Consider the following 111,107-nt stretch of genomic DNA (forward strand, 5'->3'; position numbering starts at 1 on the left):
GCGATGATGTCCGCCATGTCCTGTGGTATCAGGCCGAGTTCACCCTGCGCCTGGGCCAGGGCCGCTTCGATGTCCAGCCAGCGCTGATTGCGGCAGACATCGCAGAAGATCCGGCGGCTGTCGGGGGAGGCGTAGCGGTTCCCATAGAACCGGGAGTCGGTGATGTGGCCGCGTTCGTGGCGACAGGATTCGTGTGCGGTGTGCGGTTGCGGATGAGGGCTCATGTCTTCCCCTTGTGAACTGGTACCCGGCGAATGGGCGCGGATCAGGCCCGGGCGCCGCTGGTCGTGAGGTACGGGCAGTGGCCATACGCAGGCGCGTCCGTGTCGATCTTGGTCCGCGCCGCCAGGCGCAGCGCGGCCTGGCGAGGGGTGTCGGCGTGCCGGCGGGCCGTGGTGAACAGGTCGTCGACGAGTCGGCGGGCAAGACGCGCGGAACCGGCCAGTACCTGCTCGGCGGTGGGTGGCCGGTCGGGGCCGAAGAGCAGCTCCATCGAGGCGGAGCCGCCGATGCCGCCGATGAAGTCCGGCACCACCAGCACTCCGCGCAGATGCAGGGCTTGCTCCGTTGTCTCGCTCAGGCCGTAGTTGGCGCCGACGGCCACCGCCGGACAGGGCAGGCCGGCAGCTGATTCCGCGTCGACAGCGTCGGCGCCGGCCGCCAGGACCAATACGTCGGCGGGAACGGCGAGTAGCGACTCGCGTGTCGGCTGCACGTGCTCGGGAGCGAGCTGCGGGACGGGTGTTCCCGGCCTGCTGTGCAGCATCCGGGCCAGGTCCAGCCCCCGTGCATCCGCGACACAGCCGTGCTCGTCGGCGATCGCCACCACCTGCACTGCGTCGTCGAGGAAGGCGTGCGCCGCGGCACGGCCGAGCGTCCCGAACCCCTGCAACGCGACGCGGACGGGTCCGGCCGCGCCTGCGGCACGGGCGCCGCCGATCGCCGCGTGCGCGAGGACGTGCCCCGCCCGCCGCTGGCTGAGCGTCAGCATGCCCACCCGGTCGTCCAGGCGGGCCATGCGCGTGAAGAACTCCTCATCGGTCAGGTGCTGGGCCTTCTTCACGGCGTACTTGATGGAGGGGATGCCGCGGGCGGCGGCGAGCTGCTGGAGGTTGTCCCACCGGGTGCCCATGTCGGAGCCCATGCTGAAGCGATGGTGCAGCTCGTCATGGAGGAACGACAGGAAGCCATCCAACGCCTGCTGCGCACCCGGTGCGCGGGGGTCGTAGTCGATCCCGCACTTGGCACCGGTGACATTGAGCCCGAGGACTTGTTGTTTGAGAGTCATGGCGGAGGCGAGCGCACTCAGTTCGTCCGGGTTCAGGCCTGGCTGCATCCGACAGCCTCCGGCTGCCAGCGAGCCGGAGGTGCTGTCGTACGCCAGCCAGCCACGCACCCCATGGGCGGAATCCTCGTAGCTGAGGATCTGTGTCATGGTGTTCCTCTCACCGTTGGTGGGTGTCGCTCATGCAAGGAGGGCCAGGACGTCGCTGGTGGTGATCAGCGCTTCGGGCAGGCCGCCGGCGACGGCGACGACAGCGCCATCGCGGTCGAGGGTGTCCATCACGTCTGCCAGCAACTGGCCGACGCCGACGACCGGCAGGGGCGGGGACATATGGGCGGCGACCTTGTCACCGGGGCTCAGGCTGCCCTGGGCCAGACCGCGGGCGAGGCCGGAATCGGTGAGGACACCGCGGATCTCGGGCAGCCGTACCGGAGGGCTCGCGTCGGCCACGAGGAGATGGGCCACTGCCCGCTCTCGCATCAGCTTCACGGCGCCCGCCACGCTCTCGGCGGGGTCCACGAACATCAAAGGGCGGCCGTGCCCGCGGCGCTCCAGCAGAGCACCGACCCGGATCCCTGACCCGGGCTGGTCGGTGAAGCCGAAGCGCTGAGTCCATTCGGCACTGAAGATCTTCGACAGGTATCCGCGGCCGGAATCGGGGATGAGCACCACGACGACGTCCTTGGGTCCCAGGCCGCGGGCCACGGCCAGCGCCGCAGCCACGGCCATGCCCCCCGACCCGCCGGTGAGGATGCCCTCTTCGCGGGCGAGCCGCTGGGTCATGCCGATGGAATCCTGATCGGACACCGCGATGATGTCGTCCGCCACTTGCGGGTCGTAGGACCGGGGCAGCGAGGGCTGGCCGACTCCCTCGACGACATAGGGACGCCCGGTGCCGCCGGAGTAGACCGAACCCTCCGGATCGGCGCCGACGATCCGCACGCGTCCCCGGGAGACCTCCTTCAGATAGCGGCCGGTGCCGGAGATGGTGCCCCCGGTTCCGACGCCCGCGACGAAATGGGTGACCCGTCCTTCGGTCTGCGTCCAGATCTCCGGACCTGTGGTGTGGTAGTGCGAGTCGGGGTTGGCCGGGTTGGCGTACTGGTTCGGCGAGTACGCCCCGTCGATCTCGGCGGCCAGCCGCGCGGCGGTGCTCCGGTAGGAATCGGGATGGTCGACGGGGACCGCGGCCGGACAGACCCGCACATCGGCGCCGTACGCCCGCAACACCGCGATCTTGTCGGCGGAGACCTTGTCGGGGCAGGTGAACACGCATCGGTAGCCGCGCTGCTGGGCAACGAGGGCCAGGCCGACCCCGGTGTTCCCCGACGTCGGCTCCACGATGGTGCCGCCCGGGCGCAGCAGGCCCGCCTCCTCGGCGGCCAGGACCATGCGCAGCGCAATACGGTCCTTGGCCGAACCGCCGGGGTTGAAGGACTCCAGCTTGGCCACGATCGTCGGTGCCAGGCCCTTGCTGACGTGCCGCAGCCGCACCAGGGGAGTGTCGCCGATCAGGTCGATGATGGATTCGTGGGCGTGCACAGCGCTACCTTCCGTTCCTGCCGCCATGGCCTTGCCCGGCCGGCGAACCCTTGCCCGTGCGCCGGTAGGCACTGGCGAACTCCAGGCTGGTGCGCACCTCGATCACGGCCGGACCTGCGCAGGCGAGCGCCTTGGCCAGTGCCGGCTGGACGTCCGCCGGAGTGCGCACCGTCAGTCCCAGGGCGCCAAAAGATTCGGCCAGCGCCGCGAAGTCGGGGTTGGCCAGATCGGTGGCGATGGTCCGGCCGGGGAAGTCCTTGTCCTGGTGCAGCCGGATCGTGCCGTAGCTGCTGTTGTTGGAGATGAGGTACACCACCGGCAGGCGGCGGGCGCAGGCGGTGATCAGTTCGCCTCCGTTCATGAGGAACCCACCGTCGCCGACCACGGCCACGGTCGGTGTCGTGGGGTTGCGCAGCGCAGCGCTCACCGAGGCGCCGACAGCGAACCCCATGGAGCTGGAGGAGATGCCCAGCAGTCGGCCTCTCTCGCCGAACCGCAGATGGCGGTAGGTCCAGCTGGTGAAGGTGCCCGAGTCGACGACCACGGTGACCTCCCCGCCGGTCAGCTCGTCCAGAGCCGCGATCACGCCTCCGAAGACCACACCGTCGTCAGCCTGTACGGGATGCCAGACGGCCTTTTCCACCTCGAGCTCGTGCAGCTCGGCCATCCACTGCGACCGGCCCCCGCCCGGGTCGTCGGCTGGCCAGTGGGCCAGTTGGTGCATGAACGCCAACGGATCGGCCGCGACGCCGACCGCCGGCTGGTGGAAAAGACCGATGCGCCCAGCGTCGGGATGGACGTGCACCAACGGCTGAGCCGCGGTCGGGAACCGGCGGCGCTTAGTGGTGCTGTTGTCCAGCCGTGTGCCCACCGCCAGCACCAGGTCGGCCCGGTCGAAAGCGGCGAACTGGCTCGCCTGGGTGTTGTTGTGCAGATGTCCGGCGTAGGCGCCATGCCGGTTAGGCAGCAGATGCTGGTTCTTGTTGCTCGTCACCACCGGCAGTTGGTGACGTTCGGCCGCCTTGCGGATCACCGCACGGCTCTGGGCGCCCTCCAGCCGAGAGCCGACCAGCAGAAGCGGGCGGCGGGCCGCGGCGAGCAGGTTCCGTATCCGGTCGGTGGTGTGCGGATCGGGGATGGACGGCCCGCAGACCGTGCGTCGGCAAGGGACCTCCGTCCCGCCGGGCAGGCGCCAGACGTCCTCAGCCACGGCCAGCACCACGGGACCCGGCGTTCCGGACTCGGCCACACGGAATGCCCGGGCCACGAACTCCGCAGCGGCCGTGGGCTCCTGAAGCCGCCAGACCGCCTTGGCCATGCCGCCGAAGTGCCGCCCCAGATCGATCCCCTGGAACGGCTCACGATCCGCTTCCGGCACCGGCACATCACCGACCAGCAGGACCAGGGGCGAGGCGTCCTCGGCTGCGGCGTGCACCGCCACCGCCGCATTGGCGGCCCCCGGCCCGCGGCTGACCAAACAGACGCCGGCCCGCCCGGTCAGCTTCGCGTCGGCCAGGGCCATGAACGCCGCCGACCCCTCGTGCCGGCAGGTCACCACATCGATCTGCGACACGTCGTACAGCGCATCGAGAAGAGGCAGATAGCTCTCTCCCGCCACGCAGAACACACGGTCGACGCCGTGTCCGCTCAGGCCGGCCGCCACGGTATGCGCCACAGTGGACAGCTGTTCGCCCCGGCCGGTGGTCACTGCTGTCGACACGCTCGGTCTCCTCGACACATGGGGGATGGTGACCCGGCCGGCTCAGGCAGCCGACGGAGGCAGGTATGCGGCAGTCGCGGTCTGCGGCGGATAGATGATGGCCGAGTCGTCGAAGCTCTGCTGGTACTTCTGGTACTGCAGCAGCGCCAACTCCGGGGCGTTGTGGTGCCAGTGCGCGGGGCCGCGCTCGAAACGCAGCGGCCCGCGCCAGGTGGGGAACTCCATCGTCTCCAGCGCGTCGAGGAGATCCTCACGGCTGTCGGAGCGGGCCGCGTCCAGTGCGGCGGCGATGATGGTGACGTCCGTGAAGTGCGTCAGCGCGGTGTCCGGCGGGAAGGCGCCGTAGCGCTCGACGTAGCGGTCGATGAACCACCGCCCGATGTCGGTGAGCCCCTCCCAGGACGGCCGGTAGCGCATGGCCGGCCACATCGTGCCGACCCCGTTCTCGCCGCTCAGCCGCCAGAAGTCGTCCGAGCGCAGCGGGAACCCGAAGGTGACCATCATCGGGATGCCGGGCCGCAGTCCCACTTCGGCCGCCTGCTCGACGATCATGTAGTTGGTCTTGATGACGGCGCCGTTGATGAACAGGTCCGGCTTGAAGTCCTTGATGGCCCGCAGCTCGTGACGGAAGTCAATGGTGTCGTCCTGGGGGAAGTCGAACCGCAGGAACTCCATGCCGTGGCGCTGGGTGCCGTACTCGACCAAGGTGTCGGCCATCTGCGCCCCGAAGACGGTGTCTGCCGCGAGCAGCCCGATCCGTCGCATCCCCTGGGAGGCCGCGAAGTCGAGCATCACCGGCACACGGTCGGCTATCGAGAAGTACGAGCGGAAGACGTTGCGCCGCTTCTGGGCTGTGATCAGGCTGTGCCCGTTCTCGACGAAGATCGGCAGATCGTAGCGGCTCGCCACGTCGACGACCCACGGAGTGGTGCGCAGATGCCACTGCCCCATGGCGGCCACGACACCGTCCACCAGGGCGAGCTTGGTCATCTGGGCCGCCGACGACCTCGCCATGCCCTCCTGCGCGGCCGTGGCCTGGTCGTCGTAGAGGACGAACTCGATCTGCCGCCCGCCGCGAGTACCGCCGTGCTCACGCACGTACTCCGCGCCCAGGAAGGCGCCACGGGTGACCAGCTCGCCCGCCGTGGGATCGCCCGGCTCGTTCAGCGGGGTGACGATGCCGATGCGGACCGGATTCGCGCCCGCCTGCTTGTTGACCTGCTCGATATTGCTCCGAGCACGTTCCTCGTGTGTGGTTTGGGCACTGCCCACGGGATTCCTCCTGCTGTCGGTGCGAATGTTCAGATGCCGAACTCGGACCGGTACGGGGCGAACCGCTCCTCGAAGTCCCTCTCGGTGAGACCGAAGTCCTCCAGGGCATAGGTGTGACGGCCGGTTGTCGCATCGTTCTCCGCCGCAATGAAAGCGGTCATGCGGCGACCGGCCTCAGCAGTCAGCGGTACTCCGATGTAGTCGCACACACGCTCGGCGGCACCGAGTGGATCGCCCACGACATCGCGGAAGTTCAAGTCGAGCGGGGCCGTGGCAGTCGGCCCGGTGCCCCGCCGCAGGCGGTTGAGGGCCTCGGCGGCATAGTCGAGCCAGTAACGGCCGATCTCCTCGCGGTCCACGGCGTCGGAGCGTGCGGCACGCACAGTCGAGGTCAGGCTGCACACACTGGGCACTGCCACGGCGGGCGAGCGGTGCAGACGGATCACCTTGGCATTCGGGTAGACCCGGGCCAGATCCTCGGCGTGCCACAGATGAGAGGGGCACTTCAGCAGCACCGGCGCGCCGGGCCTGCGCCACAGCACGCAGCGCAACTGGTCCTTGTGGAAGCGGTACGCCGGCAGCATGGATTGCCCGCGCAGCCAACGGGAGTAGCCCGGTACGCGGTAGCGCAGCGCATAGATCGAGTGGCGGAAAGAGCTGGCGGTCAGCCGATGACACTCCTCGGGCAGCTGCGCCTGCAGCAGATGGATGGACCTGAAACCCGGAGCCGCCCGGTAGTACTCCTCGATGTACGCCTCGCACGCGGCGATGAGGTCATCGGGCTCCTCGGCGGCGGCAGGCGCCATCGTTTCCCACAGCGCCGGGGAGCGCAGGTCCGGGTGCTGGGCGAGCAGGTGCTGCAGGAACGTGGTCCCCGTGCGCAGCAGACCTGTGATGAACACCGGACGGATGGGAACGCTGCTGATCTCGGGCACGGCCGCCGTCATGTGCCGGACACGGATCTGCGTCACCAGAGCGGACACCAGAGCGGCCCGCGTGCGCGCACGACCCTGGTCGTGCAGCCGCGCCTCGCTGTCGATAGCCCTGGTCAGTTCCGTGAGATCCGGCACGAAACGCAGCGGCGTTCCCCCGTCGTCGTCCGCGATGCAACGCGCTTCGGCCACCAGCGAGGCCGGATCGAGATCCATACGATTCACCGACGAACGATCAGACGTGTCCAAAACCATGCGCTCCTGCCTTCCGGCGGATATTTCGCTCAGCGAATGGGAGCCCGGGTAACGCCGACCTGGCAGACACTGCCGAGCCGGAGCCGGCCCGGCCGCCGATGACTTTTAGGGGAAATTCCATGCAGAGGATCCCCTGCCATTTGCGCAATCTCATTGCCCCGACGCTTCAGCATCGACAGGCTCATGCTAGATGGCTGCGCCTGACATGCCGCTGACGCACAACTGACCTTGTTGGAGCCCAGAAAGCCTTGTGGAGCGCTCGGCAGTTGTGCGATAACTGACGTAATGCTGAGGCGCCATGGTCCGACAAGAACGGAGGTGGGCATGGCTACCGTCACAACAGAATCCGACAGGGCACTCGAAGCCATTCAGCGATATACAGTCGCAGATAATCCGAGTGCCTTCCTCGCGGTCAACAGCGGGAACAGCTATTTCGAATCGGATGACTCGCCGGGAGTCATCGTGTACCGCACCGCAGGAAGGTACCTGGTCCAGTTGGGTGGACCGTTCGCACCGGCCGACACCCGCGCACGCCTGCTCCAGGAATTCGTCACCTTCGCGAACGAACAGAGCCGCCAGATCGTGACCGTACAGCTCCAGGGCGCCGACGCGGATCCTTATCTCGCCCAAGGTTTCACGGTCAATCAGATCGGCGCCTCGTACGCCATCGACCTTGAGGGTTTCTCCCTGCGCGGTACCGCGTTCATGCAACTGCGCAACAAGATCTCCCGCTCGCTGCGCAGCGGTCTGAAGATCAGCGAAGTCCCGCTCGAACCGTGGTACGACCAGATGCGGGAGCTGGACAAGAGCTGGCTGGGGACCAAGGGCGAGGGCACGAAGCCCCTCGAGTTCCTGATAGGCCAGTACGGCGGCGAGCACCAGCCGTTGCGTCGGCTGTTCGTCGGCGTGCTGGACGACAAACTCGTCGGCTACATCACCTACTCACCCGTCTACGGTGCGCAGGCCGGCTGGCTCCACGACCTGACACGGCGCCATCCCGACTCGCCCCCCGGGGTGATGGAGGCGATCAACAAGACGGCCATCGACACCTTCAAGGCCGAGGGCACGCGCTACCTCCACTTCGGATTCACGCCCTTCACGTCGCTGCAGGTGCGACCGCAGCTGCCCGGGCACAGCGAGGCCTTCCACTGGTTCATGGGACACCTGTGGCAGTTCGGCGAAGGCGTGTACCCGGCGCAGACCCAGCTCGCCTACAAGGAGAAGTGGGCCCCCGACATCATCCTCCCGGAGTACGTCGCCTTCCAGAACGGGGCGAGCATTCCGGCACTCGTGCACATCTTCCGTGCTTGCAACGCGGTGTGACCACGCGCGCTCTTCGCCAAGTCCCGAGACGACGAACGGGGTATTCAGAGATGTCCGACCGGATCGACTCCGCTGGGCAGCACGTCTTCGAACTGTTCGGAGCGGTGGCCGCGGCTCCCGACGACGAAGCGGCGGGAGCAGCCGCCGACGCAGCACTCGCCGAACTCGACGCGCTGCTGCGCGCGGCGGCGATCGAGTCCGTGCCCGAGTGAGCACACCCGTGAGCGCACCAGGCGGGGGCCTCGCCGGGATCCCCCGGGGCTGTCGGACTCAGGCCGAGGACCCCCGCTTGGTGCGCTCCACCGCTTCCCACAGGTACCAGCACGCCACCGTGCGAAACGGACGCCACCGCGCACCGCGGGTCTCGATCTCCTCGCGCCCGGCAAGAGCCGCCTTCCCGAAGGCGATCGAGAAGCCGTTGCGAATGCCGTAGTCGTCCACCGGCAGCACGTCCGGCCGGCCCAGACGAAACATGAGGAACATCTGCGCGGTCCACCGGCCGATGCCGCGCACCGACGACAGGCACTGGATTACTGCCTCGTCGTCCATCCCCCGGATCGCCGCCAGCTCCGGCAGCACACCGGCATCCACCTTGTGCGCGAGGTCGCGCAGCGATGCCAGCTTCGGTCGTGACAGACCCGCGGAGCGCAGCTGTTCGTCGGAGGCGCCGAGGATCTGCTCGGGCAGCAGGCCCTCGCTCGAATCGGGAAACAGCGCACGGACACGGCGGTGGATCGTCGCCGCCGCCTTGTTCGACAGCTGCTGGTGGACGACGGCCTCGGCGAGCGCGCCGAAAACGCTGGCCGCCTCGTTGAGCGGCATGGCGAACGGACCGGTACTGTCGATGAGGTCGGCGAGCGCGGGGTCCGAGGCACGCAGATACGCGACCGCGGTGACCGGGTCGAAGGGGTAGGCGCCGGCCGGACCGCCGGCCTCGGCGGGGCGTTGCGCACCGGCACGTTCGATCGCCAGCAGGCCCAGTTTCGTGGTGACGCCGCCGCTCGCGGAGAAGCCGCCGGGTTTGCCGCCCGCGGCCACCACGCGATGGCAGGGAACGATCAGTGCGAAGGGATTACGGGCGAGCGCCTGGCCCACGGCGCGTGCCGCACCCGACTTCCCCATCCGCTCGGCCACCGCCGCGTAGGTGAGGGTCTCACCGGCCGGAATGGCCCGGGCGGTGTCGTAGACACGGCGGCGGAAGGGCGGCACCCCCGACATGTCCAGATCGACAGAGGCCAGGTCCCCCGGCTCGCCGCGCAGATGCCGCACCACAGCGGTGATGGCACCGCGCACGTGAGGCGGCGGCGTACTCTCCAGCCCCCCGGGAACCATGCTCAGCAGCCGCTCGTGGGTACGGGCCCGGTCGGCTTCCGGCAGCTGCAGGCAGGTGACGCCGTGCTCGCTCCAGGCGATCCCGCAGGTGCCGACGGCGGTGTCGAAAAGGGTGAATCCACAGTTCATCCAACGCGTTCCTTTCGCATTTCTGCCCGTGCGGGGGCAGGCCCGAGCAGGCCGGCCAAGAATGCAGCAGTGCGACGGCGGTCCAGCACAAACACATGCTGGACCGCCGCCGCACTGTTCACTGCAGGCCGTCAGGCCGCACAGATGCAGAACTCGTTGTCGTCCAGGTCCTTCAGAACTACCCAGCCGTCATGGGAGGCGACTTCGGTGGCACCGAGGCCCTTGACGCGCTTCACCTCACCGTCCAGGTCGCCGGTGAAGAAGTCCAGGTGCAGTCGGTTCTTGCCCTGCCGCTTCTCGGGGACCAACTGGAGCGACAGGCCGGACGCTTTCTGCTCCGGGTCCTCGAAGTACACCGTGGAATCGTCGGACGACGAAACCTTGTACCCGGTCACCGCCTGCCAGAACTCAGAGGCGCGCTTCAGGTCGTTGGTGTCAACACAGACGTTACCGATCTGGATGGCCATCTCTTGTTTCTCCTATTGCGGATTAACTCCGTGCGGACAGCAGTCGGTTGTCTGGCATGCCAGACAACCGACTGCTGCAGGTATGTGTGACACGGCAAACTACAGGATGCGGGGAGCCTGTGCACGCAGAAGATCGATTGCCTCCGGGATCCCCATGTATTTCAGCCGAGATTCGGCCAGTTCGTCATTCCAGCGGGCCGCGAGGTCCCATCGCGACTGCGGAGTGGTATCGAGCATCCGGCACCCCGGGAACAGCTCGAAGTCCGTCAGCAGTTCCCGGTGCTGGAGCATGCCTTCCTGGAAGAGTTCCTCGCGGTGCATGACGAACTCCCGGTCGTTGATCTCGCCCCACAGCGCGCGGCCGCGGTGCAGGACCCCCATGATGTGCTCGCGGTCCTCCGGGTGCTCGAGCAGGTGTTCGCGCACGATGGAGCTGCCGACCGCGAGATGGCGGATCTCGTCGATCGCGGCGCCGCGGGCGATCTCCCCGGCGACCGGATCGAGCACCCCCCACTTGCGTTCGCTCAGTTCGGTGGAGGCGGCCAGCACCCCTTCGATGATGACCGCGAACGCCACGACCCCGCCGATGAAGTCCTGCTCCTCCCGCGTCACCTGCTGCGCGAACTCTCTGATCGGCCGCAGGACCTGCTGCTCGTAGTCCGCGCCGACCTCGCGGATCCACGGCATCAGCTCGCCCCGGGGCACGCCGAGGTCGACCAGATGGTTGCGGAAGATCATGTGGTGCCGCGCCTCGTCCAGCAGCTGGGTGGAGAAGAACTCCAGCTCGGCAGTGCCCGGCGCGGTGGCCACGTAGTCCGCCAGCACCTTGGTGGCGGACTCCTCGTCCAGCGCCCGGTAGGCCAGCTCCAGCCGGAGCGCCTCGCGCAGGGGACCGGGCTCGCGCATGTGGTCGGGCGTGCGGGCCGACGGCGAGTACCCCAGCGGGCGGTTGCGCAGGGTGCCCTGGGCCACGGCGGAGAACCAGTACGCCAGGTCGCACTGCTCGACCGTCAGCGCAAGCGAGCCGGCGCCCTCCAGCAGGCCGGGTGCCTCGTCCCAGTCCGCCTCGACAGGTATGTCAGCGGTCATCGCAGTTCACTCCTTGTCCTTGGGTGTGCGGGTGTCCAGGGCCGCAAGCCCCTCGTGCCACAGCTGCCCGGCGAAAGCCAGCAGCGGAGCCCCCTGGCCCGCGTCCCCGGCCAGCACCTCCGCCGTCAGCAGATGGTGATCCCCGATCTCCTGGTCCCCGGTCAGGGCGCACGCCATGTGGGCCAGGCAGCCGTCGATCAGCGGCGCGCCTGTCATGTTGTCCGTGGTCCACTTCACGTCGGCGAACTGCGCGTCGCCCCGGTGCCGGCCAGGAACGGCGAACTGCCGTGCCAGGGACGCCTGTTCACTGGACAGAACATTGACTGAAAACACACCCGCCTCGCGGGCCAGTGCAGTAAACGCGGAAGAGGACCGCAGGCAGGCGCCCAGCAGCAACGGTTCGCGGGAGATGGCCACCACGGCGCTGACAGTGGTGCCGTGCCGCACACCGTCGTGGTTGACGGTCAGCACGGTGATGCCCGAGGCGAAGCGGCGCAGCGCCCGGCGGCCGGCCTCGGAGCCGGCGCCCTGGATGCCGCGGGCCGTGGCCACCGCCGCGGCGGCGGGTGTGGAATTCACAGTCCGGCTTCCTGTGCGACGCCGGGTGTGTGCTCGGCGACGGCCGGCCCGGGCACCCGGCTTCCGGCGCCGGCGGTGCGTGCGCGCATCTGCGCAGTGATCCTGTCGTACAGGGGATCGGCGACCGGCTCGAAGGGCAGCCCGAAGGGCTTGAGGAAGTTGCCGAACAGTCCGCGGTCCCCAAGGACGTGGAACGGGATCGCCAGCAGCGCCCACTCGGGCCCCGCCAGCCACAGCCACAGCCCCACTACAGCACCCTGGGTGACCAGACTGTGCATGCTGTTGTACAGCACGTAGTAGACCTTGGAGATGCGCCCGTCGGTACTCCGGCGGAAGGCGATGGCGCCAGGGATGTAGCCGATGAGGTCGATGTAGGCGAACAGCGCGATGAAGGGGATCCAGCGGATCTCTCCGAAATGAACGATGATCAGTACGATCGACAGCGCGAAACCCACGAGATACTCCGCCCGGTGCAACCGGAACGTATTGGGTGTCTCGAACGGGTTCTTTTGATCCACGGTTCCCTCCATAAATCAGCACGTGGCCAGCGGACACAAGGATCAGGAAAGGTGCAGCGGGTTTCCCTCGAAGTAATCGACCAATTGCGTCGCAAGGCTTCCGCGAGAGGGCGGGTGGAAGGCCAGCGCCCGCACCGCGGAGGCGAGGTAGGCGACGTCGGGGGAACCGACGAAGGCCATGCCGCCGAGCATCTCCGTCGCGGCGTCGACGGCGGCGGCGAGCAGATCCTGCGTCGCGTAGCGGGCCACCAGGACCAAGGCGACCGCCTCGTCGCCCTCGACCCCGCCCGCGATGGCGCGAGCGGCGCCTTCCTGCAGGTCCACGGCCGCCTGCAGACGCACCGCGAGAGCGGACCGATCGCTCTCGCTTCCCCGGCGGGCCTGGAGCACCCGGCTCACCAGCGTCGCCGCCACACCCGTGTACGCGGAGGTGACCAGCAACTCGAACCACGTGAAACCGGCCGTCTGGAGATCATCGAGCCGGCGCTGGTCCTCCGGAGTGCTGCCGATGACCAGCTCCTGCGGCACCATCACATCCGTCAGCCGCACCAAGTCGCTCTGTGCGGCGGCGAGTACCGGCGTCGCCCAGAACGGTTCGACGGTGATACCGGGGGAGTCCGCCGGGATGAGCAGCAGGGCCAGACTCTGCCGGCCCTCCTCGTCGGTGATCGCGACACTGGCGGTCAGCAGGTCCATCGACCGCGAAAGGCTGCACGGCTTCTTCTCGCCGTTGACCCGGTAGCCGTCGCCGACCGGCTCGGCCACCACCGAGGGCAGCAGGATGTTCTGGTCCGTACGCCCCTCCGCCCACGCGGAGGACAGCAGCAGCCCGTCCGTGGCGATGGAGGCCAGCAGCTTGGTCTGGGCGGGGGTCAGACGGTCGGCCGTCTCCGCCAGACTGAAGAGCATGGCCACGGTGAAGTGGTGCATGACCGTCGCCACCCCGAGTGAGGGTGACAGCGCCCCGAGGGCTCGCTGCGCGCGGGCCGCGCCCACCGGATCGGCCTCCTGCCCGCCGTACGCCCTGGGCACCAGCAGCCCCGCACCGCCGTGGGCACGAAATATCTCCAGCACCCGGCTGTCCGCAGCTTCACGTTCCGCCAGCGGAATGGCCTCGAGGGCCGCTGTCAAACCCGGATGGAATTTCTCACACGACTCGTGCGCGGAGTCAAGAAATCGCATCGCCGCGCCCTCCTTGAGCGATGTATGCATGGACGGGACGGCCGTCACAAAGGACTATGCCAGCAGGCGACTGATATCGGGCTGACGTTCAACTGACCCTGAAATCGGCCGCACGGGCATTGCGGCTGTCAGCGCCAGGTCAGCGGGCACGTCATATTCTCGGTGAAATGAATCTTGGTGAAAGGGAAATCCTGGCGCACGCAGCCGGGCAGGCCATGGACTACCTGGCCGGGCTGCCTGAGCGGCATGTGGGCGCCACCGCCGGGGCCGACGAGCTCATGAAGCTGCTGGGCGGACCGCTGCCGGAGCGGCCGGCGTCGCCCACCGAGACCATCGACCTGCTAGGACGGGCCGCGGCCGAGGGCGGTGTGGTCGCCAGTTCCGGCCCCCGCTATTTCGGCTACGTCGTCGGCGGCACCCTGCCCGTCGCGATTGCCGCCGACTGGATCACCACTGCCTGGGACCAGAACAGCGGGATCTTCGACCTCGGGCCCGCCGTGGCGACCGCCGAGCACATCGCCGCCGGCTGGCTCATCGACCTGCTCGGTCTGCCCGCCGACACCTCCGTCGGTTTCCCCACCGGCTGCGCGATGGCACACGTGACCGCACTGGCCGCAGCACGCCACCACGTCCTGGCCGCGGCCGACTGGGACGTGGAACGCCGCGGCCTGCAAAGCGCCCCGCCCATCCACATAGTCGTCGGCGAGCAGCGCCATCTGACGATCGACCTCGCGCTACGCTACCTCGGCTTCGGCACCGACCAGGTGCACGTCGTGCCCTCCGACGGCGAAGGCCGGCTGCGCGTCGAGGAGCTGGAACACGTCCTGGCCGACTGCCACGGGCCCACCATTGTCTGCGCACAGATGGGCGACGTGAACTCGGGAGCCATCGACCCCGTGGGCGACATCAGCGACATCGCCCACCGCCACTCCGCCTGGGTACACGTGGACGGTGCGTTCGGCCTGTGGGCCGCGGCCAGCCCCGCCCTGCGCCATCTGGTGGCCGGGGTCGAGCGCGCCGACTCATGGGCGACCGACGCGCACAAATGGCTGAACGTGCCGTACGACTGCGGACTCGTCTTCGTGGCCCACCCGCAGGCACATCAGGCCGCGATGCTGCACACACGTGCCGACTACCTTCCCGCCGGAGTCCCGGGAGAGCGCGACCCGATCGAATGGGTCCCCGAGCTCTCCCGCAGGGCCCGCAGCCTGCCGGTCTGGGCGGCCCTGCGCACCCTGGGCCGCACCGGGGTGGCCGACATCATCGACCACTGCTGCGCCAACACCCGCCGCTTCGTCACGAAGCTGGAGTCCCTGCCGCAGGTCCAGATCCTCAACGACGCCGTGCTCAACCAGGTTCTGGTGCGCTTCGGCGACGACGACACCCTCACCCGCAAGGTCATCAAGCAGTTGCAGACCGGCGGCGTCTGCTGGTTCGGGGAGACGACCTGGCACGGCGTGCTGGCGATGCGTATCTCCGTCACTTCCTGGCGCACGACGGAATCGGACGTCGACCGGACCGTCGAGGAGATCGGCAAGACGCTGGCCCGGGTGAGGGGCACCGCCTCCGCACCGCCGCCCCCCGCCACCGGTTCCGCGTGAGCCGACCGCCCCGCCCGACCCGACTCAACGATCTCCACCGAGAACCGATGGAACTGAAGGGGCTCGTCGTGTCCAGGATCTTCGCTTCGTTCGCCGCCAGGGCCACAGACTCGGAACTGGCCGCCGCCTCCAGCCGCCAGGCCCACGGAGGACGCGACGGCAGAGGCATCGCGAAGGGCCGGGGGTGGGCACTGGGCTGCAACCGGCTCGCATCCACCGACCCCGAAACGGGCCGTCAGCCCTACAGGCTGCCCCATCTGCCAGGGATCGTCGCGGTACTCGACGGGGAGATCTACAACCACCCCAGCCTGCGGCGCCGCCTGAGGGCCTGCGGTCACCGCCTCGTCGACCGCTGCGACGGCACCCTGCTGCCGGCGCTCTACGCCGAGTACGGCACAGGCTTCGCGCAGCACCTCGAGGGGATGTTCGCGATCGCCCTCATCGATCTGCGCGCCGAGCCCAAACTGGTCCTGGCCACCGACGAACAGGGCATGAAGACCCTGTACTACCACACCAGTGCCGAGGGCAAGGTGCACCTCTCCTCCGAGCTGCCCGGACTGCTGGCCTTCTCCCAGGTTCCCGCGCAGGAGCGGGAAGCAGGCCTGGACGAATACCTGACGACCGGAACCTGTCTGGGCAACCAGACCATCCTCAAAGGCATCAGGACCCTGCCGCCCGCAGCGCTCGCCGTGGCCGGCGGCGGCAGTGGCCTGCGCGTGTGGCGGCGGTCTTCTCTCGCACGGCCCGCCGCGGTGACACCGCGCGAGAGCGCACTCCAGGAAGAGGTCGGCCGACTCGCCCGCACCCATGTGCCGGTCTGCTCCGTGCTCACCAACGAACCCGGCTCCCGCCTGCTCACCGCGGTGGCGGCCCGGCACCAGACAGAGGCCGAGGCCGCGCCCCTGAACAGTTTCCACGTCTCCTACGGCGGCCGGCGGTCCGTCGCCGAACAGACCGCCGCAGGCCTCGTGGCCCAGCGAGGCGGTGCCCTCCACCACAAGGTCATCATCAGCCCCGCTGAACTGCCCGAACTGCTGCCCCGCACGATCTGGCACCTGGGCCAGCCCCACGCCGATCCCGCCGCGATCACCACCTACGCCGCCTTCCGCGCCGTCAGGCAGGCGGGCTTCACCGTCGCCCTGACCGCAGAGGGGGCCGACCCGCTGTTCGCCGCCACACCGACAGTGCCCTCCCAGGAAGACGCCGCCCGCCGTGACGGCGGCAACTGGATCTCGCCGTACGTCGAGTCACTGGCAGCCGTACCCCGCCCGCTGCGCGAGTCCCTCTACACGGCGGAATACCAGGAGTACCTGCAACTCCTCGGAGCGACCGCCGACCGCCTGGCCGCCTCCCTGGCCTCGGACCCGGCCGACCGGTCCACGGCCGTCACCGACTTCGAGACCGGCCAGCTGTTCCCCGCCCACCTGCGCCGGCTCGACCACCTGAGCGCCGCATGGGCCGTTCAGGCGCGGCTGCCGTTCCTGCAGCCCGCCATGGCGGCCGCCCCGCGCCACGGCTCAGCCGACGCCCCGCGCCGGCCGGCGACACCGTACGGGGCAGGCCGGCAGCTGCTGCCCGAGACACTGCTGCGCCGGCCCCCGGCCGCCCGCACCTGCCCTTTTGAGGCGATGCTCGCGCCGGGCACCCCTCTGATGGAGCTCGCCCACGACACGCTGGCCTCGGGCCGCCTGCGCGGCGACGGCCGACTGGACCCGGCCGCCGTGAAATCTCTGCTCGCCGACCAGTTCCAGGAGCCTTCCGCGAGCCGGGCCAAGGCCCTGTGGGCCCTGCTCGTCTACGAGCTGTGGAACCAGGAGCTGCATGTGCTGCGCCCGGCCCAGCCGCGCGACGACGCGCTGCTGGAATCGGCGCTCGCGGCCGCCTGAACGAACCCGCCCGCCGTGCCGGCACCGCCCACGCCGGGCCAAAACGCACACCTGGGGGGCGCCCCGCACCAAGTGCGGAGCGCCCCCCAGGTGTCTTGGACCCGGTCGCGAGGCCCGGGTCCTGCGGATCAGTTGCTCACCAAAGTGGGCTTGGCCGGCCGGGTCACCACACCCGTCTCCTCGTAGCCGTCGTTGTAGACGAACGCGGTCGGGATCTTCTCGTGGAACTGGTAGTCGGCCTGGATCCGGCCGTCCTCGGCCAACACGACCGTGTTCTGGCCCGCCATCTCCACCTCGGCCGTCTCGTCCGACACCATCACCCAGTTGAACCGGACGAGGTTGTGATGCCCGACGGCGTTGTAGCACGACTGGAAGTGGTAGCCGAGCGGGAAGTAGATGTCGTAGGTGTACTTGATCTGCTCGGTGATCACCTCGTGACCGTGGAACGGGTCACGCCGGTACATGATGTACGTGGCGTCCGGGGTGTACAGCTTCTTGACACCCTCCCGCCTCAGGCCCGGGTCGGGCTCGTTCCACAGCTTGACGTACGCCTCCGCCAGCCGGTTCGGGGTGGGCAGCGTCATGGTGTCCTCCAGGTTGATGGGTGGAGCGGGATATCAGCACGCGATGTGCCGGTGCAGCAGCTGCGCCAGGTCCATCGCGATCCCGGGGCCGTGGTCATGAATGAAGAAGTGGCCGCCGGGAAACTCACGGACGCCGAGGAAGGCGGGGTGGGCGCGTGTCGCCCAGGACCGCAGGGCACCGGGCGCCAGGTACGGATCGTCCCGCCCGCCGTAGGCCACCAGCGGGCAGCCGACCGGGGCCAGGTCGTCCTGGTAGTCGGCGCACACCGCGAGGTCGGCCCGCATGGGCGCGACCACCATCGCCGACAGCTCACGGCTGTCCAGGGCTTCGTCGGGCACGGTGCCCAACTCGCGCAACAGGCCGACGATCCCTTCGTCGGGCCCCTCGGTCAGGTGCCGGCTGTGCATCGAAAAGCCTTCCGGTGCCCAGCCCGACACACCCACGAGCGCGGGTCGTGCCTGTGCGGCGCGATCCATCTCGACGGCGACACGATAGGCGAGCAGCGCTCCCATCGAGTGACCGAACAACGCGTAGGGCCGGTCGTCGAGTTCCTGGGAGATCACCTCGCACAGCGACGTGACGAGCGGCGCGAGCTCGGTGAACGCGGGGTCGTCGACGCGGTCCTGGCGGCCCGGCAACTGGACCCGGCGGCATTCGACGCTCGGCGGCAGAAAGTCGGGCCACCGGCTGTACATCGAGACACCGCCGCCGCTGTAGTGGAAGAGGAACAGCGCCGCCTGCGCGTTGGGGTCGGAGACGGCCGGGCGCAGCCACCCGGCCGAGGCGCCGCCCTTCCGCAGACCCGTGGTCACTGCTGCCCGGCCGGCGCACCGGCATACCGCTCGCGCAGGACTCGGCGCAGCACCTTGCCGGTCGGATTGCGCGGCAGGCTCTCCAGGAACACATAGCCGCCGGGGATCTTGTAGTCGGCGATGCGCCCGCGGAGAAAGACCATCAGCTCGCGTTCGGTCGGCCGGGCCACGTCGGCACGGCACACCACCGCGGCACGGACGACCTCGCCCCAGCGGGGGTCGCTCACACCGAACACCGCGACATCGGCGACAGCGGGATGCAGGCACAAGGCGTGCTCGATCTCCACCGGATAGATGTTCTGCCCGGCGACGATGATCGTGTCGTTGATCCGGTCCCGCAGGAACAGATAGCCGTTGTCGTCGAGGTAGCCGGCATCCCCCATATACAGCCAGTCGCCCACGATCATTTTCCGGGTCGCTTCGGGCTGCTGCCAGTACTCCGTGAAGCGGGCGGGGCTGCGCAGGCAGATACGCCCTGTCTGCCCGGCCGGCAACTCGTTGCCCTCCTCGTCGACGATCTTGACGTCGTTGCCCGGGCACACCCGGCCCGCCGAGGCCATCAGCGGGCTGCCGGGGACGTGTTCGGCCGCTGTCAGGCACGTCACGAAGCTTCCGGTCTCCGCCGAGGCGTAGGCCTGGGCGAGTTCACATCCGAACTCCTTGAGGCAGCGGACCATCAGCTCGTAGTCGATCGGAGAGCCGCCGTAGACGATCTTGCGCAGGGACGCGAACGCCTCCGGGCTCGCCGTTGGCTCGTCCAGCATGATCTGCAGCATCGCCGGTGCCGCCCAGACCGTCGTCACGCGCTCGTCCCGGATGAGCCGTACGGCCTCTTCGGGGACGAACATCCGCATGACCACACTGGTGGCGCCGACGTTGAAGCAGTGCAGGAACCAGGCGTAGCCCCCGGCGTGCAGACCGGGGAAGCAGGTGAGGCTGCGGTCCTCGGGACGCCAGTCGATCCAGTCCAGCCCGTGCCGCTGCATGTTCTCGATGAAGGTGAAGAAGGACCGATGGGGCAGCACCACGCCCTTGGGCAGGCCGGTGGTACCACTGGTGTACATCTGGGCGATCGGATCCTCAGGGTCCGCGTCCAGGCCTGGATCGGTCTCCGGCGCATCGGCCTTCCAGGCCAGGAAACCGGCCGCCCGCTGCTCCGGCTCATCCATCTGCACGATTTCCCGCAGGAACGGCAGTTCGCTTCGCACCCGCTCCACCACATGCAGGAACTCACGCTCCACGAAGAGGATCTCCGCACGCGAGTCACGCAGGATGTGATCCACCTCGGCCCTGATCAACCGCCAGTTGACGGGAACCAGCACCGTCTGGGCCTTCGCACAGGCGATGACGAGTTCGTAGTAGTACTCGGACTCCTTGCCGAGGTAGGCCACCCGGGTCCCGCGGGCCAGCCCGGCGCGCAGCAGCGCGTTCGCGGTGCGGTTGCTCTCCTTGTGCAACTCGCCGTACGTCACCTCCCGTCCCTCGGCGACCAGGGCGGCGACGTGGGGCCGTTGCCGTGCATGCAGGGCGGACCTGGCGGTGATCGTCTTCTTCTCGGGATCGCTCATACCCGCTCCTTCACATCCTGCTTTTCCAAGAACTCCACGAGTTGCTCGATGGAGGGGTGGTCGAAGACGACCTGCGGCGGAAGCGATGTGTGCAGTTCGCTCTCCAGCACACTCCGCAGTTCCGCTGCCGCCAGGGAGTCCATACCGAGGTCCAAGAACGAGATGTCCGCTCCGATGTCGTGCGCGCTGTCCAGCCTCAGCAGCTGTGCGACGGCCTCGCGCAGGAGCGCCTCGGGCGATCCGGACCGCTGTGCCGGCGGCGTCTCGGACCGGCCGGCGGGTCGCTTCCCGGGCACGGGCGCGGGGACCGCGGCCAGTTCCCGAAACGCCATGCCCAGGATCTCCAGGACCGGCCTGTCACCCTCCATCAGCACCGCGTCCGCGAGGAATGCCGTCTCACTGTCGTCCGCCGGCACGATGCGCAGCGCGGCCCGAAGGCGTGCCGCACGGGGCTTTTTGAACACCCGCACCGAGGAGATGCCCACCGACATGTACGACCGGTCACGGTCCACCAGAGCGGCGATCCCCTGCGTGGCCGCGTCGAACAGCGGCGGCGGCAGGTGTTCCGCCTCCCGGATGTCCGCCCCGTTCAGCTCACTGAGCGCGAAGTCCGCTCCATAGCGGAGCACTTGCCCGACACGGGAGAACTGCGGACCGTACTCCAGCCCGGCGGCGCTGTACGCCGCGTGCACCTCCTCCGCGTCCAACCGCCCCTGCGGACGCCCGGATGCGGCTGCGCGGGTCTGGAGGCCCCGGCCGGTGCCGGACGGGACCGCCTCACCCGCCGGGGCGAGCACCGCGGTGGCGTGCCGCCGCTCGGCGGAGCCGTTCTCCCCGACGGCCCGGCTGACGATCTCCACATCGGTGAAGCCGCCGGCCCGTTCGGTACAGCGGGTGCGGACCTCGACCGGCTGGCTGCCGAGGAACAGGGCCTCGTGGAAGCGGATGTCCTGCACGGGCCGTCCGGTGGTGCCGTACACCGCGTCCGTGAGCGCCAGGACCGCTTCGATATAGGCGCCCGCGGGCATGAACGGCCGCCCGCGCAGGGTGTGATCGGCGAGATAGGCCGGGTTGTGCGCGCTGATCCGCGTCACGAACTCACGGACGTCAGCACCCTCATCGCCACGGTGCGTCTCGGTGCCCAGCAGGGGATGCACGCTCGAAGCCGCGCCGAGGCCGTGCCGGCCGATCTGGTCGGGCAGCCAGTACCGCTTGCGGTCGAAGGCGTAGGCGGGCAGGGAGATGCGGCGCCCGCCCCCTGCTTCATGGACGGCCGACCAAGTCACCTGGAGCCCCGCGGTGTACGCGCCGGCCAGCGCTTCGTGGATCGACCGGCCCTCCTCGTCGCGCGGACGCAGGCTGGTGAGCCAGCGGTGCCTGCCGTCCGGCAGGCACCGTTTGGCCAGTGTTCCCAGGGCGGAGGAGGGACCCACCTCGACGAAGACGTGGTTCCCGCGGCCCGCGACCGTGCGGATGCCGGCCTCGAAGTCGACCCTCTCGCGCACGTGGCGCACCCAGTACTCGGCCGTGGACAGCTCCCCAGGGGTGGCCACCTCGCCCGTGAGGCAGGAGACCAGCGTCAAGGACGGCTCCCGGAAGGTGACGTCCGCCAGTGCTTCGCGCAGCGGATCGAGGATCTCGTCCATCAGCGGCGAGTGAAAGGCCGAGGAGACACGCATCTCGGTGACCCTGACTCCCTGGCCGCGAAGCGTCCCGGCGATCTGCTGCACGGACGCGGCACCACCGGAAACGACGCACTGCTGGGGCGAGTTGACGGCGCAGATGTCCACATCCGGCAGTGCGGCCAGCAGCGGACGCACCTCGGAGACGGGCGCCGCCACGGCGACCATGGCCCCGGGCACCGAGACCGACTCGATCAGCCGGGCGCGAGCGACCAGGAAGGCGATTCCGTCGGCCAGGGTGAAAAGACCGGCCACCGTCGCCGCGGTCACTTCGCCGACACTGTGCCCGAGCAGCACATTGGGCCGGACCCCCCAGGACTGCCACAGCCTGGCGACGGCGTACTCCAGCGCGAACAGTGCCGCATGGGTGTACAGGGTCTCGGCGAGCCGCTCCTCGGCGTCCGGGGCCGTGCCGAACATGATCTCGCTGATGGACCTGTGCAGGTGACCGGCGAACAGCCGGTCGCATTCGTCGAGGTGTCGGCGGAACACCGGATAGCGGCGGTACAGCGTCGCGCCCATGCCGGTGTACTGCGACCCGGAACCCGTGAACAGGAGCGCGACCTTGCGCAGGCTGCCCGGGGCGTGTTCACCGTCGGCCAGCTTCTGCGCGTGACGGCCGAGCAGGTCGACCACGTCTGCGGTGCTCCGGGCGACACCGGCGACCCGGTGGTTGAAGTGTGCGCGCCCCACGTTGCGGGTCAGGCACAGATCCGCCACGTCGGTCTGCGGCTGCTCCGCGAGAAAGCTCAGGTGACGTTCGATCTGCCCCGTGAGCGCCGCACCGTTTCTGGCGGAGAGGGTGAAGACGTGCGGCCCCGGTGCCGGCGTGCCGGTACCGGGCCGGGCGGGTGCCTGTTCGAGGACGGCGACGCCGATGGCACCGGCCACGCCGAAGCTGTTGACCATGGCCCGGCGTACCGGTGCCTGCCAGGGCGTGCAGCTGGTCGGGACGCGCACCGGGTACGTCTCCCAGGGAATGCGCCCCGACGGTGTGGAATACAGGTGCGGGTAGTACAGGCCGTCGCGCATCTGCAGGACCACCTTGAGGATCCCGCCGATCCCGGCGACCGGCTCCATGTGCCCGAGGTTCGACTTCACCGAGCCGACGGTGAGCGCCTCTCGGTCCCGGTGAGCGGCGCCGAACACACCGTTGATCGAGCCCATTTCGATGGGGTCTCCCAGCGATGTGCCCGTACCGTGGGCCTCCACGTACTGGATGTCCCCGGGCTCCAGGCCCGCCCGGGCCAGAGCCCGGCGCATGACCGCTTCCTGCGATGTGCCGTTGGGGGCGGTCAGCCCCGCGCTCTCGCCGTTGTGCCCGATGGCGGTCGACCGGACCACCGCCAACACCTGGTCACCGTCGCGCTCGGCGTCGGCCAGGCGCTTGAGCACCAGGACCCCGCAGCCCTCGGCCCGCGCGTACCCGTCCGCGGCGTCGTCGAAGGTCTTGCAGTGCCCGTCGGGCGCCAGCATCCCGCCTTGCGAGAGGATCGCGAAGATCTTGGGGTGGTGCAGAGCGTTGACACCGCCGCACAGCGCGATCCCGCACTCCCCGTCCCGCAGACCCGCCACCGCCATGTGCAGGGCCGTCAGCGACGAGGCGCAAGCGGTGTCCGTCGTCAGGCTCGGACCGTGCCAGCGCAGGAAGTACGACAGCCGCCCGGACAGCGGGTACGCGCCCATGCCCGTGGCGAGCGCCGCATCGAGCTTGTCGTACGGCACCGAGTCCAGCTCCATGGCCTGGTCGAACGGCGTGGCACCGATGTACACACCGCCGTCTCGCACCCCGGCCGGATCGACGCCGGCGTTCTCCAGCGCCTCCCAGGCCGTCTCCAGCAGCAGCCGCTGCTGGGGATCGATGTACTGCGCCTGCTTGGGGGAGATGCTGAAGAACTGAGGATCGAACTCGTCGATACGGTCCAGGAAGCCGCCCCCTGCGGTACGGACCGCTCCCGGCGCGCCGTCACCGTCCGAGGCGAACGCATCGACATCCCATCGGTCCCGAGGCAGCGGACCGATGCCGCTGCCACCAGCCCGCAGAAAGTCGGCGAAACCGTCGAGCGTGTCGTTGCCGCCGGGAAAGCGGAGACCGGCCCCGATGACGGCGACGGCATTCTGCCGGCTGTTCCCGGCCGGCTCAGCCATCTGCATCAGAACCTTCCGGGAAGAGGTCGGCGAGCACGTCGGTCATCAGGTACGCCACCAACTGCTCCGCAGTCGGGTTGTTGAACAGCACGTTGGAACTGATGGAACAGTCCAGACGCTCCTCAAGACGCTGCTTCGCCTCGGTGACACGCAGTGAAGTGAATCCCAGGTCAAAAAAGCTCTCGGTCAGAGGGAACTCTTCATCATGGGTCATGAGAAGCGTGCCCTTGAACTCCTTGACCACGATTTCCTCGAGGGCTTCCGACCGTTCAGACCTTGGTAGTCCGCGAAGCTCGTGTAGAGCAGTACCAGAATCTGTCATGTGCCTTGCCCCTTATTCTGCTCCCGGTCGCCTATGACGTGTGGGTACGGCATCGATTGAATCAAAGTGGATTGACGCGCGACTGATAAGGCGCTGACATATGGTCTCGAGCCCGCTCCGCCACCTGCATCAGTAGAGCATCAGCACGGTGTCAGCGTGGTCTGGCATAGTTTTCGAACAGACAGCGGAGCGCGGTGAAAACGCCGGATCCGCAGGGAGAGGTAGCCGTAGCGGCCTAACGGATCCCTGCCTTGGGCAGGGAAGGGCTTTAGCCCTCGCAGGTTCGAATCCTGCCCTCTCCGCCGCAGCGCTGGTGGGCCGGCATGCCGGCCCACCATTGCTATGTGGAATCAGATCAGCCCTCCCAGAAGGAGAGAGTGATGTCGGGTACCGAGACCCGCACGATCGGTGTCACGCGTATGTACACCGATGCGGCGGGGGAGACGCACTTCGCCGAGGAAAAGCTGGACCTCGCCGAAGTCAACTTCGCGCCGCCGGCCCCCTCCATGTTCCTCTCGACGGCCACGGAGGCCAAGGCGAGTGTGTATCTGCTCCTCCCCGACGGCTACTTCGGGGACTTCCATCCCGCGCCCCGGAAGCAGGTGATGACGCTCCTGAAGGGCGAGCTGGAGGTCCAGGTCAGCGACGGGGAGTCGCGGAGTTTCCTCCCGGGGGGAAGCGTTCTCGTGGAGGACGTGACCGGCAAGGGGCACTCGACGAGGAGCGTGGGCGGCGAATCGCTCCTCATCGTCACGCAGCTGTGATCCGCAGCTCGCGGCGCCCGCACATCCGGTCCCTGGAGGGTAGATGAAGGTCACTCTGTTCGAGCAGGCGCCCTACCGGTTTCTGCCTTCGGACTTCGAAGCGCATCACGATTCGGTGTGCAGCACCCCCTACAGTCTGACGACCGAAGCGGGCGTGTACTCCTCGGTGGTCGACTACATCGACGAGTTGATGACGGGTGCCCGGGCGGGGTTCGACGGCATCTCGCTCACCGAGCACGGCCAGAGTTCCTACGACCTGTCGCCGAACCCGAACCTCGTGGCCAGTGCTGTCGCCTATGCCACGGAAACCGAGAGGCTCAGCACCGCGATCTTCCCCATGGGGCGGTCGCTCGGCAAGACACGAGAACCCGTGCGGGTCGCCGAAGAGTACGCGATGGTTGACGTCATCAGCGGGGGCCGGCTCATCGCGGGCTTTCCGGTGGGACTCAGCTACGACGCCAGTATCAACAACGGAATCCCGCCCATTGAGGTCCGGGGGCGCTTCGAGGAGAACCTCGAACTCATCCTGCGCGCCTGGCGCGACCGCGACCCCTTTGCCTGGAACGGCCGCTACGGTCAGTTCCCGCAGGTCAACCTCTGGCCCAGGCCGTTGCAGGAACAGCCGCCGGTGTGGATCACCGGAATCGGGAACCCCCGCACGATGCAGCTTACGCTGGAACGCGGGTTCGGGTTCAACTACTTCGGGTTCGCCGGCGCCAAACTGACTGGCAAGCGGATATTCGAGCGGTTCTGGGAACTGGCCGACCAGCTCGGTCTCGAACGCAACCCCTACCGGATGGGTTTTCTCCAGACGATCGCGGTAAGCGAGACCGACGCGCGGGCCGAAAAGGAATACGGCGCGCACGCCGAATACGCCTACCGGAAGGGACTGGGCGCCATCCCGCCGGAGATGCTGGGGCTGCCCGGCGGTGTCAACATCCACGGCGTCAAGGCCATGCTGAAAGACCCCGGGGACTTCGGCATGTACGGCACGATGCGCACCGCCGGCTTCGGGGAACTCGCCGACGCCGGAGTCGTCATCGCGGGCAGTCCCGCCACAGTGCGTGACCAACTCCTCGAGTACTGCACGACGTACGGGATCGGGAACCTGCACGCCATGCTCGGCTTCGGGTCCATGCCGAAGGACCTGGTGCAGAAGAACATCCATCTGTTCGCCACCGAGGTCCTGCCCCATCTGCGCACGCTGTGGCAGGACCAGGGCTTTGCCCATCACTGGTGGCCCAAGCGGCTGGGAGGCGTGCCACTTCCAGCGGCCCAGGAGCACGCGCCGTCCGCGGCAGGGAGGACGCAGGCCTCATGACCACCACCGAACGCGCACAGCCCTCGCCCCGCGAGGAGACAGTGGACGTCTGGAACGGACGGCTGCGACTGAGGGTGAAGGTGGCGGGCCAGGGCGCTCCGCTGCTGTACCTCCACGGGTCCACCGGGCTGGCCTGGGACCCCTTCCTGTCCCGCCTGGCCGAGCAGTACACGGTCTACGCCCCCGAGTTCCCCGGCACGAGCGCGGGTGAGCCCGACGCCGCGCACGTCATCGACGACCTGTCCGACATGGTCCTCGTCTTCGAGGAGGCGAGCCGGTCCCTGGGCCTGAGCCAACCGGTCGTCGTGGGCCACGATTTCGGCGGCATGCTCGCCGCGGAGCTCGCGGCGCACTTCCCCGCGCTCCCCGGAAAGTTGGTGCTGATATCGCCCCTGGGGCTGTGGCGCGATGATCTGCCCGTCGCCACCCTCTCCGCCGCCTCCCAGACGGAGCTGCCGGGTCTGCTCTTCCACGACCCGTCCGGCGATGTCGCCCAGGCGGCCCTGGCGTTCCCGGAGGATCCCGAGGCGGCCGTGGAGGCAGCCGCGGGCATGGTCTGGTCGCTCGGCAGCACCGGTAAGTATCTGTGGCCGATTCCCGACCGCGGGCTGCGGGCACGGCTGCACCGCGTGGCCGCGCGGACGCTGATCGTGTGGGGACGCGAGGACCGCCTTGCTCCGGCCGCTTACGCCGACGAGTTCGCGGGCCTCATCCGCGACAGTGCCGTGGCCCTCATCGACGACAGCGGGCACCTGCCGCAGGTGGAGCAGTTCAAACAGGCGCTGACTCGGATCGAGGAGTTCCTGAAGTGAGCCACGGCGGGAACTCTCTGTTCAGCCTCTCGGGGAAGACCGCTCTGGTGACCGGCGCCTCCCGTGGCATCGGGCGGGCCATCGCACTCGGTTACGCCGAGGCAGGTGCCGACGTCGCCCTCCTGGCCCGGGGAGCCGAGAGGCTGGAGGAGGTGAGAGCCGAGGTCGAGAAGCTGGGGCGACGCGCGATCAGTCTGGTGTGCGACGTCGAGGACCCGGACCAGATCCGGGCCTGTGTGCAGCAGACAGTGGCCGAGATGGGGCCCCTGGACATCGTCGTGAACAACGCCGGCGGGTTCACCTGCGCCGGTTCCTTCCACGACCTGGAAGTCGCGCAATGGCAGCGAGAGATGCGGCTCAACTTCGAATCCGCTCTGCACGTCTGCCGCGCCGTCGGCCGGGACATGACCGAACGCGGGCGCGGATCCATCATCAACATCGCCTCGATCACGGGGGAGGCCGGTCTTCCCCACTACTCGCCCTACGCGGTGTCAAAAGCCGCGGTGATCGCCCTTACCCATTCGCTCGCCGCAGAGTGGGCCGTGACCGGGGTCCGGGTCAATGCGATCTCGGCCGGCTGGGTGCACACCGACCTCACCGATGGAATCGCCACGGACCCGCGGACGGCCGAGGCCCTGCTCCAGATCGTGCCGGCAGGGAGGTTCGGCACCCCCGACGAACTCGTCGGACTCGCCGTCTATCTGGCGAGTGACGCCTCCCGGTTCATGACCGGTTCGTCCGTCGTCATCGACGGCGGGGTGAGCGCCTTCTACGGCGGTGCCGCCGTTCTGGAGGTGCCCGGTAGCCAGTCTCGGTCTCAGAAGGTCCCGGGAATCCAGGGCTGAGGCGCTCTCACTCAACAATCTCCACAGCAATACAGCGCACCTTCGGGGCGCGCCGGGGCGGCAGATTCCCCGGCGCGCCCCGAAGGTGCTCCTGCATAGCCTGATACATGCCGACATCAGTTCGATGTCCTGAGGGTATATTCCGGCCGAAGCTGAGGCTCCTCGGCGGCTGTGAGCCGCCCTCGCAACCCCGCGTGAACTGCGGGCATGTGCGATGAGATTCCGCAGAGTGCAGAATTCGACTGGCCAGGGCCCTGCAACTTGCCTGTCTCGAATGCGCTGCCCTTGCTTAAAACACGTCTTGACTGGCTTCAGCGGGCCTGATATGTCCAATAGCTCTGATCGCAATGTGCGGGTAAATTGTCTCCACCAACAAGCAGTCCATCATCCCCGGAGCATGCCGATGACCCAGCAAGAACGCGCTGTACGGACGAGACGGGATCTGATCAGCTCTGCTGCTGATGTATTCAACCTCAGGGGGTTTGCCCTTTCATCACTCATGGAGATCAGCTCCCGGGCGGGCGTCAGCTATGGGGCATTACATTTTCACTTCAAGAACAAGAGAATGCTGGGGGAAGAGGTCGAACGGGTTGCATTTCAGCTGCTTCACGAGATTATAGAGCGCGGTCAGCTGCGCGATCACCCAGCTCCTTTGCAGCTTCTTGTAGACACCTCGCACCGCTTGGCGCAACGAGTCGCAGAAGATTCCGTACTCCGCGCCGGATTTCGACTCGGCAGCGACGCGACATGGGACGGGAGGATCGATCTGCGGCAGGAATGGTGCAACTGGGTGGAGTCCGTTCTGCGCCGCTCCAGGGAGCAGGGGTGCCTGGCGTCGGACGTGGTGCTGGAGGATGCGGCCTCGGCGATTACAGCGGCGATTGTCGGCTTCGAGGTACTCGGGCGCGCGGAAGGGAATACCGATGGGGCCTGGTGCTCCCGGCACGCGACGACGCGCTTTTGGGACCTGATACTTCCCCGCCTCACCTCGGGAATGGCGGTGGTCGATTTTGACACCGCGGGCGGGCAGGTGAAGGCCGCGGCGGCGCAGAGCTGACGCACGCCGGCGCGACGGAAACCGTCGCCGCGTTTCCGGCAGCCGCAGACGGGCCGGGGAGTTCGCCGCTGCAGAGCGGGCGCTGTCGGCCGCGGAGTAGGGGCGCGCGCGAACCTGGCACGGCGCCGGCTCGCCCCGCTGTTCGACTTCTCGAATTCGGCGGCCGGGGGGGCCGTCAACCATCTCGGTCCCAGGACTGCCGCCACTCCGCCGCCCACCAGGTCGACGCCGACGTCCGTCTCGGCATCGCGCACCGCCGTACCAGGGGGCGGGAAGCTGCCAGCCGGAAAGGAGGAACGCAATCGTTCCGACAAGCACGTGTGCGCCCGTGTCGAGCACTTCGCCCGCACGGAGGGCTGGAAACCCCGCCTCACGCGATTGAGCCGATCAGCCCGCGGAAGTGGCAGAGCATCACCTGGCGCGGCTCGCCGCCCGACCGCGGAAACAGGCCGTGGGGCCGGCCCGCCGGTTCGCCACCGACCGCTCCACCCCACCCGGGCCGGCGGCGGGGCACGGCCCCTGCCCGCCGAGCGGGGCCGCACTGTCGTCAGCGCCGACGTGCGGCTGCGACTCCTTCGTGCCCACCGTGCACGAGCCCGTCGAGCGTGCCGACAGGCACAGCTGTGCGAGAGGGGGGCCGACAGAAGCGAGCCGACGGCAGGCGTGCAGGCCCGAGCCGCGGCGGGAGCCGCCGCCCACCTGTCCGACACCCCGTCGCGGGCCGGCGGAACCGGAAGACGGTGCCCTTCCCGACGCCGTGCCACCCCAGGCCGCCTGCGCCGCCCGGCCGGACGCCGTCCCGGTCTTCCGCCGGACCCCATGGGTCCGCTCATGGGCTCGGCGTGTGAGTTCTCGCGCCGCGAATGCGGCCCGAAGACTCGCCGTTCGCCGGAACCTGCCGCGCCACCTGCAATGTCTTATGAACAATGCGCCGGCGATGCAGAGGGCGGCTGGTAGAGCTCTCGCTCAGAGGTTCGTTTCCCTCTGTACAGGAAACCGATAGAGTGGTTTTCTTTGTGCAGGGAGCGAACTTTGAGGTGTGGGGCGAGGCGGACCACCTGCGCGCCGCACGGCCAGGCAATTGGCTATTAGAGGGACAGGGGAAGCATGCGCGAAGTGGTTGGCACGGGGACCGGTGGTAGATCCTTCTATCGCACCGGACGCGCATGGTCCGCACTGTTCCCGATCCGCTGCGACAGACCCGTGGCTGATTCGCACCTTGACAGACGGGTGAAGTCTGCGCGAGACCGCGCGCAGACGCCGGGACTCGATCGGCGGAGCGCTGCCCTCCCTTCCTGCCCAGTGCCGAACACCCGCACGATCTCCCCGTCGAGCCTCGGTCTGCCGCGTACAGCGCCGACTTCGAGATACCGGGGCGGGTATCCCTGATTCGTGTCTCCGGTCGCGCCGGGCCAAGACTGACCGAATAGATACCGCCCACCGCGAAAGGCGGCCGATCGACCTTCCATCTGATGTGCGAAAGATGTCGTGCCGCCTGCGCGAAATGCGTTGAATCCTGCTGGTGCAGACGATCTACGGAGGAAGTATGTATTTCTTCACGCTCGGCCCGTCAGAAATCAGAGGAAGTAATCGAATAATGCGCCCCAAGGGGGCCATACAGCAACTCCTGTTCGCGTCGTTCATGGCTACTGCAGGCCAAGTGGTCACAGTGGAATCCCTGGCGGAGGAATTGTGGGGGACTACTCCTCCGAAAAAGATGAACAACGCACTCCAGGCCCAGATCAGCCGGCTTCGGCGCATGCTGGCGCACTTGGAGCCGGATTCGGTGCCGCGTATCACCGCCACCGTCTCCGGCTATCAGTTCAGGCTGAGGTCGGGTGAGCTCGACGCCCAGGTCTTCCTCGACAGCATCGAGGCCATCCGTACCGGCGTCGGGGGCGACCCCCGCCGCTGCGCCAACGACCTGCGCCGCGCCATCACGCTATGGCGGGGGCCAGCCTTCGGCGGAGTCGTCGGAGGGCCCTTATGTCAAACTGCAGCGTCCAAGTACGAGGAGGCCAGGTTATCCGCATTAGAACTGCTCTACGGAATCGAACTCAAGTGCGGCAGGCATGCCCGTATCATTCCGGAGCTGACCGAGACGCTCGCCTTGAATCCCGTCCAGGAGCAGTTCTGCCGACTCCTCATGCTGGCCCTGTACCGTTCCGGCCGTCATATCGACGCGCTGAACACGTACCGGCAGTTCCGGCATCGCCTCAATGAAGATCTCGGCGTCGACCCGTCACCCACGCTGAGGTGGTGTGAAAGCGCGATCCTGGAACACGACCCGGCGCTGCTGGGTGAACCCGCCCTTGCCGGACAGGCCGGCGTGCGCATCTGAGGGCCTGCCGACCCGACAAAGTGGCCGAACCTCGCGACGTCCCCTGCGAGCACGTTCCGTCGTCGACGCCGCCCTCGACCCCGCCGACTCCTCCACGCCCCGACCGCGGCACGAGCCCACGGTGTCGTTCCGGCGTGGCACACCCGACAGATCCTCGTCCTGCCGGGCGGCCGGCACTCCGCCCGATGTCCTGGCGTCGCACGTCCCGTACTGGGATTACTCCGAAAGGTGGCAGTGATCCGCTGTCGAGTGTCGTCGCGCGCGGCAGCGCGTTGAGCAGCCGGTGCGAGAGTCGGACGGTCCGGCTCTCCGGTGCCCTGTTGTGGTGCACCACCTTGACCCGGCGCCGGTGGACGGCGAGAGAGGCGGCTGCTCGTGGCGGCTCCAGGCGTTGCCCGTTGCGGTGCGGAAAACGGAGGCCCCGGGCTGCCCGCCCACCCGCCGTGCGCCGGCCGAGACCGATTCCGCACCGGAGCCGCGTAGTCATGGCCTCGATCGTCAAAGAGGCCGTGATCGAGGCCAGTGCCGATGATGTGTGGGCGGTGATCGGCGACTTCGCCGAGGGGCCGACGCGCATAGCGCCGGGCTATGTCGTCGCGACACGGCTCGCTGCCGCCGATGTCCGGGTGGTGACTTTCGCCGACGGCGTCGTGGCCCGTGAGCGGCTCATCGCTCTCGACCACGCGGCGCGCCGGATCGTCTGGGCGGTCATCGGAGACACTGTGCGGCCCGCACATGACAACGCTTCCTTCCAGGTCGTCGCCGAGAGCGATACACGCACACGGCTGGTATGGATCCACGACGTGCTGCCGGACGAACTCGCCAAGTCGGTCGCGGAGACCATGGACGGCGGACTGGCCGTCATCCGCGAGACGTTGTCCACCCGCGGCTGAGCGGACCGTGGGCGCACGGCCGTCGCCCCCGACCGCCGTCGGGGACGGTGCCCCGACGGCGGTCGGGACACCATGCCCGCCGGCACCCGTGAGGGTGCCGGCGTCCCCGCCCCCGGAGCGCCGGCGCCGAGAAGGCTCAGTGGCCGGCCGCGGAGGAAATGATGCACAGAGGCGAGTCGACCACCGGTCGAGTTCGCCTCGGTACAACAGAAGTCATGCATCCAACGTACCTGGTCGGTTCGCGAGCAAGTAATCTGGCCAAGGCCCAAGTCCGGGAATATCTCGCGCCGATCAGCCGGCGGTTTCCGGATGTCGCGTTCACACACAGGGTCATTCTCGAGGGCGGCGACAGGGATCGGAAGTCCCGGCTCTCCGATGTGTCTGCGATCAGTGGCGGCAGCGCCTTCAGTTCGGAGCAGGAGGCGGCGCTGGCCGGGGGCGACGTGGATGTGGTCATCCATTCCCTGAAGGACCTGCCGACTGCGGACCCGCCCGGACTGATACGGCTGCCGCCGCCCGGCCGTGCGGACGCGCGGGATGCCCTGTGCGGGTCCACCCTGTCCGGCCTGCGGAAAGGCGCACGGGTCGGCACGGGCTCCCCCCGGCGAATTGCTCAACTCCTCGCCGTGCGACCGGATTTGGAAGTGATCCCGATCCGGGGCAATGTTCCGCCCCGTCTGAAGAAGATCGAGACCGCGGGCCTCGACGCGGTGGTCCTGGCCGCCGCGGGGCTGCACCGCCTGGGCCTCGACGACGCCATCGGTGAAATGCTGCCCCTCGACCTGTTCCCGCCCTCTCCCGGTCAAGGCGCCCTCGGCATTCAGATCCGGCAGAGCAGCGTGGAACTCCGGGAGATACTTTCCAGTGTGAGCGACATGGTCGTCGACGCTCAGGTGCGGGCCGAGAGAGCCCTGCTGGCCGAGCTGCACGGCGGTTGCAGCGTGCCCGTGGGCGCGTACGCGAGGACGGGGCCGGACGGGACCCTGTCGCTCTTCGCGCAGGTCACGTCACTCGACGGCACGCAGCGGGTCTCGGGCCGACTGACCGGAACCGTCGGCGAGTCGGAGAAGCTCGGTGCCGCCCTGGCGGCGGATCTCATCGACCGGGGCGCACGTCGCATCCTTGACGGAATTCGGGGTGCGTCCGCGCACAGTGCGCACCTGAGCCGGCCGGGCGGCCCCGGGGCCGCCCGGCCGGACGGCGTCGGCCGTGCCTGACAAGCGCCCCTCACGGTTCGAGTGAATGTCGACGGCCGTGCGACTGGGTGGCTGCCATTCTCGGCGGTACCCGCACGGCGACTGAAGGAGCGGCAGATGACCTTGGAACGAGACGGCACGCGGCGTGCCGGGCAGCCCGAGTCGGAAGGACGGCTGCCGTGAAGCTCCTGATCACCGGAGGCGCCGGTTTCATCGGCTCCCACTACGTCCGCGGTCTCCTCGCGGGTGCCTACCCCGGGCACGAGGAAACCCGGCTCACCGTGCTGGACAAGCTCACCTACTCGGGCACCCTCACCAGTCTTCCGAACGGGCACCCGCGGCTGACCTTCGTACGGGGTGACATCTGCGACCGTGACCTGCTCATGGACGTCCTGCCGGGACACGACGCGATCGTGCACTTCGCCGCCGAATCGCACGTGGACCGGTCGATCGCCGGTTCCGCGCCCTTCATCACGACCAATGTGGTCGGCACCCACACCCTCCTCGAATGCTGTCGGCACACCGGTGTGGAGCGCTTCGTGCACGTCTCGACCGACGAGGTCTACGGGTCCGTGGAGGAGGGCTCGTGGACCGAGTCGTCCCCGCTGGAGCCCAATTCGCCCTACGGGGCGTCAAAGGCCGCATCCGATCTGGTGGTCCGCGCCTTCCACCGTACGTACGGCCTGTGGACCACCGTCACCCGGTGCAGCAACAACTACGGCCCCTATCAGTTCCCCGAAAAGATCATCCCGCTGTTCGTCACACGGCTGCTCGATGGCGGGAAGGTGCCGCTGTACGGCGACGGCCGACACGTGCGCGAATGGCTGCATGTCGACGACCACTGCCGTGCGATCCACCTCGTACTGGAGTCGGGCCGGGCGGGGAGGACGTACAACGTCGGCGGTGGCACCGAGTTGACCAACCGTGAGCTGACCGCAAGGGTGCTCGCCGAGCTCGGTATGGACTGGGACCGTGTGGAACACGTCCGGGACCGCCCGGGACATGACCGGCGGTACTCGCTGAACACCTCGCGCATCCGCGAGGAGCTCGGCTTCGAACCTCGGATCTCGTTCGCACCCGGGCTGGCCGACACCGTCCGCTGGTACCGCGAGAACCGGGCCTGGTGGGAGCCCCTGGCTCGGCGAGCCGCCACGTTCGAAGCGCCCGTTCGGGTGACCGGCGCGTAACGGACCCGCCCACGAGGCGGCACGGGCCCGACGGCCGTCAACTCATCCCAGTTCGGCGGCGATGGCCATGACGTAACTACCGTAGTCGGAGGCGGCCATCCGGGAGCCCAGCCGGTGACAGGCATCGGCGTCGATGAAGCCCATGCGCAATGCGATCTCCTCGATGCAGGCGATCCGCACCCCCTGGCGCTCCTCCAGCGCGCCCACGTACTGACCCGCCTGGAGCAGCGACTTGGGCGTCCCGGTGTCCAGCCAGGCGAATCCTCGGCCCAGGTTCACGAGCCGAGCCCGGCCCCGCTCCAGATAGACGCGGTTCACATCGGTGATCTCCAGCTCGCCGCGCGGTGAGGGCCTGAGGTTCTTCGAGATGTCGACCACGTCGTTGTCGTACAGATACAGGCCCGTGATCGCGCGGTTGGAGCGGGGGTGCCGGGGCTTCTCCTCGATGGAGACGAGATCGCCGTTGGCGTCGCTCTCGCCTACGCCGTACCGCGTGGGGTCGTTGACCGGGTAGCCGAACAGCACACACCCCCGCACGTCCCTGGCGTTCTCCGTGAGCGTCGCCGAGAAGTTGGTGCCGTGAAAGATGTTGTCACCGAGAATCAACGCGACCGGACCGTCCCCGATGTGTTCGGCACCGATGAGGATCGCGTCGGCGATGCCGCGTGGGGAGTGCTGTTCCGCGTAGGTGATGCTGAGCCCGAGCTGGGACCCGTCGCCCAAAAGCGCCCGGAACCTCGGTGTGTCGGTGGGGTTGGTGACGATGAGGATGTCCCGAATGCCCGCAATCATGAGTACCGAGAGCGGGTAGTAGATCATCGGCTTGTCGCCCACCGGGAGAAGCTGTTTCGAAGTACCGATCGTGATCGGGTGCAGACGGGTGCCGGCCCCGCCGGCGAGAATGATGCCCTTCATACGCACGTGGCCCTTCAACATCGCGTTGGGTTGGTGTCCCGCGGAGGCCACAGCACCGCACCGGGCTCGCTTGGCTCTGGAACAGGACTCGACTTCGCGCGTCCAGCCCGGCTTCACCAGTCCTCTAGGGGGTGCTCCGACGATAGGGGCTTGGAGAGGGGCGCCGTCCGACCGCCCGGCACCGTTCGCGAGGAGGAGCAGGCCGGCCGAGGCCCGACGCCCTGAAACCGTCTGCGAGGAGGCTCCAACATGACGTCCGGCCGTGCCCAGTTGCTCCGCGACATGGTGCGCATTCGCGTAGTGGAGGAAACGCTCGCCGACTACTACCGTGACGAGCAGCAGATGCGTACACCCACGCATTTCTCGATCGGCCAAGAGGCGACCGCCGTAGGTGTCTGCGCTGCCACGACCAGCCAGGACCTGGTTTTCACCGCGCACCGCTCGCACGCCCCCTACCTGGCCAAGGGAGGCGATCTCAAGGCCATGGTCGCCGAGTTGTACGGCAAGCAGGCCGGCTGCGCACACGGCCGGGGCGGTTCGATCCACCTGGTCGACCGGGCGGTTGGCTTCGGGGGGTCGGCGGCCATCCTCGGCGAGATGATCCCGGTGGCGGTGGGAGCTGCCTGGGCCTTCGCACGCAGCGGCCGGCCGAGGGCCGTGGCCACCTTCTTCGGCGACGGTGCGACGGAAGAGGGTGTGTTCGCCGAGTCGCTCAACCTGGCGTCGGTACACCGGGTCCCGGTGGTCTTCGTCTGTGAGAACAACCTGTACTCCATCTCCTCCCCGATCGGCGCCCGCCAGCCCGCGGGCTCGACCATCCAGGATCGCGCCGAGGCCGCCGGGGTCACGGCTGCGAGGGTGGACGGCAACGACGTGTTCGCCGTGTACGAGGCGGCGCAACGAGCGCTGCGGCACTGCCGGGAAGGCAACGGACCGTACCTGCTGGAACTCGCCACCTACCGGTGGCGGGAACATGTGGGGCCCGGCTTCGACCACGGCCAGGACCACGGGTACCGACCGGTGCGGGAGACGGAGGCGTGGATGGCCCGCTGCCCGATCGTGCGGGCCACCGAAATCCTGCGTGAGCAGCATCCCGACATCGACCGGACCGTGGCCGAGTGGTCGGCGCAGTACGGCGACGAGATCCAGCGGGCCGTCGTCTACGCCAAGGAGCAGCCCTTCCCCGATGTCGATGCTCTGCTCGACGGTGCCTACCATCCTGTGCCCCGCTGACACCGGTGCACCCGACGAAGAGGACCAGCACTCGTGCGAACTCTTACCTATTGGCAGGCGATCAGCGAGGCCACCGTGCAGTGCATGGAGGCGGACGAGAGCATCTTCATCGCGGGGGAGGGGGTTGACGACATCAAGGGCACCTTCGGCACCACGAAGGAGGCGTACGCACGGTTCGGCGCGAACCGTGTGATCGACGTGCCCAACTCCGAGAACGCCACGGCGGGATTCGCGGTGGGTGCGGCGGCCTGCGGCCTGCGGCCACTGCTGGTGCACACGCGGGCCGACTTCATGTTCCTGGCACTGGACCCGCTGGTGAACCTGGCCGCCAAGTGGCGCTACATGTACGGCGGGGACAAGGGCGGGGTGCCCGTTGTCACACGAGGCGTGGTCGGACGCGGCTGGGGGCAGGGAGCGACGCACTCGCAGAGCCCGCACGCGACCTTCGCCCACTACGCGGGGCTGTACGTGGCGGCCCCCGCCTCGCCCGCCGATGCCAAGGGGCTGCTGGTCCAGGCGCTGACCGGTGACACACCCGTCGTCCTCGTGGAGAACCGCAACCTGTACCCGCTGACCGGAGAGGTGCCGGCCGGGGCCACCGCCATCCCCTTCGGGGTCGGCCGGATCGCGCGACGCGGCGCCGACGTGACCGTGGTCGCCACCTCCCTCATGGTCCACGAGGCGGAACGGGCGGCCGTTCAACTGGCCGAACAAGGCATCAGTGTGGAAGTGGTCGACGTACGCAGCCTGCGGCCGCTGGACGATCGGATCATCTGTGAGTCCGTGGCCAGGACGGGGAGGCTGGTCGTGGCCGACACCAGCTGGGCGCGGTACGGATTCACCGCGGAAGTGGCGGCCGTGGTGGCCGAGCACATACCGCACGCCCTCACGGCGCCGATACGGCGGCTGGCACTTCCGGACTGCCCTGCGCCGGTGTCCTGGCCGCTGGAGGAGGCGTTTCACCCCGGTGCCGGCGGCATAGTGGAGGCTTGCCTGCAACTGTGCGGGCAAGCACCGGGAGACCTGCCCGCGCTGGCCGATGTCGCCGCGGGATTCCAGGGACCGTACTGAACACCGCATGCTGCCCCGGTATCACTGCGCACACTGTCCGCGGCCGGCCCACCTGGACATCGGTCCGGCCGTGTGACGTACCGTCACTCGCATTCGCCGAACAGAGCACGCTCGAGGTCACGCTCGGCCGCGCTGAGCGGGCCCCCTCGGGCGACACTCTCGGGATGCCCGGGACCGGGCCCGTCGAGAGGGGGGAGGGGCGGGACGTACACCCAGATGCCTCCCGCGGCGATCATCGCCCGTTCGAGGGCGCGCAGAACTCGGGTGAGCATCATCGGTGTCCCGGCTCGAGGAGTGGCAGGAGGGCGGCACGGTCCTCGCCGTCGGACCAGAGGCGGCTGAGTGCGGCGGCGTCGAGTTCATGGCCCTCGGTCCACAGCCGGGCCACCGTGCCGAGCAGAGCGCGCCGGTCCGCTGCCGGACTTCCGGGACGGGCCGGAAGCATCGGCACCACCGCGCTCGCCCCGCTGCGCACTGCCGGGTGCCGGCGTGCGAACGCGGTCAGCGTCTGGCGCGGTCCGGCCTCGACGAGCAGCATGTCCTCCGCGGCGAGCAACTGGTCGAGGGCCGGCCTGAAGTACACCGTGTCCGTGATCTGGCGGGCCCAGAACCGGGGGCTCAGCGCGTCCCGGTCGCTCATCAGCTCCCCGGTGTAACCGGAGTAGAGCGCAAGGCGCGGGGACCGCAGCCCGATCCGGGTGTACTCCCGCTCGACGGCGTCGGCGGCCGGGGCCATGGCAGGAGAGTGGAAGGGGCTGGTCGCCGGTACCGCCACGACGGTGTGGCCGTCGGCACGCAGCCGCTGCTCCACGGCGGACAGCTGGGCAGCGGGGCCGGCCAGCATGGTCTGCAGGGTGGCGTTGACCGCGGCGATGGCCACCTCGTCCACCAGATAGGGGCGCAGGTGGGCCGCGGACGCAGCGACCGCGAGCATTCCGCCGGCCGGGACGGACAGCGCGTGCCGGACGCGCTCCCGCATCATCGTAACGGCGTCCTCGAGCGACACGACACCGGCGAACGTGGCCGCCACCAGTTCGCCGGCACTGTGCCCCAGGAGTGCCGTCGGACGGATCCCCCAGCTCATGACCAACTTGCCGAGGGCGTAGTCCACGGCGAACAGCAGCGGCTGCGCGCGCCGGACGTCATCGATGTCGATGAGCGGTCCGTTCGGGGTGAGCCAGTCGGCGCGAATGGCCGCGCCCTCGTCGCCCATGAGGTCCAGCACCGTGTCGACGGCCTCGGTGAACACCGGCTCGTGCCGATACAGCCCGCAGGCCATCGCGGTGTGCTGTGAGCCCTGGCCCGGAAAGAGCAGGGCCACCGGGCGGGGGGTGCCGGCTGTGATCGCCCGTGCCGTGTCCAGCGCGGCGGCGGGGTCCTCCAAGCTGCACACGGCGGCCGCCCGAACGAGCCCCGCGCCCTGCCCGCAGGGCACCACGGCAGGCAGGGCGCGGAACATGTCGTCCGTCATCCGATCGACCACCGAGCGCAGTCGGGCACGGGTCCGTGTCTCGTCGCCGGGACGGCGGCCGGACCAGAGCAGCAACCGGGCGCTGTCGGCCACCGGCCCGTGCGACGGGCCGGTACCGGGCGCCGGGCGGTCCTCCCGTGCCACCGCGCGCAGGGTCACTCGATGGGCCCGGACGGGGCCGGGCCCATCGGGAGCGGCGAGCACCAGGGCGACGTCCTTGCCGCCGCCGTTGAGTGCGGCATGTGCCAGCACCAGAGCCAGCACCGTCGACTCCGCCGTGCGCACGGCGACATGTTCGAAGCCGGAGTGAACCGGCTGTGGGACATCGCCGGTCACCAGGAAGACGACGGTCCGCGTGCGCGTCGAGGAGCCGGTGAGGCCGAAGGCCTCGAGCGCGGCGTCGACGCCTTGCCCGCCCACCGGCGCCTGCCCCGCCGAGGTTTGCTCGGGAAGTGCCAGATCTCGGGTGACAACCCTCAGGACTGTGCAGAGCAACTGTGCCTCCTGTCGTCGCAGGGACCGTCGACGGTGCTTCAGCGGGTCTGCGGCACCTGCCCGCTGGTGTTGATCAATGCCAGCAGGGCACGAGGGGTGTCCGCGTCAGCGACCGTCTCGTCCGGCAGCCGGATGCCGTATTCGCGCTGAACCTGGCCGATGACCTGGAGCATGGCCAGGGAGTCGTAGCCGAGCTCGTCGAAGGAGACATCCAGGACGTCTCCGTCCAGGTCGACGCCTTCTTCCTCGCCCGCGCTCTCACGCAGCATCCGGGTGAGGTCGGTCAGGGTTACCGTGCTGGCGGACATACCAGGGTCCTCTCGTCGGGTGTGGGGCCATCAGGTCAGTGGTCGCAACGGCGCAGTACGAGGGCCGCGTTGAAACCCCCGAATCCGCGGGCCAGGACCAGAGCCGAGCGCAGGTTGCTGTCACGGGGCTGATCGACGACCAGATCGAGTCCGTACGCGGGCGCGGGAGTCCGCACGTTGACCGTCGGAGGAATCACTCCCTCACGCAGTGCGAGCAACGCCGTGGCCACATCGAGAGCCGCGCCTCCGGCGAGCAGCCGGCCGGTCATGGTCTTGGGTGCGGTCACCGGCACCGCGCGCCGTCCGAACAGCCCCGTGACGGCTGCCGCCTCGGCCTGGTCCAGTTCGGGTACGCCGGCCGCATCGGCGAAGACCACGTCGATGTCCTGCGGGGTCAGGCCCGCGTCGGCGATGGCGTTCTCGGCCGCCCGCCGCAGGCCGGGCGGCCGGCCTGCGGCGGGTGCCGGGTCGAGGGTCGCCGCGTAGCCGGCGACCTCGCCGTAGATGTGTGGAGCACCGCGCTCCCGGGCCGAGACCGCATCCTCCAGGACGACGACGGCACCTCCCTCACCGACGACGTACCCGGAGGCGTCCGCGGAGAAGGGCAGGTAGGCACGGTCCGGGTCGGCCACGGTGCTCATCCGGGCGGTGGTGAGTTGAGGCACCCAGCCCCAGGGGCACAGCGCCGAGTCCACACCGCCGGACAGCACGAGGGGTGTGCCCTTGCGGATGTGCCGCCGGGCGTGACCGATGGCGTCGATGCCGCCCGCCTGTTCGGTGAGCAGGACTCCGCTGGGGCCGCGCATCTTGTGCCGGATGGAGATCTGGCCGGTGTTGACCGCGTAGAACCAGGCGAAGGACTGGTAGGCGCTGACGTACTCCTTGCCCCTGCTCCACAGGTTCTCCAGTTCCCGCTGGCCGAACTCGACGGCACCACCGGAGGCGGCGGTCACCACACCCATGCCGTATTCGGGCAGGTGCCGCAGGTCGGCGCCGGCGTCGTCGATGGCCCAGTCGGCGGCCGCGAGCGCGAGCCGGGTCATGTGGTCCGTCTGCGGCATCAGCCGACTGGATATGTGCTCCTCGGCGACGAAGGTCTTGATCTCACCGGCGAGCACGGACGGGTACGGGGCGGGATCGAAACGGGTCAGCGGCGCCAGAGCGCTCTGTCCCGCCAAAGTGGCCTTCCAGAACGCCTGTGTGCCCAGGCCGTTCGGCGCGGCGACACCGAGGCCGGTCACGACGGCGGCGGTCATGACCGGGCTCCCGGGCGGGTGAGCAGCATGGCGCTCTGGAAGCCGCCGAAACCGCTGCCCACACTGAGCACCACGTCTGCCTGCTGCTCGCGTGCGGTCAACGGGATGTAGTCGAGGTCGAGTTCGGGATCGGGCGTGTGCAGGTTGGCGGTTGGCGGCAGCACACCGTGCTCGATGGCCAGCGCGCAGGCGACGATCTCCAGGGAGCCGATCGCCCCGAGCGAGTGCCCGATCATCGATTTGACCGAGCTGATCGGCACGTCGTGGGCGTGGGCACCCAGACTGCGCTTGAACGCGCCCGTTTCATGGCGGTCGTTCATCTTCGTGCCGGAGCCGTGGGCGTTGATGTAGCCGATGGACTGCGGTGAGAGGCGGGCCTCGTGCAGGGCGGCGTCGATGGCCTCGGCCATTTCGCGCCCGTCCGGCTTGAGCCCCGTCATGTGGTACGCGTTGCACCGGGCGGCGAATCCGGCGATCTCGGCGTAGATGTGTGCCCCGCGCTTTCGGGCACTCTCCCACTCCTCGAGCACCATGATCGCCGCTCCTTCCCCCAGCACCAGGCCGCCACGGGTCCGGTCGAAGGGCCGGCAGGCCCGTTCCGGTTCGTCGTTGTGCGGGGTGGTGGCGTGGATGGCGTCGAAGCAGGCGGAGGTGATCGGGGAGATCGGAGCCTCGGTGGCCCCGGCGACCATCACATCCGCACTTCCCTCGCGGATCAGCTCCACCGCGTGACCGAGCGCGTCGAGCCCCGAAGTGCAGCCCGTCGACACCACGGCGGCAGGACCTTCGGCCTCCGCGACCCAGGCGACTTCAGCCGCCATCGTGTTGGGTACGAAGTGCCGGTACAGCTCGGGAACGGCGTACTCGTGGTCGACGTGCCACTTGCGCCCGCCGTCGCTGACGACCACGTATTCACGCTCCAGGCTCGTGGTGCACCCCACCGCGCTGCCGATCGACGTGCCGATTCTGCCGGGGTCGAGGCGGTCGACGAGCAAGCCGCTGTCGGCGAGTGCCTCGCGGGTGCTCACCACGGCGAACTGGGCGGCTCGGTCCAGCCGGCGGATCTCCTGCGGCGTCAACCCTGCCGACACCGGATCGAAGTCGCACTCGGCCGCGACCTGCGAGCGGAAGGGCGAGGGGTCGAAGAAGCTGATGGTGCGCGTGGCGGATCGGCCGGCGGTGAGGAGCTCCCAGTACTCCTTCACTCCGATGCCTCCCGGGGCCACCGCACCCAGGCCGGTGATGGCGACTCTGCGCAAGGCCGTCACCTCGCTTCCGCGGAAATCCGGCGGCCGGGAATTCGTGAGCCGCTCCGAGCTGTGCCGGTCACTGTGAAAGCCCTCTCTCGTCGAGGTGTTCCGGTGGAGCGGCGGGCGAGGCGCCGCAGGATCGCTGACTTCGCGCCCCGCCCGCTGAATCGGTCGGTGGTGCGCTCGTGACGTGCCACCGTCGTCGATCCGGTTCATCGTTCGGTGGCTCCCTAGACGAACGCTCGTGCCGACATGGAGTGCGGCGACACGCTTCTTCGGGACCACGCGGCGAGCCGGGTGACGGTCGGACGGCCGACGGCGGTGTTCACGCGGTGGGCGGCCGGCGCCCCAGCCGGGGCGGGTGAGCACCCCGCGCCGGGTGCGGCTCCTTGTTCCGACAGGCCCGCTCGCCGGCCGGACAACGGCCGGCAGTCCACGCACCGCCCCGCTGGGGCGAGACGAAGCCCTGACTCGGTGGGGCCATCGGCCCTGACCCGCAGATTCCGGCGGTCCTGACCGGCTGCACCACGAAGCGGAACAGCGCCGCGCCCCGGGCGTCGTTACTCGTCGCCGTCCCCGCTCAGGCCGAGGCACAGGGACCGGCCGATTAGGGGCGTGCCCATGCCGGCTGTCATGGCGGGACGGACGGCGATGGTGATCAGCGCGACTGTGCTCGTGCCGGCAGTCGCCCCACCGTCCCGCCGGCCGGCCTGCGCCCACGACGCGCCACGTCTGCAGCCGCCGTGACGGAGTCGCCGGCCTCCAGGTCCAGTGCCGGGTCGCCGGCCAGTACCGACTGGTGCAGCCGTTGCAGCCGAGGGGAGGGCTCGAGGCCCAATTCCTCGATCAGAGTGGTCCGCAGCTGCTGAAACGCCTGAAGGGCCCGCCAAGCGCTGCCGGAACGGTAGGCGGCCAGCATGAGCAGCGCGCAGAAGTTCTCGTGCATGGGATACCGGGCCGTCAACACGGTCAGCTCCGGCACGAGTTCGCTGTGCCGGGCCAGCCGCAGGTCGGCGGCGATGCGGCGCTCGAGCACGGCCAGTCGGTCCTGGTCGATCCGGAGCACCTCCAGTTCCAGCACCCTTCCGACGCGTACGTCGACGAGAGCCGGGCCCCGCCACATGCCGAGGGCCGTACTGAGCAGTTCGGATGCTGCGGCGTCGTCGCGCGCGTCGAACGCGGCCCGCCCGGCGGACGCACACTGCTCGTACTCCTGGGCGTCGACCTGCCCGGGAGGCATGTCGAGCAGATAGCCGCCGTGCCGGGTCACCAGAACATCCTTGGCGCCCCGTTCAGCGTGCTCCGGGAGCGCCGCGGCGATCTTGCGGCGCAATTGGAGGATGTAGGTCTGCAGCGTGGTCGCGGCGCTGCGCGGCACGGCCTCTCCCCAGATCTCCTCCATCAGCGTGGACACCGTGACGACCCGTCCTGCCTGGAAGGCGAGCACGGCGAGGATCTGTCTGGGCTTGGCCGCGCTCGGCACCACGGAGATCCCGCGCTCCTCAGCAGTCAGCGGACCCAGCACCTTGATTTCCATCTGTGCTCCCCTCGCACTCTGCTACGACAGTGGTGGAGCCTGGCACTCCGGCTGATCCGACGCACAGTGAGGCGCGCACGAGCGACATCGTGAATATGTCATACGCATTTCGTGAAAGCCGCCATACCAGCCGTCACGGATTCACATTGAGAATTCATACGTGACGAGGTGCCCTGCGCCGCAGACCACGGCCGGCACCGCAGCCCGTTGCGCGTCGTCCCGTCCCGTAGCCATGCACCGCAGGAACCAGCCACGTTTCAGCCACGCCGACGATGGCGTCGTCGTCCTGTTGCCCCAAGTCGGCCGGAGCGCCTTCGAGCCCTCGGGTCCGCGGCGGACCGCACTACTGGAGCGGGCTCCGCGTTCGAGGAGGCTTGTTTTGAGCAGGTGTAAATAACTGACTGTGATCAAATGCATAGGCGCGGTTGTTTCAGAAGTGCTTCCTGTTTAATATGAGCCCGATGTGCTGGCGACTGTTGCAATACTGACAATGCAATTGATCTCAGGCGTACGGGGGACAGGTGGATGCCTTATTTGGCGGTGAGCCCTGCCGTGATAAGCGACCGGATCGCGCACGCGTGGCTCTGAAGATCGCACGGTCATTGATTGTCGCTGTGGTGCTGAGCAGCGGTGTGCTGGCTCTGGCCGACATGGTGGCGGGTGCTGCCGAGGCAGGTGAAATTTTCACCTATGTGCTGTGCGCGACACCTCTGCTTGGCTTTCAAGCGATTCTCCCTTTCCTTCCCTGCCGGCACTGGAATCCCGTCCGTAAGGCTTTCCTGTTTCTTCTGATTGCGGCGGCGACGTATCCTTGCGTCGCGCTCGGTGGAGCGAACTGGAACGGTTTGACCGGGCCGCTTGCGGGTTCCGCACTGTTATTGCTCACGGGAATCCGGGCCTGGGTCGCATTCGCATTGGTCGTCGCCGACGCACCCGTGCGCGCCGCGGTGCAGGGGGCGCCCCTGCTGCCCTCCATCGGGTCCGCCCTGGCCGTCGGCCTGTGCGGGCTCCTCGTCCTGGGCCTCGCCCGGCTCACCCATCTCGTCTCGGAGGCATGGGCCTCGCGAGCAGAAGTGGTCCGTAGGGCTGTCGTGCGCGAGCGGCTCCGCTTCTCCATGGACCTGCACGACCTGCTCGGCTACAGCCTGTCCTCCATCGCGTTGAAGAGCGAACTGATCTACCGGCTGGTGCCCAGCCGGCCGGACCAGGCGCGCAAGGAGATCGACGAAGTTCTCGACATCTCCCGCCAGGCCCTGTCGGACGTGCGGCTGGTGGCCCGGCGCTACCGGGGCATGTCCCTGGAGAGCGAGGTGTCCTCCGTGGAGTCGGTGCTGAACTCCCTTGGAGTCGTCGCACTGGTAGACATCCGGTGCGGGAACCTGCCGCCCGCCGTGGACACCGTTTTGGCCACCGCGGTACGCGAGGGCGTGACGAACGCGCTCAGGCACGCACACGTCAACCATGTCATGATCCGGGCGGTCGGCGACCAGGGGAAGGTCCGGCTCCTGGTGGCCAACGACGGCGTGGTCGAGGGCGCACCCGCACAGCGCTGTCCGGACGGAAGCGGTCTGCACAACCTGGCCAGCCGGTTCGATGTCGTCGGAGGCCGCATCGACGCGGAAGTGACGGATGACGGTTGGTTCCACCTGGTGGGCGAGGTCCCCCGAAGCGTCACCCTGGAGCCCGTCCGACCGGCTTGTTGAGATCGGAGGCCACGATGTCCGTCAGAGTCCTCATCGCCGAAGACGTCTCCATGCTGCGGGGGGCCCTGGTCGCCCTGCTGGAGATGGAATGGGACCTGGAAGTGGTGGCCGCGGTCGGGCGCGGGGACACAATCGTGCCGACCGCCCTCAGGACCCAGCCGGACGTCGCCGTCATCGACATCAGCCTCCCCGGGATCGACGGGCTGAGCGCGGCGACGGAACTCCATCGGGAACTGCCCAGCTGCCGTACCATCATGCTCACCGGGCTGAGCCGCCCGGGCACCCTGCGCCGGGCCCTGGAGGCAAGGGTCTCCGGTTTCCTGCTCAAGGATTCCGAACCGCACCGGCTCGCCAACGCCGTTCGTGCCGTCGCGGCCGGTCAGCGTGCCATCGACCCCGAACTGGCGCTGTCCGCATGGGACGTCCAGGACACGCCCCTGACCAGGCGCGAGTTGGAAGTGCTCAGACTGGCCGCGCAGGGTGCGGAGGCCGAGGAGATAGCCGGACGCCTCTACCTCTCCAAGGGGACCGTCCGCAATTACCTGACCTCCATCGTGACCAAACTCAACGCCCGCAACCGGGTCGACGCCATCCGTATCGCCGAACAGGCGGGGTGGATCCCCTGAGAACCCGCGCCCGGGCAGCGGGCGAAGACCGCGTCCGCGGACGGTTCAGGCGTCCCCGGCGCCGATGAGTTCGCGGACCTCGCGCCCCATCTGCTGGTGGATCGCCTTGAGTTCGCCACCCAGCATGAGCCGGCGCAACTCGCCGCGCCGCACCGTGCCGACGGCCGTGCGGCGTATCGTCCCGGAGCGCACGAGAACCACTGCGCCCGGGGTGAGCTGGAATTCCGAGGCCAGGTGTGCGCGCACCGCGCCGACGAGAGCGGGGAGATCCACGTCGTAGTGATTGCGTCCGCGCAGCTCCAGGACCACCACGACATGCTCCCGCTCGGCACCGACGCCGAAGGCCGCGCCCGCCCCGATCAGATCGCTGACCTGGCGTACGGAACGCTCCAGATCACCGGCGGACAGCCGGCGGCCGGCCAGCACGACGGCGTCCTCGAGCCGCCCCGTCACGTACAGACGCCCGCCGGACAGCGCGCCGAGGTCCCCGGTGCGCAGGAAACCGTGCGCACCGTCGGCGGTCCGGGCCTCGAAGGTCTCGCTCGTCTCCCGGGGGCGGTTCCAGTAGCCGTGCGCGACGGCCGGCCCCCGAAGCCAGATCTCCCCGCACCGTCCGTCCGGCACCACCTCCCGGCTCACCGGATCGACGATGCGCAGTTCCACACCGACCGGCGGGCCGCAGTCCGCAAGGGTGCGGGCCGGACGGCCGGGGACCGGATCCCGCAGCTCGCGGCGTTCCAGCGCCGCCACGTCCACGGCGCGGTGGGCCGCCGCCCCGGCACCCGGTCCGAAACCGGACACCAGCACGGGCACCTCGGCCGGTCCGTAGCAGGTCCTGAACGCGTCCGGCCGAAAACCCGCGGGAGCGAACCGATCGGCAAAGGCCCGCTGGACCTCGGGCCGAACCGGACCCGGCACGCTCACGGCACTCTCCCAGCCCGACAGGTCCAGCCCGGCCAGTTCCCGGTCACCGACCCGGCGCACACACAGGTCGTAGGCCCAGCCGGGAGCTGCGCTCACTCGCAGCCGGTGGGCCGAGACGGCTTCCAGCCAGGCCGCCGGCCGGCGGTCGAACAGGCCCGGACTCACAAGGACGCAGGTGCCGGCGAGCCAGAGCGGGTGCAGAAGCTGTCCGAACAGGCCCATGCCGTGATGGATCGGCAGCCAGCCGCCGACCCGGTCGCCCGTCCGGGTGCCCAGCACCCGGACGGCAGGGTGCTGGGCGGCCAACAGGTTCCCGTGGGTCATGACCACACCACGGGGTTCTCGCGCGGAACCGGACGTGTACTGCACCAGCGCCGGCTGCTCGGCGTCCGACACCGGCGTGTACAGCCCCCCGCCGTCGGGCACCGACTCCACCGCCAGGCAGCTGATCCGGTCGTAGCCGTGCCGGGCCAGCAGCACGGAGACATCCGGAGCCGTCGCGATGTCCGTGAGGACGACACCGGCCGACGTGTCCCTGGCGACACCGAGCATGCGGTCCGCCTGATACCGGCTCGCGCCCGGCACGGCGACGGGCACCGCGACGGCGCCCGCGTACAGGCAGGCCAGCACGCTCACCGCGAAGAGCCGGGGGCAGGACTGCAGCACCAGCACGCGCTGACCGACCGGGCCGCGCTCCCGCAGCCAGCCGGCCAGCGTGGCGGCACCGCGGTCGAGCTCGCCGTAGGTCACACGCTCGACCGGCGCGTTCGCACCGCTCCCGCCCACGGACACCAGCGCCTGGCGGCCAGGAGCCGTCACGGCCCACTCACGGATCGTCTCGACATACGGACGGTCGTTTCTCAACGTTCCCCCTGGAAGGCAACCGGGCCCCAAGGAAGCGGCTTTCGGGCTCCTCACGCGCCTGCTGGTCTCCTGCGGTGATCGTGCGGCCGAGGATCACTCCACGAACTGCTTGGCCCTGAGCAGGGTCGCGGAGCTGTTGGCGTCGAGGGACCGACGGACCATGGCACGGGCCTCGGCCAGTCTCGTACTGGGTCCCAGCACCCGGCGCACGCCATCCGGGTCGAGCACGACCGTGTGCCAGGAGGTGGCACGCACCACGGGTGCGCCCGAGTCGTCCAGGACGGATTCCACGAGCCACCGCCCCGTGTGGCCCGTCATCACCGGCGGCGGCGCCGTCTGCTTGTACACGATCAGCCCCCGTTCGGGAAAGCAGAGCCGGACCGAGGACGTCGTGTGCACGGAACCGTCCGGACCGTAGGTGTCCATGGTCATGTGCTGCACGCCCGGCTCCTCCTCGCGCAGATCGAGCCGGGCGACGTGCGGAAGACGGCTCGGCCACGACTCGGCCCGGGCCAGGAAGTCGAACACCTCCCGCGGACTGCCGTCGATGTCCCGGTGGGTGCTGAAGCCGAACCTCAACTGCGCGAACTGCGCGAGCCGTTCCGCCGTGGTCTTCAACGCGCCCAATTCCGCGGCGCTGTTGGTGTCCAGGGCCGTCTTGATCAGACGCAGCGCCTCGGGGTCGTCGCCGATGGCCCGGTAGTCGTGCAGCAGTGTCACCCGGCAGCCCTCCGCCGTTTCCCCGATCCGCCACACGCCGCCCATCGACGCCACTGGCGGGGCGGACACCACCTGACGAAACGTCACCGTGCGGGCCGACGGGTCGAGGGACCTGCGGGAGGTCCAGTCCCGCACCCGGCCGTTCGCGAACGCCCAGATCCGCAGCACCTGGTGCTGCTCGGTCTCCTCCAGCACCTCGGTGTGGACCGTCGGACCGAAGACGTCGGGCCAGCGCTGGGCGTCGGCGACAAGATCGTAGACATCCGCGGCAGGCGCCGCGACATTGACGCTGTGCTCGGCGACATGGGTCGTTGCCGCGCTGCTTTGCACCACAGGACATTCCTCTCGGCAGGGCCGCCGCAGCGGCGTCTTGCAGGGGCGGGATCGAGCGGGCGCGCCGCAGTGGAGGTCAGCCGGCGGCCCAGGCCGGACGATCGAGGATGTCGATGACCGCGCAGCCCCAGCTGTAGCCCGCGCCCACCGACATCAGGACACAGCGGTCACCGGGTACCGCCAGACCGGACATGACGAGGTGGTCCAGGCTCGCGAACTGGTCGCCGGCGCCCAGATGGCCGACGGTCCGGCTCCAGTCCCACGTGGTGCGCGCCGGATCGATACCGAACGGCTGGTAGTAGATGGACCGGAGCCGACGGCGGCCGAAGTGCGGAAGGATCACCCACGCGGCGTCGGCGAGTTCCATACCGGCGTCCGCCAGAGCCTCCTTGACGACGCTGTACTGTCCCGCGCTGCTGCGGGCGACGGCGTACGAGATACCCATGCGCTCGACGAAGGAGCGCTTGGCCGCGTCGAAGTCGACGGGCATGCCGTGGGTGAACGGCGCCGGTGAGAAGGGAGTGTCGCCGCGGTGCAGGGGCTCGAGTTCGGAGTCGGCGAACAGGGCGAGGGAGGACACCGCCGCGAACCCGCCGCGCGCCGAGAGCACAAGGGCGGTACCTCCGTCGGCATACGGTGTGCCGGGGTCGGTGCGCCAACGGTCGATGCCGGGTGTACAGAACCGGTCGGCGGTGGTCAGCAGCGCCTCACCGCGGCCGGTTGCGGCCTTCAGATACGCGGCGGCCAGATCGAGCGCGGTCAGTCCGCCGTTGGACATCTGCCGGATCTCCAGAGCGGGGCAGGTGTTGCGGAGCGTCTCACGCTGGATGTAGGACGCCACCGGCCACAGATCCTGGCCCTGGTGGTAGGTGTCGGCGTGGAGGATCAGGCCGATGTCGTCCGCCTGTGCCTCGGCGCGGTCGAGGGCGCTGCGGGCGGCCGCGACCGCCATCTCCGCCGCCGACTCGCCGGGCGAGTGCGCCACCGAGACGACGCCCGTGGTCTCGGCGGTCCGGGGCGGACACTCACCCGCGGCGACCGCGTCGCTCACCCGCAGCCGGGCCGGGAGCCGGACGCCGGTGGCCCGTATGTAGATGCCTTCCACACGCATGGTCATCCCGTCCTGGGGTTCGTTGCGTCAGTCCGCCGCGGCGGCCGACTCCTGGCGGGAGGCCCGCACCCCACCGCCCGGGCGGCCGACCGGCGTCAGCACGTACCGCACGGCGTCCAGCAGTGCGTGAAAGAAGGCGGCATCGGTGTCACCGTCCACCCCCACGGTGTTCAGCCGGGCGCGGCCGTCCGTGAAGGAGGCCAGCACCCGGGCCGTCGCCCGGCCGCCGGACCCGCCCGCCGGAAGCCGCACCTGGTACTCCGCAAGCCGCAGCCGCTGCAGCCGTGGGAACCACGGGTCGAGGGCCTGGTGCACGGCCCGGTCGAGGGCGTCGACCGGGCTGTCGCCCGAGCCGTCGCCCTCGGCCTGCACGCCGTTCACCCGCAGCCGGACCGAGGCGCTGGACCGCGGCAGGTTGCCGCAGTCGGCCCGCGTCTCGACGCGCCGCAGCAGGACGTCGACGGACGGCACGCCGTGGTTCGCGGACAGCTCCTCGCGCAGCAGCAACTCGAAGGACGCGTCCGCGGATTCGAAGCTGTGGCCGCGGTGCTCCAGCTCCTTCACCTTCGTGGCCAGGCGCGCGACCGCCTCCGGTGCGGTGGCGACGTCGTAGCCCAGTTCCCGGGCCTTGAGCAGCACCGACGACCGGCCGCCCATGTCCGACACCAGGGTGCGCATGGCGTTGCCGACGTCAGCGGGGTCGATGTGCTGGTACAGGTCGCTGTCCACCCGCAGCGCGGAGGCGTGCAGGCCGCCCTTGTGCGTGAAGGCCGACCTTCCCACGTACGGGGCACCGGCGGCCGGGGAGCGTCCCGTGATCTCGGCGACGGCGCGGCCCACGGCGGCCAGGTCGTCCAGCCGGCCGGGCGGCAGCGCCGGTACGCCGCACTTGAGGATCAGGTTCGCGGCGAGTGTGAGGAGATTGGCGTTGCCGCACCGCTCGCCATAGCCGTGCACCGTGCCCTGGACATGGCGGGCCCCGGAAGCCACCGCCGCCATCGTGTTGGCGACCGCGCACCCGCAGTCGTCGTGGCAGTGGATGCCGAGCGGCACACCCGTGCTCCGGAGTGTGTCTGCCACCACCTCGCCCACCTCGTCCGGCAGCGAACCGCCATTGGTGTCGCACAGCACGACGGTCTCGGCCCCGGCCTCCGCGGCGGTGCGCACCACTTCCAGGGCGTAGTCGCGGTTGGCCCGGTGGCCGTCGAAGAAGTGCTCCGCGTCGAGGAAGACCCTGCGGCCGGCGTGGACCAGGTGCCGCACGGTGCTGCCGATCGCCGCGAGGTTCTCGGCCAGCGTGGTGCGCAGGGCCAGTTCCACATGCCGGGGATGGCTCTTGGCCACCAGGGTCACCACCTCGGTTCCCGCTGTCAGCAGCGCCCGCACCTGCGGATCGGCGGAGGCCGACGTCCCGGGTCTGCGGGTGGCACCGAACGCCACCAGCACGGCGTTGGCCAGGGACAACTCGGTGGCCGCGCGGCGGAAGAACTCCGTGTCCTTGGGTACGGCTCCCGGCCAGCCGCCTTCGACGAACCCCACACCCAGCCTGTCCAGGCAACGCGCCACGGCGAGCTTGTCGTCCACCGACAGCACGAGACCCTCCTGCTGCGTACCGTCCCGCAGGGTCGTGTCGTAGAACTGGAAGTCCTGCGTTCCCATCTGCCCGTCCTCCGCTGGTGGTTGGGTACCGGGTCGTCGTGCCGGCCGTGCCGGGAAGCGTGCGGCCGGGTGCTCGCGTCGCGCTCAAGAGCGGCTGGGCGCCGCCCGGCCCCCGCCGTTCGGGGGTTCGCAGCCGGCGCGGGCGGCACCGGACGACAGCAGCCGTTCGATCTCCCGTCCCGAACACCCGGACTCGGCCAGGACCTCGCGCGTGTGCCGGCCGACGACCGGGGCCGGCCCGGGCCGGAGCGGCTCGGCACCGTCGTACCGCGGCGCGGGAGCGGGGTGCAGGGAGCCACCGTCGCGCAGAAACGTGCCACGGGCGCGCAGATGCGGATGGCTGGCCGCCTCCTCAGGGTTCAGCACCGGGGTCACACACGCATCGGTGCCTGCGAAGGCGGCCGCCCACTCGTCGCGGGTACGCCGGGCGAAGCGCTCCGCGAACGCCGACCGCAGCACCTCCCAGTTGTCGGGCTCCCACCGGTCCGGCAAGCGGTCCGGGTCCAGTTCCAGACCCCGTACGAGGGCCGAGAAGAACCGGTCCTCCAGGGCTCCCACGGCGACGTACCTCCCGTCGCGACAGGCGTACACGCAGTAGAACGGTGCCCCGCCGTCGAGCAGGTTGCCGCCCCTGCCGGACGGCCACTGTCCGCTGCCCGACATGTCCAGCAGCATGCTCATCAGCAGTGCCGTGCCGTCCACGATCGCCGCGTCCACCACCCGGCCCCTGCCTGTCCGCCGCTGCTCCAGCACGGCCGCGAGGATGCCGCCGAAGAGCAGCATGCCGCCCCCTGCGAAGTCGCCCAGCAGGTTGAGCGGCGGAACGGGCGGTCCGCCAAACGGGCCGATGGCGTCCAGGACGCCGGTCAGCGCGATGTAATTGATGTCGTGCCCCGGAGCCTGCGCCAGGGGCCCCTGCTGCCCCCACCCGGTCATCCGGGCGTACACCAGGGAAGCATTGCGTTCGTGGCACTGGCGCGGTCCGACACCGAGACGTTCGGCCACTCCCGGGCGGAACCCCTCGACGAGGACGTCGCACTGCTGCACCAGTCGCAGCACGACGCGCACCGCGTCGGGATGTTTCAGATCGAGCGCCACCGAGCGGCGCCCGCGGTCCAGCACCCGGTGCCACTCGGCGAAGGGACGGACGCCGTCGGCCCGTTCGACCCGGATCGTCTCGGCCCCCAGATCCGCCAGCAGCATGCAGGCGAAGGGCGCCGGGCCGATACCGGCCAGCTCGAGCACGCGCAGCCCGGACAGCGGTTTCGTCCCGGAGCCCTCCGCCGATTTCGCGGGTGAGCAACCACCGAATGCTGACATCACAGGCTCCGTCGGTCGGTGACACCGTCACTGTTCAGCCTCTGTCACACCGGTCAAGAGCGGCTCGAATGCGACAAGGCCCCGTGCGAGCAGTCCACTCGAGGTCTAGAGGGGCACAACCGCCGTCGCCCACGCTGGCCGTCCGCCTTTGGCCGACGGCCCAGGAGTGAGTCGCCGGTCCGCTCTCAACGACCGCTTCGAGGAGCAAACCATGCCGGGCCGAACCTTCGAGGGCCGTACCGTCGTCGTCACCGGCGGTGGCACGGGCCTGGGCCGTGCAACCGCACTGGCCTTCGCCGCGCAGGGCGCCACCACCGTGATCGTCAGTGGCCGCCGCAAGGAGCGTCTGGACCAGGTGGCGGCCGAACACCCGGCCGTGGTACCCGTGGTCGCCGACGTGACCAGCGAAGCGGGAGCACAGGCCCTGGCCGACGAAGTACGGGGCCGCGGCGGCGTGCTGGACGTCCTGGTGCACAACGCCGGTGTCTTCCGCTTCACACCGCTCGCCGGGCTCGGACCGGACACGGTCAGGGAAGTGCTGGACACCAACCTCCTGGGTCCACTGCTCGTCACCGGACACCTGCTGCCGTACCTGGCCCCGCAGCGCGGCAGCATCGTCCTGGTCTCCAGCCGAGCCGGTCACAACCCCGGGCCGGGAAGCTCGGTGTACGCGGCGAGCAAGGCGGGGGTGCACAGCCTGACCCGCAGCTGGGCGGCGGAGCTCGCCACCCACGGAATCCGGGTCAACGCGGTGGCCCCCGGCTTCGTGCGCACCGAGGCGTACGAGGCCAACGGCATGACACCGCGGCAGGTGGCCGCGTTGTTCGACGCGGTCACCGCCGGCATTCCGCTGGGCAGGGTGGCGGACGTCGACGACATCACCCCGTGGATCACACGGCTCGCCGACCCGGCGGCGTCGTTGGTGACCGGTCAGGTCATCACGGTCGACGGCGGTATGGACACGGGCGCGGAGCAGACCGGCCAGGACCGCTGAGGCGCGAACGCGCCGAGCCCAGTGCGCAGTTCGGCCGGGCGCGCCTCCCCATCGCGGACATTGCCCGGCCTAAATGGCTCCTAGCGTGGCTCACGAGGTTTCCGCACCATGGTGAGCAGGGGGAAAGCCGATGAGGTTCACGTCCCGTTCCGCAGCGGTCGAAGCGGCCGTTCCGAAACCGACGGCTGCCGGGACACACAGGTCGGCCATGGCAGTGGTCATGGCGGCGAGCCTCATGGACCTGGTCGACCTCACGATGGTCAACGTCGCCCTTCCCAGCATCCGGACCGACATCGGCGTGCGCTACGGCCTGCTCCCCTGGATCACCGGTGGTTACGCCCTCGCGTTTGCCGTCGTCCTCGTGCCCGGCACCCGGCTGGGAGGCGTTCACGGCCGGCGGCGGGTGTTCCTCGTCGGCCTTGGAGCCTTCACCATCGCCTCCGCCCTCGGCGGGCTGGCACCGAGCCCCGAAACGCTGGTGGCCGCGCGGGTGGCGCAGGGTACGGCGGCGGCACTCATGGTTCCGCAGGTGCCGTTCATCATTGACGCCGTGTCACCCGCCGACGGTCGGGGCAGGGCGGTGGCCCTGTTCGGCGCGGTGATCGGGCTGGGTTCGGTGGCCGGCCCGCTGGTCGGCGCCGCTCTCCTTCACAGCGACCTGTTCGGCCTCGGCTGGCGTTCGGTGTTCCTGGTCAACGTGCCGATCGGGATGGCGGGTCTGGTACTCGGACGCCGGTGCATCACCGAAGGCCGGGACCGTCCGACCACTGGCCACGTCCGCCACGAGCGGGCCGGGAGCCGCCGACGCGGGGGCCCACTGGTGGTGACGTCTCTCTTCACCATCCGGACCTACGCCGTCGGTGTCGGCGTCGAACTCCTCTACGGCGCCCTGGGCGGCATCTACTTCCTCGCCTGGTGCTTCCACATGCAGGCCGGGCTCGGCTGGACCCCGCTGCGAGCCGCCTGGTGCATGCTGCTCTTCGGTGTGGCAGTGGCCATCTTCGCCGGACTCTCGCGAGACGTGCTGTTCCCGAGGTACGGGCGCACAGTGCTTCAGGCCGGAGCACTCACCCAGTTGACCGGGGTCCTGGTGTACAGCTGGCAGACGCAGCACTACGGCACCGACATCCAGCCCTGGCAGATCCTGCCGACGCTGGTCCTGCTCGGCGGCGGCATGGGACTGGCGGTGGCACCGCTGTCGACGGTGTTGCTCGCCGAGGTGCCCCCAAAGCAGCTGCGCCTGGCGGCAGGGCTCGGCAACACCACTTACCAGCTGGGGGCGGCGCTGGGGATGGGCATGGTTCCGGTGGCCTTCCTCGGGCTGCTGGATGCCGGCCGTCCGGCCCCCGTGGCCTTCTCCCACACCCTGCGATGGTTGGCCTGCCTGCTGGTGACGGCCTTCCTGCTCACGTTCGCGCTGCCCCGGTTCCCCGGGCGCTCTCCCTCGAAGCAGTCACGGACAGGCGCGGTGGCGGACGGTACATCCACCGCCGTCTGAGCCGACGGCGCTCTCCCGCAGACCACCACGGAAGGAAAACGATGAGTACGCACAACGCTTCGGAGATACCGAGGACGGCCCGCGAGGTCCGGCTCACCGAACAGCTGGAGGGGGAGCTGACGCTCGAGCACTTCGGCATCGTGCAGACGCCGGTCCCGCAGCCGAACGTGGGGGAGGTGCTCGTGCGCACCGACTACCTGTCCCTGGCGGCCGCTTACACGGACCTCATGCGCCCCGGCTGCCAGCTGCCGGTCCCGCCCTTCCTGGCGGGCGAACGCCTCGGCGGCGGTGCGGTGGGCACCGTGGTGCGGTCCGCCAGCGACAAACTGGCCGTCGGCGACCTGGTGCACTCCATGAGCGGCTGGTCGGAGTACTCGGCAGGTCCCGCCGAGACGTACGCCAAGCTCCCGGCAGGCCTCTTCCCGAGCCCCGCGTACTTCCTCAGCCAGGGCCCCACCGCCTACTACGGGATGGCCGACATCGCCCGGGCGGGCGAGGGGGACGTCGTCTTCGTCTCCGGCGCCGCGGGCGGCGTCGGGTCCCTCGCGGGGCAGATCGCCAGGTGCCGGGGAGCCGCTCGGGTGATCGGCAGTACCGGCAGCAAGGAGAAGATCGACTACCTGGTCGACGAACTCGGCTACGACGCCGCCTTCGACTACCACGACGGACCCGTCGTCGAACGGCTGCGAGAACTCGCCCCCAACGGGATCAACGTGTTCTTCGACAACGTCGGCGGCGAGCAGTTCGAGGCAGCGGTCCAGACGGCGGCCCCGCACGCGCGTTTCGCCCTGTGCGGGGCGCTGGCGGGCCAGATAGGCGGCGGCCGGGCCGCTCACCCGAGGCTCGACCTCATGCGGGCCATCACCCGGCATCTGGAGATCAGGCCGTTCGCCTGCTATCACACGCCCGAGCAGGTCAGTGCCTGGTACGAACACTTCGCGCAGTGGCACGGCGAGGGTCGTCTCGTCTTCCCGCACACCACGCTCGAGGGCGGCCTCGCTCGAGCCCCCGAGGGGATGCTGGGGCTGCTGAACGGGCGATACCGGGGCAACGTCGCCGTACGGATCACGTCCGGCTGACGGCGAAGGCGGGGTGGTGGTGGCGGGCACCGTCCGGCGCCCGCCACCACCACCCCGCCCGCCGTCAGGACTCGTCGCGCGTCGCGTGGATCTCCACCGGTACGGTCCGGGCCAGTCGGCCGTCGGCGTCGTAGACCCGGGACGTCCCCCGGCTGGTGAAGGACCGGTCCTGCTGACTCGCGTGCTGCTCGACGTCCACCCAGCCCGCACAGGCTCCACGGTCGTCGACGATCGGCTCCGTGATACGGAACAGGAAGCTCCCCGGCCCGAGCGAGGACCAGCGCCCGGCACCGACTCCGCCGGCGGTGAGCAGCGCGTGCCCCCGGGCCGTGAAACGGAACGAGCCGATCGAGTCGCCGCCGGGCCGGCTCACCCGAGCCGTCCAGGTGCCGACCGGACTCGCCGGGCCGTCCTGTGGCTGCTCTCCCCCCATTGCCGCGGACACCGGCACGGCTACCCGCGACCGGCCGGCCCGGCGAAACCGAACCGGACCGGCAGGCGTTGCAGCCCCCGCAACTGGAACGTGGGGGGCTTCCACGTGAGGTCCTCGTACGGCACCGCGAGCGCCAGTTGCGGGCACCGCTCCAGCAGCGCGCGCAGGGCGATACCGCTCTCCATCCGGGCCAGCGGCGCACCGACGCAGTGATGGACACCGTGCCCGAAAGCGAGGTGCGCGCGGATCTCGCGCAGCTCCCTGCCCAGATCGAACCTGTCCGCCTCCGCGAACCGCCGCGCATCCCGCCCGGCGGCAGCCATGCCGATCAGGACCACCTCGCCCGCGGGGATCTCGGTGTCACCGATGAGCACCGGCTCGGTGGTGTAGCGGTACGCGGACACCTCCACCGGTCCGTCGAACCGCAGGACCTCCTCGACAGCCGTCTCCAGCAAGGACCAGTCGGCCCGCAGCGCGGCGAGCTGGCCGGGATTGCGCAACAGGGCGAGCGTTCCGCTGGAAATGACGTTCGCCGTGGACTCGTGCCCGCCGACCAGCAGCAGGAACGCCATGCCGAGGAGTTCCTCCGAGGACAGCCGGTCGCCGTCGTCGTGCACGGCACGTGCCATCGCGCCGAGCAGATCCTCGCCGCCCGCCTTGCGCTTGCTGTCCACCAGAGCGGACAGGTAGGCGGTCATCGCCTCCTGCGCGGCGATTCCCCGTTCGAGGGTGGGCGGCGCCGACAGATCACTCGACCACAGGTGGAAGTCCGCGCGGTCACCCTCAGGGACGCCCAGCAGTTCGCAGATGACGGACAGGGGAAGCGGCAGCGCATAGGACTCGACCAGATCCGCCTCGCGGGACGACAGCATGGTGTCCAGCAGTTCGTGGGCGATCCGCTCGACACGTGGGCGCATGGCCTGTACACGGCGCAGCGTGAACTCGCGTGCGATGAACCTGCGCAGACGGGTGTGGTCCGGTGGATCGACCTGCATCAGGGTCTTGCCCACGACGTTGCGGCCCAGGTTCTCCCACGCCTTGAGATGGCGTATGTCGTTGCTCAGCCGCGGATCGGTGAAGGCGGCCCGTGCCAGCTCGTAGTCGGTGATCAGCCAGCAGTCACGTCCGTCCAGGACGCGGGCCCGGTGAACCGGACCCCGCTCGCGCAGGGCGGCGAAGAGCGGATAGGGGTCGGCGGTGAAACTCGGGTCCGATCCGGTGAGATCGGCGACCAGGGCCTCGGTCATGACGGCTCCAGGGAGTCGGGAGGTGATGGCCACTCAGGCGGCAGGCGCCCGGGTCCCAAAACGTAGGCCGCGGCCCTCGACCTTCGCTCGTGCCCCAGCACATGAAGCGCGGGGATGGACGGCGGGCAGGGCATGCGGGCGGCGGGCCCCGGTGATAATGGGTGGCATGCCGTTACTCTCCGAACGCGCGCTCAACCGGTCCCTGCTGGAGCGCCAGTTGCTGCTCGACCGGGTGGCCTGGCCCGTGCCCAGGGTGGTCGAGCGCCTGGTTGCGATGCAGGGGCAGGAGCCCGACGCACCGTACGTGGGCCTGTGGACGCGGATCGCCGGCTTCACGCACGACGCGTTGTCGTCGCAGCTGCACGAGCGCCGGATCGTGCGCGGCGCCCACTTGCGCACCACCCAGCACCTGGCGCTCGCGGAGGACTTCCGCTGGCTGCGTCCGCTGCTCCAGCCCCGCATGGACCGCGCTCCGCTGATGGGGCTGCGGCGCGAGATCGAAGGGATCGACCTGGCCGAACTCGCCTCGGTTGGAAGGCGGTTGCTGAGGGGCCGGGCCCTGACCCGACGGGAACTGGGCAGCGCGCTCGCCGAGCACTTCCCGGACCGCAAGGCCAACGCCCTGGCCGTGTCCGTGCATTTCCTCGTGCCGATGGTCCACCCCCCGCCGAGTGGGCTGTGGGGGAAGCGGGGATCGGTGCCGTGTGCACTTGCGGAGGACTGGATCGGGCAGCCGCTGCAGACGACGCCGCGGATCCAGACGATGATCACCAGGTACCTGGCCGCGTTCGGCCCGGCCGATGTGAAGGACATGCAGGCGTGGTCGGGGCTGAGCGGCCTGCGCGAGGTGGTGGATGAACTCCGGCCGCGCCTGCGGGTCCACCGCGACGAGGGCGGCAGGGAGCTGTTCGACGTGCCGGAGGCCCAAGAGCCCGGCGACCCGGACCGGCCGGCGCCGGTGCGCTTCCTGCCCGCGTTCGACAACCTCCTCCTCGGCCACGCGAACCGCAGCCGGGTGATCGCCGACGAGTACCGCAAGCTGGTTGCTCCCGGGCAGGCGAGGGTATTGCCCACCTTCCTCGTCGACGGCTTCGTGAGCGGCACATGGTCGGTCAGGGACGGCCGGCTGCTTCTCTCCCCGTTCCGCACCCTGTCGAGGACCGACACGGCGGCCGTGTCGGAGGAGGCGTGGCGCCTGGCGCAGTTCGTGCTCCCGGACGCCGACCGGCGGGACGTCCGCCTCGAACCCGGCCCGGAGCGCGGCGTGTGACGGGAGGGCCGGGACGGCCTGAGGCCGTCCCGGCCCCTTCCCCCTCCTCACACGGGTCGAGCCCGCTGCCGCCGGATGCCGAAGCCGGGAAGTGCGGCACCGTCCGAAGCCGGTCCGAACCCGCCCTCGGCCGGCGGCCGGCGCGTGATCATGCGGTCGGCCGGCCGGTTCACCGACCCGGCCCCCACCGTGCGTGCGTCGCGGGAGCACAGAACCGAGAACCGTTCCCGCGCCGGTGAGCCGGAGACGACCGCACCCTCGTGCAACCGGGCGAGGCCGCCCGGTCGCACCCCGGCACCGCACTGCTCCCCGGCACGGCCCGCTTTCACGGCGACCGGTCCGGCACCCGTCACACCTGGGTCGTCGGAAGGTGCACGATCAACCCGTCGATGGCTTCCGAGACCGGCAGCTGGCAGCTGAGCCGGCTGGTGGGCCGGCGCTCGGCTGCCGTGCCGTACAGCACGTCGTCCTCCGCCTCGTGCATCTCGGGAAGCGGCAGCGTGTTGCCCTCGTCGATGTACACGTGGCACGTACCGCACTGGGCCGAGCCTCCGCACTGGGCCACGATGCCCTCGACGTTGTTCAGCTTCGCGCCCCGCATGACCGTGTTGGGAGCCGTCACCTCCAGCACGGTCTCCGTGCCGTCGGGATGCTTGTATGTGATCTTGGCCATGATGCCCTCCTCGTGGCAGGCCGCGCGACCGGTGCAGTGGGTCACTGTGACGGCTCCCACTGGGAGGGCGGTCGAGAAGACCTCGAAGCCGCCGGGCCCGACCTGGCCACCCTCGCCCCCCGCCCGGCGGGGCGCACGGCACAGCGGCGGCCCCCGGGGATCCTGGCGTCCGCCTGCGGAGCAGCCCTCCTCGAAACGGCGGGCTGCGCCGGGCCCGGCTTCCCGGCGGTACTCGGCTGTTCCCGCGCGGGCGGGCGTTTCGGCCGCTGCCGCGCAGCGGGGCCCGGTCGGCCACGGTCCGACGCCGTTCCAGGGGGCTTCGAGGCGCATCCGCAACTCTGGACACCCTGATCCGAACGGAGGCATGAGGTGGCAACCATCTGGCCCGGCACCGACGCGGCTCACCTTCCGCGGGAGTTCCACACCCAGCGACCGCGCTGGACGGCAGAGCCCTCCAGCGGTCGGGAAGGCTTTCCCGGCACCGAGTACGCGACCATCGAGGTGCCCCGCGACTACGCGGAGCCGTCCGGGGAGCGCATCACGCTCGCCATCAGCCGGCTGCGCGCCGCCGACCCCGCACGGCGCCGCGGCATCCTCCTGGCCGTCAACGGAGGACCGGGCGGCGACGGGGGCCTCGGCAGGTTCCTGCCGGAGAAGTTCGCCGGGACCGCACTGCACCAGGTCTACGACCTGATCGGCTTCGATCCACGGGGCACCGGTGCGTCGACGGGGCTCTACGCCGAGGTCACCACCCCGACCGCGCCGTTCGACTCGCGGCCCCCCGACTCGGCGTTCCGTCAACTCGCGGAGGACATGCGGCAGCGGGAACTGGCCTGCAGCCGGGGCGGGGGCGCCCTGCGCCCCCACATCAGCACCCGGAACACCGCACGGGACATGGACGTGATGCGCCAGGTGCTGGGCGAGAGCCACCTCAGTTTCGTCGGCTACGCCTATGGCGCCTATGTCGGAGCCGTTTACGCGAGCATGTTCCCGGCACACCTGGACCGCAGCGTGCTCGACTCCTGTGTCGGGCCCCGATGGACCTGGCGCGAACAGTTCCTGTGGCAGGGCGACGCCGTGCACCGCAACGTGAACCAGTGGGCCCGGTGGACCGGACAGCGCCACACCGCCTTCGGCCTCGGCCGCGGGTGCGCACAGGTGCTCTCGGCCGTGGAGCGCGTGGCCGGCCTGCTGGAGAGCCAACCCGGTGGCGTTCGACTGCGCACGCTCTTCGACGGGGCGGTGGGGACCCGCTGCGCCGACCGCGGGCGCTGGGCGGAACTCGCCGAGGCCGTCGGCGCGCTGCTGGCCGCGGCGGCACCCGGCGGGGCGGGCCCCGAGGCATGTGCGGAACTCCTGTCCGAGCAGGCCGTCTGGCGGGCTGCGGACGGCGAGGGCACCCGGCGCGTCGCCGTGTTGGAGGCCGTCACCCTCGAACACGAGTGGCCCGACGACCTGGAGGTCTACTACAACGACATGCGTGACTTCCGAAAACGCTTCCCCTACGGCTACGGAGTGCTGCGCGCCCAGCCCTGGGTCGGGGCGTTCCGAACGTTCCAGCCGGCTGAGCCGCCCACGCGCCTGCGCCCGGGCGGCTTTCCGACGGGCCTGGTCGTCCAGGCCGACGGGGACCCGATGGACCACTACGCCGGTGGCGTGGCGATGGCCGAACTGCTGGGCCACAGGCTGCTGACGGTCGAGGACTCCGGCGAGCACGAGATCTACGTACTCGGCGGCAATGCGCATGTCGACGCCGTCGTGCACCGCTATCTGGTGGATGGCCGGCTGCCCGCGGAGCACACCGTCTGCCGGGGTGTGTCGCTGCGCCCGGACATCCCCGCCGACACCGACTGAACCGTTGCGCGGACGGCTGCGACCCGAGACCTGCTTCGGGTCGCAGCCGTCCGCGCAACGGGAGAAGTCACCAGGCGACCGGCAGCTCCCACACGCTGTAGATCACAGCGCCCTCCTTGCGCGGGACGCGGTCGAAGGGCTGGGCCAGCCGCAGCGTCGGGATCCGGTGGAACAGCTTGCTCCACACGATCTCCAACTCCAGGCGCGCCAGGTCCGCGCCGATGCAGTGGTGCACCCCGTGGCCGAAGCCGAGGTGCTTGCGGCTGCCCCGGGTGATGTCGAGGCGGTCGGGGTCCGGGAAGACCTCCGGATCACGGTTGGCGGCCAGCCCCAGGCAGAGGATGCCGTCCCCCGCACGGATCAGCTTGCCGCCGATCTCGATGTCCTCCAGGGCGACCCGGGGTACCGCGGTGTCCCCGATGGTGGCGAACCTGATGAGTTCCTCGACGGCGGGTTTCACCAGCGAGGGATCGTCGCGGAGCAGCTCCAGCTGGTCGGGGTGCTCCAGCAGGCAGGCGGTGCCGAGCGAGATCTGACTCGCGGTGGTCTCGTGCCCGCCGTTCATGAGCAGGCGGACCATGTTGAACAGGTCCCGGTCCGTGTACTGCTCGCCGGACGCCTTGTAGTCCGCCATGGCGCGGCTGAGCAGGTCGTCCCCGGGTTCCCGGCGCTTGGTCCGGATCAGTTCGCTGATGTAGGCGTTGACCTCCACGATCGCCGCCTGGCGCTCGTCGGTGGTGCTGTGCCCGCCCAGCAGTGCTGTGCCGTGTTTGATGAAGAAGTCGTGCCGATCCTGCGGAATGCCGAGCAGTTCGCAGATGACGGTCATCGGGACGGCCAGCGAGAACACCCGGTGCATGTCCACCGGCGGCGAGAGGGAGAGCATCTTGTCCAGGTGTGTGTCGACGATCTCCTCGATGCGCGGGCGCAGCCGCTGCACCTGTCGGTGGGTGAAGGTCAGCGCGGCCTTGCGGCGGGTGCGCAGGTGCTCCTCACCGTCGTAGCCGATGAAGGACGTCTCGGTGCGGTACTCCGGCGGGGCGATGAAGTAGAAGGGGAAGTTCGCGTGCTTGCGGGAGGCGCTGACCCGCGGATCCGTGAGCAGTTCTCGGATGGTGTCATATCCGGTGACGGTCCATATCCGCAGGCCCGAGCCCCGCAGCAGCACCTGGGAGACGTCCTCTTCGATCATCTCGGCGTACTCGGGCGGGGGGGTGAACGGGCACGTGCGCTGGTACGGGAAGTCCTTGTCCGCCGGCACCTGGCCGGTCTCGGGTTCGGTCGAAGTCGAGGTCACGACGGGTTTCCTCCTGATGGCTTGTCATCACCGCAGGGTGCGGAAGAAGGCGCGCAATTCCCCTACGAGGGCGTCCGGTTGTTCGAGTGCCGGGAAGTGGCCGCCGACGGGATGGTCCGTCCACCGCCTCAGATCCTTGAACCTGTGCTCGATCCACGGCCGCGGCATCCGGCCGTCCTTCGGGAAGTTGGAGACCGCGGTCGGTACGCGGACGGGGGCGAGGGCCAGCTTGTTCTGGCTCTCCCAGTAGATGCGGGCCGAGGACGCCGCCGTCGCGCGGAACCAGCCGACCGATACGGCGTCCAACAGCCGGTCCCTGGCAATGACCTTGTCCAGATCCCCGTCGTGGTCGCTCCATGCCCAGTACTTCTCGGCCATCCAGGCCAGCTGCCCGGCCGGCGAGTCGGTCAGGGCGTAGCCGAGTGTCTGCGGCCGTGTGCTCTGGACGGCCGAATAGCCGCCCTCCTGCTGCTGGAACTCCTTCATCGCGGCCAGCCCGGCCAGGTCGGTTTCGTCCATCGCGACCTGCTCGTCGGGCGGCCGGGCGAACGGCATCGTCAGATGGATGCCGGCCAGGTCGCTCTGGTCGGCCTCGGCCATCGCCGCGGTGACGAAGGAACCCCAATCGACGCCGTGCGCCCCGTACCGTTCGTAGCCGAGTCGTCCCATCAGCGCCGTCCAGGCGGCCGCGACCCGTTCCACCGGCCAGCCGGAGCCCGCCGGTTTGTCACTGAAGCCGTATCCGGGCAGCGACGGGCAGACGACGTGGAAGGCATCCGCGGGGTCGGGCGGATCGGTGAGCGGGCCGATGATGTCCAGGAAATCCGTCACCGATCCGGGCCAGCCGTGGCTGACCAGCAGGGGCAGGGCCCCTGGATGGGGCGAGCGGGCGTGCAGGAAGTGGATCTGCAGCCCGTCGATGCCGGTGCGGAACTGCGCAACGGCGTTCAACCGGGCCTCGGTGGCCCGCCAGTCGTACCGATGTGCCCAGTACGCGGCCAGCTCCTTCGCGTATTGCAGGGGCATTCCCTGGGACCAGTCGCCGACCGTCTCGGCCTCCGGCCAGCGGGTGCCGGCCAGCCGGTGCCGCAGATCAGCGATCTGTGCGTCAGGGATGTGCACCCGGTAAGGGGTGACGCGCGCATTCATACGTGCTCCTTTCCGGATCCTCCGGATGGCGGGCGGTCGGCAACAAGGTCGCGCGGCGGTATCGAACGCAGCTCGAGTCCGCGTGCAGCGGCGGCCCGAGCCGACACCGGCACGTCACCGCCGACGGCGGCCGTCCCCGCCGGGGGACCGGCGCCGGCGAGCGGGGTCCACCTCGCAGAGGACGGTCGTCGCCGAGTTCGGGCTGCCCGAGGACGCCCTGCTGGACATGGGCGGCGCCGGACGTACGGTGTCCCACAGGTCCCGCATGGACGCGTCGACGTCGTAGCGGGGCCGCCAACCGAGGAGCCGCCCGGCGCGGGAGTTGTCGACGCGGATCCAGTCGGCTCCGGCGCTACGGCCGGCCACGTCGCCGGGACGCTCGCGGATGCTCTCCGGCGGCAGCCCCGTCGCCCTGACCAGCGCGTCGACCAGTTCACGTATGTGCAGTGCCTCTCCTCTGCCGAGGTTCACCAGCGGATCGGCGAGCGGGCTGCGGGCCGCCCGGACGACGGCGTCGGCGGCGTCTCTGACATCGACGTAGTCCCGTCGGGCGTCGGCTACGGTCAGCTCCACGCCCTCACCGGCCGCGACGTCCCGGAGCCTGGCGGCGAGGGCGCCGAAGAAGCTCTCGGGGGCCGGGTACGGGCCGATCGTGTTGGTCACCCGGAGCACGATGCCGTCCAGGAGGCCGGCTCGGACGGCATCGAGCACCATGCGCGAGGCGGTGAGCTTCGCCCGGGCATACAGCGTCTGCGGCCGCGGTGGCAGGCCCTCGTCGATCAGTGTGCCGTGCGACACCGGGCCGTACTCGTGAATGGTGCCCAGATGAACCAGGCGCGGGGGATGTGCCATGCTCCGCGCGGCACCCAGCAGCCGCTCCACCAGACGCACGTTGGTGTAGCCCATCTCCTCCTCGGTCCGACCCCAGCCGAGCGTGGCGTTGACGACCGTGTCGACCCTCTCGGCGGTGAGCACCGCGGCCAGCTCCTCGGCCGTGCACTGGACGACGTCCATCGGCAAAAACCGGTACGCGTCCACGACAGGGGTGCGGCGTCGGGAGACCGCCACGACACGGGCGCCTCGCCCTGCGAACGCGGCGCAGATGTGGCGGCCCATGCAGCCGGTGCCGCCGAGGACCGCGACGGCCCCCGCCACCGGGGCCGACATCACTCCGGGCCGCCCGTGCGGCGGCCGGCCTCCGCCACGCCGGCCGCCGCACGGCCCTCCTCGAGGGCCAGACAGTCGCTGTACAGCGGAAGCCCGCCCGCGGCCTCGGCCTGTGCCAGGCAGAGCGCGTCCCGGTCCCGCCCGGAGACGACAAACTCCATACCGCTGGGCCAGGGCACGCCGAGCGTGGGGTCGAACGGGTCGATGGCCTGCTCGAGTTCGGCTCGGTACGCGGTACTGACCAGGTAGGACATCACGGTGTCGTCGTCGAGGGCGAGGAAGGCGTGACCGACCCCGATGGGGAAGTACGTGGCCCGGAAAGTGCGGGCGTCCATGTGGACCACGTCCCACCGGCCGAAGGTTGGTGAACCCACCCGGACGTCCACCACGACGTCCATCGCCCGTCCCCGCGCGCAGTAGACGTACTTGGCCTGCCCCGGCGGCGTGGTTGTGAAGTGAATGCCGCGCAGGGCCCCCTTGGTCGAACTGCTGTGATTGGTCTGGGCGAGCGAGAAGTCATGGCCGACCGCGGCTACGAACGCCGACTCCTGAAGAGGGGACACGAACAGTCCGCGCTCGTCGGTGTGCGTCTGCGGCGTGAACTCGAAGGCACCGGCCACGGCGAGTGCGCGGGTACGCATTCCTTTTACCGCCCCTCGACGACGCTGAGCTCGGGAAGAGGGAAGACCAGCCGGCCCCCGCCGGCGAGGAAGTCGCGCTCGCGCTCGACGAACCCGTCGCGGTAGATCCACGGAAGGACCAGCAACTGGTCGGGGCGGTGCGCCTTGGCCTCGGATTCGGAGACGATCGGTATCCCGGTGCCGGGGGTGAAGCAACCGGCCTTGTCCTCGTTGGGCTCACCGACGCACGGGAGGTCGTCGGGGCCAAGACCGCAGTACTGGAGGATCACATTGCCCTTGGTCGAGGCGCCGTAGCCGACCGTCAGCTTCCCCGCCTTGCGGGAGTCGTCCAGGAATTCCCGCAGAGCGTCGCGGTATCGCTCGCTGCGTGCCGCGAACCGGGTGAACGGCGTGGGGCCGTCCAGTCCGAGGGCGGCCTCCCGCGCACGGATCGCAGCCAGGCCCCTCTCGTCCACAGGAAGCCGGGTGGGGGTCCGGGCGAGAGTGACGTCCAGACTGCCGCCGTACACGTCAGTCAGTTCCGCCTTGATGACCGTCAGCCCCACTCGCTCGGCCATCCACTCGATCTGCCGCAGGCTGTAGTACGCGAGGTGTTCATGGCAGACGACGTCGTAGGCGGTCGCCTCCAGCATCGACGGCAGGTAGCTCTGCTCGGTCACCCACACCCCGTCGTCGGCGAGGATGTCGCGGATGTCCTGCATGAACTGCATGGGACGCGGCAGGTCGTAGAACATCGCGATCGAGGTGACGGCCTTGACGCGGCGGGCACCGAACCGTTCGGTGAACACCTCCTTGGAGAAGAAGTCGGTGATCAGCTCCGCGTGAGGCGGGTACAGATGGCGGAACTTGGCACCGACCGGGTCCACGCCCACCAGAGCCGGGCCGTCTGCCGGGTACTGCCGCATCAAGGTGGAGTCGTTGCTGCCGATGTCCACCACCAGGTCGTCGGGGCCGAGAGCGACCAGCTTCGTGATGGCGTCCACCTTGCTCTTCAGGTGCCGGACCATGAAGGGGCGGATGCCTGAGCGGTAGCCGTAACCGTCGCCGTACATGAGGCCGAAGTCGGCTACGTGCCGCAACTGCACGAGTCCACAGCCGTCCGGCGCGCACTGGACGAGTTGGAGCGGGACCACGGGGACGGCTTCCTCGCGTGACCGGGGAAAGACGCCGGTCAGGGCCTGTGGACCGAGGTCCAGCACGGGCAGCAGCGTGCGGTTGCCGCAGACACGGCAGCGATCGATGACCACTCGTCCTCCTGGTGGTGAAACGGGCCTGTCGCCCCGGCCGGCCCGGCAGACGCCGGTGAGCCGAGACGGTGCCATGAAGGGCTCGAGGATCCGTCGACTCGCTCCTTCGTCTGCCGGGAGCGGCCGGACAGCCGAGGACGGTACGACCGGGTCTCCAGACGCCGCTTCTACGGTGAGTGCCGTAGAAGGCCGACGGCGCCTTCCGAAGGGGACACCGGCATGAGCGAACTGACCGAGACGGGGCCGCGCGACGCCTCCTGGGGGCGGGCGAGGAGCGTGCGGCCGGGCGACGCGCCCTTCACCGGATCCACCGCTCTGCGGTCCCGTGCGGACGCCACGCTGCCCGAGCGGTTCCGGCGCTCCGCGGCGGCCGTCGGATCCGGCGCCAAGATGTCCACCGAGGACTTCGCCGGCTGGCTCGCCGAGCGCAGCGCCGCTCATCCGTTCCGCGTCCACAGGATTGCGTTCGACCAGCTCCAGGGCTGGTCGTTCGAACCGGTCACGGGGAACCTGGTCCACGACAGCGGGCGCTTCTTCACCGTGCACGGTCTGCGGGTGCGCGTGACGGAGGGAGCGCACGACTGGCAGCAGCCGATCATCAACCAGGCGGAGGTCGGTGTCCTCGGCATTCTCGCCAAGGAGTTCGACGGCGTACTGCACTTCCTGATGCAGGCGAAGATGGAGCCGGGCAATCCGCGGCTGGTCCAGCTCTCACCCACAGTGCAGGCCACCCGCAGCAACTACACCAAGGCGCACGGGGGCGGGTCCGTGAAGTACCTCGAGTACTTCACGGGCCGGCGGCCCACCCGTGTCCTCGTCGACGTCCTCCAGTCCGAGCACGGCGCGTGGTTCCTGCACAAAGCCAACCGGAACGTCATCGTCGAGACGCGCGAAGACGTCCCGCCCGACCCGGACTTCTGCTGGCTGACCCTGGGGCAACTCGGTGAACTGCTGCTGAAGGACCACGTGGTGAACATGGACTCCCGGACCGTCCTGGCATGTGCGCCCCACCTTCTGACCGAGCCGCAGGCGCTGTCCTCCGACACCGAACTACTGTCCTGGATCACCACGGAGAAGGCCCGTCACCAGGTACGGGCCGAGCCGCTGCCGCTTGCCGAGACGGAGGGATGGGTGCGCACCGAGTCGGCCGTCCGCCGCCTGGACGACCGGTTCTTCAGGGTGGTCGCCGTCCGGGCCGAGGCGGCGAACCGTGAGGTGGCCGGCTGGACGCAGCCGCTGTTCGAGCCGGTCGCGACCGGCGTGACGGCGTTCCTCACGGGCCGCTTCGGCGGCGTGCCGCACCTGCTGGTCCACGCCCGGGCGGAGGGCGGGTTCCTGGAAAGCGTGGAACTCGGCCCCACCGTGCAGTGCGTCCCGGACAACTACAGGGGACACGCGGCGCCTGCCGCCCCGCGCTTTCTCGACCTGGTGCTGAACGCCGCGCCGCACAGTATCCGCTACAGCGCGCTGCACTCGGAGGAAGGCGGCCGATTCCTCAACGCGGTCAGCCGGCATCTCGTGGTGGACGTCGACACCGCCGCACTGTCGACGCCGCCCGAGGGATACCGCTGGGTGACCCCGGGACAGCTGAACTGGCTCGCCCGGCACAGCCGTTATGTCAATGTGCAGGCCCGCTCCCTGCTCGCGGCCCTCAACAGCGGGGCGGTCAGGCTGTGACGCGGCCGCTTCGGGTGGGGGTCATGGGATGCGCGGACATCGCCCGGCGCAGGATGCTCCCGGCCATTGCCCGGGCGCCGCAGACCGAGATCGTCGCGGTGGCCAGCCGCCAGGCGGGGCGCGCCCGCAAGCTGGCTGACGTCTACGGATGCCGAGCAGTGCAGGGATATGAGGCGCTGCTCACGGACGAGGGGGTCGAAGCGGTGTACGTGCCGCTGCCCGCGGCCCTGCACGCCGAATGGGCCGAAGCGGCACTGCTCGCGGGCAAGCACGTGCTCGTGGAGAAGCCGGTGTCGCTGCGCCGCGAGACGACCAGCAGACTGGTCGAGCTGGCTGCGAGCCGGGGTCTTGCCCTGATGGAGAACGTCATGTTCGTGCACCACGGCCTGCACGCAGTGGTCCGCAAACTCCTCGCCGAGGGGGCCATCGGTGAACTGCGGGCTTTCGAGGCGCACTTCACGGTCCCGCGGCGCGCCATGGACGACATCCGCCTGCAGCCCGAACTGGGGGGCGGCGCCCTGTGGGACACGGGGGTGTATCCGCTGCGTGCCGCCCGGTACTTCCTGGGGCCCGGTCTGCGGGTCGCCGGCGCCTGTCTGGTTCGGGGCGGCGGACACCGGGTCGACTCGGCCGGGTCGGCGCTTCTCGTGGCACCGGACGGCACCGGTGTCCACGCCTCCTTCGGTCTCGATCACGCCTATCGCAGCGCCTACACCCTCTGGGGGACCGGCGGCAGCATCGCCGTGGACCGGGCCTTCACGCCCCCGGCCTCTCATCGGCCGACCATCCGGCTGGACGACGGCTCCGGCGTACGGGACCTTGCTGTTCCCGCCGAGGACCAGGCGTACAACACCGTGATGGCGTTCGCCGCGGCGGCAAGGGCGGGCGGCACGCCCGACGCGGTCTGCCCGGAACAGGCCCGCCTGCTCGACGACGTGCGTGCGGCGGCGACACGGGGCGGGTGAGCCTTGCGTGAACGGGCTGTGGGCCAGGACTTCGGTGTCCCGGCCCACAGCCGTTTTCCGTACCGCCTCGGACCCGCCCGGGGGATTTGGCGGGCCCGCGCGCACGGGTCCTCAGCGCGCCGGCTCGGCGACGTCGTCAGAGGCGGTCTCCGGCTCGACTCCCGGCGCGGCGGGCTTCGTCGAGGGCAGCGCGAACATGAGGAGGAAGGCGAGCACCATGCCGCCGATCGCCCACCACAACGAGTTGGTGAAGCCGTCGACGAAGGCGGCGCCGCTGGAGCGTTCCGCGGCGGTCGCCCCGTCGACGACGTCGAAGTAGGCCACCGAGGCCAGACCGAGACCGATCGCCATGCCCATCTGGTTGACGGTGTTGGTCAGCCCGGAGGCGGATCCGGCGTGCTCGAAGGGAACGTTGGCCAGGACCGCACTCGTCAAGGGTGCCATGATCATGCCAAGAGCCCAGCCCGCAACGACCAGGACCGGTGCCAGCTCCCAGGACGTGGCGCCGATTGCCTGGGTGTCGGCGACCCAGTAGTAGCCGAACAGCCCGGCGATCATCAGCAGGGCACCGGCCTGAAGCACGGTGCGCCCGAACCTCGGCATCAGCTTGCGCATGGCGACGTTGGTCGACACCGCCATCGTGGCGCCGAACAGCAGACTCGTGAGAGCGGCATGGACCGCACTCCAGCCGAGCCCGATCTGCATGTAAAGAGCGCCGGTGAGCGAGAAGAGACCGAACGTGGTGCCGAAGGTGAGCTGTACGGCGATGCCGGCCGCGAAACTCTTGATCCTGAACAGCGACAACTCGATGAGCGGCGTGCTCCGGGCGCGGATCCTGGCCCGCTGGTGCAGTACGAAGACGACGAAAGTGGGAACGCTCGCGACCATGGCCACGAAGCTCCAGGCGGGCCAGTCCGCCTCCCTGCCCTGGGTCAGCGGGTAGACCAGTAGCAGCAGGCTCAGCGAGGCCAGGGCGACCCCGACGAGGTCGAGACGGACGGCATGGGGCGCCTTCGACTCGGTGAGGTAGCGCTGGCCCATGATCAGGCCGACGATGCCGATCGGGAGGTTGATGAGGAAGATCGGCCGCCAGCCGAGGCCGAACAGATCCCACTGCACGAGCAGCGCACCGATGACAGGCCCGGACACCGCGCCGATGCCGCTGATGGCGCCGAACAGTCCGTATACCTTGCCGCTCTCCTCGGGACGGAACGTCACATGGATGATCGACAGCACCTGCGGCACCATCATGGCGGCCATGACGCCCTGCAGGATGCGCGCTCCGATCAGCATCTCCGGGCCCATCGCCAGGCCGGAGAGGGCAGACGCCACGGTGAAGCCCAGCATGGAGAGCTGAAAGACCCGCTTGCGGCCCCAGATGTCGCCGAGCCGCCCGCCGGTGATCAGGCCCACGGCGAAAGCGAGGGTGTAGCCGCCCGTGATCCACTGGATGGCGCTGTACGAGGCGTCCAGGTCCCGCTGGACGGTGGGGATCGCGACGTTGACGATGGTCGCGTCGACCAGGTCCAGCAAGGACGCGGTCAGTACAACGGCCAATGCGATCCACCGGCGCCGGTCTTCGGCGGAGCCCGGAGGAGCCTCCTGGGCAGCGTTCATGGTCCTAGCTCCTGAAGATTGTGGGGGCGGACGACTCGTCCCGCGAACGCTTTGACGCTAGACCCCAATTAGGTCAAGAGACGTCCGAAATAGTGCGCCGGGAGGAAGGCTGTTCACAGTCGTTGACGGACTGGGTGGCCCGGGCGCCCAGATCACGCATGTATGCGACAAGGGCGGGAGGTTCGTGCACGACAAACCGGCATCCGAGGCTCACCAGACGAAATGCCAGCCAGCCGAGGGAATCGGCCTGCGTACGGAGCAGGCAACTGCCCTCGGACAGTTCCTCGAGTTCGTCGCCACCCGTCCTGCCGAGCCGGTCCTCGATCTCGCTCGCCGGAGCGTACAAGGTGGCCACGGCCTGGTGGAGGGGAGCGAGCTCGGAGAGCCGGCGGGTGACGTACACCGCGGCGTCCTCGAACGGCAGGGACCGAAACGGCGCGCGGACGCCCGTCGGCTGCGGGTCGCGAATGCGGTCGACACGGAACGTCCGCCAGTCGTCACGGGCATTGTCGTACGCCACGAGATACCAGCGACGGCCGGTCGGCACCAGCCGGTGAGGTTCCACGAGCCGCTGGGTGTCCTGCGGCCGGCTCGGCTCCTGGCCGGGCCGGCCGCTTGCCGACCGGTACGCGAAACGCAGTTGGTCCCGGCCGGCCACGGCGGCGGCGAGCACCGTCAGGTGCTCGGCGGCGACCCCGGGGCTGTAGCCCTGCAGCGGCACGGTCGCCGCACCCAGGACACTCACCCGGTGCCGCAGGCGCGACGGCAGGACCTGCTCCAGCTTCGCCAGCGCCCGCACGGCGGCCTCCTCGATGCCGTCCACCGTGTGCGTCGCCGTGCGCAGTCCGACGGTGATGGCAACGGCCTCGTCGTCGTCCAGCAGCAGCGGGGGCATGGCGGCTCCCGCGCCCAGGCGGTATCCGCCCACCGCACCCCTCGTGGCGTCGACCGGATACCCGAGATCACGCAGGCGGTCGATGTCCCGGCGGATGGTGCGAGGACTCACGCCCAGCCGTTCGGCCAGTTCGCTGCCGGGCCACTCCCGCGGCATCTGTAAGAGGGACAGCAACTTCAACAGTCGTGCCGAGGTCTCACTCATGGCGTCCAGGATGTCAGCTGTTCACGGGCGTGCTCGGGGTGCGGCCTCGTGGCCGCGGCGCGGGGCGGGCATACTCCGCTCACGCGGTCAGCGTCCCCAGGTGACCGGCAGGGACGTCAGGGTGTGGTTGATCTCGCCCACGTGCCAGGGCAGCTCCCCTTCGTCCACGGCCAGCCGCAGATCCGGCAGGCGCCGGACCAGTCCGGTCAGCGCGATCTCCATCTCCATCCGGCCGAGGTGTTTGCCGAGGCAGTGATGGATGCCGTGGCCGAAGGACAGATGCGGATTGCGGAGGCGGCCCAGGTCCAGGCGGTCCGGATCCTCGAAGACGGTGCCGTCCCGGTTCGCCGAGGCCAGCGACAGCAGGACCGCGTCACCCGCGGCGATCTCGACACCTCCGATCTCCATGTCCTGCGCCGCGATCCGCGGGAAGCCGGAGGTGTCGGTCGCGAACAGGTTGACGTGCCGGAGGATCTCGTCCACCGCGCTCGGGACGCGGGTGGGCTCCTCGACCAACCACTCCCACTGGTCCCGATGATGCGCGATCAGCGCCAGGACCGAGTTGGCGAGCTGATTCGCCGTGGTGTCGAATCCCGCGCCGATCAGGGTGAAACCGAACGTGACCAGCTCCGCTTCGCTGAGCCGGTCGCCCTGGTCACGAGCCGCGATCAGCTCCGACAGCATGTCGTCCGCCGGCTCGGCCCGCTTGTCCGCGATCAGCCCGACGATGTACTCGCTCAGTTTCGCCAGGCCCTCCAACGACGCCTCGCCGCCCGCCCGGTCGTCGACGGTGGCGAAGGAGCGGGCCCACACCTCGAACTTCCGCAGATCCTCGGGCGGGACACCGAGCAGCTCACCGATCACCGTCAGGGGAAAGGGGAGGGCGAGCTGCGGCACGAGGTCGGCGGGGGAGCCCTTGGCCTCGATGTCGTCGAGCAGTTCGTCCAGTACCGACTGCACGCGCGGTCGCATGCGCTCCACCCGGCGGGCCGTGAAGGCCCCGGCCACCAGCTTGCGCAGCCGGGAGTGTTCGGGCGAGTCCATGGAAATGATCATGTCGGGGGTCGTGTACATGGTGCCGCCGATCCGTGGCGCACCGGGACCGCAGGCCAGGGCCCTGCTCAGGCGCGGATCGGCCTGGGCGGCCCGCACGTCCTCGTACCGGGTGACGAGCCAGGCGTCCACCCCGCCCGCCGTCCGGACGCGTTTCACCGGCTCCTGGGTCCGCCACCCGGCGTAGCGGGGATCGGGCCCCCGGTAGGAGGAGCCATTGAAGGGGAAGACCTCGGATTCCCGGGACGCGGACTCCTGGGAGTCGGATCCTCGGGACTCGGTCTCTCGGGACGACGACACGATGGTGGCACCTCCGCAAGTGCGCGCTGCCGACGGGCAGACGGCCGGGGACGTTGGAAGAGCTTCGGGCATCCGCTCAGGACGGGTTGTGGATCTTGTCGGCCCAGTTGGGCGAGTCGTGTGTGACCCGGCGCGAGCGCGTGTACCACTCGCCGTCCTGGCGGACCAGGACGTCCTGCACCGTCGTCGTCGGTTCGAAGCTCACCTTGCCCGCGGCGTCCGTCATGCTGACCATCGCCTGGTAGCCGACCCGCAGGACGTCGTCCGACTGGGGCTCGATGCGCATCCGGTCGAACCAGTACCGGTAGACGATCCCGTCGTAGTAGGCGACCTCGTCCGCCCGTGCCTGACGCGCCGACATCTCGCCCACCAGCGGCCGGTCCGGGTCGCCCCGGCGGGCACGCATCTCGGTGAGCAGCGCCTTCCTGCCCTCGATCCGCCACCCGTTGGGCACGTGCTCGATGGAGCCGTCCTCGGTCATCGTCTCCAGGAACTCCTCCAGCCGCCGCTCCTCCAGCAACGGCATCTGCCGGGCGTAGAACTGCAGGACTTCGACGTAGAGCTGGGCGTCGACCCGCCGGGTGGAACGCTGCGGTGCGTGCATCAGTACTCTCCTCGTGATCTCGGGCAATCCGCCGGCGCCGCTGTCCGGCCGGCGATCCCGGCGGGGCTCACTCCGCCGGTCCGGCGAGTACCGCCGCGTAGTTCTTCCTGGCCGCCGTGTCGTACTGGAGAGCCACGTGGCTCGTGGCGGAGGTGATGTCCCGCCACAGCCGCTGGAGCGGGTGCCGGGACCCGAGACCGGTGGTGCCCGCCGCGGCGACGAGCAGGCCGACGGCCTCCCTGACCGCCTCCGCGGCGAAGGTGGCGTTGCGTTCGTTGCGTGCCATGTGGTCGGGCGTGAACAGGCGCCCGTCCAGTACACGGGTGTTCTCCTCGACGAGATGGCGTGCGGCGTCGACCCGGCCGGAGGCGCGTACCAGGGCCGACTCGTTGGCCGCGGTGCGCCGACGTCCGGTGAGGCCGGCGGCGAAGGCGCGCAGCGCGCCGGTTCCCGCGCCGATCACCGGAGCGATGAAGGTCAGACCGCCGACGGCCTGGAACGGCACGTTGTGGGCGGATGCGTCCGAGTGCGCATTGAGCCCCGTGACCATGGCGTCCCGGTCGAACGTCAGATGGTCCGGGACGGTGGCGCAGTCCACGACGACGGTGTGGCTGGCGGTCGCCCGCATGCCGACGCTGTCCCAGTCCTGGTGGACGGTGCACTCTCCCCGGGGAAGGGCGAAGAACCGCAGCCGGGACGGCCCGTCGCCGGAGCCCACGGCGGCGCAGAGCAGCACCCAGTCGGCGAAGTCGACGCCGCTGACGTAACTCCACCGGCCTGTCAGGCGCCAGCCCCCCTCGACGGCATCGGCTCGCCCGCCGGGCATCAGCGCCGTCGCGATCATGGTGTCCGGGCTGCCCGACCACAGCGCCCGCTGCCCCTCGTGCGGGAGGTGGCAGGCGAACCGTGCGGAGTAGGCGCTCAGCGAGGCGCACCAGGAGGTGGCCGCACACTCCCGGCCCAGCGCGACGACCGCTTCGGTGAGGTCCGCGAACGACCCCTCGGTCCCACCCCACCGGGCGTCCACGAAGTGCCGGGCGAACCCCGTCTCCCGGAGGGAACCGGTGACTTCCGGCGAGAGCCGGCCGACACGGTCGGCGGTCTCGGCGTGCTGCGCGGCGAGGTTGCACAACTTGTCCACGGCAAGAGCCGGTTCGGCCGTCGTCCGTGCGGAGGTGTGCCCGTCCATCTCGTACCCTTCCTGTCGGCCGTCCGGGTCAGACGGCGTCCGCGAAACGGGCCAGGGTCTCTCCCGGACTCGGGGTGTCCAGGGCCTTGTGGATGTTCCACGCTCCGTCGCCGTGCCGGTGCAGCTTGACGTGCGCCAGTTCCACCCGGGTGCCTCGGCTGCCCGCCGCGATGAAGTCGACCTCGATCTCGCTCGCCCGGTCGTCGTCGGGAACGGACTGCCAGCGGCCGTCTATCCGCCAGGTCATGGCGAGCCGGTGCGGCGGGTCCCATTCCAGCACGCGGCCCCAGGTGACCTCGTTGCCGTCGACGTCCCACTCGTAGTAGCGGCCGCCGACGAAGGGCTCGAAGGCGAGACCGGCCCGCTCCTTCTTGACCAGCACGTGCGAGGGCGGCCACCAGTCGGCGGGATGCTCGGTGAAGACCTCGAAGCAGTGCTCCACGGGCGCTGCCACAACGACCGACTTCCTGACGTCGGGGATCTCTTCGGGCATCGGAAACTCCTCAACTCCGAGGGGCGCGGGGCCCGCACCTGCGGACGCCGCCAACTCTCGCGCCGAGGCCTTGACACCGCGTCGAACCATGCTCGACCGGCCGCTGCCTCCAGCCCGTTTCGAGACCCCCCCAAGCAGACGTTGACACGGTCGTGCGCGGCGGACTGTCAAGGACGGGAGAGCGGGATGACAGGCACGGAACGACGAACGGCCTTCGTCACCGGTGCGACCAGCGGGATCGGCCTGGCGGTGACCGAGCTGCTGGCCCGCCAGGGCATGGCGGTCTTCGGCTGTGCGCGGGGCGCGGAGAACGTGCGCGACCTGGTGAAGCGGCTTCGGGAGGAGGGCCTGGAGGTCTCGGGCACGGTGTGCGACGTCACCTCGGCCGAGCAGATACGCACGGCCGTGGCAGAGGCGGTCGCCGCCTACGGGCCGATCGGCGTGCTGGTCAACAACGCGGGGCGCAGCGGCGGCGGTGAGACCGCGCATCTCGACGACAGCATCTGGACGGACGTGATCGACACCAATCTGCACGGTGTCTTCCGGGTCACCCGCGAGGTCCTGTCCGAGGGCGGCATGATCGACGCCGGCTGGGGACGCGTGATCAACATCGCGTCCACGGGTGGCAAGCAGGGCGTGCCGCTCGCCGCCCCCTACTCCGCGTCCAAGCACGGAGTGGTCGGCTTCACCAAGGCCGTGGGGCTGGAACTGGCCCGGACCGGCGTCACGGTGAACGCCGTCTGCCCCGGCTACGTCGAGACCCCCATGGCCGAACGCGTCCGTCAGGGCCATGCCGCGTACCACCGCGTCAGCGAGGAGGAGATCCGGAGCCGGATCGAGGGACGCATCCCGATGGGGCGCTATGTGTCGGCGGAGGAGGTCGCCGGGCTCGTCGGCTATCTGACCACGGACGCCGCCGCCGCGATCACGGCCCAGGCGCTCAACGTCTGCGGTGGACTCGGCAATTACTGATGACTCTCACGAATCAGGGCGGAACGATGAAGCAATCGGCCGACACCGTCCGGACGCGTCCGGACGAGGCCGCCTTCCGGGCGACGATGGGCTGTTTCCCCACCGGGGTGACTCTGCTCACCTGCGGACGGGACGACGACCTGGTCGTCATGACCCTCAACAGCCTCACCTCCGTGTCCCTGGATCCGCTGCTGATCCTGGTGTCCGTCAAGGCGGACGGCCGGATGCGGCCGCGCGTGCGGGCGCGCGGCGGATACGCGGTCAGTGTGCTCAACGGCGACCAGCGCGACCTGGCACGGGAGTTCTGTCTGCCGGACCGGCCCGAGGGCGCCGACGCCATGAGCCGCCTCGGCGGTGTGCCGGGCCCGACCGGACACACTGTCGTGCCCTCGGCCGCTGCCTGGTTGGAGTGCGAACTGCACGACGAGATCGAGGCCGGGGACCACACACTGCTCGTCGGCCGGGTGGTCGCTGTGTCCGGCAGCCGGCCGGGCCGGCCGCCGCTCGTCTTCCACCACGGTTCCTACAGCGCCGTCCCCGGCACGGACGGAGTGGCGACGTGACCGTAGTCGTCGCCCCGCCGGGAGAACTGACGCCGCTCGCCGACGGCGTCTACGCCTACCTCCAGCCGCCGGGCGGCTGGTGCCTGAACAACGCCGGACTCGTCGTCGGCCCCGACACCTGCGTGCTCGTGGACACCGCCGCCACCGAGGCCCGTACCAGGCACCTGCGCGATCAGGTCGACGCGGTCGTGGCAGGCGGCCCCGACTTCGTCGTCAACACCCACTTCCACGGCGACCACGTGTTCGGCAACGGCCACTTCGCGCCCCGGGCGACCGTCGTCGCGCACGAGGGGACCCGCGCCGACATGGCGGAGGCGGGCCTCGGCCTGCGCGGACTGTGGCCGCAGGTCGCCTGGGGCGAGACCCCGCTCGTGCTGCCGACCCTGACCTTCCGCAACGCGCTCACACTGCATCTGGGCGCGGCCGGGCCCCGGGTCGAACTGCTGCACATCGGACCGGCCCACACAGCGACGGACGTCGCCGTATGGGTTCCCGAGCGGAGCGTGCTGTTCACCGGCGACGTGGTCTGGTCGGGCGTCACCCCGTACGTACTCATGGGGTCGGTGGAGGGTTCGCTGCGGGCTGTCGCCCGGATGCGCGCGCTGCGGCCCCGAGTGGTGGTGCCGGGCCACGGCGCGGTCGGCGGACCGGAGCTGCTGGACCGGACCGAGGAGTACCTGCGGTGGTGCCGCGAAGTGGCGCAGGACGGCCTGTCGGCCGGGCTGTCCCCGCTGGAGGCCGCCCGGCGTGCCCGCCCCGGCCGGTACGCCGATCTGACCGACCCGGAACGCCTCGTCGGCAACCTCCATCGCGCCTACGCCGAGCTCGAGGGGCTGCCACCGGGGGCCCGGATCGACGTCGCCGGGTCGTTCAGGGAGATGTGCGAGTTCCACGGCGGTCTGCCGGAGTGCCGAGCCTGAGACACGGGCCGGTGACGCACCGATGCGTCACCGGCCCACCCCGGTCAGGACACTCTCTGGCTGCATGTGGTGCCGTCCACTGAGCGACCAGGACGTCGTCCTTCCACCCCACCAGCGGTACTGCACCCAGCGAACGTTTTGCGAGGCCACCAGAACCACACGGACCTGTTGGCCTCGCAGTCACCGCCGGGCCGGACCGCTCCGGCGGATGATCCTGGAGCGCGTCCGCAGGCTGCCGCCGGGGTCGCGCACCAGCACGTCGTCCACGGTGTAGGTCGGCTGGAAGGACAGCCCCTCCTCGCCCATCTGGGCGACGAGTGTGTAGTAGGAGACCCCCAGCGCACCGTCGGCCAGTCGCTCGATGAGTAACTGGCCGAACCAGTGCTGGGTCGACACACCCTCGTACCGGGGCAGCCTGGCCCGCATGGCGGCGATCATCTCGGCCCGGCCGGCGGTCCGCCCACCGTCGGCGTGCACCACCTCGCCGTCGTCGGTGAACGTCTCGGCGAAGCCCTCGATGTCGAGGGAGTCGGCCCGTCGCATCTGCCGGGCGTAGAACGCCTGGACCTCCGCGTAGAGGTCTCCGGTGGCCTGCGCGACCGAATTGTTCAGGACCTGGGACACAATGACTCCCCTCAACGATGTACGAGACGCCGTCAACGGTGCCCGACTTCCCTCCAACTCCGCTGGAGACCAGGTCAACCGGACGATGCGCGACCGCGGCCCGCTGCACCGGCCGCGGTCGGGCCTCGAGCGCTCATCGAGCCGAAGGACGCACCGTGAAGCTGTCAGCGCACTGAGCCGAGAGGTGAAAAGGCATGGATGGCATCCCGGGGACCACGACCTTGGCCGGCACCTGGAGCGAACACCTCACCGTGGAGGGACAGTCGTACACCAGCACGCTGCGCTTCACCGAGAACGGACGGGCCATGATCCTTGCCGGGCCGCGCCCCGGCTCCGTCGGAGCGGGGTACTGGAACAGGACCGGCCCGGACACCTTCTCGTTCCGGATCGTGGAGCTGGAGTTCGACGAGAACGGGCTCTTCTCCGGCTGGGTGGACATCGAGCAGGCCGGGATTCTGAGCGGTGACACCTTCGCGTGCAGCGGAATCTCCCACGTCCACGACGCGAACGACCGGCTGCTGGCCAGTGTGCGCGCCGAGGGCAGGTCGACTCGCATCTGACAGCGCCGGTGCCGCCGGAACGCGCCGCACCGAAGGCAGTGCGCGCGTTCCGGCGAAGCCGACGTGCCGGTCTCAACCGCGTGAACGGTGACGCCGGGTCAGCGCCTCGAGGACCGGTACGACCTCACGCGGAGACGGCATGGTCAGCCATTCGGCGTGCAGGGCGTCCGCCCCCGCGCGGAACGAGGGCTCGTGCAGCACTCGCAGGAGCCGCGCCCGCATCACATCGGCGGACTGGCGCTTGTGATCGAGCGTCAGCCCCGCCCCGTGCCGCAGCACATAGGGTGCGTACGTGGCCGACTCCAGGCCTTCCACCTCGATGAGCTGCGGCACCCGATGGGCCGCCGCGGCCATGACCGTGCCGCTGCCACCGTGGTGGACGATCGCGGAACAGGTGGGCAGCAGCTGGTTGAAGGGAACGTAATCGAGGGCGTGCACGTTGTCCGGGACCCGCTGCCCCCTCAACTGGACCTCGTTGAGCGTGGCGACGACCTCGATGTCCAGGTCGGCCACCATCTCCAGCAGCTTGGTGACCAGGGCTCCGTTGGACGCGTACTCCCGTCCCGACATGCCCAGGGACACCGCCACCCGGGGCCGCCGCGGACGCTCGTGGAGCCACTCCGGCATGACATCCGCCCCGGTGTAGGGCACCCGACGCATCGAGACGGTCGGCGCCGGGGTGTCCAGACGCAGCATAGCCGGAGTCGGGTCCAAGGTCAGCTGCCCCAGCAGGAGTTCGTCGTCGACTGTGCAGCCGTGCCGCCGAGCGGCCTCGGTCACCGCCTGCGCGAGTGGGTCCGGCTGTCGCGTCCACTCCGCCTCGCCCAGCCTCAGATACCGCTGCCGGGCCCAGCCGCAGTAGTCCGGCCCCCACAGGAACCTCGCGTGCGCCGCACCGGTGACCCGAGCCGCGATGGCTGCGGCCGGCCACATGTCCCACAGGACCAGATCGGGTTCCCAGGCACGGGCGATGTCCACCAGGTAGTCCGTTCCCGCAATGGCCCCGTCGTCCGAGTCGCCCGGGGAGTGGAAGATCCGAGTCCCGGCGAGCGCGAAATAGCTGAACATGAACCAGGCGTGCTCGTCGGCACCGGTGACGTTGAAAGCCTTCGCCAGGCGGTTGCGTTCCTCCTCGGGCAGGACGTAGTCCCCCACCCGAGACAGCGGCGGCATGGTGTCCGGCGTGCCCACCGGGACCGCGGCGAGACCGGTGGCAGTGATCTCCTCGATCAGAGCGGGGTGTGAGGCGACGCGGGTCTCGTGCCCCGCGGCCTGGAACGCACGCGCCAACGGCACGATCGGATAGAGATGCGCCGCCATGGGCCAGACGACGAACAGGATGCGCATAGGAAACTCCCTTCGGCTTGCGGGTCCGCCGCGCGGTCACCAGGGCCGGATGCCTTCGTCCGTGACGAAGCAGCCCGTGGGTCCGTCCGCGCCGACCGTGGCGAGGCGGACCTCGATGGCGGCGCCTTCCTCGGCCGTGCGCTCTCCGAAGCCGTCGTTGATGTCCGTCGCCACGAACCCCGGTGAGCAGGCGTTCACTTTGATCGGGGTGGACCGCAGCTCATTGGCGTACAACAGGGTCAGCATGTTCAGAGCGGCCTTGGACACGCTGTACGCCGTGATGGCCGGCATCTCGGACCCGTCCAGCCACGCGGGCAGTCCCATCTCGCTGGAGACGTTGACGATCCGGCCCGCCGCCGACCGGCGCAGCAGCGGAAGAACGGCGTTCGTGACAGCCGCCACGCCATGCACGTTGGTCTCGAACGTCGTCCTGAGTTGCTCGACACCGACCTCACTGGGCCTGCTGGACGGCCACTCGATGTTGATCCCGGCGTTGTTGATGAGGATGTCGAGCCGGCCATGGCGCTCATCGATGCGGCGCGCGGCCTGCTCGATCAGGCTCGGGGACGTCACGTCCAGATGAAGAAAGTGCGCGTCGGCCCCCTCGCCGCGCAGCTGCTCCACCGCGGCTTCACCGCGGCCCTTGTCACGGGCTCCGGCCAGCACCACGACGCCCAGCGCGCCCAGGCGCCGCGCGGCCTCGAATCCGATTCCCTTGTTGGCGCCCGTTATTAGGGCGATCTTGCGGTCTGCGGCCATGAGGGGAGCATCGCAGCGGCGGCTCGTGTCCTTCTGGTGCGGCGCTCATGCGCCCGCGGGCCGGGCCGCCCCCCGGCCCGTCACGGTCAGGTCTGTGAGCTGGGAAGCAGCGCTTCCACAATGCTCTGAACCGAGCCCGTGGGGATGAACCGGCCGACCGCGAACCCGGCTTCGACGAGCAGCCGCGCGTACTCGTCGCCGGTACGCTCCTGGCCGCCCGCCATGACGTGCATGGCGAAGTCGAACGCCTTGCTCGTGTGCGCAGCATCGCCCGGCGGGATGACCCGTTCGACGAGCAGCAGCCTGCTGCCCGGGTTCATCGCCCGTCGGCAGCCGCGCAGAATCGTGAGCACGTCGGAGTCGTTCCAGCCGTGCAGCACCGACTTCATCAGATACAGGTCCCCGCCCGCGGGCAACTCCCCGAAGATGTCACCGCCGGTGATCTCGCAGCGCTCGGTGAGCCCCTCCTCCTCGATGCAGTTCCGCTCCACCACGTGCGGCAGGTCGAACAACACGCCGGTCGTCCCGGGGCGGGCACGGAGCACCGCGGCGAGCAGCGTGCCGTCTCCGCCCCCCACGTCGACGATGCGGCCCGTGTCGGGGAAGTCGTACGCCTCGACGATCGCCCCCCGTTCGACACGACTGTGCTCCTGCATGGCCGTATCGAACGCGGCGCCCTCCTCCGGGTGGTCCCGCAGGAACTCCCAAAACGGCTGGCCGAAGGCTGTGGCGAAGGCTCCGTCGCCGGTGCGCAGGGCGTGGTCGGCGTGCTGGAAGGCCCGGGCCGTGATCCTCCCCGACTGGGCGACAGTGGTCCGTACGGAACGGGGATGGTCCGACCGCAGGCGCTCGCCGACGGCGGTGAGGCCGAAGCAGCCCTGGGCCACCTCCGTGAACACCCCGCAGCCGGCCAGGGCCCGCAGCATGCTGTGCAGGGTGCCCGGATCGGTCCTGGTCAGCCGTGCGAGTTCTTTCGTGGGCTGGGGCCCTTCCGCCAGCAGATCGGCTATGGACAGCTCCGCGGCCAGGTGCAGTGCCCGAGCGTAGATGAAGCCGTCACCGAGTGCCAGCAGCCGTAGACTTTCGTCCTGTTCCAGAGCGCCGCTCATCCGCTGTCTCCACTCCTTCGTCATCACGATGGGGAGCAACAGCGTGCGCCAGCGCGCTCAACGCAGGCTTGAGAGCGGGATGCACCGAGCTCAGGCGTGTCCTCCCACGGACACCGTGCCGATGGTGAGTTCGGGCTTGCCCTCCAGAACGGTTGCCACCCGCTCGACCTGCTCGTCCAACTCGGCGAGTTGCGCGGCGGACAGGGGCTTGAGTGGCTCCACCGTGACGTGGATCCTGCGCCCGGAGCGGCGCTGATGCCACACCCCCGCGACGGTGCCGTCGACCATGAGCACCGGATAGTTGCCCGCCTGCCCGGACGGGGTGAGGGCACGCTCGGCGGCGCGGCCCGGGTAGAGGAGACTGCGTGGCTGGGCGGCCACCACATAGGCGTCGAAGTACGGCAGCAGCCGCACGCCTCGGGGGGTGTCGGCCGGGGCCGTGGTGTCGCCGGCGTTGATCCAGGCGGTGGTGCCTTCGAAGTCGACTTCCTGAATCTCGCCCGCCAGGGAGCGGAAGAGGTTGCTGGCCCACCCCCGGGGTGCGTTGAGCCACTGGGCGAAGTTCTGCGGGGTGGCCGGCCCGTAGGCGTGCAGATACTTCTGGACGAGCCTGCCCTGGGCCGTGGGCCCGTCCAGGGGACTGATGCCGCTCAGATAGCGCAGCGGGTTGGTGTAGGTCACCTTGCGGCCCCGGTTCGGGGCGAAGCACAGAACCCCCCGGTGGGCGGCCAGAGTCATGGCCTGCCGCCAGCGTGGCCACTTCCCCTGGAAAGCCTCCATGACGAGGTCTCCGGCCCAGGGGCCCGTGGCCTCCACCACAGCGTCGGTGAGTTCGTCGATCGTCAACTCGGCGCTTTCCAGCGACTTTCCGATCGCCGCGACCACCTGCTCCGTCTGGTCCTCGGTCATCCGGACGTCCTTGGGGAACGGACTCGGGGACTGCGGGATGGAACTGAACGCCCCGATCCACATGGGGAGGTCGGCGGTGGTCAGCAGATGAACGGTTCCGCGCGGACCGTACGTCTTCACCACCTGACGTCGGTCCCACAAATCGGTGCGGACATCGCTGCGGGTGGCCCCTTCGATGCGTAGCGCCACCGCTAACTCGGCAGCCGACAGCACCTGCGCGTGCGCACCACACAGGGCGCTGACGATCTCGGCCGAACCGGCCTGTGGCGAGGGCGCGGAAAGAGAGCTTCGCTCCATGCGCCGCGCGGAGACTTCTGGCCACGACAGACTTGCAATGGCGTGGTTCATGGAAGAGTCCCTCCGATGTGTTGTGGTCTCGCCCTGTTGCGGGCCCGCAAAACGAGCGGCGAGTTTAGCAGTGGGCACAACAGAGCCCATGCCCCAACCGGTCGTCCGTGAACGACCGCTTGGGACATGGGCGTTGAGCAGGCTCCGCGAGCGCGGCTAGACGGTGGGGGCCGGCCGCTCCGTGGCAGGTTTTGCCGGTTGGGAAGGAATCTTCGGGGGCCTTGGGCGACTGAAGCGTCGCATGGCCGGGGCCTCCACGAAGGTGTACAGCAGCCATGCCAGGACCAGGCTGATGACCAGTGTCAAAAGTCCGTGCCCCAGCGCCGCGGGGACGCTCATCTGCTTCGCCCAGTTCTCGGGGTGAACGGCGCCGATCGGTCCGTAGCAGACGACAAGGTAGTGCACCAGGTACAGGCCGAACGAGATCTCGCCGAGGCGGACCATGGGGCGACTGCCCAGCACCGTGCTTCGGCCGGGCACTTCGGCCCTGGCCACGGCGGCGATCAGCAGGGAGAGGGGAAGCGCGGTTGCGGCCACCCGGTCGTACACGCCGGGCAGGTGCGCACCGCCGATGAAGGCTCCCACCGCCAGCAGCAGCGCCGGACCGCGCCCGAGGAGGAGCCGGCGCCCGTGAAGAACGGTCAGCGCCATCAGGACACCGAGGACGAACTCCAGCAGGCGGGTCACGGGGAAGTAGTAGGTGAACCACACCTGCCACCACGACTCGTTCGTCAACGGCATCCGCGGCTGTCCGGGCAGCAGTCGAGCCGCCAGCGGAACCAGAGCGATCACCACGCTCACGCCCACCACCCACCGCCATATGTGCTGCGGCCGGATTCCCCGCGTCAGCCGAAGCAGCAGCGGGAACGACAGATAGAACAGCAGCTCGCAGGCGAGTGACCAACTCGGCGCATTGGAGCCGTAGTTGATCACGACGTCCTGGTCCGGGATCCAGCTCTGCACGAGGAACAGCGTCGGAACCGCGTTGGCGGCGATGATCGACACATTCGCGGACAGCATCAATAACAGCGCGGCCGACAGGGTGACGAGGTGGTTCGGAAAGATCTTCACGACGCGTCGGCGCCAGAAGCGCCTCGGAGTGTCGTCCGGCCGGCTCACCCAGGTGAGGATGAAACCGCTCAGGACGAAGAAGAACGACACGCCGACGTTGCCCAACGCCTCGAAGTAGCGCTGGTAGTCGGCCGCCGTTCCCCCGAGCCGGGGGATCAGGGCGAGGCCCACGTGACAGATCAGCACCATACACGCGGCGATGAACCTGGCACCGGTCAAAGAGGGTAGGCGTGATCGCTCGTTCGCGGTCGACGACGCTGTCATGACGTCTCCTTTGCGTCCGGTCCGGCAGTCAGGACCGGTGGCCCCGGCGAAGCGACGATACGAGTCCCTCCACCACAGGCACGATGTCGTTGGGGCTCGGTACGGCGAGCCAGTCGCGGCGCAGCCGATCGGCGGCGTCCTGGAACGATGGTTCCGTCAGCACTCGGACGAGATTCTTGCGCATCTCGTCCGAGGCTGTCTGCGGGCCGACCGTCCGGCCGGCTCCGTAGTCGTGCACATACCGGGCGTTGCCCGCGTACGCCGCCGTCGGGTCCGCAACCACGAACTGGGGCACGCCGTGCGCGACGGCTGCCGTGAGCGTGCCGATGCCGCCGTGATGGACGATCGCCGAACACGTCGGCAGCAGCAGACCGAGGGGCAGATAGCTGACCGTGCGCACGTTGTCCGGCACCGTCCTGCCGTCGAGTTGTGAGGCGTCCAGAGTCGCGATCACGTCGACGTCGAGACCATCGACCGCGTCGAGCAGATCCGCGACGAGGCTGCGGTCGTTGTCGTAGGCGCGTTGCGTCGTCCCCAGTGAAACGGCCAGCCGCGGCCGGCCGGTCGGCGTGTGCAGCCACCCGGGGACCACGTCGGGCCCTCCGTAGGGGATACGGCGGACCGGAACCCTGCGGCACGGGGCCCGCAGCTGCATGTCCGGCAGCATGGGGTCGATGGTGAAGTGGCCGAGCAGGAGTTCGTCGTCGACGGTGATGCCGTACCGTTCGGCGCTCGGCCGCACCAGCTCGGCCACGGGATCCTCCAGGCCGGCCGCCCGCAGCGACTCCCGGCCCTGGGCGGCCCGGTGGGCGGCCCAGCCGACGAAGTCGTGACCCCACAGCACCCGGGCGTGTGCTGCCCCGACCTCCCGTGCCGCCACCGCCCCGGACGGCCAGTTGGGATCCCAGAGCACCAGGTCCGGTCGCCAGTGACGGGCCATGGAGACCAGGGCGTCCACACCTGCCCAGCGCTCCTGCGGAGCGCCGTCCTCCGGGTGGAAGATCCTCGAGGACGCGTAGGTGTAGGTACTGAACGTGGTCCACACATGGTCGTCCGGTGACAGCGAGAGTGCCTCGGTCAGACGCCCGCGGTGCTCCTCGGAAGGCAGGAAGTCACCCACCGCCGATGGCGAGGGCATGGTCTGCGGTGTGCCGAGCGCGACCGCGTCGAACCCGGCCGCAGTGATCACATCGACCAGATCGGGATGCGAGGCGACGCATACCTCGTGTCCCGCGCCTTGCAGTGCCCAGGCGAGCGGGAGTGCGGGATAGAGGTGGGCCGGCAGGGGCCACACCACGATCATGACGCGCATAGGGTCTCCTCCGGTCGGACGAGGTCGCGCTGCTGTCCGACGGTCCGCTCAGGCGGGGACGCACTCGACGATGGACATCAGGGAGGGGGTCGGCAGGATCCGGGTGACGGTGAAGCCGCCCTTGGTGAGGATGTCCTCGAACTCCGCCTGGGTCCGCTCCTTGCCGTCCACCACCGCGAGCATGGACACGTCGATGGTCTTGCTGGCGTGGGGTTGGTTGCCGGGTGGGATGACGGGGTCGACGACGAGGAGTTTGCTGTTGTCGTGGACGGCTTCGCGTACGGATTTGAGGATGCGCAGGCAGTCGGAGTCGCTCCAGTCGTGGAGGACGGATTTGAGGATGTAGTGGTCGGCTCCGGCGGGGACGTGTTCGAAGAAGTCGCCGGCTTGGACGGTCCAGCGTCCCGTGGTGTCGGGGGTGTCGAGTTGGTGTTCGTCGATGACGGATTGCTGGTCGTAGAGGGTGCCGGTGATGTGGGGGTGGGCGGTGAGGATTTCGCGCAGCAGGCTGCCGGTGCCGCCGCCGATGTCGATGACGCGGGCTCCGTCGGGGAAGTCGTAGCTGGTGGCGACATGTTCGTTCCACAGCCGGGAGAATCCGGCCGTACCGGCGTTGAAGACGGAGGCGGTTTCGGGGACGGTCTGGAGGTGGGCGAAGAAGCCGGCGCCGAAGATGTCGTCGAACACGGTCCGTCCCTGACGCACCGTGTCGTACATACGGGCGTACGGCCTCCAGAAGAGGTCTTCGCCGAGCATGAGGAAGGGGTCGTGGAGGGATCCTGGGGCGTCGGTGCGCAGGAGGCCGGCCATGGGGGTGAGTGCGAAGCGACCGTGTTCGTCCTCGCGGAAGACTTCGCGGGTGGCGAGGTAGCGCAGCACGCGGTGCAGGTGGGGGCCGTGCAGTCCGGTCTGTTCACCCAGTTCGGCCGCGGTGCGGGGGCCCTGGGCGAGGTGGTCGGCGATGCCTGCCTTGGTGACCGTGTAGAGGCAGGCGGTGTACAGGTAGCCGTTCATGTGTTCCGACAGCTGCGCGCTCAGCTCGCTGGTGTCGCGCGGGGCGGACGTCATCGCGTACCTCCAGAGGAAGGAGAAGGTGGCAGGGACGGGTGCTCGGGACGGTTACGAACCGGTGCGGCTCGCGGCACGAACCCGGACCGGGAGGTGGGGCAGGCCGCGCATCATCACGCTCGGGTACCAGGCCAGCCCGGCGGGATCGGCGTCGAGGGCAAGGTCCGGGCAGCGTTCCAGCAGGGAACGGACTGCGGTCTTGGCCTCCAGCCTGGCCAGCGGGGCACCGAAACAGGCGTGAATGCCGTGCCCGAAGGCCAGATGACCGGCCGCCTCACGCCGGATGTCGAAGCGGTCCGGATCCGAGAAGCGGCTCGGATCGCGGTTGGCGGGAGTGTTCCCGATGAGCACGAGTTCGCCCCCGCCGGGGATGGTCCTGCCGCCGATCCGCACGGGCTCCGTGGTGAAGCGGTGCAGGGAGGTTCCGGTCGGACCGCTGTGCCGCAGCATCTCCTCGACGGCCCCGTCCAGGAGCGAGAAGTCGGCGCGCAGTTCGCTCAGCTGGTCGGGATGCCGGAGTAGTGCGAGCATGCCGTTGGAGAGAAGACTGGTGGTCGTCTCGTGCCCGGCGACAAGGAGCAGCACGGCAAGACCCACCATCTCGGCGTCGGACAGGGCGTCCTCGTCCTCCTCGCGCCGGCGCACGAGCCCGCTGAGTAGGTCGTCACCCGGGTGCACGCGCTTGTCGGCCAGCAATGCCTTGAGATAGTCGTCCAGTTCGGCGAGAGCCGCCTCGGCCTCGGCGCCGTTCCACTGCTTGGTCACCAGCGTGGTCCAGTGGTGGAACTTGTCACGGTCGCTGAACGGGACCCCGAGCAGTTCGCAGATGATGGCCGCGGGCAGGGGGAACGCGAAGTCCTTGACGAGGTCGGCACGGCCGTCCGGGCGGGCGAGCATCGAGTCGATCAGCTCGTCGGTGACCTTCTGCACCCGGGGCCCGAGCGCCTGGACACGCCGTGGAGTGAACTCCCTGACCACCAGCTTGCGCAGCCTCGTGTGCCGGGGCGGATCAGAGATCAGCATGTGAGGACTGGACCAGGGGTCGTCGTCCGTGCCCGCGGCACCGGGAGAGTTGCGCCAGTCGTTCGACAGACGGGGGTCGGACAGCGCTGCCCTGGCCTCCTCGTAGCCCACGACGAGCCATGCGGCGAAACCCTCCGGCAGCAACACCCGGTGCACAGGCCCTTGCCTGCGCAGCTCTGCGTACGTCGGATGCGGATCGCGTGCGAAGTCCGCCCCCAGCGCGGCCAGATCGACGATCGGCTCTTCACTCATCCCGGCAACCTCCTCCGAACCCGGGCACCCCGCTCAGGCGGGAACGCACTCGACGATGGACATCAGGGAGGGGGTCGGCAGGATCCGGGTGACGGTGAAGCCGCCCTTGCTCAGGACGTCCTCGAACTCCGCCTGGGTCCGCTCCTTGCCGTCGTGGATGACCATCATCATCGCGTCGATGGTCTTGCTGGCGTGGGGTTGGTTGCCGGGTGGGATGACGGGGTCGACGACGAGGAGTTTGCTGTTGTCGTGGACGGCTTCGCGTACGGATTTGAGGATGCGCAGGCAGTCGGAGTCGCTCCAGTCGTGGAGGACGGATTTGAGGATGTAGTGGTCGGCTCCGGCGGGGACGTGTTCGAAGAAGTCGCCGGCTTGGACGGTCCAGCGTCCCGTGGTGTCGGGGGTGTCGAGTTGGTGTTCGTCGATGACGGATTGCTGGTCGTAGAGGGTGCCGGTGATGTGGGGGTGGGCGGTGAGGATTTCGCGCAGCAGGCTGCCGGTGCCGCCGCCGATGTCGATGACGCGGGCTCCGTCGGGGAAGTCGTAGCTGGTGGCGACATGTTCGTTCCACAGCCGGGAGAATCCGGCCGTACCGGCGTTGAAGACGGAGGCGGTTTCGGGGACGGTCTGGAGGTGGGCGAAGAAGCCGGCGCCGAAGATGTCGTCGAACACGGTCCGTCCCTGACGCACCGTGTCGTACATACGGGCGTACGGCCTCCAGAAGAGGTCTTCGCCGAGCATGAGGAAGGGGTCGTGGAGGGATCCTGGGGCGTCGGTGCGCAGGAGGCCGGCCATGGGGGTGAGTGCGAAGCGGCCGTGTTCGTCCTCGCGGAAGACTTCGCGGGTGGCGAGGTAGCGCAGCACGCGGTGCAGGTGGGGGCCGTGCAGTCCGGTCTGTTCACCCAGTTCGGCCGCGGTGCGGGGGCCCTGGACGAGGTGGTCGGCGATGCCTGCCTTGGTGACCGTGTAGAGGCAGGCGGTGTACAGGTAGCCGTTCATGTGTTCCGACAGCTGCGCGCTCAGCTCGCTGGTGTCGCGCGGGGCGGACGTCATCGCGTACCTCCGGAAGGTCACAGAAGTCCCGTGGGCGGGCACTCGGTACGGGCCCACCCTGGCCGAGGAGGCATGAGCGAGGGCACAGTACGCCTCGCACGACGCATGAACGCGCGGTGTGGCGCACCCCGGCACGGGCCCCTTGCGCACGGCGTTCACCCGTTCTGATGGGACGGTGGTGCCGACCGGCAATCAGGTCATGCAACGGCCTAGATGTGCTCTACGGTCGGGCGCGTGACACCGAACCCTCACAGCCCCGCTACCGATGTGGCGGCCGACCGCGGCGAACTGTTGCGGGCGCTCGCCGAGCAACGTGAACTGCTGCTCATCACCGTCAAGGGGATCACGGACGCGCAGGCCATACGGCGCACCGTCCCGAGCGAACTCACGCTGGGCGGGATCATCAAGCACCTGGCCCGCGGCGAGCGGGTGTGGGCCGAGATCCTGGTCAGAAGGGACGGCGAACTGCCCGAAGGGATGCTCGACACGGGGCAGTACCGCATGAACGGGGGAGAACGGCTCTCGGACCTGCTGGAGATGTACGAGGCAGCGGCGCGCGAGATTGAGAAGGTCGTGAACGAACTGGAGGACTTCGGAGGAAGCGTTCGGCTCCCCAAGACTCCCTGGTCCCCGCCGGAGCCGGAGTACTGGCCGGTCCGCCGAGTCCTGCTGCACCTGATCAGGGAGACGGCGCAGCACGCGGGCCACGCGGACATCATCCGGGAAGCACTGGACGGGGCCAGCACCACGGCCCAGCGCTGATCCAGCTCAGGTGCGCCGTCCCGGAGCAGTCCCACGGATGCCGCCGCGCACCGCACAGCAGTTGACAGAACACACCTCGCGGGCAGACCCGCGGAATCCCCGGCTCGCCATCGGCGACGAACCGTCGCGGGTGGTCACCACAGCTCATCAGACATGATCCACGGTGGCGTTCCCGCACGGAACAGAACACTCAACCGACGAGGAAGAAGACGGCCGCGCGGTGCGAGGGCATCGGCTTCAACGGTTCCGCCGCGGGGCCGGACCCCCGCCACCGTCGGCGCGGGACTCGCCTCTCCAGGAGTTGGCTGCGAAAGGCGGTCGCCGCACGTCGCCTTGATCTTGTCGTTGCGGTTGCTGACGAGCCCACACCGTTGATCCGGTCCTGTCCCGTGCTCTGACTGCGCCACCGCTACGAAGCGCGAGGTGGCACTGGCACGTCGGCTTCGCCCCTTCCCGCGGCAACTCGCTGATCCGAGGCGATCAGTCTTCCGACAGAACCCCGCTTTCGAGTTCACCAATCGAAGTGCGCGCCACCATCGTCCATTTCTCTGCGCCAGATCCTCACGGCCGTCGACTGGTGGGATCGCAGACTGTAGTTGCGGTAGCTTTCCAGGAGATTCGTGGGATGCTCAACGAGCCTGGATAGTAGGTAATTCAGTGACCGGGTGGCTGTACGGGCATGTGTGTGGGTACCATCCGGCCATGGCTCAGAAAATTGTGACTGTTTTCACAGACGACCTCACCGGCAAAGAATCTGACGCAGTGCAGACCCACACCTTTTCCCTGGACGGGGTCAACTACGAGATCGACCTCGCCTCGGAGAACTACGACAAGCTATTCGATGCACTTGCTCCCTTCATCGACAGTGGCCGGAAGACCGGACGGGCGAAGGTTTCGAGGGGGTCCCGCCGAGGCGCGGTTGACGGACCGAGCGCTGAAGAGTTGCGAGCGTGGGCCCGGGAGAACAACTACCAGGTCAACGACCGCGGGCGAGTCCCGGCCAGCATCCGTGAGGCTTACGAGAAGGCTCACTGAGTGCTTTTGGAGTATGGGCTGAGGTGACTTGGACGAGGCAATGGAAGGGATTGCGTGGCGGCGACGTCGCCCAGGAGTCGTCCACCTTTCTGGTGAGCCACGTCCAGCCCGCCGACGGCGCAGATGCTCTCTCGGAGATGCAGTCGACCTCCTGGCCGGTGAAAAGGGCCGCCGCGTCTGCCCGGAAGGGCAGGCGTGGTGACGTTCGGAGGCATTTTCCAGGCGTTCGACGGTCATGTCCCTTGTCGTGGTGTAGGCGATCAGTCGTTTGATGCGGTCGGCAGGACGATCGTGTCGTCGGGATAGAGGGCGTCCATGCTCTCGTTGGAGAGGTAGCGGCCGGGGAAAGGCAATCCACTCGTCGTGGAGTTCGGCGAGGACCGCGGTGGCCAGGCGGAGGACCGCGGGCGGGTTCGGGAAGACCTGGACGACGTCGGTGCGGCGTTTGATCTCCCGGTTCAGCCGCTCCAGCGGGTTCGTCGACTGGATCTTCTTCCAGTGCTGGTGGGGGAAGTCCGCGACTCCGCCAAGGTGACCGACTTCGCCCAGCGCGGCGTCGTTGTCCGCCACGCCGACTACACCGACCGCTCCACCTACCGCGACGCCGTAGACGGCGTGGAGCGGCTGCTGCTGATCTCCACGCCCGGAGCGGGCGCCACCGACACCCGCCACGCGAACGTGGTCGGGGCCGCAGTGGATGCGGGCGTACGCTGTCACGACCAGCAGTAGGTAAAGCCTGCGCCGGCTGCTTCAGAGCCTCTGACCTGCGGCGTCGCGACTAGCGCTGGACGACTCTCTGAAGCGTCTGACCTGCTGTTTCTTTGATGTGAGGTCCTCTGAGCTGGTACGTCGCAACTTAGTCCGGACTCACATCAACTGCTTTCGGACGCAGTAAGAGGCAGCGGCCGAGCGGGCCTTCAACCGCGGCCTGCGCGCCGCCCGTCAGTACCACCAGCGCCACGGGCACCTCGACATGCCCAAGGACCACACCGAAGAGATCCTCGGCGACCAGGTCCACCTCGGCGCCTGGCTGATCCGGCGGCGCAGGGACAGCGCCCAGATGACACCCCGCCAGCAAGCCGGCCTCAAGGCTCTCGGCTTCGAGACGATGCCCGTCTTCCTGCCGCCCGCGCAGCCGCTTCGGGACACGGCCGCCTGAACCAGCGATGACACTCCGCCGGACGGGCGAACGTCAGCCCCTACCCATGCCGGCCGAGAAGTAGAAGACGCGCGAGCCGCGCTTGGACCGCCCGACCCGCCCCTGCGCGACCAGCGCTTCCAACGCGTGACGCATCGCAGGCTCCTTGATCCTCCGGCCCGGGTGCGCCCGGGCCAGTGCGGTGGCGACGTCGTGCGACGAGCAGGGCTCGCCCCGCCTTTTCAGCTCATCGGCCACCAGATCCCGAAGCGTCGGCGCCTTCTTCCCTGCCTCCGGTGCCCCGTCACCCCGGCCACAATCCCTAGCGGCACCGTCGCCGGTGTGCGGCACTCCGTCGGACACAAGCGGAGCGGCAGGACTGCTGCCGGTCGTGGCTGCACCGTCCGGCCCCGGCTCCGGGCAGGCGGCGGGGGAGTGACCCGACAGGGCCTCCCGCATGCTCAGTAGCAGCGTGTGATTGCCCTCCAGGGTGTGCAGCTGATCCTGCAACGCGGTGATCTCCGCGCGGACACGCTCGCGATCCTTCTCGACGAGCTCCAGGTCGGCATCGACCTTGGCCGCGTAGTCCGTTCTGAGAGTGAGAAGTTCCGAGACCGCTTCCACTATGACGTCCAGCCTCCCGCAGAAGTGCGCACTCCGGGGGACGCTAGCGGTCGCACGGCAATGCCCGGCCACTGAGAACGAAGGGGACCGCTCTTTGCCCGACCATGCGCGCAACGTGGTCAGTTGTCGTCACTGTTCGGCCGGTTCCATATACCGACCGGGTCAGGCGGCGCCGAGTTCGGGGGTGTGTAGCTGCACCTCGGAGATCACCGCCTGCCGCCACGACCAGCTCACCGCCAAGCTGCGGGCGGCCGGCCTCGGCGCCATCGCCGACCTGGGCTTCGTCGGGCTCGACGACAGCAGTCCCGACGCCGACCTGGCGGTGATCACCGGCTACAAGGCCGCCAGGAACCGGCCCCTGACCCGCGGCCAGAAGCTGTCGAACACCGCACTGGCAGCGGTCCGGGCACCGGTGGAGCACGGCTTCGCCCACCTCAAGAACTGGCGCGTGCTCGGCAAGGTCCGCACCGACCCGACGTGGGCGACCGCCCTGGTCAGGTCCCTGCTCGTCCTCACAAACCGCGAAGTTTCCCGGTGACCCGACGATCTTCACCGAAGTCATCCACCACGACCACCATGAGCATCCTGAACCCCGCACACACCAGGCCCGTGACCAGCAACTTCACGATGCACAGTGCTCAATGGCAGCCCGCTGTCCACAGGAGGCCCCCGGCAGGCTTCTTGAGCCATGGACATCAGCTCGCCGGGCATCGCCCGGAACAACAAGAAGACGCCGCGCTGCGAACGCCACGACGCCCTCCTCCAGCCCGAGGAGCGCACCGAGTTCGCGGCCCGGTTCCCGGCCGGCCACCAGGCGCAGATGGCGCTCCTCCTGGCCCACTACGCCGGCAACGCCTCCCTGGTCGCCGCACTCTTGGGCACTGGAGTGCGTACGGTGCGCCGCCACTGCCGTGGGTGGCCGCCACCGCCCGGGCTCCGGCTCCGCCGGGCCCTGCGCCGCCGTGTCGTGGACCTCGTGTGCCCGCGGTGCCTGTCCGATCGTGCGGTGGAACAGGCGCGCCAGGCGAATCTGGAAGCCCGGCGCGCGACCCGACGGCTTCCGCGCGATACCGACGGCATGGATCGCTGACACACCGCGTGCCCGAGAACCTTCAGCCCCTCAGAACTCTGAAAGCTTTTCTGCATTAGTGATAGTGAAAAGCTGCTGCAGATGCGTAAGTTGCATGGATTCGGGTAGGGTGGTGGTATGGGGTTGCGTTTGGAGGAGTTGTTGCGGCTGACGGTGGCCGCGTTGATGCAGGTAACGGGTGAATCGCAGCGGTCGGTCGCGGGGGTGCTGGGGCTGACGCAGACACAGGTGTCGCGTCGGCAGTCGGGTGCCGTCTCCTGGAGCCTGCGCGACGTCGATGTGCTGGCCGAGCATTACGGTATCGGCGTGCTGGATCTCCTGGCGGGTCCGACCAGAGCGTGCGAGGCGCTTCCCGTTGACAGGCGCCGCACGGTGCGCACCGAAGTAAGGGGGACGGGCCGGTGAGCGACTTCGACGCGATCGACTCGCTGCTTGACGCCGTCGGCCCCGAGGCCGAACTCCCGCCCTGCCCCGTGCGCCGCGAGCTGCGGGAGCGGGCCCGGCTGTCCAAGGCGCAGGTGGCACGCGCGCTCGGCGTGAGCCCTTCAACTCTCGGCGGGTGGGAGAGCGGCCGGGACCCGGCCGGCGAGGTCCGCACCAAATACGCCTACCTGCTGGACGGGCTGAACGCCAAGCTCGCCACCGAGACCGAGTCGGCCACCGAGACCGAGGCGGCGCCGGCTGCGGAGCAGCCCGTGACGTCAGGCACGGCCCCGACCGCCACCCCCTTGTCTTCGCCCGACCTCGGCCAGGACGAGGGCATTGACAGGGACGGGGACGGGGACGACGTGGAACTGCTCGCCGCCCCCGAACCCTGTGTGCTGTGCGGCCATCCCGCCGGACAGCGCGTGGCGGGGTTCGCCCAGCACCTGACCCCGGCCGACTGCCGGCCCACCGCCGCCGGAGCCCCAGCTGCCCCGCCGGCCGGACAACCCACCGCGCACACCTCGAAGACGCCGCTGCGCACGACACGTCCGGCGCGTGAGGCTCAGCGTTCCAAGGGCCCGGCCCGTCACGCGTTCCAGGAGACGTCCGGCCCGGTCGGCCTGATCCGTGAGGCCGTGCAGGGTGCGCTTGCCGAGCACCGGGGCGACGTCGACGCAGCCACGGCGGCGCTGGTGAGGCGGGCCATCCCGGACGCGATGCGACTGCTGGACGAGACCCGTAAGGGCGCCCGCTACGACGTGATCGCGCACCCCTGGATCCCCGACATCCTCAAGAAGCAGACCGCGCGCGGCGCGGACCAGATCTGGGAAGCCCGCCCCAAGTGGACCCGCCACGAACTCCCACCCGGCCGGCATCAGGTGACCGCGCTCGACATCAACGGCGCCTACCTCTCCGCCCTCAAGACGCACCTCCCCCTGGGCCGGCTCGAGCACTCCACCGGCCTCGCACACGACCGCCGCCGCTCCGGAGTCCACCTGATCACCCCGCCCGAGTGGGAGCACGAGGCGGTGCTGCCCAATCCGATCGGCCAGCGGGACGAGCCCGGCCCCCTGTGGGTCACCGAGCCGACGCTCCGCCTCCTGCTGCGCCTGTCCGGCCCCAGGCACCAGCTGTGCGAACCTCCTCAGATCCACGAGTCGTACACCTCCGGGGCCACGGAGAACCTGCTGGAGAAGTTCCGCATCGCCCTGAAGGACGCCCGCGACACGGCGATCGAGCAGGGCGACACAGTGACGCTGGAGTACGTGAAGGCGATGTACTCGAAGTTCGTCTCCACCATGGGGGAGTCGAACTACAACCGGGAGCTCTACCGCCCGGACTGGATGCACCTCATCCGCAGCCAGGCCTTCGCCAACCTCTGGCTCAAGGCACTCAAGGCCCATGACGAGGGACTGGCCGTCGTCCGGGCGATGGGCACCGACGAACTCCACGTCATCGGTGACTGGCGCCGTGTCTTCGCCGAAGGCCGAGCTGTTACCGAGGTCAAGGTCAAGGACACCTACACCGCCGGAACCGACACCGCCGAGCACACAGGCGAGGGGGAGTAGTGCCGCAGAAGAACATCGACTTCGGGAGGTTCGGCGCCCGGGGCATCAAGGGCAGCGACGCCGTCGCGCGCAAACTCGACGAACTAGCGGGCGGCATCGCCACTCCCGTGACCGCCAAGCGCGGCTGGATGGCGCGCCTGCACTACCTGACGAAGTCGACCCAGACCCTGAAAGCCGCGCAGGACGCCGGACTCACCGTGACCCACCGGACGCTGAAGGCCTGGCTGGAGGGCAAACGCCGCCCCTCCAAGACCAGCCTGGAACGCATCGACCAGGCGTACCGGACGGTGCGCCGGCACAACGTCGCCCGCCATCTCCTCAGGCGCCTCAACCGCGACGGACGCGGCACCCGGGTGGAGATCCACCCGCTCAACCAGTCCCAGGTGCCGCAGCAGCTGCAGCGCGTGGTGGAGTACCGGACGATGAACGTGCGCCGCTGGGACCGCATCGTCGGCTCCTGGGCGGCCGGCGACCACCAGAGCCTCGACGCGGCGTGGCAGGACACGATCGTCGACCTCGGCTCGCAGTGGGGCCAGTACGAGTACGTCACCAACGTCGGCTTCGCCGCGTAGAGCCGGCGCCGAAACGTGGTCTTCGGCGCCTGCTGGGACGGCGTACGGTGGGGGACACCGACGCGGGGTGGAGCAGCTCGGTAGCTCGCTGGGCTCATAACCCAGAGGTCGCAGGTTCAAATCCTGTCCCCGCTACTGCCGAAGAAGCCCGGATCTACACGATCCGGGCTCTTTCGCGTTCCCTGGACGATCCTCACCGCGCCATCTGTTTTCTCCCGCCTGGCGCCGCCGCGTCGGCACAGGTCACCATGGATACGCGCGTGTCGGGGCCGTGACATCCCCTCAGCGGCCGCTCAGCCCTGCACACAGTGAAGAAGGTGGTGGGGTGTGGTCGGCGTGGCTGCTTCGGGGACCGGGGGTGGCAGGTGCGCGGACTGAGCGTCGGCACGACCCCCGCGCCGTCCGCAACTCGATGGGCTGCACGAGAGGCCCGGCACTGAATTGTCGTACAGTTCGGACCTCTGCGAACGACGTTGGTAGGCGATCCGCTCCGGTCGCCGCCAGGCGAACTGGTCGGCCTCCTTGGCTGTGCCCGGCCGACTGCCGTCCGGCAGACGGCCGGACTACAAGTCCACTGGAAAGTAGTCGCCTTTGTGGAGATTGCAGATCCAGTGGGAGAGCTGGACGTTGAGCAGCGTGTGCTCGCCCCCTGCGGTGAGCGGGATGCGGTGATCAAGGGTTGCGCACCACATGTCGGGCCAGGCCCGTTCACGCTCGACGGCCGTCTTGCATATCTGGCAGATCCAGCCGTCGCGTTCGTACACCGCGAGAGGATCCAGACGCCCGACGGTGGCCTCCAGGCCCAGCTCGCGCATCCGGGCGGCGTAGCTGCCGGCCGCACGCGACACGCGCTGCAGGCGCTCGGACCGGGCTGCGTAGGCGGGTGTCCACAGCCGAGGCACGGACTCCTTGCCGCATACGAAGGCTGTCCAGGTGTACTCCTGGTCCGTCTCGTCCACATCACGGATGATTTCCGTGTACCACCGCCACGTCCCGCCCTCTGCTTCGAAGGGCCCTAAGGTGTCATCCAGTGGCTTCAGGCCCAGGAAGGCTCCCAGGATCAAAGACGTCGGAGTCCACGTATGGTCAGTCAGGTAGTAGAACGCCGCGCCGGTCTGCGTGTGGACGGACAGCGCCACCTGCTCCAGTTGCCAGCTGCTGCCGCTGTGCGGTCTCACCTGCCAGGGGATGGCGTAATCCGGCAGATCGACGGCGCGGTGGACGGCGATGACGGAACCGTGCCGTTCCACCACGTCGCCCGGCTTGGGCGAGTAGCCCTGGATCTCATACGGAAAGAGCGAGCCAGCAGGCAGAGTGCGAAACGCCCGCGCAGGCCGGGCGCCTTGAGGATCGGGTGAGAACACGGGCGGCCGGGTGATTTCCCCGCGCTCGATGCGGCGGTTGAAGCGCCGATTGAGAATCAGATTGCAGCGGGGCGAGCACACGTGCCGGTCGCGGTGCTTCCAGTGCGCCCTGGCCGGGACCGGCTCCCCGCAGACTTGACACGGTTCTCCGCCCTTGGCGCGCTCGCCGGCCTTCAGTTGCTCATCGCGCCAGTCCCAGTAGGCGTTGTCGTTCCCCACCCGGCCCCCTCTCCCTCGGCCACCATAGGTCACGCCCGTCCAGCCGTACGGTGTGGTCCTGATGACTTGCCCTTTGAGATGACCACCGTGTGGCATGCGCCCGGCCTGTACGCACAGTGATCGCCCGACCGTGAGCCTCACAGCAGGGAGACGCTAACTGGCGCAAAAGGGGGAGCTGTTGCTTTGTGTCCCTCTAGGATGATTGCCTGCGATGAGTGCTCAGGTGCCTCATCCGCACGCGTAACGCCCGCACGCCACGCCCCTGCCCGTCGCCCGGCGGAGCGGGGAGATACGGAGCAGCTCGACCGTGCACCTCATCCGCTTCTCCGCGTGCGGGTTCCGCTCGCTGACCCATGTGCAGGACATCCCGGTCAGCAGCCCGACGATCCTGGCCGGCCGCAACGACGGCGGCAAGAGCGCGGTCCTGGCCGCGCTGGCCTTCCTGCTGGGCAAGCACCGTCTGACGGACGAGGACCGCACCTACCAGCAGGACGAGGGCGTCAAGGGACAGCGCTGCGCGGAGACATGGGTGGAGGGCGTCTTCCGCTTGGACACCGACGAGCAGGCCGCCGCCCCCTTACCGGCGGAGCTCCGCATCCGGCGCCGTTCACGGGCCGGTGAGGCGGCGTGCTGGGAGTTCTTCGGATCGCAGCCCGCCGACAGCCGTCTGCAGGGCCTGGGTCGGCTGATGAAGAAGGACCTGACCGAACTGGTCGCCGAGTTCGGACTTGCCCCGTCGGGCACGCTGAAGGAAGACCTGCTGGCCGCGCTCACCGCACACGCCGCGACCGTCCCGCAGACCGAGCAGTGGCAGCCGCTGCCGAAAGACCTCGAGGCACGGCTGCCGCGGCTGCTGGCGTTCGGCGGCAAGGACGAGAGCCCGGACGACGCGGTGCGCACCGCGCTGAGCAGCTGCTACGAGACCCACCTGGAGGACGAGACCCTCCAGGGACAGGTCCGGGAGATCGAGAAGGAGATCACGCAGCGGCTGGAGAAGGAAGCGGACTCCCTGTGCCGGCACATCCGCCAGCACTGCCGTGAGTTCGTCGGCGTGGAGGTCAAGCCCGAGGTCTCCTTCAAGGGCGGCTTCAAGAGAGCGCCGCTGGAGGTCTCCAAGGCCGACGGCGAGCCTGTGGATCTGACCCGCTCGGGCCAGGGCAGCACCCGGCGCATCGCCCTCGCCGTGTGGGAGTGGACCAGCAGCCTCCTCGAAAGCAGTGAACTCGCCGCGACGGGGGAGCAGGACGAGCCGCAGCCCACCCAGACCATCGTCGTCTACGACGAGCCCGACACCCACCTCGACTACCGCCACCAGCGCACCGTCATGGACATCATCCGCAAGCAGTGCGCCCTGCCCCACGTCAGCGTCATCGTCGCCACCCACTCGATGAACCTCATCGACGGCGTCGACATCGCCGATGTCGTCCACCTCAAGCTCAGCGACAGCGGCCGCACCCTCGTCGAGCGCCTCGACGGCGACACCCACGACGGCATCGACTTCCACCTCGGACAGATCGCCGCCGCGGTGGGACTGCGCAACTCCGTCCTGCTGCACGAACGCTGCTTCCTGGCAGTCGAAGGCCCCACCGAGCAGCAGTGCGTGCCCCTGCTCTTCCGCCTCTCGCAGGGACTGCCCCTGCAGGCGGCTGGCATCGCCCTGTGGGCCTGCGACAACAACGAAGGAGCACTCCACCTCGCGGGCTACCTCGTCAAGCACCATCGCACCGTCATGCTGATGGTCGACGCCGACAGCCGCGCAAATAAGCACTTCAAAACCGAGAAACTCATCAAAGCCGGTCTCGACCTCACCAAGCAGGTCTCGTACGTTGGCGAGAGCCAGGGCTACAACGAACTGGAAGAGCTCTTCAGCGACCTCCAATGGGCAGTCGCCGCCAACGCCCACTGGCCCCGCCCCGAGGGCCAGCCCTGGAGCGCCGAAGACTTCAGCGAGCACCGGGGCGGCAAGTTCAGCGAGCGCATCCTCTACATGATCAAACAGCAGGCCGCAGAGAGCAGCCCCAACGGCAAGGCCGACATGCTCTACGCACTGGTGTCCATGCTCACCACCGCCGAAGAGGTCCCCCAGCAGCTACGGGACATCTTCACCGAGGTGCAGGCCCTCGCCTGCTGACCTGCTGCTGCGTTCGCCGCTGCAGCATGCGCTCCTTGCGCTGCTCAGTGGTCGGCGCCGTCCAGGCGTGCCATCCGGCCTCCGCAGTCCATTGCCGCGCGTGCGCGCGGGCTTCGATTCCGCACCACCGGCAGCCCCCGGGCGCCACAGTGTGCTCGGTCCTGGCAGAACGCGATAACGACATCACATCCTCCTTCCCCCACTGCTTATCTTGCCTCCTGCCACTGACAATCACCCTGCGAGCCGCGTCCGGCTCCGCCACCCGGCCACGCAGACGAAGAAACCTCTCCCTCGCGTGTCGCGCCTCCGAAACAAGACCGTTTATCGGGAAAACCGCCCGTAGCTCCCACCACTCTGGTTACGGTCTGTGCCCATGAGGTTCCTGCACACCTCGGACTGGCATCTCGGCCGCCGGTTCCACGGGGAAGATCTGATCGACCACCAGCGCAAGGTCCTGGACCACATCTGCGCCACCGCCCGCACCCAGAAGGTGGGCGCCCTGCTGATCGCGGGCGACATCTACGACCGTGCCATCCCGAGCCTGGACGCGGTACGCCTGTTCGACCGGGCTCTGCACCAGCTCGCCGACCTCGGCATCCCCACCGTCATGATCAGCGGTAACCACGATTCGGCCCACCGTCTCGGTACTGGCTCCGGCCTGTACGCCAAAGCCGGCGTCCACCTGCGCACCGACCCCGCCGACGCCGCCCGCCCCGTCCTCCTCGACGACGAGCACGGACCCGTCGCCGTCTACGGAGTGCCCTACCTCGAGCCAGCCCTGGCACGCACCCAGCTGGACGCCGAGACAGCCTCCCACCAGGCCGTTCTCACCTCAGCACTGGACCGCATCCGCGCTGACCTCGTCACCCGACCGGGCACCCGCTCCGTCGTCCTCGCCCACGCCTTCATCACCGGCGCCACCACCAGCAAAAGCGAACGCGACATCAGCGTCGGCGGCATCGCCCACGCCGGCGCCGACCTCTTCGACGGCATCCACTACACCGCCCTGGGCCATCTCCACCGCCCGCAGAGCGTCAACGACCGCATCCACTACAGCGGCTCCCCACTGGCCTACTCCTTCTCCGAGACCAACCACACCAAATCCCTTACTCTGGCCGACCTGCCGGCCGACGGCGCCCCCACGATCACCCGCCACGACATCCCGGCCAGCCTCCACCTGCCGCTGGCACGGCTGACCGGCCGCATCGAAGACCTGCTAACGGATCCCGCACACGAACCTCACAGCGAAGCCTGGCTGCAGGTCACCCTCACCGACACCGCCCTCCCGTACGAGGCGATGGCACGACTCAGACAGCGCTTCCCCAAGACGCTGGACATGCGGCACATGCCCGCCGGCATCCCGGCGCAGGCCACCGACAGCCCCACCTACCGCGAACGGGTACGCGGCCGCGGCGACCTCGACATCGCCCACGACTTCATCACCGCCGTGCGCGGCACCCCACCCACCACCGCAGAGGCAGAGCTCCTCCAAGAGGCCGTCGACGACATGCGCGTGCGCGCCCAGGAGAAGGAAACCGTCTGACATGCGTCTGCACTCCCTGCGCCTGCAGGCATTCGGCCCCTTCGCCCGCCGGCACACCGTCGACTTCGACGCCCTGTCCGCCGACGGCCTGTTCCTCCTGCACGGCGACACCGGCGCCGGCAAGAGCACCCTGTTCGCCGCCATATGCTTCGCCCTCTACGGCCTGCCGCCTCACGAACGCAACATGCGGCTGCGCAGCGATCATGCGCCCGCCAACCTGCTGACCGAAGTGACCCTGGAAGTAACCCTCGCCGGCAAGCGCCTGCAGATCCGCAGAATCCCCGCCCAGAAGCGACCCCACCTGCGCAACAGCGCAGAACTGGTCGACCAGAAGGCCGAAACCTACCTGCACCAGTGGGTCCTCGACGAACACGGACACGGCCAGTGGGAAGGCATCATCAAGTCCCACAAGGAAGCCGGAGAAGAGATCAAGTCCCTCCTGCGCCTGACCCGGCAGCAGTTCTGCCAGGTCGTCCTGCTCCCGCAGAACGAGTTCACCAAGTTCCTGCGCGCCGACGCATCCGAACGCCGCATCCTGCTCGGCACCCTCTTCGGCACCCGCCGCTTCGGCCTCATCGAAGAATTCCTCGCCACCCGCAAAACCCTCACCGCCAAGACGCGCGACGAGGCCCGCGCCGACGTCCTGCGCCTGGCCGAACGCATCCAGCAGGCAGCCGGCGACGACCTCGAACCCGCCCAAGACGCCCCCCGGGCCGACGACCCCGCTACCCTCACCGCACCCGCCCGCGCCTGGGCCAGCGCCCTGCACCGCCAGGCCCTCACCCTCCAAGACGCCGCAACCACCGCCACCGAGACCGCCGAGCAGCAGCTGGCGCAAGCCCGCATCGCCGAACAGGCCGTCCGCGACCTCCACCGTCTCCAGCAGACCCACCGCACCACCGCACACGACCTCAGCCTGCTCCACGAGCAGACCGCCCACCACGACCGCCTCGCCGACCGCCGCGAGCGCGCCGTGAAAGCCCAGCAACTGCAATCCGTCCTGGAGACCGCACACACCGCCGACCTCAAGCACACCCGTGCCCTGGACGACGACAGCCGCGCCCGCGCCCTTCTGCTGCCCGAAGACGCATCACTCGACGCCGCCGCCCTCACTCACGCCGCGCAGCAACTGCACGCCGACACCGGCGCCGTCCAAGCGCTGCTGCCCGACGAGGCCACCCTCCAGCGCCACACGGCAGAACTGGCCGCACTCGACCGCGAGCGCCAGCAGCTCACTGAAACCCTCACCGACGCCCAGGAACGGCTCAACACCCTTCCCCAACGCCGCGCCGCCCTGGCCGCACGCCTGGAAGACGCGCGCAGCGCACAGGAGACCAGCCGCGAACTCACCCCCACCCTCAATCTCGTCGAAAAGCAGCTGGAAGCCGCCAGACGCCGTGACGCCCTCGACCAGCAGATCAGCGCCGCCCGTAAAGTCCTCAGCCGGGCCGAGAAGGACTTTGAGCAAGCCGCGAAAACGTACATAGACATCCGGCGCCGTCGTACAGACGGCATCGTCGCCGAGCTCGCCGGCCGGCTCGTCGACGGCGAAGACTGCCCGGTATGCGGTTCCCCCACCCACCCCGCACCCGCCACCGCCCAGCCAGGCCAGCCCACCGCCGCCGACGAACAGGCCGCCGAAGCAGCCCACACCCGGGCCCAGCAGAGCGAGAACAAGGCCAAACAGACCCTGGCCCACCTGAACGAACAGGCCGCCACGGCACGCGGTGAAGCCGGCGGCGACACCCCCCTCGCCGACCTCACCGCCCACCGCACAACCCTCGAACAACACCTCGCCGACGCCCTCTCCCAGGCATCCGACGCCGGACCGGCCAGCGAACAACTCGCCCTCCTGGAAAAGGAACAGGCCGAAACCGAGCACACCCGCAACACCGCAACCGCACGCCTGGGCGCCGCCGACGCAACCTACGACAGCCTGCACACGCAGCGCGAAGAGCTCACCCACCGCCTCGCCACCGCCCTCAACGGGCACGCCACACTCGCCGACCGCATCACCGCCCTCACCCAGCACGCCGGCCGCCTCGAGGCCGCCGCCGCGTGTGCCGCCACCGTGACAGCAACCGCCGCAAGCCGCCACAGCGCCGCCGCTCTGGCGGAGCAGGCAGCCCACGCGGCAGGCTTCACTTCCCCGGCCGAAGCCTCGGCCGCCCGCCTGCCCGACGACGAACTCACCGCGATCGAGAGCCAAATCACCCACTGGCGTGAACAGTGCCTCGTATTGACCGCCCGGCTCGCCGAACCCGAACTGCAGGCAGCCATCGACCAGCCTCCGGCCGACCTCGAGCACGCCGTCACCGAACTGAACACTGCCACCGCAACCCACTCCCGCACGGCAGCCCTCGCCACCCAGGCCGCCGACCGGACAACCGCCCTGGCCACCCTTACCGCTCAGCTGGACACCCACATCCAGCGCCTGGAACCCCTCGAGGACACCTACCGCACCGTCGATCACCTCCACGGCCTCATCAGCGGCGGCTCACCCAGCAACCAGCTCCGCATGCAACTGGAGTCCTACGTACTGGCAGCCCGCCTCGAAGACGTCGTCGACGCCGCCAACACCCGCCTGTCACGCATGTCCCACCACCGCTTCACCCTCGTCCACTCCGACGACAGAGCCGCCCGAGGCGCCAAATCAGGCCTGGACCTCAAGGTCCTCGACGCCTGGAGCGGACACAAACGCCACACCGACACCCTCTCCGGCGGCGAATCCTTCTACGTCTCCCTGGCCCTCGCCCTGGGCCTGGCCGACATCGTCACCGCCGAAGCCGGCGGCCAGGCACTGGACACCCTCTTCATCGACGAAGGCTTCGGCACCCTCGACGAAGACACCCTCCACCAAGTCCTCGACGTCCTGGACTCCCTACGCGCCCACGACCGCACGGTCGGACTCATCAGCCACGTCCCCGAACTCCGCCGCCGCATCACCCAACGCCTGCACATCTCCAAGAACATCGACGGCTCCACCCTCACCCACCTGACCGAAGCGGCCGAATGACCCCACGACGGACGCCGGACCCGCCCTCGCCGACGAAACGCAAGCCCCAGGCCGCGCACACTCACTGATCTTCAACCTGCCGTCGGCCCAAGGCGTAGCCACAACCGCCGGGGCTGCCTGTACCCCTCTCGGCGCCGCCGAGAAAGGCAGCCCCACAGCGCTCCCGCGTCGAAAGCCGCCCATCCCTGAAGGCACCCGACCTGCCTCCCAGAAGGAGCGCATCGAACACGTACTGCTTCATGCCATTTCTGCATGTGATCGAAGTGACGGAAACAGAGCACCGCGGTGCATGAGCACCTGCATCGGCCACCGCAGCCGTACCAGAACACGCCAGTCCAGTCCGGATGACAGGAGTTTCCGCAGATCCGAGAACCACTGTCCCGCATGTTCGAACACCGCCGGACCCGTGACCGCATCACGGCGCGTTTTCGAGGCACTGCCCGAGGCCTCCGCTGATCAAACCGGCGGATTTGTCAGTGCCTGCTGCTACACCAATTCCCAGAGATCAGACCGCAGTTGGCGGCCTGACGACACGGAGGAGGAAGCAGTGGCGAAGCCGCCCGAGGGCTACTACAAGGTGCGAAGTCATTACCGACGCAAACCCCGCCCCAGCGGGAAGAAACTGAGCGGCTGGTCGATCGCAGGGCTGATCGCGGTGGTGTGGCTATGGAGTCAGCTCATCGGCTTCGGAGAGGCCTCCCCGACAACACCGCAAACCCCTACACCATCAGTGTCAGCGAGCGTGGGCCACTGATGCCCCGCCGCTCGCCCCGGCTACGCCCACCCCGCGGCGGCAGGGAACAGGCCGCCGCCGCGGCCGTCGCCTGCGCCGCACTCTGGCTGCTGGCCAAGATCGCCACAGCCACATGGCAGGCAGCCGTCCGCATCTGGCCATGGCTCGCCGTCCTCGCGGCTCTCGCCCTCGGCTACGCAGCCTGGCGGTTCATCCGTGAACTGCAGGCCCGGAAGGTACGGGCCCAGACGCTGGCCCGGCTCCGGATCACGCTCGCGCAACTCGACGCCATGGACGACCGGGCCTTCGAGTTCGCCCTACGTGACCTGCTCCTCCGGGACGGCTGGAACGCACGGCAGGTCGGCCGACAAGGAGACCAGGCCGCAGACGTCATCGGCGAAGACCGCCAACGCGGCAGAATCGTCCTGCAGGCCAAGCACACGACCGTCGCCGGCAAGGTCGGCTCCTCAGTGATGTACCAGGTCAAAGGCACCGCAGACCCCGCGCACGGAGCTGATATCGCAGTCGTGGTCACCAACGGCTCCTTCACCCGGGACGCCAAAACATGGGGCGAACGCCACCAAGTGCACTGGATCGACCGCGACCGCCTGCGCCGGTGGGCCGAACACGGCACGCCCCTGCAAGACCTTCTGCGCCTGCCCACGCCACGCAAGACAGCCTTCCGCCGGGCTGCCTGAAACCAAGCGGAGAAAGCCCGAGCCCCGAGCCGCCGCCCCCTATCCGCCTCCGACAACACTGATCATGGGGCGCGCATGGGCTCGCAGCGCGCCCCCGCCAGAGCAGAGACACTGCGCTGCACCCCTGCTGTACGCGAGAATGAACGCGAGTCAGCCCCTCCTGCATGCCGAGGAAACGCGCGATGACCGCCAGTCCCACCGCAACAGAACACCCCGGGCGTCTGGTCCTGCGCACAGACCAGCAGGAGGGCCTCGCCAACACGGTTCGCCACCTGCGCCGCCCGCGCACCCGCGGGCACGCCGTCTCGGCCTGCGGCACCGGCAAGACCCTCTTCGCACTGCGCGTAGCCGAGGAACTCGGCGTGCGGCACCTGGCAGTGGCGGTGCCCAGCCTGGACCTGGTCGCACAGTGGGCAGCGGCCGCCCGCGCAGACGGCCGCCGCGAGCCGATGATCACCGTCTCCTCGCTACGCGCCGCCTCCCACCCGTTGCTCGCCGAGGCCGAGGTCGACTCGGCCAACGCGGGGGAGTACCTGGCCTACTGGCTCGGCCGCCACCCCAAAGCGACGGTCTTCTTCACCTACGACTCGCTGTCCAAGATCGAAGAGGCCCAGCACTCCGCGATCTTCCCCGCCCCCCTCTTCGGCCTGCTGGTCGTGGACGAAGCCCACGCCACGGCCGGCACCTGGGAGAAGAACTGGACTGCGCTGCACGACAACGAGCGCATCCCTGCCGAGCGCCGCCTCTACCTCACCGCCACCCCCTATGTGTGGGACGCCCCCCGCCTGACCGAGCCGCCCACCACCAGAGCGCAACCCAAGCGCACCACCGCCACCGCACCCGCCTGGGACGACCCAGCCCTGCTGGCGACCATGGACCAGCCGCAGATCTTCGGCCCCCGCCTGCACACCTACTCCCACGCCGACGCCATCGATGACGGCGTCCTCGCCGACTACCAGCTCGTCGTCCCCACCGTCACCGACACTGAACTGCACAACGCGCTCACCGATCCTGAAGCCGGGCCCACCGCGCGCCGCACCACCGCCCTGCACTTGGCCATCCTCAAAGCCATGCGCGAGCAGGACCTGCGGCACGTGTTCGTCTACTTCCAGCAGATCGCCGACGCCGCCGACTTCGCCCGCCAGTTCGCCCACACCCTGCGCACCCTCCCCGACGAACTGCACCCCGACTGGGCGGACGACGTCGTCGTGCAGTCCATCGACGGCACCCACAGCCCCCACCGGCGCGCCGACACCATCGCCCGCTTCAGCAACGCCGAGCGAGGCGTGCTGGCCAACGCCAAGGTCCTAGGCGAAGGCGTCGACCTGCCGGCCGTCGACGCCGTCGTCTTCGCCGACCGCACCGCCAGCGTCCGCCGCATCGTCCAAGCGCTCGGCCGCGCCCTGCGCAAACCACCCACCCTCAAGACGAAGACAGCCAGCCTCGTCATCCCCGCCTACATCCCGCCCGGCACCGACCCCACCGACCTCCTCGGCACCCCCTACGAAGCCCTCTGGCTGGTCACCGCCGCCCTGCGCCACCACGACCAGACCATCGCCGCCCGCACCCCCCGGGCCAAGAACCAGCATCCCGCCCGCGACTCCCACACCTACATCACCCGCCGCTTCCGCTTCGACCACACCCTCGACCCCACCGCGATCGCCCGCGCCCTCGACCTGCTGGTGTGGCCCTCCAGCGGCGCCGTCCTGTCTGCTCCCCGCCGCGCCGGCCTAGCCGCCGCCATCCGCTACCAAGGCGAACACAGCCACCTGCGCGTGAGCGCCGACTACGAAGACGCTTACGGCTACCGGCTGGGGCAATTCATCACCGGCCAACGCACCGCCTACCAGGCAGGCGCCCTCGATCCGGCATGGATCGCCGAGCTCGAGGATCTCGGCATGATCTGGGACGACCACGAGGCCACCTGGCAAGGCCACCTGGCCACCGTCGAGGCCTTCCACGCCGAACACGGCCACCTTGCCATCCCCACCCAACTACCCGGCGGCCAGTTCCTTGCCAACCAGCGCGCCCTAGCCCGAAAGGACCGCCTCACCCCCGACCGCGACAACCAGCTCACAGCCCTCGACCCAGACTGGAAACTCCCCTACGGCCCCGACTGGCATCGCAAGTACCATCTGCTGCGCCGCCACTTGGAAGCCGGCAACCACCCCAGCACGCTGCGCCGCGACACGGTCATCCACGGAGTGAAGGCGGGCAGCTGGCTACACCGCCAGCTCACCAGCTGGCCCGACCTCGACCCCGGCCAGCGCGACCTGCTCGCCCGCATGGGAATCACCCCCGACCGCGCCCTCCTGGAACAGAAACACGCCGGGGGCAGGCCGAGCACATCGCGGCGGCGCACGTTCGCGCAAACCACCGAGATCCTCGGGCTCTTCGTGGCACGGTGGGGACGCACCCCCGGCGCCCGAGAGTGGATCGAGGTGGACGGCGACCGTGTCATGATCGGTCCCTGGCTTGCCAAGGTCCGCACCAAGCTGAACAATGATCAACTTCCCTCAGAGCAAGAAGAGTTGGTGTCCGCTACCCTTGCCGAGCACGGCATCGATCTGGTCCGTGCTCCTGGGACCATCGGACCATCAAGCGGCTGAGGTTTGGCCGCTGAGCTCAGTGCGACAGCAGACGCGTTCGCCCGCTCCCGGGTCCCATTCTCCAGTGAGCGGGGGAGTGGCAGAACTCGAATACTCCAAAGTTTTGGAGACAAGGAAGCAGCGGCACACAGGATTGGCACGGCTCGACGTTCTAGTCGTAACTGACGAGCCGTCACCAAAAACCCAGTCGAGTAGGCCAACGCCCGCCGCCTCCTGCTGCTAGCCGAATTAACCTGCACCCCAGTCATGTTGGACTTGAAAAGCGAAGGCGAGTCGGGGAGGAGGCACGATCGCGGAGCGATCGGGACACCGCACCGACGATCCAACTCGATCCGCGGAGCGGATCCGGTCCCGGAGGGACCGAGCCCAGCACCCGCGGAGCGGGTGCTGAACCGACGCGTAGCGTCGGCGCGTCGTTCCTGCGGAGCAGGACGCGCG

95 protein-coding genes, 2 tRNA genes and 5 pseudogenes (1 of these 102 only partly in view) are annotated in these 111,107 nt (G+C 69.3%); 45 read left to right on the forward strand and 57 right to left on the reverse strand.

The window, feature by feature from the left end:
• The 6 genes in view from IE258_RS20710 to IE258_RS20735 are tightly spaced (at most 42 nt apart) and all read right to left on the reverse strand, a layout consistent with a single transcriptional unit that may run on beyond the window.
• Nucleotides 1-224: the 5' portion of a class-II fumarase/aspartase family protein gene (locus tag IE258_RS20710; RefSeq protein ID WP_189745590.1), read on the reverse strand. It extends 1,195 nt beyond the left edge of the window; the window shows 224 of its 1,419 coding nt (coding positions 1-224); it begins with the start codon at nucleotides 222-224; its stop codon lies off the left edge, out of view.
• 41 nt (nucleotides 225-265) lie between these two features.
• A complete protein-coding gene (locus IE258_RS20715) occupies nucleotides 266-1,435 on the reverse strand; it encodes a Glu/Leu/Phe/Val dehydrogenase dimerization domain-containing protein (protein ID WP_189745592.1) in 1,170 nt (389 codons plus the stop codon).
• Nucleotides 1,436-1,465: 30 nt separating this feature from the next.
• A complete protein-coding gene (locus IE258_RS20720) occupies nucleotides 1,466-2,827 on the reverse strand; it encodes a cystathionine beta-synthase (RefSeq protein WP_189745594.1) in 1,362 nt (453 codons plus the stop codon).
• Between the two features lie 4 nt (nucleotides 2,828-2,831).
• Nucleotides 2,832-4,547 carry a thiamine pyrophosphate-dependent enzyme gene (locus IE258_RS20725; protein ID WP_229892288.1) on the reverse strand — a complete coding sequence of 572 codons (1,716 nt, stop codon included), beginning with the start codon at nucleotides 4,545-4,547 and terminating at the stop codon, nucleotides 2,832-2,834.
• Nucleotides 4,548-4,589: 42 nt separating this feature from the next.
• Nucleotides 4,590-5,819 (reverse strand): ABC transporter substrate-binding protein, encoded by a 1,230-nt coding sequence (locus IE258_RS20730; protein WP_189745596.1) that lies wholly within the window; start codon nucleotides 5,817-5,819, stop codon nucleotides 4,590-4,592.
• 29 nt (nucleotides 5,820-5,848) lie between these two features.
• On the reverse strand, nucleotides 5,849-6,967 hold the full coding sequence (locus tag IE258_RS20735; protein WP_189745598.1) for a sulfotransferase family protein: 1,119 nt from the start codon (nucleotides 6,965-6,967) through the stop codon (nucleotides 5,849-5,851).
• Between the two features lie 363 nt (nucleotides 6,968-7,330).
• Here IE258_RS20735 and IE258_RS20740 point away from each other — a divergent pair, with 363 nt between their 5' ends.
• Both IE258_RS20740 and IE258_RS20745 read left to right on the forward strand, forming a co-directional pair.
• On the forward strand, nucleotides 7,331-8,329 hold the full coding sequence (locus IE258_RS20740; protein WP_189745600.1) for a bifunctional lysylphosphatidylglycerol flippase/synthetase MprF: 999 nt from the start codon (nucleotides 7,331-7,333) through the stop codon (nucleotides 8,327-8,329).
• Nucleotides 8,330-8,379: 50 nt separating this feature from the next.
• On the forward strand, nucleotides 8,380-8,541 hold the full coding sequence (locus tag IE258_RS20745) for a hypothetical protein (protein ID WP_189745602.1): 162 nt from the start codon (nucleotides 8,380-8,382) through the stop codon (nucleotides 8,539-8,541).
• A 58-nt stretch (nucleotides 8,542-8,599) separates the two neighbouring features.
• On the opposite strand, the gene IE258_RS20750 is transcribed toward IE258_RS20745, so the two are convergent.
• The 6 genes from IE258_RS20750 to IE258_RS20775 form a co-directional block, all read right to left on the reverse strand.
• The gene (locus tag IE258_RS20750; RefSeq protein ID WP_189745607.1) at nucleotides 8,600-9,790 is read right to left on the reverse strand and encodes a methylated-DNA--[protein]-cysteine S-methyltransferase; all 1,191 of its coding nucleotides are present in this window, start codon (nucleotides 9,788-9,790) and stop codon (nucleotides 8,600-8,602) included.
• Between the two features lie 131 nt (nucleotides 9,791-9,921).
• A complete protein-coding gene (locus IE258_RS20755) occupies nucleotides 9,922-10,257 on the reverse strand; it encodes a VOC family protein (protein ID WP_189745609.1) in 336 nt (111 codons plus the stop codon).
• Between the two features lie 99 nt (nucleotides 10,258-10,356).
• Nucleotides 10,357-11,346, reverse strand: coding sequence for a VlmB-like protein (locus IE258_RS20760; protein WP_161378603.1), 990 nt, complete (start codon nucleotides 11,344-11,346; stop codon nucleotides 10,357-10,359).
• A gap of 6 nt (nucleotides 11,347-11,352) precedes the next feature.
• Nucleotides 11,353-11,925: a flavin reductase family protein gene (locus IE258_RS20765; protein WP_189745611.1), complete on the reverse strand. Its 573-nt coding sequence runs from the start codon at nucleotides 11,923-11,925 to the stop codon at nucleotides 11,353-11,355.
• Entirely contained in the window at nucleotides 11,922-12,443 is a 522-nt protein-coding gene (locus IE258_RS20770) for a hypothetical protein (RefSeq protein WP_189745613.1), read from the reverse strand. The genes IE258_RS20765 and IE258_RS20770 overlap by 4 nt, the downstream gene beginning before the upstream one ends.
• A 42-nt stretch (nucleotides 12,444-12,485) precedes the next feature.
• The gene (locus IE258_RS20775; RefSeq protein ID WP_307851638.1) at nucleotides 12,486-13,574 is read right to left on the reverse strand and encodes an acyl-CoA dehydrogenase family protein; all 1,089 of its coding nucleotides are present in this window, start codon (nucleotides 13,572-13,574) and stop codon (nucleotides 12,486-12,488) included.
• Nucleotides 13,575-13,792: 218 nt separating this feature from the next.
• Here IE258_RS20775 and IE258_RS20780 point away from each other — a divergent pair, with 218 nt between their 5' ends.
• Nucleotides 13,793-15,226 (forward strand): pyridoxal phosphate-dependent decarboxylase family protein, encoded by a 1,434-nt coding sequence (locus tag IE258_RS20780; RefSeq protein ID WP_189745615.1) that lies wholly within the window; start codon nucleotides 13,793-13,795, stop codon nucleotides 15,224-15,226.
• A 68-nt stretch (nucleotides 15,227-15,294) separates the two neighbouring features.
• Nucleotides 15,295-17,112 carry an asparagine synthetase B family protein gene (locus IE258_RS20785; protein ID WP_189745617.1) on the forward strand — a complete coding sequence of 606 codons (1,818 nt, stop codon included), beginning with the start codon at nucleotides 15,295-15,297 and terminating at the stop codon, nucleotides 17,110-17,112.
• A 128-nt stretch (nucleotides 17,113-17,240) separates the two neighbouring features.
• Here IE258_RS20785 and IE258_RS20790 read toward each other — a convergent pair whose 3' ends face one another.
• From IE258_RS20790 to IE258_RS20810, 5 genes are read right to left on the reverse strand one after another with little or no spacing between them, the layout of a single operon-like run.
• Entirely contained in the window at nucleotides 17,241-17,696 is a 456-nt protein-coding gene (locus tag IE258_RS20790; RefSeq protein WP_161378597.1) for a nuclear transport factor 2 family protein, read from the reverse strand.
• 33 nt (nucleotides 17,697-17,729) lie between these two features.
• A complete protein-coding gene (locus IE258_RS20795) occupies nucleotides 17,730-18,509 on the reverse strand; it encodes a thioesterase II family protein (RefSeq protein WP_189745619.1) in 780 nt (259 codons plus the stop codon).
• Entirely contained in the window at nucleotides 18,506-20,077 is a 1,572-nt protein-coding gene (locus IE258_RS20800) for a long-chain-fatty-acid--CoA ligase (RefSeq protein WP_189745621.1), read from the reverse strand. Before IE258_RS20800 ends, IE258_RS20795 begins: the two co-directional genes overlap by 4 nt.
• The gene (locus tag IE258_RS20805; RefSeq protein WP_229892289.1) at nucleotides 20,074-23,907 is read right to left on the reverse strand and encodes a type I polyketide synthase; all 3,834 of its coding nucleotides are present in this window, start codon (nucleotides 23,905-23,907) and stop codon (nucleotides 20,074-20,076) included. Before IE258_RS20805 ends, IE258_RS20800 begins: the two co-directional genes overlap by 4 nt.
• Nucleotides 23,900-24,151, reverse strand: coding sequence for an acyl carrier protein (locus tag IE258_RS20810; RefSeq protein ID WP_229892290.1), 252 nt, complete (start codon nucleotides 24,149-24,151; stop codon nucleotides 23,900-23,902). Before IE258_RS20810 ends, IE258_RS20805 begins: the two co-directional genes overlap by 8 nt.
• A gap of 293 nt (nucleotides 24,152-24,444) precedes the next feature.
• On the opposite strand from IE258_RS20810, the gene IE258_RS20815 reads away from it, so the two are divergent.
• From IE258_RS20815 to rfbB, 11 genes and pseudogenes are all read left to right on the forward strand, one after another.
• Nucleotides 24,445-24,531: transfer RNA gene (locus tag IE258_RS20815), tRNA-Gln, on the forward strand.
• Nucleotides 24,532-24,609: 78 nt separating this feature from the next.
• Nucleotides 24,610-24,993, forward strand: a complete 384-nt coding sequence (locus IE258_RS20820) for a cupin domain-containing protein (protein WP_189745625.1) — start codon at nucleotides 24,610-24,612, stop codon at nucleotides 24,991-24,993.
• Nucleotides 24,994-25,036: 43 nt separating this feature from the next.
• Nucleotides 25,037-26,314 (forward strand): LLM class flavin-dependent oxidoreductase, encoded by a 1,278-nt coding sequence (locus tag IE258_RS20825; RefSeq protein WP_189745627.1) that lies wholly within the window; start codon nucleotides 25,037-25,039, stop codon nucleotides 26,312-26,314.
• Nucleotides 26,311-27,126 carry an alpha/beta fold hydrolase gene (locus tag IE258_RS20830; protein WP_189745629.1) on the forward strand — a complete coding sequence of 272 codons (816 nt, stop codon included), beginning with the start codon at nucleotides 26,311-26,313 and terminating at the stop codon, nucleotides 27,124-27,126. The genes IE258_RS20825 and IE258_RS20830 overlap by 4 nt, the downstream gene beginning before the upstream one ends.
• A complete protein-coding gene (locus tag IE258_RS20835) occupies nucleotides 27,123-27,971 on the forward strand; it encodes an SDR family NAD(P)-dependent oxidoreductase (protein WP_229892291.1) in 849 nt (282 codons plus the stop codon). The genes IE258_RS20830 and IE258_RS20835 overlap by 4 nt, the downstream gene beginning before the upstream one ends.
• A 397-nt stretch (nucleotides 27,972-28,368) precedes the next feature.
• A complete protein-coding gene (locus tag IE258_RS20840; RefSeq protein WP_229892292.1) occupies nucleotides 28,369-29,028 on the forward strand; it encodes a ScbR family autoregulator-binding transcription factor in 660 nt (219 codons plus the stop codon).
• A gap of 105 nt (nucleotides 29,029-29,133) precedes the next feature.
• A pseudogene (locus tag IE258_RS42065) lies at nucleotides 29,134-29,391 on the forward strand (hypothetical protein); the annotation flags it as partial.
• Nucleotides 29,392-30,550: 1,159 nt separating this feature from the next.
• The gene (locus IE258_RS20845) at nucleotides 30,551-31,369 is read left to right on the forward strand and encodes an AfsR/SARP family transcriptional regulator (RefSeq protein ID WP_229892293.1); all 819 of its coding nucleotides are present in this window, start codon (nucleotides 30,551-30,553) and stop codon (nucleotides 31,367-31,369) included.
• Nucleotides 31,370-31,854: 485 nt separating this feature from the next.
• Nucleotides 31,855-32,262: an SRPBCC family protein gene (locus IE258_RS20850; RefSeq protein WP_189745631.1), complete on the forward strand. Its 408-nt coding sequence runs from the start codon at nucleotides 31,855-31,857 to the stop codon at nucleotides 32,260-32,262.
• 215 nt (nucleotides 32,263-32,477) lie between these two features.
• Nucleotides 32,478-33,479: a hydroxymethylbilane synthase gene (hemC, locus tag IE258_RS20855; protein WP_189745641.1), complete on the forward strand. Its 1,002-nt coding sequence runs from the start codon at nucleotides 32,478-32,480 to the stop codon at nucleotides 33,477-33,479.
• 158 nt (nucleotides 33,480-33,637) lie between these two features.
• Nucleotides 33,638-34,645 carry a dTDP-glucose 4,6-dehydratase gene (gene rfbB, locus IE258_RS20860; RefSeq protein ID WP_189745643.1) on the forward strand — a complete coding sequence of 336 codons (1,008 nt, stop codon included), beginning with the start codon at nucleotides 33,638-33,640 and terminating at the stop codon, nucleotides 34,643-34,645.
• Between the two features lie 42 nt (nucleotides 34,646-34,687).
• On the opposite strand, the gene rfbA is transcribed toward rfbB, so the two are convergent.
• Nucleotides 34,688-35,560, reverse strand: coding sequence for a glucose-1-phosphate thymidylyltransferase RfbA (rfbA, locus tag IE258_RS20865; RefSeq protein ID WP_189745645.1), 873 nt, complete (start codon nucleotides 35,558-35,560; stop codon nucleotides 34,688-34,690).
• Nucleotides 35,561-35,809: 249 nt separating this feature from the next.
• Here rfbA and IE258_RS20870 point away from each other — a divergent pair, with 249 nt between their 5' ends.
• Together IE258_RS20870 and IE258_RS20875 are read left to right on the forward strand one after the other, a co-directional pair.
• Entirely contained in the window at nucleotides 35,810-36,793 is a 984-nt protein-coding gene (locus tag IE258_RS20870) for a thiamine pyrophosphate-dependent dehydrogenase E1 component subunit alpha (RefSeq protein WP_189745647.1), read from the forward strand.
• 33 nt (nucleotides 36,794-36,826) lie between these two features.
• Entirely contained in the window at nucleotides 36,827-37,864 is a 1,038-nt protein-coding gene (locus tag IE258_RS20875) for an alpha-ketoacid dehydrogenase subunit beta (RefSeq protein ID WP_189745649.1), read from the forward strand.
• An 83-nt stretch (nucleotides 37,865-37,947) separates the two neighbouring features.
• Here the strand turns inward: IE258_RS20875 and IE258_RS41280 are convergent, their stop codons facing one another.
• The 6 genes from IE258_RS41280 to IE258_RS20900 form a co-directional block, all read right to left on the reverse strand.
• The gene (locus IE258_RS41280) at nucleotides 37,948-38,139 is read right to left on the reverse strand and encodes a DUF6059 family protein (RefSeq protein ID WP_308434195.1); all 192 of its coding nucleotides are present in this window, start codon (nucleotides 38,137-38,139) and stop codon (nucleotides 37,948-37,950) included.
• Nucleotides 38,136-39,755: an acyltransferase domain-containing protein gene (locus tag IE258_RS20880; protein ID WP_189745651.1), complete on the reverse strand. Its 1,620-nt coding sequence runs from the start codon at nucleotides 39,753-39,755 to the stop codon at nucleotides 38,136-38,138. Before IE258_RS20880 ends, IE258_RS41280 begins: the two co-directional genes overlap by 4 nt.
• A 113-nt stretch (nucleotides 39,756-39,868) precedes the next feature.
• A complete protein-coding gene (locus tag IE258_RS20885; protein ID WP_161378583.1) occupies nucleotides 39,869-40,138 on the reverse strand; it encodes an acyl carrier protein in 270 nt (89 codons plus the stop codon).
• 35 nt (nucleotides 40,139-40,173) lie between these two features.
• Complete coding sequence (locus IE258_RS20890; protein ID WP_189745652.1) at nucleotides 40,174-41,394, reverse strand: ketosynthase chain-length factor; 1,221 nt, start codon at nucleotides 41,392-41,394, stop codon at nucleotides 40,174-40,176.
• A complete protein-coding gene (locus IE258_RS20895; protein WP_308434196.1) occupies nucleotides 41,391-42,653 on the reverse strand; it encodes a beta-ketoacyl-[acyl-carrier-protein] synthase family protein in 1,263 nt (420 codons plus the stop codon). Before IE258_RS20895 ends, IE258_RS20890 begins: the two co-directional genes overlap by 4 nt.
• A 649-nt stretch (nucleotides 42,654-43,302) precedes the next feature.
• Complete coding sequence (locus tag IE258_RS20900; RefSeq protein ID WP_189745654.1) at nucleotides 43,303-44,181, reverse strand: AfsR/SARP family transcriptional regulator; 879 nt, start codon at nucleotides 44,179-44,181, stop codon at nucleotides 43,303-43,305.
• A gap of 578 nt (nucleotides 44,182-44,759) precedes the next feature.
• Here IE258_RS20900 and IE258_RS20905 point away from each other — a divergent pair.
• Both IE258_RS20905 and IE258_RS20910 read left to right on the forward strand, forming a co-directional pair.
• Complete coding sequence (locus tag IE258_RS20905; RefSeq protein ID WP_189745656.1) at nucleotides 44,760-45,884, forward strand: sensor histidine kinase; 1,125 nt, start codon at nucleotides 44,760-44,762, stop codon at nucleotides 45,882-45,884.
• A gap of 14 nt (nucleotides 45,885-45,898) precedes the next feature.
• The gene (locus IE258_RS20910) at nucleotides 45,899-46,510 is read left to right on the forward strand and encodes a response regulator transcription factor (RefSeq protein ID WP_189745658.1); all 612 of its coding nucleotides are present in this window, start codon (nucleotides 45,899-45,901) and stop codon (nucleotides 46,508-46,510) included.
• Between the two features lie 45 nt (nucleotides 46,511-46,555).
• On the opposite strand, the gene IE258_RS20915 is transcribed toward IE258_RS20910, so the two are convergent.
• The 5 genes from IE258_RS20915 to IE258_RS20935 form a co-directional block, all read right to left on the reverse strand.
• Nucleotides 46,556-48,253, reverse strand: a complete 1,698-nt coding sequence (locus tag IE258_RS20915) for an AMP-binding protein (RefSeq protein ID WP_189745660.1) — start codon at nucleotides 48,251-48,253, stop codon at nucleotides 46,556-46,558.
• Nucleotides 48,254-48,391: 138 nt separating this feature from the next.
• Nucleotides 48,392-49,351 (reverse strand): aromatase/cyclase, encoded by a 960-nt coding sequence (locus tag IE258_RS20920; RefSeq protein WP_229892295.1) that lies wholly within the window; start codon nucleotides 49,349-49,351, stop codon nucleotides 48,392-48,394.
• Between the two features lie 76 nt (nucleotides 49,352-49,427).
• The gene (locus IE258_RS20925; protein WP_373309847.1) at nucleotides 49,428-50,468 is read right to left on the reverse strand and encodes a ketoacyl-ACP synthase III family protein; all 1,041 of its coding nucleotides are present in this window, start codon (nucleotides 50,466-50,468) and stop codon (nucleotides 49,428-49,430) included.
• Nucleotides 50,469-50,489: 21 nt separating this feature from the next.
• Entirely contained in the window at nucleotides 50,490-52,121 is a 1,632-nt protein-coding gene (cimA, locus tag IE258_RS20930; protein ID WP_189745662.1) for a citramalate synthase, read from the reverse strand.
• 84 nt (nucleotides 52,122-52,205) lie between these two features.
• Nucleotides 52,206-53,441, reverse strand: a complete 1,236-nt coding sequence (locus IE258_RS20935; RefSeq protein ID WP_189745664.1) for a CaiB/BaiF CoA transferase family protein — start codon at nucleotides 53,439-53,441, stop codon at nucleotides 52,206-52,208.
• 211 nt (nucleotides 53,442-53,652) lie between these two features.
• Here IE258_RS20935 and IE258_RS20940 point away from each other — a divergent pair, with 211 nt between their 5' ends.
• The 3 genes from IE258_RS20940 to IE258_RS20950 all read left to right on the forward strand — a co-directional run bounded on the left by IE258_RS20940 (nucleotide 53,653) and on the right by IE258_RS20950 (nucleotide 57,012).
• The gene (locus IE258_RS20940) at nucleotides 53,653-54,435 is read left to right on the forward strand and encodes an SDR family NAD(P)-dependent oxidoreductase (RefSeq protein ID WP_189745666.1); all 783 of its coding nucleotides are present in this window, start codon (nucleotides 53,653-53,655) and stop codon (nucleotides 54,433-54,435) included.
• Nucleotides 54,436-54,643: 208 nt separating this feature from the next.
• Complete coding sequence (locus IE258_RS20945; protein ID WP_189745668.1) at nucleotides 54,644-55,933, forward strand: MFS transporter; 1,290 nt, start codon at nucleotides 54,644-54,646, stop codon at nucleotides 55,931-55,933.
• Between the two features lie 41 nt (nucleotides 55,934-55,974).
• Nucleotides 55,975-57,012, forward strand: a complete 1,038-nt coding sequence (locus tag IE258_RS20950; protein ID WP_189745670.1) for an MDR family NADP-dependent oxidoreductase — start codon at nucleotides 55,975-55,977, stop codon at nucleotides 57,010-57,012.
• A gap of 64 nt (nucleotides 57,013-57,076) precedes the next feature.
• Here IE258_RS20950 and IE258_RS20955 read toward each other — a convergent pair whose 3' ends face one another.
• Together IE258_RS20955 and IE258_RS20960 are read right to left on the reverse strand one after the other, a co-directional pair.
• Nucleotides 57,077-57,385 (reverse strand): hypothetical protein, encoded by a 309-nt coding sequence (locus tag IE258_RS20955; RefSeq protein ID WP_189745672.1) that lies wholly within the window; start codon nucleotides 57,383-57,385, stop codon nucleotides 57,077-57,079.
• A gap of 80 nt (nucleotides 57,386-57,465) precedes the next feature.
• Nucleotides 57,466-58,692, reverse strand: a complete 1,227-nt coding sequence (locus IE258_RS20960) for a cytochrome P450 family protein (RefSeq protein ID WP_189745675.1) — start codon at nucleotides 58,690-58,692, stop codon at nucleotides 57,466-57,468.
• A gap of 166 nt (nucleotides 58,693-58,858) precedes the next feature.
• On the opposite strand from IE258_RS20960, the gene IE258_RS20965 reads away from it, so the two are divergent.
• Nucleotides 58,859-59,962 (forward strand): winged helix DNA-binding domain-containing protein, encoded by a 1,104-nt coding sequence (locus tag IE258_RS20965; RefSeq protein WP_189745678.1) that lies wholly within the window; start codon nucleotides 58,859-58,861, stop codon nucleotides 59,960-59,962.
• 47 nt (nucleotides 59,963-60,009) lie between these two features.
• Here the strand turns inward: IE258_RS20965 and IE258_RS42070 are convergent, their stop codons facing one another.
• On the reverse strand, nucleotides 60,010-60,315 hold the full coding sequence (locus tag IE258_RS42070) for an oxidoreductase C-terminal domain-containing protein (RefSeq protein ID WP_373309850.1): 306 nt from the start codon (nucleotides 60,313-60,315) through the stop codon (nucleotides 60,010-60,012).
• Nucleotides 60,312-60,635: a 2Fe-2S iron-sulfur cluster-binding protein gene (locus IE258_RS20975; protein ID WP_161378564.1), complete on the reverse strand. Its 324-nt coding sequence runs from the start codon at nucleotides 60,633-60,635 to the stop codon at nucleotides 60,312-60,314. Before IE258_RS20975 ends, IE258_RS42070 begins: the two co-directional genes overlap by 4 nt.
• Nucleotides 60,636-61,004: 369 nt before the next feature.
• Here IE258_RS20975 and IE258_RS20980 point away from each other — a divergent pair, with 369 nt between their 5' ends.
• Nucleotides 61,005-62,489 (forward strand): alpha/beta fold hydrolase, encoded by a 1,485-nt coding sequence (locus IE258_RS20980; protein WP_189745682.1) that lies wholly within the window; start codon nucleotides 61,005-61,007, stop codon nucleotides 62,487-62,489.
• Between the two features lie 67 nt (nucleotides 62,490-62,556).
• Here the strand turns inward: IE258_RS20980 and IE258_RS20985 are convergent, their stop codons facing one another.
• The 5 genes and pseudogenes from IE258_RS20985 to IE258_RS21005 form a co-directional block, all read right to left on the reverse strand.
• Entirely contained in the window at nucleotides 62,557-63,786 is a 1,230-nt protein-coding gene (locus IE258_RS20985) for a cytochrome P450 (protein ID WP_189745685.1), read from the reverse strand.
• 27 nt (nucleotides 63,787-63,813) lie between these two features.
• Nucleotides 63,814-64,935: an epoxide hydrolase family protein gene (locus tag IE258_RS20990; protein ID WP_189745687.1), complete on the reverse strand. Its 1,122-nt coding sequence runs from the start codon at nucleotides 64,933-64,935 to the stop codon at nucleotides 63,814-63,816.
• A 318-nt stretch (nucleotides 64,936-65,253) separates the two neighbouring features.
• A pseudogene (locus IE258_RS20995) lies at nucleotides 65,254-66,102 on the reverse strand (SDR family oxidoreductase); the annotation flags it as partial.
• On the reverse strand, nucleotides 66,102-66,743 hold the full coding sequence (locus tag IE258_RS21000) for a dTDP-4-dehydrorhamnose 3,5-epimerase family protein (RefSeq protein ID WP_189745689.1): 642 nt from the start codon (nucleotides 66,741-66,743) through the stop codon (nucleotides 66,102-66,104). The gene IE258_RS21000 and the pseudogene IE258_RS20995, both read right to left, overlap by 1 nt.
• Nucleotides 66,744-66,748: 5 nt before the next feature.
• Nucleotides 66,749-67,990, reverse strand: coding sequence for a class I SAM-dependent methyltransferase (locus tag IE258_RS21005; RefSeq protein WP_229892302.1), 1,242 nt, complete (start codon nucleotides 67,988-67,990; stop codon nucleotides 66,749-66,751).
• 219 nt (nucleotides 67,991-68,209) lie between these two features.
• On the opposite strand from IE258_RS21005, the gene IE258_RS21010 reads away from it, so the two are divergent.
• Both IE258_RS21010 and IE258_RS21015 read left to right on the forward strand, forming a co-directional pair.
• A complete protein-coding gene (locus tag IE258_RS21010; protein ID WP_189745693.1) occupies nucleotides 68,210-69,667 on the forward strand; it encodes an NDP-hexose 2,3-dehydratase family protein in 1,458 nt (485 codons plus the stop codon).
• The gene (locus IE258_RS21015) at nucleotides 69,664-70,632 is read left to right on the forward strand and encodes a Gfo/Idh/MocA family protein (protein ID WP_268256334.1); all 969 of its coding nucleotides are present in this window, start codon (nucleotides 69,664-69,666) and stop codon (nucleotides 70,630-70,632) included. Before IE258_RS21010 ends, IE258_RS21015 begins: the two co-directional genes overlap by 4 nt.
• Nucleotides 70,633-70,743: 111 nt before the next feature.
• On the opposite strand, the gene IE258_RS21020 is transcribed toward IE258_RS21015, so the two are convergent.
• The 6 genes from IE258_RS21020 to IE258_RS21045 all read right to left on the reverse strand — a co-directional run bounded on the left by IE258_RS21020 (nucleotide 70,744) and on the right by IE258_RS21045 (nucleotide 76,987).
• A complete protein-coding gene (locus IE258_RS21020; RefSeq protein ID WP_161378556.1) occupies nucleotides 70,744-72,249 on the reverse strand; it encodes an MFS transporter in 1,506 nt (501 codons plus the stop codon).
• 73 nt (nucleotides 72,250-72,322) lie between these two features.
• A complete protein-coding gene (locus tag IE258_RS21025) occupies nucleotides 72,323-73,348 on the reverse strand; it encodes a helix-turn-helix transcriptional regulator (RefSeq protein WP_189745697.1) in 1,026 nt (341 codons plus the stop codon).
• Nucleotides 73,349-73,435: 87 nt separating this feature from the next.
• Nucleotides 73,436-74,701, reverse strand: coding sequence for a cytochrome P450 (locus tag IE258_RS21030; protein WP_229892306.1), 1,266 nt, complete (start codon nucleotides 74,699-74,701; stop codon nucleotides 73,436-73,438).
• A gap of 76 nt (nucleotides 74,702-74,777) precedes the next feature.
• Nucleotides 74,778-75,305: a nuclear transport factor 2 family protein gene (locus IE258_RS21035; RefSeq protein WP_189745701.1), complete on the reverse strand. Its 528-nt coding sequence runs from the start codon at nucleotides 75,303-75,305 to the stop codon at nucleotides 74,778-74,780.
• Between the two features lie 67 nt (nucleotides 75,306-75,372).
• Complete coding sequence (locus IE258_RS21040) at nucleotides 75,373-76,494, reverse strand: acyl-CoA dehydrogenase family protein (RefSeq protein ID WP_189745703.1); 1,122 nt, start codon at nucleotides 76,492-76,494, stop codon at nucleotides 75,373-75,375.
• 28 nt (nucleotides 76,495-76,522) lie between these two features.
• Nucleotides 76,523-76,987, reverse strand: coding sequence for an SRPBCC family protein (locus IE258_RS21045; protein ID WP_161378551.1), 465 nt, complete (start codon nucleotides 76,985-76,987; stop codon nucleotides 76,523-76,525).
• A 186-nt stretch (nucleotides 76,988-77,173) separates the two neighbouring features.
• Between IE258_RS21045 and IE258_RS21050 the strand changes: the two genes are divergently transcribed.
• The 3 genes from IE258_RS21050 to IE258_RS21060 are packed head-to-tail and all read left to right on the forward strand — an operon-like array spanning nucleotide 77,174 to nucleotide 79,442.
• Nucleotides 77,174-77,959: an SDR family NAD(P)-dependent oxidoreductase gene (locus tag IE258_RS21050; RefSeq protein WP_189745705.1), complete on the forward strand. Its 786-nt coding sequence runs from the start codon at nucleotides 77,174-77,176 to the stop codon at nucleotides 77,957-77,959.
• A gap of 26 nt (nucleotides 77,960-77,985) precedes the next feature.
• Complete coding sequence (locus IE258_RS21055) at nucleotides 77,986-78,522, forward strand: flavin reductase family protein (RefSeq protein WP_189745707.1); 537 nt, start codon at nucleotides 77,986-77,988, stop codon at nucleotides 78,520-78,522.
• Nucleotides 78,519-79,442: an MBL fold metallo-hydrolase gene (locus IE258_RS21060; RefSeq protein ID WP_229892307.1), complete on the forward strand. Its 924-nt coding sequence runs from the start codon at nucleotides 78,519-78,521 to the stop codon at nucleotides 79,440-79,442. The genes IE258_RS21055 and IE258_RS21060 overlap by 4 nt, the downstream gene beginning before the upstream one ends.
• 180 nt (nucleotides 79,443-79,622) lie before the next feature.
• On the opposite strand, the gene IE258_RS21065 is transcribed toward IE258_RS21060, so the two are convergent.
• Nucleotides 79,623-80,066 carry a nuclear transport factor 2 family protein gene (locus IE258_RS21065; protein ID WP_229892309.1) on the reverse strand — a complete coding sequence of 148 codons (444 nt, stop codon included), beginning with the start codon at nucleotides 80,064-80,066 and terminating at the stop codon, nucleotides 79,623-79,625.
• A gap of 194 nt (nucleotides 80,067-80,260) precedes the next feature.
• Here IE258_RS21065 and IE258_RS21070 point away from each other — a divergent pair, with 194 nt between their 5' ends.
• Nucleotides 80,261-80,626: a hypothetical protein gene (locus tag IE258_RS21070; RefSeq protein ID WP_189745709.1), complete on the forward strand. Its 366-nt coding sequence runs from the start codon at nucleotides 80,261-80,263 to the stop codon at nucleotides 80,624-80,626.
• 72 nt (nucleotides 80,627-80,698) lie between these two features.
• Here IE258_RS21070 and IE258_RS21075 read toward each other — a convergent pair whose 3' ends face one another.
• The 9 genes from IE258_RS21075 to IE258_RS21115 all read right to left on the reverse strand — a co-directional run bounded on the left by IE258_RS21075 (nucleotide 80,699) and on the right by IE258_RS21115 (nucleotide 91,141).
• Nucleotides 80,699-81,973: a nucleotide disphospho-sugar-binding domain-containing protein gene (locus tag IE258_RS21075; protein WP_189745711.1), complete on the reverse strand. Its 1,275-nt coding sequence runs from the start codon at nucleotides 81,971-81,973 to the stop codon at nucleotides 80,699-80,701.
• Nucleotides 81,974-82,009: 36 nt separating this feature from the next.
• Entirely contained in the window at nucleotides 82,010-82,732 is a 723-nt protein-coding gene (locus IE258_RS21080; RefSeq protein WP_164459801.1) for an SDR family oxidoreductase, read from the reverse strand.
• A gap of 86 nt (nucleotides 82,733-82,818) precedes the next feature.
• Nucleotides 82,819-83,841, reverse strand: coding sequence for a methyltransferase (locus IE258_RS21085; RefSeq protein ID WP_229892310.1), 1,023 nt, complete (start codon nucleotides 83,839-83,841; stop codon nucleotides 82,819-82,821).
• A gap of 90 nt (nucleotides 83,842-83,931) precedes the next feature.
• The gene (locus tag IE258_RS21090; protein WP_189745713.1) at nucleotides 83,932-85,098 is read right to left on the reverse strand and encodes a winged helix DNA-binding domain-containing protein; all 1,167 of its coding nucleotides are present in this window, start codon (nucleotides 85,096-85,098) and stop codon (nucleotides 83,932-83,934) included.
• Nucleotides 85,099-85,254: 156 nt separating this feature from the next.
• A complete protein-coding gene (locus IE258_RS21095; protein ID WP_161378543.1) occupies nucleotides 85,255-86,433 on the reverse strand; it encodes an acyltransferase family protein in 1,179 nt (392 codons plus the stop codon).
• A 28-nt stretch (nucleotides 86,434-86,461) separates the two neighbouring features.
• Nucleotides 86,462-87,745, reverse strand: a complete 1,284-nt coding sequence (locus tag IE258_RS21100; RefSeq protein ID WP_189745715.1) for a nucleotide disphospho-sugar-binding domain-containing protein — start codon at nucleotides 87,743-87,745, stop codon at nucleotides 86,462-86,464.
• A 48-nt stretch (nucleotides 87,746-87,793) separates the two neighbouring features.
• A complete protein-coding gene (locus tag IE258_RS21105; RefSeq protein ID WP_189745717.1) occupies nucleotides 87,794-88,813 on the reverse strand; it encodes a methyltransferase in 1,020 nt (339 codons plus the stop codon).
• 51 nt (nucleotides 88,814-88,864) lie between these two features.
• Nucleotides 88,865-90,088, reverse strand: a complete 1,224-nt coding sequence (locus tag IE258_RS21110; RefSeq protein WP_189745719.1) for a cytochrome P450 family protein — start codon at nucleotides 90,086-90,088, stop codon at nucleotides 88,865-88,867.
• Between the two features lie 33 nt (nucleotides 90,089-90,121).
• On the reverse strand, nucleotides 90,122-91,141 hold the full coding sequence (locus IE258_RS21115) for a methyltransferase (protein WP_189745721.1): 1,020 nt from the start codon (nucleotides 91,139-91,141) through the stop codon (nucleotides 90,122-90,124).
• Nucleotides 91,142-91,375: 234 nt separating this feature from the next.
• On the opposite strand from IE258_RS21115, the gene IE258_RS21120 reads away from it, so the two are divergent.
• Entirely contained in the window at nucleotides 91,376-91,903 is a 528-nt protein-coding gene (locus IE258_RS21120; RefSeq protein ID WP_229892311.1) for a DinB family protein, read from the forward strand.
• Nucleotides 91,904-92,605: 702 nt separating this feature from the next.
• On the forward strand, nucleotides 92,606-92,938 hold the full coding sequence (locus tag IE258_RS21125; protein WP_189745725.1) for a histone-like nucleoid-structuring protein Lsr2: 333 nt from the start codon (nucleotides 92,606-92,608) through the stop codon (nucleotides 92,936-92,938).
• A 260-nt stretch (nucleotides 92,939-93,198) separates the two neighbouring features.
• Here the strand turns inward: IE258_RS21125 and IE258_RS21130 are convergent.
• Nucleotides 93,199-93,451: pseudogene (locus tag IE258_RS21130) on the reverse strand (transposase); the annotation flags it as partial.
• Here IE258_RS21130 and IE258_RS21135 point away from each other — a divergent pair.
• Both IE258_RS21135 and IE258_RS21140 read left to right on the forward strand, forming a co-directional pair.
• Nucleotides 93,437-93,667: a Rossmann-fold NAD(P)-binding domain-containing protein gene (locus tag IE258_RS21135; protein ID WP_229892315.1), complete on the forward strand. Its 231-nt coding sequence runs from the start codon at nucleotides 93,437-93,439 to the stop codon at nucleotides 93,665-93,667. The pseudogene IE258_RS21130 and the gene IE258_RS21135 overlap by 15 nt on opposite strands.
• 193 nt (nucleotides 93,668-93,860) lie before the next feature.
• Nucleotides 93,861-94,097, forward strand: a pseudogene (locus tag IE258_RS21140) (helicase associated domain-containing protein); the annotation flags it as partial.
• A gap of 33 nt (nucleotides 94,098-94,130) precedes the next feature.
• Here the strand turns inward: IE258_RS21140 and IE258_RS21145 are convergent.
• Nucleotides 94,131-94,700: a hypothetical protein gene (locus tag IE258_RS21145; protein WP_070201817.1), complete on the reverse strand. Its 570-nt coding sequence runs from the start codon at nucleotides 94,698-94,700 to the stop codon at nucleotides 94,131-94,133.
• A 196-nt stretch (nucleotides 94,701-94,896) separates the two neighbouring features.
• Between IE258_RS21145 and IE258_RS21150 the strand changes: the two are divergent.
• The 6 genes and pseudogenes from IE258_RS21150 to IE258_RS21175 form a co-directional block, all read left to right on the forward strand.
• Nucleotides 94,897-95,238 (forward strand): annotated as a pseudogene (locus IE258_RS21150) (transposase family protein); the annotation flags it as partial.
• Nucleotides 95,239-95,388: 150 nt separating this feature from the next.
• Complete coding sequence (locus IE258_RS21155) at nucleotides 95,389-95,790, forward strand: hypothetical protein (RefSeq protein ID WP_189745729.1); 402 nt, start codon at nucleotides 95,389-95,391, stop codon at nucleotides 95,788-95,790.
• Between the two features lie 117 nt (nucleotides 95,791-95,907).
• Complete coding sequence (locus tag IE258_RS21160; protein ID WP_189745731.1) at nucleotides 95,908-96,195, forward strand: XRE family transcriptional regulator; 288 nt, start codon at nucleotides 95,908-95,910, stop codon at nucleotides 96,193-96,195.
• Nucleotides 96,192-97,784: a helix-turn-helix domain-containing protein gene (locus IE258_RS21165; protein ID WP_189745734.1), complete on the forward strand. Its 1,593-nt coding sequence runs from the start codon at nucleotides 96,192-96,194 to the stop codon at nucleotides 97,782-97,784. Before IE258_RS21160 ends, IE258_RS21165 begins: the two co-directional genes overlap by 4 nt.
• The gene (locus tag IE258_RS21170) at nucleotides 97,784-98,356 is read left to right on the forward strand and encodes a transcriptional regulator (RefSeq protein ID WP_189745736.1); all 573 of its coding nucleotides are present in this window, start codon (nucleotides 97,784-97,786) and stop codon (nucleotides 98,354-98,356) included. Before IE258_RS21165 ends, IE258_RS21170 begins: the two co-directional genes overlap by 1 nt.
• A gap of 61 nt (nucleotides 98,357-98,417) precedes the next feature.
• A tRNA-Met gene (locus IE258_RS21175) sits at nucleotides 98,418-98,491 on the forward strand.
• Between the two features lie 428 nt (nucleotides 98,492-98,919).
• Here the strand turns inward: IE258_RS21175 and IE258_RS21180 are convergent.
• Complete coding sequence (locus IE258_RS21180) at nucleotides 98,920-99,939, reverse strand: HNH endonuclease (protein WP_189745738.1); 1,020 nt, start codon at nucleotides 99,937-99,939, stop codon at nucleotides 98,920-98,922.
• 307 nt (nucleotides 99,940-100,246) lie between these two features.
• On the opposite strand from IE258_RS21180, the gene IE258_RS21185 reads away from it, so the two are divergent.
• The 5 genes from IE258_RS21185 to IE258_RS21205 all read left to right on the forward strand — a co-directional run bounded on the left by IE258_RS21185 (nucleotide 100,247) and on the right by IE258_RS21205 (nucleotide 110,669).
• The gene (locus IE258_RS21185) at nucleotides 100,247-102,070 is read left to right on the forward strand and encodes an ATP-dependent nuclease (protein ID WP_189745740.1); all 1,824 of its coding nucleotides are present in this window, start codon (nucleotides 100,247-100,249) and stop codon (nucleotides 102,068-102,070) included.
• Between the two features lie 373 nt (nucleotides 102,071-102,443).
• Nucleotides 102,444-103,613 (forward strand): exonuclease SbcCD subunit D, encoded by a 1,170-nt coding sequence (locus IE258_RS21190; RefSeq protein ID WP_189745742.1) that lies wholly within the window; start codon nucleotides 102,444-102,446, stop codon nucleotides 103,611-103,613.
• 1 nt (nucleotide 103,614) lies between these two features.
• Nucleotides 103,615-106,629 carry an AAA family ATPase gene (locus IE258_RS21195; protein WP_189745744.1) on the forward strand — a complete coding sequence of 1,005 codons (3,015 nt, stop codon included), beginning with the start codon at nucleotides 103,615-103,617 and terminating at the stop codon, nucleotides 106,627-106,629.
• 753 nt (nucleotides 106,630-107,382) lie between these two features.
• Nucleotides 107,383-108,060: a restriction endonuclease gene (locus IE258_RS21200; RefSeq protein ID WP_189745746.1), complete on the forward strand. Its 678-nt coding sequence runs from the start codon at nucleotides 107,383-107,385 to the stop codon at nucleotides 108,058-108,060.
• Nucleotides 108,061-108,242: 182 nt separating this feature from the next.
• The gene (locus IE258_RS21205; protein WP_189745748.1) at nucleotides 108,243-110,669 is read left to right on the forward strand and encodes a DEAD/DEAH box helicase; all 2,427 of its coding nucleotides are present in this window, start codon (nucleotides 108,243-108,245) and stop codon (nucleotides 110,667-110,669) included.
• The last annotated feature ends 438 nt before the right edge of the window (nucleotides 110,670-111,107 follow it).

Source organism: Streptomyces tendae (assembly GCF_014650435.1).
Lineage (GTDB): Bacteria > Actinomycetota > Actinomycetes > Streptomycetales > Streptomycetaceae > Streptomyces > Streptomyces tendae.

Excerpts from the sequence above, each read along its gene's own strand:
- IE258_RS21075 (WP_189745711.1), bottom strand. The coding sequence starts at position 81,973 with ATGCGCATCCTGTTCGTCGTCTGGCCCATGGCGGCGCATCTCTATCCG.
- IE258_RS21035 (WP_189745701.1), bottom strand. The coding sequence starts at position 75,305 with ATGCACGCACCGCAGCGTTCCACCCGGCGGGTCGACGCCCAGCTCTAC.
- IE258_RS20755 (WP_189745609.1), bottom strand. The coding sequence starts at position 10,257 with ATGGCCATCCAGATCGGTAACGTCTGTGTTGACACCAACGACCTGAAG.
- IE258_RS20750 (WP_189745607.1), bottom strand. The coding sequence starts at position 9,790 with ATGAACTGTGGATTCACCCTTTTCGACACCGCCGTCGGCACCTGCGGG.
- IE258_RS21125 (WP_189745725.1), top strand. The coding sequence starts at position 92,606 with ATGGCTCAGAAAATTGTGACTGTTTTCACAGACGACCTCACCGGCAAA.
- IE258_RS21020 (WP_161378556.1), bottom strand. The coding sequence starts at position 72,249 with ATGAACGCTGCCCAGGAGGCTCCTCCGGGCTCCGCCGAAGACCGGCGC.
- IE258_RS21105 (WP_189745717.1), bottom strand. The coding sequence starts at position 88,813 with ATGACGTCCGCCCCGCGCGACACCAGCGAGCTGAGCGCGCAGCTGTCG.
- IE258_RS20975 (WP_161378564.1), bottom strand. The coding sequence starts at position 60,635 with ATGGCCAAGATCACATACAAGCATCCCGACGGCACGGAGACCGTGCTG.
- IE258_RS21010 (WP_189745693.1), top strand. The coding sequence starts at position 68,210 with ATGAGCGAACTGACCGAGACGGGGCCGCGCGACGCCTCCTGGGGGCGG.
- IE258_RS20820 (WP_189745625.1), top strand. The coding sequence starts at position 24,610 with ATGTCGGGTACCGAGACCCGCACGATCGGTGTCACGCGTATGTACACC.
- IE258_RS20840 (WP_229892292.1), top strand. The coding sequence starts at position 28,369 with ATGCCGATGACCCAGCAAGAACGCGCTGTACGGACGAGACGGGATCTG.
- IE258_RS21045 (WP_161378551.1), bottom strand. The coding sequence starts at position 76,987 with ATGCCCGAAGAGATCCCCGACGTCAGGAAGTCGGTCGTTGTGGCAGCG.
- IE258_RS20870 (WP_189745647.1), top strand. The coding sequence starts at position 35,810 with ATGACGTCCGGCCGTGCCCAGTTGCTCCGCGACATGGTGCGCATTCGC.
- IE258_RS20740 (WP_189745600.1), top strand. The coding sequence starts at position 7,331 with ATGGCTACCGTCACAACAGAATCCGACAGGGCACTCGAAGCCATTCAG.
- IE258_RS21095 (WP_161378543.1), bottom strand. The coding sequence starts at position 86,433 with ATGACAGCGTCGTCGACCGCGAACGAGCGATCACGCCTACCCTCTTTG.
- IE258_RS20830 (WP_189745629.1), top strand. The coding sequence starts at position 26,311 with ATGACCACCACCGAACGCGCACAGCCCTCGCCCCGCGAGGAGACAGTG.
- IE258_RS21110 (WP_189745719.1), bottom strand. The coding sequence starts at position 90,088 with ATGAGTGAAGAGCCGATCGTCGATCTGGCCGCGCTGGGGGCGGACTTC.
- IE258_RS20960 (WP_189745675.1), bottom strand. The coding sequence starts at position 58,692 with ATGACCGAGGCCCTGGTCGCCGATCTCACCGGATCGGACCCGAGTTTC.
- IE258_RS20935 (WP_189745664.1), bottom strand. The coding sequence starts at position 53,441 with ATGTCAGCATTCGGTGGTTGCTCACCCGCGAAATCGGCGGAGGGCTCC.
- IE258_RS20885 (WP_161378583.1), bottom strand. The coding sequence starts at position 40,138 with ATGTCCGCCAGCACGGTAACCCTGACCGACCTCACCCGGATGCTGCGT.
- IE258_RS21205 (WP_189745748.1), top strand. The coding sequence starts at position 108,243 with ATGACCGCCAGTCCCACCGCAACAGAACACCCCGGGCGTCTGGTCCTG.
- IE258_RS21155 (WP_189745729.1), top strand. The coding sequence starts at position 95,389 with ATGGACATCAGCTCGCCGGGCATCGCCCGGAACAACAAGAAGACGCCG.
- IE258_RS21090 (WP_189745713.1), bottom strand. The coding sequence starts at position 85,098 with ATGAACCACGCCATTGCAAGTCTGTCGTGGCCAGAAGTCTCCGCGCGG.
- IE258_RS21195 (WP_189745744.1), top strand. The coding sequence starts at position 103,615 with ATGCGTCTGCACTCCCTGCGCCTGCAGGCATTCGGCCCCTTCGCCCGC.
- IE258_RS20780 (WP_189745615.1), top strand. The coding sequence starts at position 13,793 with ATGAATCTTGGTGAAAGGGAAATCCTGGCGCACGCAGCCGGGCAGGCC.
- IE258_RS20825 (WP_189745627.1), top strand. The coding sequence starts at position 25,037 with ATGAAGGTCACTCTGTTCGAGCAGGCGCCCTACCGGTTTCTGCCTTCG.
- IE258_RS20900 (WP_189745654.1), bottom strand. The coding sequence starts at position 44,181 with ATGGAAATCAAGGTGCTGGGTCCGCTGACTGCTGAGGAGCGCGGGATC.
- IE258_RS20890 (WP_189745652.1), bottom strand. The coding sequence starts at position 41,394 with ATGACCGCCGCCGTCGTGACCGGCCTCGGTGTCGCCGCGCCGAACGGC.
- IE258_RS21200 (WP_189745746.1), top strand. The coding sequence starts at position 107,383 with ATGCCCCGCCGCTCGCCCCGGCTACGCCCACCCCGCGGCGGCAGGGAA.
- IE258_RS20735 (WP_189745598.1), bottom strand. The coding sequence starts at position 6,967 with ATGGATCTCGATCCGGCCTCGCTGGTGGCCGAAGCGCGTTGCATCGCG.
- IE258_RS21050 (WP_189745705.1), top strand. The coding sequence starts at position 77,174 with ATGACAGGCACGGAACGACGAACGGCCTTCGTCACCGGTGCGACCAGC.
- rfbA (WP_189745645.1), bottom strand. The coding sequence starts at position 35,560 with ATGAAGGGCATCATTCTCGCCGGCGGGGCCGGCACCCGTCTGCACCCG.
- IE258_RS41280 (WP_308434195.1), bottom strand. The coding sequence starts at position 38,139 with ATGATGCTCACCCGAGTTCTGCGCGCCCTCGAACGGGCGATGATCGCC.
- IE258_RS21000 (WP_189745689.1), bottom strand. The coding sequence starts at position 66,743 with ATGCGTACCCGCGCACTCGCCGTGGCCGGTGCCTTCGAGTTCACGCCG.
- IE258_RS20940 (WP_189745666.1), top strand. The coding sequence starts at position 53,653 with ATGCCGGGCCGAACCTTCGAGGGCCGTACCGTCGTCGTCACCGGCGGT.
- IE258_RS20990 (WP_189745687.1), bottom strand. The coding sequence starts at position 64,935 with ATGAATGCGCGCGTCACCCCTTACCGGGTGCACATCCCTGACGCACAG.
- cimA (WP_189745662.1), bottom strand. The coding sequence starts at position 52,121 with ATGGGAACGCAGGACTTCCAGTTCTACGACACGACCCTGCGGGACGGT.
- IE258_RS21080 (WP_164459801.1), bottom strand. The coding sequence starts at position 82,732 with ATGGCCGCAGACCGCAAGATCGCCCTAATAACGGGCGCCAACAAGGGA.
- IE258_RS21190 (WP_189745742.1), top strand. The coding sequence starts at position 102,444 with ATGAGGTTCCTGCACACCTCGGACTGGCATCTCGGCCGCCGGTTCCAC.
- IE258_RS20850 (WP_189745631.1), top strand. The coding sequence starts at position 31,855 with ATGGCCTCGATCGTCAAAGAGGCCGTGATCGAGGCCAGTGCCGATGAT.
- IE258_RS21055 (WP_189745707.1), top strand. The coding sequence starts at position 77,986 with ATGAAGCAATCGGCCGACACCGTCCGGACGCGTCCGGACGAGGCCGCC.
- IE258_RS20945 (WP_189745668.1), top strand. The coding sequence starts at position 54,644 with ATGGCAGTGGTCATGGCGGCGAGCCTCATGGACCTGGTCGACCTCACG.
- IE258_RS21070 (WP_189745709.1), top strand. The coding sequence starts at position 80,261 with ATGGATGGCATCCCGGGGACCACGACCTTGGCCGGCACCTGGAGCGAA.
- IE258_RS20910 (WP_189745658.1), top strand. The coding sequence starts at position 45,899 with ATGTCCGTCAGAGTCCTCATCGCCGAAGACGTCTCCATGCTGCGGGGG.
- IE258_RS20790 (WP_161378597.1), bottom strand. The coding sequence starts at position 17,696 with ATGACGCTGCCCACCCCGAACCGGCTGGCGGAGGCGTACGTCAAGCTG.
- IE258_RS21025 (WP_189745697.1), bottom strand. The coding sequence starts at position 73,348 with ATGAGTGAGACCTCGGCACGACTGTTGAAGTTGCTGTCCCTCTTACAG.
- IE258_RS21100 (WP_189745715.1), bottom strand. The coding sequence starts at position 87,745 with ATGCGCGTCATGATCGTGGTGTGGCCCCTGCCGGCCCACCTCTATCCC.
- IE258_RS20950 (WP_189745670.1), top strand. The coding sequence starts at position 55,975 with ATGAGTACGCACAACGCTTCGGAGATACCGAGGACGGCCCGCGAGGTC.
- IE258_RS20745 (WP_189745602.1), top strand. The coding sequence starts at position 8,380 with ATGTCCGACCGGATCGACTCCGCTGGGCAGCACGTCTTCGAACTGTTC.
- IE258_RS21040 (WP_189745703.1), bottom strand. The coding sequence starts at position 76,494 with ATGGACGGGCACACCTCCGCACGGACGACGGCCGAACCGGCTCTTGCC.
- IE258_RS21085 (WP_229892310.1), bottom strand. The coding sequence starts at position 83,841 with ATGAGCGGCGCTCTGGAACAGGACGAAAGTCTACGGCTGCTGGCACTC.
- IE258_RS20715 (WP_189745592.1), bottom strand. The coding sequence starts at position 1,435 with ATGACACAGATCCTCAGCTACGAGGATTCCGCCCATGGGGTGCGTGGC.
- IE258_RS20800 (WP_189745621.1), bottom strand. The coding sequence starts at position 20,077 with ATGAGCGATCCCGAGAAGAAGACGATCACCGCCAGGTCCGCCCTGCAT.
- IE258_RS21160 (WP_189745731.1), top strand. The coding sequence starts at position 95,908 with ATGGGGTTGCGTTTGGAGGAGTTGTTGCGGCTGACGGTGGCCGCGTTG.
- IE258_RS20925 (WP_373309847.1), bottom strand. The coding sequence starts at position 50,468 with ATGACCATGCGTGTGGAAGGCATCTACATACGGGCCACCGGCGTCCGG.
- IE258_RS20760 (WP_161378603.1), bottom strand. The coding sequence starts at position 11,346 with ATGACCGCTGACATACCTGTCGAGGCGGACTGGGACGAGGCACCCGGC.
- IE258_RS20965 (WP_189745678.1), top strand. The coding sequence starts at position 58,859 with ATGCCGTTACTCTCCGAACGCGCGCTCAACCGGTCCCTGCTGGAGCGC.
- IE258_RS21115 (WP_189745721.1), bottom strand. The coding sequence starts at position 91,141 with ATGACGTCCGCCCCGCGCGACACCAGCGAGCTGAGCGCGCAGCTGTCG.
- IE258_RS20805 (WP_229892289.1), bottom strand. The coding sequence starts at position 23,907 with ATGGCTGAGCCGGCCGGGAACAGCCGGCAGAATGCCGTCGCCGTCATC.
- hemC (WP_189745641.1), top strand. The coding sequence starts at position 32,478 with ATGCATCCAACGTACCTGGTCGGTTCGCGAGCAAGTAATCTGGCCAAG.